General features: G+C 61.4%; 100 protein-coding genes, 1 tRNA gene, 1 rRNA gene and 7 pseudogenes (1 of these 109 only partly in view). 65 read left to right on the forward strand and 44 right to left on the reverse strand.

Translation table 11 applies throughout. The annotated features are described in order from the left end of the window. The first annotated feature begins 78 nt into the window (after positions 1 to 78). Positions 79 to 193: ribosomal RNA gene (gene rrf, locus BSG19_RS19355) — 5S ribosomal RNA — on the forward strand. A 55-nt stretch (positions 194 to 248) separates the two neighbouring features. Further along, positions 249 to 325, forward strand: a tRNA-Met gene (locus tag BSG19_RS19360). 296 nt (positions 326 to 621) lie between these two features. Here the strand turns inward: BSG19_RS19360 and BSG19_RS19365 are convergent. Together BSG19_RS19365 and BSG19_RS26415 are read right to left on the reverse strand one after the other, a co-directional pair. Continuing rightward, positions 622 to 1,231 (reverse strand): annotated as a pseudogene (locus tag BSG19_RS19365) (ATP-binding protein); the annotation flags it as partial. A 24-nt stretch (positions 1,232 to 1,255) separates the two neighbouring features. After that, positions 1,256 to 2,298: pseudogene (locus BSG19_RS26415) on the reverse strand (IS21 family transposase); the annotation flags it as partial. Positions 2,299 to 2,312: 14 nt separating this feature from the next. Between BSG19_RS26415 and BSG19_RS26420 the strand changes: the two are divergent. Beyond that, positions 2,313 to 2,514: pseudogene (locus BSG19_RS26420) on the forward strand (IS630 family transposase); the annotation flags it as partial. Between the two features lie 51 nt (positions 2,515 to 2,565). Here BSG19_RS26420 and BSG19_RS19375 read toward each other — a convergent pair. From BSG19_RS19375 to BSG19_RS26425, 3 genes and pseudogenes are all read right to left on the reverse strand, one after another. Then, positions 2,566 to 4,812 (reverse strand): methyl-accepting chemotaxis protein, encoded by a 2,247-nt coding sequence (locus tag BSG19_RS19375; protein WP_092989804.1) that lies wholly within the window; start codon positions 4,810 to 4,812, stop codon positions 2,566 to 2,568. Positions 4,813 to 5,133: 321 nt separating this feature from the next. Then, a complete protein-coding gene (locus BSG19_RS19380; protein ID WP_244529338.1) occupies positions 5,134 to 6,462 on the reverse strand; it encodes a putative bifunctional diguanylate cyclase/phosphodiesterase in 1,329 nt (442 codons plus the stop codon). A 48-nt stretch (positions 6,463 to 6,510) separates the two neighbouring features. Continuing rightward, positions 6,511 to 6,903, reverse strand: a pseudogene (locus BSG19_RS26425) (GAF domain-containing protein); the annotation flags it as partial. Between the two features lie 658 nt (positions 6,904 to 7,561). On the opposite strand from BSG19_RS26425, the gene BSG19_RS19385 reads away from it, so the two are divergent. Beyond that, positions 7,562 to 7,771, forward strand: a complete 210-nt coding sequence (locus BSG19_RS19385) for a cold-shock protein (RefSeq protein WP_092989679.1) — start codon at positions 7,562 to 7,564, stop codon at positions 7,769 to 7,771. 126 nt (positions 7,772 to 7,897) lie between these two features. Then, positions 7,898 to 8,122, forward strand: coding sequence for a hypothetical protein (locus BSG19_RS19390; protein WP_092989680.1), 225 nt, complete (start codon positions 7,898 to 7,900; stop codon positions 8,120 to 8,122). Positions 8,123 to 8,350: 228 nt separating this feature from the next. Here BSG19_RS19390 and BSG19_RS19395 read toward each other — a convergent pair whose 3' ends face one another. From BSG19_RS19395 to BSG19_RS19405, 3 genes are read right to left on the reverse strand one after another with little or no spacing between them, the layout of a single operon-like run. Continuing rightward, entirely contained in the window at positions 8,351 to 9,490 is a 1,140-nt protein-coding gene (locus BSG19_RS19395) for a mandelate racemase/muconate lactonizing enzyme family protein (protein WP_092989681.1), read from the reverse strand. A gap of 14 nt (positions 9,491 to 9,504) precedes the next feature. Beyond that, entirely contained in the window at positions 9,505 to 10,425 is a 921-nt protein-coding gene (locus tag BSG19_RS19400) for a dihydrodipicolinate synthase family protein (protein WP_244529329.1), read from the reverse strand. A 1-nt stretch (position 10,426) separates the two neighbouring features. Beyond that, entirely contained in the window at positions 10,427 to 11,095 is a 669-nt protein-coding gene (locus tag BSG19_RS19405; RefSeq protein ID WP_244529330.1) for a GntR family transcriptional regulator, read from the reverse strand. Between the two features lie 155 nt (positions 11,096 to 11,250). Between BSG19_RS19405 and BSG19_RS19410 the strand changes: the two genes are divergently transcribed. The 15 genes from BSG19_RS19410 to BSG19_RS19480 all read left to right on the forward strand — a co-directional run bounded on the left by BSG19_RS19410 (position 11,251) and on the right by BSG19_RS19480 (position 26,710). Next, positions 11,251 to 12,846: an ABC transporter substrate-binding protein gene (locus BSG19_RS19410; RefSeq protein WP_092989684.1), complete on the forward strand. Its 1,596-nt coding sequence runs from the start codon at positions 11,251 to 11,253 to the stop codon at positions 12,844 to 12,846. Between the two features lie 41 nt (positions 12,847 to 12,887). Continuing rightward, positions 12,888 to 13,955, forward strand: coding sequence for an ABC transporter permease (locus BSG19_RS19415; RefSeq protein ID WP_092989805.1), 1,068 nt, complete (start codon positions 12,888 to 12,890; stop codon positions 13,953 to 13,955). Positions 13,956 to 13,957: 2 nt separating this feature from the next. Continuing rightward, a complete protein-coding gene (locus tag BSG19_RS19420; protein ID WP_092989806.1) occupies positions 13,958 to 14,869 on the forward strand; it encodes an ABC transporter permease in 912 nt (303 codons plus the stop codon). Further along, the gene (locus tag BSG19_RS19425) at positions 14,862 to 15,722 is read left to right on the forward strand and encodes an ABC transporter ATP-binding protein (RefSeq protein WP_092989685.1); all 861 of its coding nucleotides are present in this window, start codon (positions 14,862 to 14,864) and stop codon (positions 15,720 to 15,722) included. The genes BSG19_RS19420 and BSG19_RS19425 overlap by 8 nt, the downstream gene beginning before the upstream one ends. A gap of 8 nt (positions 15,723 to 15,730) precedes the next feature. Further along, on the forward strand, positions 15,731 to 16,522 hold the full coding sequence (locus tag BSG19_RS19430; protein ID WP_170866049.1) for an ABC transporter ATP-binding protein: 792 nt from the start codon (positions 15,731 to 15,733) through the stop codon (positions 16,520 to 16,522). A gap of 312 nt (positions 16,523 to 16,834) precedes the next feature. Then, positions 16,835 to 17,710, forward strand: a complete 876-nt coding sequence (locus BSG19_RS19435; RefSeq protein ID WP_092989687.1) for a glycine betaine ABC transporter substrate-binding protein — start codon at positions 16,835 to 16,837, stop codon at positions 17,708 to 17,710. 115 nt (positions 17,711 to 17,825) lie between these two features. Continuing rightward, on the forward strand, positions 17,826 to 18,443 hold the full coding sequence (locus tag BSG19_RS19440) for an ABC transporter permease (protein ID WP_092989688.1): 618 nt from the start codon (positions 17,826 to 17,828) through the stop codon (positions 18,441 to 18,443). 10 nt (positions 18,444 to 18,453) lie between these two features. After that, entirely contained in the window at positions 18,454 to 19,095 is a 642-nt protein-coding gene (locus BSG19_RS19445) for an ABC transporter permease (RefSeq protein WP_092989689.1), read from the forward strand. Beyond that, on the forward strand, positions 19,092 to 20,024 hold the full coding sequence (locus BSG19_RS19450; protein ID WP_092989690.1) for an ABC transporter ATP-binding protein: 933 nt from the start codon (positions 19,092 to 19,094) through the stop codon (positions 20,022 to 20,024). The genes BSG19_RS19445 and BSG19_RS19450 overlap by 4 nt, the downstream gene beginning before the upstream one ends. Before the next feature lie 13 nt (positions 20,025 to 20,037). Continuing rightward, positions 20,038 to 20,781 carry a DUF427 domain-containing protein gene (locus BSG19_RS19455; protein ID WP_092989691.1) on the forward strand — a complete coding sequence of 248 codons (744 nt, stop codon included), beginning with the start codon at positions 20,038 to 20,040 and terminating at the stop codon, positions 20,779 to 20,781. Beyond that, on the forward strand, positions 20,781 to 21,854 hold the full coding sequence (locus BSG19_RS19460) for an LLM class flavin-dependent oxidoreductase (RefSeq protein ID WP_092989692.1): 1,074 nt from the start codon (positions 20,781 to 20,783) through the stop codon (positions 21,852 to 21,854). Before BSG19_RS19455 ends, BSG19_RS19460 begins: the two co-directional genes overlap by 1 nt. Next, the gene (locus tag BSG19_RS19465) at positions 21,851 to 23,176 is read left to right on the forward strand and encodes an LLM class flavin-dependent oxidoreductase (protein WP_092989693.1); all 1,326 of its coding nucleotides are present in this window, start codon (positions 21,851 to 21,853) and stop codon (positions 23,174 to 23,176) included. The genes BSG19_RS19460 and BSG19_RS19465 overlap by 4 nt, the downstream gene beginning before the upstream one ends. A 2-nt stretch (positions 23,177 to 23,178) precedes the next feature. Next, positions 23,179 to 24,180, forward strand: a complete 1,002-nt coding sequence (locus tag BSG19_RS19470) for an ornithine cyclodeaminase family protein (protein ID WP_092989694.1) — start codon at positions 23,179 to 23,181, stop codon at positions 24,178 to 24,180. Next, the gene (hutH, locus tag BSG19_RS19475; protein ID WP_092989695.1) at positions 24,177 to 25,682 is read left to right on the forward strand and encodes an HAL/PAL/TAL family ammonia-lyase; all 1,506 of its coding nucleotides are present in this window, start codon (positions 24,177 to 24,179) and stop codon (positions 25,680 to 25,682) included. Before BSG19_RS19470 ends, hutH begins: the two co-directional genes overlap by 4 nt. Before the next feature lie 287 nt (positions 25,683 to 25,969). Then, positions 25,970 to 26,710, forward strand: a complete 741-nt coding sequence (locus BSG19_RS19480) for a carbonic anhydrase (protein ID WP_092989696.1) — start codon at positions 25,970 to 25,972, stop codon at positions 26,708 to 26,710. Between the two features lie 217 nt (positions 26,711 to 26,927). Here the strand turns inward: BSG19_RS19480 and BSG19_RS19485 are convergent, their stop codons facing one another. From BSG19_RS19485 to BSG19_RS19510, 7 genes are all read right to left on the reverse strand, one after another. Continuing rightward, positions 26,928 to 27,620 carry a response regulator transcription factor gene (locus BSG19_RS19485; RefSeq protein WP_092989697.1) on the reverse strand — a complete coding sequence of 231 codons (693 nt, stop codon included), beginning with the start codon at positions 27,618 to 27,620 and terminating at the stop codon, positions 26,928 to 26,930. Beyond that, a complete protein-coding gene (locus BSG19_RS19490; RefSeq protein ID WP_092989698.1) occupies positions 27,617 to 30,316 on the reverse strand; it encodes a sensor histidine kinase in 2,700 nt (899 codons plus the stop codon). The genes BSG19_RS19485 and BSG19_RS19490 overlap by 4 nt, the downstream gene beginning before the upstream one ends. 58 nt (positions 30,317 to 30,374) lie before the next feature. Next, entirely contained in the window at positions 30,375 to 30,935 is a 561-nt protein-coding gene (locus tag BSG19_RS19495; RefSeq protein ID WP_092989699.1) for a potassium-transporting ATPase subunit C, read from the reverse strand. Positions 30,936 to 30,946: 11 nt separating this feature from the next. Continuing rightward, positions 30,947 to 32,623 carry a potassium-transporting ATPase subunit KdpA gene (kdpA, locus tag BSG19_RS19500; RefSeq protein WP_170866042.1) on the reverse strand — a complete coding sequence of 559 codons (1,677 nt, stop codon included), beginning with the start codon at positions 32,621 to 32,623 and terminating at the stop codon, positions 30,947 to 30,949. A gap of 108 nt (positions 32,624 to 32,731) precedes the next feature. Further along, a complete protein-coding gene (gene kdpB, locus BSG19_RS19505) occupies positions 32,732 to 34,801 on the reverse strand; it encodes a potassium-transporting ATPase subunit KdpB (protein WP_092989700.1) in 2,070 nt (689 codons plus the stop codon). Between the two features lie 36 nt (positions 34,802 to 34,837). Beyond that, the gene (locus tag BSG19_RS26155; RefSeq protein WP_170866043.1) at positions 34,838 to 34,987 is read right to left on the reverse strand and encodes a hypothetical protein; all 150 of its coding nucleotides are present in this window, start codon (positions 34,985 to 34,987) and stop codon (positions 34,838 to 34,840) included. 6 nt (positions 34,988 to 34,993) lie between these two features. Further along, positions 34,994 to 35,083, reverse strand: coding sequence for a potassium-transporting ATPase subunit F (locus BSG19_RS19510; RefSeq protein WP_092989701.1), 90 nt, complete (start codon positions 35,081 to 35,083; stop codon positions 34,994 to 34,996). A 365-nt stretch (positions 35,084 to 35,448) separates the two neighbouring features. Here BSG19_RS19510 and katG point away from each other — a divergent pair, with 365 nt between their 5' ends. Beyond that, complete coding sequence (gene katG / locus BSG19_RS19515; protein WP_092989702.1) at positions 35,449 to 37,635, forward strand: catalase/peroxidase HPI; 2,187 nt, start codon at positions 35,449 to 35,451, stop codon at positions 37,633 to 37,635. 114 nt (positions 37,636 to 37,749) lie between these two features. Here katG and BSG19_RS19520 read toward each other — a convergent pair whose 3' ends face one another. From BSG19_RS19520 to BSG19_RS19530, 3 genes and pseudogenes are all read right to left on the reverse strand, one after another. Beyond that, the gene (locus BSG19_RS19520) at positions 37,750 to 38,550 is read right to left on the reverse strand and encodes a metallophosphoesterase (RefSeq protein WP_244529331.1); all 801 of its coding nucleotides are present in this window, start codon (positions 38,548 to 38,550) and stop codon (positions 37,750 to 37,752) included. A gap of 159 nt (positions 38,551 to 38,709) precedes the next feature. Then, a complete protein-coding gene (locus BSG19_RS19525; RefSeq protein WP_092989703.1) occupies positions 38,710 to 39,498 on the reverse strand; it encodes an inositol monophosphatase family protein in 789 nt (262 codons plus the stop codon). A gap of 25 nt (positions 39,499 to 39,523) precedes the next feature. Continuing rightward, positions 39,524 to 40,021 (reverse strand): annotated as a pseudogene (locus BSG19_RS19530) (TOBE domain-containing protein); the annotation flags it as partial. Between BSG19_RS19530 and BSG19_RS19535 the strand changes: the two are divergent. Continuing rightward, positions 40,022 to 40,642 (forward strand): annotated as a pseudogene (locus BSG19_RS19535) (ATP-binding protein); the annotation flags it as partial. 21 nt (positions 40,643 to 40,663) lie between these two features. Here BSG19_RS19535 and BSG19_RS19540 read toward each other — a convergent pair. Continuing rightward, positions 40,664 to 41,368 (reverse strand): ArsR/SmtB family transcription factor, encoded by a 705-nt coding sequence (locus BSG19_RS19540; RefSeq protein WP_092989705.1) that lies wholly within the window; start codon positions 41,366 to 41,368, stop codon positions 40,664 to 40,666. Positions 41,369 to 41,490: 122 nt separating this feature from the next. Between BSG19_RS19540 and BSG19_RS19545 the strand changes: the two genes are divergently transcribed. After that, positions 41,491 to 42,393, forward strand: a complete 903-nt coding sequence (locus BSG19_RS19545) for a DMT family transporter (RefSeq protein ID WP_092989706.1) — start codon at positions 41,491 to 41,493, stop codon at positions 42,391 to 42,393. A 38-nt stretch (positions 42,394 to 42,431) separates the two neighbouring features. On the opposite strand, the gene BSG19_RS19550 is transcribed toward BSG19_RS19545, so the two are convergent. Then, a complete protein-coding gene (locus BSG19_RS19550) occupies positions 42,432 to 43,553 on the reverse strand; it encodes a hypothetical protein (protein ID WP_092989707.1) in 1,122 nt (373 codons plus the stop codon). A 244-nt stretch (positions 43,554 to 43,797) separates the two neighbouring features. On the opposite strand from BSG19_RS19550, the gene BSG19_RS19555 reads away from it, so the two are divergent. Beyond that, positions 43,798 to 44,217, forward strand: coding sequence for a BA14K family protein (locus tag BSG19_RS19555; protein ID WP_092989708.1), 420 nt, complete (start codon positions 43,798 to 43,800; stop codon positions 44,215 to 44,217). Between the two features lie 52 nt (positions 44,218 to 44,269). On the opposite strand, the gene BSG19_RS19560 is transcribed toward BSG19_RS19555, so the two are convergent. The 3 genes from BSG19_RS19560 to BSG19_RS19570 all read right to left on the reverse strand — a co-directional run bounded on the left by BSG19_RS19560 (position 44,270) and on the right by BSG19_RS19570 (position 47,395). Then, positions 44,270 to 44,854 carry a YceI family protein gene (locus tag BSG19_RS19560; RefSeq protein ID WP_092989709.1) on the reverse strand — a complete coding sequence of 195 codons (585 nt, stop codon included), beginning with the start codon at positions 44,852 to 44,854 and terminating at the stop codon, positions 44,270 to 44,272. 56 nt (positions 44,855 to 44,910) lie between these two features. Then, complete coding sequence (locus BSG19_RS19565; RefSeq protein WP_210185402.1) at positions 44,911 to 46,080, reverse strand: cytochrome b/b6 domain-containing protein; 1,170 nt, start codon at positions 46,078 to 46,080, stop codon at positions 44,911 to 44,913. Positions 46,081 to 46,282: 202 nt separating this feature from the next. Continuing rightward, positions 46,283 to 47,395, reverse strand: coding sequence for a glycosyltransferase (locus BSG19_RS19570; RefSeq protein ID WP_092989710.1), 1,113 nt, complete (start codon positions 47,393 to 47,395; stop codon positions 46,283 to 46,285). Between the two features lie 222 nt (positions 47,396 to 47,617). On the opposite strand from BSG19_RS19570, the gene BSG19_RS19575 reads away from it, so the two are divergent. The 7 genes from BSG19_RS19575 to BSG19_RS19605 all read left to right on the forward strand — a co-directional run bounded on the left by BSG19_RS19575 (position 47,618) and on the right by BSG19_RS19605 (position 54,728). Further along, positions 47,618 to 48,364, forward strand: coding sequence for an IspD/TarI family cytidylyltransferase (locus BSG19_RS19575; protein ID WP_092989711.1), 747 nt, complete (start codon positions 47,618 to 47,620; stop codon positions 48,362 to 48,364). Next, positions 48,357 to 49,058, forward strand: coding sequence for an SDR family oxidoreductase (locus BSG19_RS19580; RefSeq protein WP_092989712.1), 702 nt, complete (start codon positions 48,357 to 48,359; stop codon positions 49,056 to 49,058). The genes BSG19_RS19575 and BSG19_RS19580 overlap by 8 nt, the downstream gene beginning before the upstream one ends. Further along, positions 49,055 to 50,269, forward strand: coding sequence for a hypothetical protein (locus BSG19_RS19585; protein WP_092989713.1), 1,215 nt, complete (start codon positions 49,055 to 49,057; stop codon positions 50,267 to 50,269). Before BSG19_RS19580 ends, BSG19_RS19585 begins: the two co-directional genes overlap by 4 nt. Positions 50,270 to 50,275: 6 nt before the next feature. Next, positions 50,276 to 51,736, forward strand: a complete 1,461-nt coding sequence (locus BSG19_RS19590; RefSeq protein WP_092989714.1) for a hypothetical protein — start codon at positions 50,276 to 50,278, stop codon at positions 51,734 to 51,736. A gap of 157 nt (positions 51,737 to 51,893) precedes the next feature. Next, on the forward strand, positions 51,894 to 52,664 hold the full coding sequence (locus BSG19_RS19595) for an ABC transporter permease (RefSeq protein ID WP_092989715.1): 771 nt from the start codon (positions 51,894 to 51,896) through the stop codon (positions 52,662 to 52,664). Further along, entirely contained in the window at positions 52,661 to 53,320 is a 660-nt protein-coding gene (locus tag BSG19_RS19600) for an ABC transporter ATP-binding protein (RefSeq protein ID WP_092989716.1), read from the forward strand. The genes BSG19_RS19595 and BSG19_RS19600 overlap by 4 nt, the downstream gene beginning before the upstream one ends. A gap of 4 nt (positions 53,321 to 53,324) precedes the next feature. Next, positions 53,325 to 54,728 (forward strand): KpsE/RkpR family capsule polysaccharide export protein, encoded by a 1,404-nt coding sequence (locus BSG19_RS19605; RefSeq protein ID WP_092989717.1) that lies wholly within the window; start codon positions 53,325 to 53,327, stop codon positions 54,726 to 54,728. Between the two features lie 22 nt (positions 54,729 to 54,750). On the opposite strand, the gene BSG19_RS19610 is transcribed toward BSG19_RS19605, so the two are convergent. Further along, positions 54,751 to 55,719, reverse strand: coding sequence for an AraC family transcriptional regulator (locus tag BSG19_RS19610; protein WP_092989718.1), 969 nt, complete (start codon positions 55,717 to 55,719; stop codon positions 54,751 to 54,753). A 109-nt stretch (positions 55,720 to 55,828) separates the two neighbouring features. On the opposite strand from BSG19_RS19610, the gene BSG19_RS19615 reads away from it, so the two are divergent. The 3 genes from BSG19_RS19615 to BSG19_RS19625 all read left to right on the forward strand — a co-directional run bounded on the left by BSG19_RS19615 (position 55,829) and on the right by BSG19_RS19625 (position 59,871). Further along, positions 55,829 to 57,037 carry an MFS transporter gene (locus BSG19_RS19615; protein WP_092989719.1) on the forward strand — a complete coding sequence of 403 codons (1,209 nt, stop codon included), beginning with the start codon at positions 55,829 to 55,831 and terminating at the stop codon, positions 57,035 to 57,037. Positions 57,038 to 57,182: 145 nt separating this feature from the next. Beyond that, complete coding sequence (locus tag BSG19_RS19620) at positions 57,183 to 57,884, forward strand: SDR family oxidoreductase (RefSeq protein ID WP_092989810.1); 702 nt, start codon at positions 57,183 to 57,185, stop codon at positions 57,882 to 57,884. A 160-nt stretch (positions 57,885 to 58,044) separates the two neighbouring features. Further along, a complete protein-coding gene (locus BSG19_RS19625; protein WP_092989720.1) occupies positions 58,045 to 59,871 on the forward strand; it encodes a methyl-accepting chemotaxis protein in 1,827 nt (608 codons plus the stop codon). A gap of 148 nt (positions 59,872 to 60,019) precedes the next feature. Here BSG19_RS19625 and BSG19_RS19630 read toward each other — a convergent pair whose 3' ends face one another. From BSG19_RS19630 to BSG19_RS19645, 4 genes are all read right to left on the reverse strand, one after another. Continuing rightward, on the reverse strand, positions 60,020 to 60,916 hold the full coding sequence (locus BSG19_RS19630) for a metal ABC transporter solute-binding protein, Zn/Mn family (protein ID WP_092989721.1): 897 nt from the start codon (positions 60,914 to 60,916) through the stop codon (positions 60,020 to 60,022). A gap of 23 nt (positions 60,917 to 60,939) precedes the next feature. Further along, on the reverse strand, positions 60,940 to 61,803 hold the full coding sequence (locus BSG19_RS19635; protein ID WP_092989722.1) for a metal ABC transporter permease: 864 nt from the start codon (positions 61,801 to 61,803) through the stop codon (positions 60,940 to 60,942). Then, a complete protein-coding gene (locus tag BSG19_RS19640) occupies positions 61,800 to 62,537 on the reverse strand; it encodes a metal ABC transporter ATP-binding protein (RefSeq protein ID WP_092989723.1) in 738 nt (245 codons plus the stop codon). The genes BSG19_RS19635 and BSG19_RS19640 overlap by 4 nt, the downstream gene beginning before the upstream one ends. A 286-nt stretch (positions 62,538 to 62,823) precedes the next feature. Further along, complete coding sequence (locus BSG19_RS19645; protein ID WP_092989724.1) at positions 62,824 to 63,729, reverse strand: LysR family transcriptional regulator; 906 nt, start codon at positions 63,727 to 63,729, stop codon at positions 62,824 to 62,826. 102 nt (positions 63,730 to 63,831) lie between these two features. Between BSG19_RS19645 and BSG19_RS19650 the strand changes: the two genes are divergently transcribed. Beyond that, positions 63,832 to 65,001, forward strand: coding sequence for an L-talarate/galactarate dehydratase (locus tag BSG19_RS19650; RefSeq protein WP_092989725.1), 1,170 nt, complete (start codon positions 63,832 to 63,834; stop codon positions 64,999 to 65,001). Between the two features lie 9 nt (positions 65,002 to 65,010). Here the strand turns inward: BSG19_RS19650 and BSG19_RS19655 are convergent, their stop codons facing one another. Next, positions 65,011 to 66,033, reverse strand: a complete 1,023-nt coding sequence (locus BSG19_RS19655) for a LacI family DNA-binding transcriptional regulator (RefSeq protein WP_092989726.1) — start codon at positions 66,031 to 66,033, stop codon at positions 65,011 to 65,013. 239 nt (positions 66,034 to 66,272) lie between these two features. Between BSG19_RS19655 and BSG19_RS19660 the strand changes: the two genes are divergently transcribed. From BSG19_RS19660 to BSG19_RS19690, 7 genes are all read left to right on the forward strand, one after another. After that, entirely contained in the window at positions 66,273 to 67,256 is a 984-nt protein-coding gene (locus tag BSG19_RS19660; RefSeq protein WP_092989727.1) for a Bug family tripartite tricarboxylate transporter substrate binding protein, read from the forward strand. 58 nt (positions 67,257 to 67,314) lie between these two features. Beyond that, entirely contained in the window at positions 67,315 to 67,791 is a 477-nt protein-coding gene (locus BSG19_RS19665; protein WP_092989728.1) for a tripartite tricarboxylate transporter TctB family protein, read from the forward strand. Between the two features lie 36 nt (positions 67,792 to 67,827). Further along, complete coding sequence (locus tag BSG19_RS19670) at positions 67,828 to 69,327, forward strand: tripartite tricarboxylate transporter permease (protein WP_092989729.1); 1,500 nt, start codon at positions 67,828 to 67,830, stop codon at positions 69,325 to 69,327. A 56-nt stretch (positions 69,328 to 69,383) separates the two neighbouring features. Then, the gene (gene araD / locus BSG19_RS19675; protein WP_092989730.1) at positions 69,384 to 71,120 is read left to right on the forward strand and encodes an L-arabinonate dehydratase; all 1,737 of its coding nucleotides are present in this window, start codon (positions 69,384 to 69,386) and stop codon (positions 71,118 to 71,120) included. Positions 71,121 to 71,142: 22 nt separating this feature from the next. Further along, complete coding sequence (locus BSG19_RS19680) at positions 71,143 to 71,853, forward strand: ribonuclease activity regulator RraA (protein ID WP_092989731.1); 711 nt, start codon at positions 71,143 to 71,145, stop codon at positions 71,851 to 71,853. Between the two features lie 356 nt (positions 71,854 to 72,209). Beyond that, positions 72,210 to 72,698: a transposase gene (locus tag BSG19_RS19685; protein ID WP_092989732.1), complete on the forward strand. Its 489-nt coding sequence runs from the start codon at positions 72,210 to 72,212 to the stop codon at positions 72,696 to 72,698. 8 nt (positions 72,699 to 72,706) lie between these two features. Further along, the gene (locus BSG19_RS19690; RefSeq protein ID WP_092989733.1) at positions 72,707 to 73,291 is read left to right on the forward strand and encodes a hypothetical protein; all 585 of its coding nucleotides are present in this window, start codon (positions 72,707 to 72,709) and stop codon (positions 73,289 to 73,291) included. A 91-nt stretch (positions 73,292 to 73,382) separates the two neighbouring features. Here the strand turns inward: BSG19_RS19690 and BSG19_RS19695 are convergent. Next, positions 73,383 to 73,538 (reverse strand): annotated as a pseudogene (locus BSG19_RS19695) (thiamine pyrophosphate-requiring protein); the annotation flags it as partial. 150 nt (positions 73,539 to 73,688) lie between these two features. Beyond that, positions 73,689 to 74,363 carry a hypothetical protein gene (locus BSG19_RS19700; RefSeq protein ID WP_092989735.1) on the reverse strand — a complete coding sequence of 225 codons (675 nt, stop codon included), beginning with the start codon at positions 74,361 to 74,363 and terminating at the stop codon, positions 73,689 to 73,691. Positions 74,364 to 74,683: 320 nt separating this feature from the next. On the opposite strand from BSG19_RS19700, the gene BSG19_RS19705 reads away from it, so the two are divergent. Next, a complete protein-coding gene (locus tag BSG19_RS19705) occupies positions 74,684 to 76,741 on the forward strand; it encodes an acyltransferase family protein (RefSeq protein ID WP_092989736.1) in 2,058 nt (685 codons plus the stop codon). A 53-nt stretch (positions 76,742 to 76,794) separates the two neighbouring features. On the opposite strand, the gene BSG19_RS19710 is transcribed toward BSG19_RS19705, so the two are convergent. Then, positions 76,795 to 78,174, reverse strand: coding sequence for an enoyl ACP reductase FabMG family protein (locus tag BSG19_RS19710; protein WP_092989811.1), 1,380 nt, complete (start codon positions 78,172 to 78,174; stop codon positions 76,795 to 76,797). A 579-nt stretch (positions 78,175 to 78,753) separates the two neighbouring features. Here BSG19_RS19710 and BSG19_RS19715 point away from each other — a divergent pair. From BSG19_RS19715 to BSG19_RS19720, 3 genes are all read left to right on the forward strand, one after another. Beyond that, positions 78,754 to 78,951 carry a hypothetical protein gene (locus tag BSG19_RS19715; RefSeq protein ID WP_139274798.1) on the forward strand — a complete coding sequence of 66 codons (198 nt, stop codon included), beginning with the start codon at positions 78,754 to 78,756 and terminating at the stop codon, positions 78,949 to 78,951. After that, the gene (locus tag BSG19_RS25790; RefSeq protein WP_139274799.1) at positions 78,948 to 79,190 is read left to right on the forward strand and encodes a DUF6894 family protein; all 243 of its coding nucleotides are present in this window, start codon (positions 78,948 to 78,950) and stop codon (positions 79,188 to 79,190) included. Before BSG19_RS19715 ends, BSG19_RS25790 begins: the two co-directional genes overlap by 4 nt. Positions 79,191 to 79,260: 70 nt before the next feature. After that, positions 79,261 to 80,568 carry a diguanylate cyclase gene (locus BSG19_RS19720; protein WP_170866044.1) on the forward strand — a complete coding sequence of 436 codons (1,308 nt, stop codon included), beginning with the start codon at positions 79,261 to 79,263 and terminating at the stop codon, positions 80,566 to 80,568. 96 nt (positions 80,569 to 80,664) lie between these two features. On the opposite strand, the gene BSG19_RS19725 is transcribed toward BSG19_RS19720, so the two are convergent. The 3 genes from BSG19_RS19725 to BSG19_RS19735 form a co-directional block, all read right to left on the reverse strand. Continuing rightward, positions 80,665 to 81,795 (reverse strand): sensor histidine kinase, encoded by a 1,131-nt coding sequence (locus BSG19_RS19725; RefSeq protein ID WP_244529333.1) that lies wholly within the window; start codon positions 81,793 to 81,795, stop codon positions 80,665 to 80,667. Positions 81,796 to 81,902: 107 nt separating this feature from the next. Next, positions 81,903 to 83,969, reverse strand: a complete 2,067-nt coding sequence (treS, locus tag BSG19_RS19730) for a maltose alpha-D-glucosyltransferase (RefSeq protein WP_092989739.1) — start codon at positions 83,967 to 83,969, stop codon at positions 81,903 to 81,905. Between the two features lie 328 nt (positions 83,970 to 84,297). Then, positions 84,298 to 84,498: a hypothetical protein gene (locus BSG19_RS19735; RefSeq protein WP_092989740.1), complete on the reverse strand. Its 201-nt coding sequence runs from the start codon at positions 84,496 to 84,498 to the stop codon at positions 84,298 to 84,300. A gap of 307 nt (positions 84,499 to 84,805) precedes the next feature. Between BSG19_RS19735 and BSG19_RS19740 the strand changes: the two genes are divergently transcribed. Continuing rightward, on the forward strand, positions 84,806 to 85,705 hold the full coding sequence (locus BSG19_RS19740) for a helix-turn-helix domain-containing protein (RefSeq protein WP_092989741.1): 900 nt from the start codon (positions 84,806 to 84,808) through the stop codon (positions 85,703 to 85,705). Positions 85,706 to 85,752: 47 nt separating this feature from the next. Here the strand turns inward: BSG19_RS19740 and BSG19_RS19745 are convergent, their stop codons facing one another. Further along, positions 85,753 to 87,885, reverse strand: a complete 2,133-nt coding sequence (locus tag BSG19_RS19745) for a TonB-dependent siderophore receptor (protein ID WP_170866045.1) — start codon at positions 87,883 to 87,885, stop codon at positions 85,753 to 85,755. A 296-nt stretch (positions 87,886 to 88,181) separates the two neighbouring features. Here BSG19_RS19745 and BSG19_RS19750 point away from each other — a divergent pair, with 296 nt between their 5' ends. The 5 genes from BSG19_RS19750 to BSG19_RS19770 are packed head-to-tail and all read left to right on the forward strand — an operon-like array spanning position 88,182 to position 92,635. Beyond that, positions 88,182 to 89,174 carry an iron-siderophore ABC transporter substrate-binding protein gene (locus tag BSG19_RS19750; protein ID WP_092989742.1) on the forward strand — a complete coding sequence of 331 codons (993 nt, stop codon included), beginning with the start codon at positions 88,182 to 88,184 and terminating at the stop codon, positions 89,172 to 89,174. Beyond that, positions 89,171 to 90,217 carry a FecCD family ABC transporter permease gene (locus BSG19_RS19755; protein ID WP_170866046.1) on the forward strand — a complete coding sequence of 349 codons (1,047 nt, stop codon included), beginning with the start codon at positions 89,171 to 89,173 and terminating at the stop codon, positions 90,215 to 90,217. The genes BSG19_RS19750 and BSG19_RS19755 overlap by 4 nt, the downstream gene beginning before the upstream one ends. Then, positions 90,214 to 91,254: a FecCD family ABC transporter permease gene (locus BSG19_RS19760; RefSeq protein WP_092989744.1), complete on the forward strand. Its 1,041-nt coding sequence runs from the start codon at positions 90,214 to 90,216 to the stop codon at positions 91,252 to 91,254. The genes BSG19_RS19755 and BSG19_RS19760 overlap by 4 nt, the downstream gene beginning before the upstream one ends. Next, positions 91,251 to 92,060 (forward strand): ABC transporter ATP-binding protein, encoded by an 810-nt coding sequence (locus BSG19_RS19765; protein WP_092989745.1) that lies wholly within the window; start codon positions 91,251 to 91,253, stop codon positions 92,058 to 92,060. Before BSG19_RS19760 ends, BSG19_RS19765 begins: the two co-directional genes overlap by 4 nt. A gap of 59 nt (positions 92,061 to 92,119) precedes the next feature. Further along, positions 92,120 to 92,635, forward strand: coding sequence for a GAF domain-containing protein (locus tag BSG19_RS19770; protein ID WP_210185403.1), 516 nt, complete (start codon positions 92,120 to 92,122; stop codon positions 92,633 to 92,635). Positions 92,636 to 92,658: 23 nt separating this feature from the next. Here the strand turns inward: BSG19_RS19770 and BSG19_RS19775 are convergent, their stop codons facing one another. Further along, on the reverse strand, positions 92,659 to 93,549 hold the full coding sequence (locus BSG19_RS19775) for a GntR family transcriptional regulator (protein ID WP_092989746.1): 891 nt from the start codon (positions 93,547 to 93,549) through the stop codon (positions 92,659 to 92,661). Between the two features lie 276 nt (positions 93,550 to 93,825). On the opposite strand from BSG19_RS19775, the gene BSG19_RS19780 reads away from it, so the two are divergent. The 4 genes from BSG19_RS19780 to BSG19_RS19795 all read left to right on the forward strand — a co-directional run bounded on the left by BSG19_RS19780 (position 93,826) and on the right by BSG19_RS19795 (position 98,723). Then, positions 93,826 to 94,845, forward strand: a complete 1,020-nt coding sequence (locus tag BSG19_RS19780; protein ID WP_092989747.1) for an aldo/keto reductase — start codon at positions 93,826 to 93,828, stop codon at positions 94,843 to 94,845. Between the two features lie 181 nt (positions 94,846 to 95,026). Continuing rightward, entirely contained in the window at positions 95,027 to 96,031 is a 1,005-nt protein-coding gene (locus BSG19_RS19785) for an ABC transporter substrate-binding protein (protein ID WP_092989748.1), read from the forward strand. 122 nt (positions 96,032 to 96,153) lie between these two features. Then, positions 96,154 to 97,707: a sugar ABC transporter ATP-binding protein gene (locus BSG19_RS19790; RefSeq protein WP_092989749.1), complete on the forward strand. Its 1,554-nt coding sequence runs from the start codon at positions 96,154 to 96,156 to the stop codon at positions 97,705 to 97,707. Between the two features lie 41 nt (positions 97,708 to 97,748). Continuing rightward, positions 97,749 to 98,723 carry an ABC transporter permease gene (locus BSG19_RS19795; RefSeq protein WP_092989750.1) on the forward strand — a complete coding sequence of 325 codons (975 nt, stop codon included), beginning with the start codon at positions 97,749 to 97,751 and terminating at the stop codon, positions 98,721 to 98,723. Between the two features lie 25 nt (positions 98,724 to 98,748). Here the strand turns inward: BSG19_RS19795 and BSG19_RS19800 are convergent, their stop codons facing one another. The 4 genes from BSG19_RS19800 to BSG19_RS19815 form a co-directional block, all read right to left on the reverse strand. Continuing rightward, positions 98,749 to 99,420: an aspartate/glutamate racemase family protein gene (locus BSG19_RS19800; RefSeq protein ID WP_092989751.1), complete on the reverse strand. Its 672-nt coding sequence runs from the start codon at positions 99,418 to 99,420 to the stop codon at positions 98,749 to 98,751. 49 nt (positions 99,421 to 99,469) lie between these two features. Then, positions 99,470 to 100,078 carry a pyridoxamine 5'-phosphate oxidase family protein gene (locus BSG19_RS19805; RefSeq protein ID WP_092989752.1) on the reverse strand — a complete coding sequence of 203 codons (609 nt, stop codon included), beginning with the start codon at positions 100,076 to 100,078 and terminating at the stop codon, positions 99,470 to 99,472. Positions 100,079 to 100,156: 78 nt separating this feature from the next. Then, entirely contained in the window at positions 100,157 to 100,822 is a 666-nt protein-coding gene (locus BSG19_RS19810) for a DUF2161 domain-containing phosphodiesterase (protein WP_092989753.1), read from the reverse strand. A 69-nt stretch (positions 100,823 to 100,891) separates the two neighbouring features. Beyond that, on the reverse strand, positions 100,892 to 101,620 hold the full coding sequence (locus BSG19_RS19815) for a GntR family transcriptional regulator (RefSeq protein WP_092989815.1): 729 nt from the start codon (positions 101,618 to 101,620) through the stop codon (positions 100,892 to 100,894). Positions 101,621 to 101,869: 249 nt separating this feature from the next. Here BSG19_RS19815 and BSG19_RS19820 point away from each other — a divergent pair, with 249 nt between their 5' ends. The 7 genes from BSG19_RS19820 to BSG19_RS19850 all read left to right on the forward strand — a co-directional run bounded on the left by BSG19_RS19820 (position 101,870) and on the right by BSG19_RS19850 (position 108,973). Continuing rightward, complete coding sequence (locus BSG19_RS19820; RefSeq protein WP_092989754.1) at positions 101,870 to 103,129, forward strand: ABC transporter substrate-binding protein; 1,260 nt, start codon at positions 101,870 to 101,872, stop codon at positions 103,127 to 103,129. Positions 103,130 to 103,291: 162 nt separating this feature from the next. Continuing rightward, positions 103,292 to 104,404 carry an ABC transporter ATP-binding protein gene (locus BSG19_RS19825; RefSeq protein ID WP_092989816.1) on the forward strand — a complete coding sequence of 371 codons (1,113 nt, stop codon included), beginning with the start codon at positions 103,292 to 103,294 and terminating at the stop codon, positions 104,402 to 104,404. After that, on the forward strand, positions 104,394 to 105,284 hold the full coding sequence (locus BSG19_RS19830; RefSeq protein WP_092989755.1) for a carbohydrate ABC transporter permease: 891 nt from the start codon (positions 104,394 to 104,396) through the stop codon (positions 105,282 to 105,284). The genes BSG19_RS19825 and BSG19_RS19830 overlap by 11 nt, the downstream gene beginning before the upstream one ends. A 2-nt stretch (positions 105,285 to 105,286) precedes the next feature. Next, the gene (locus BSG19_RS19835) at positions 105,287 to 106,177 is read left to right on the forward strand and encodes a carbohydrate ABC transporter permease (protein WP_092989756.1); all 891 of its coding nucleotides are present in this window, start codon (positions 105,287 to 105,289) and stop codon (positions 106,175 to 106,177) included. A gap of 11 nt (positions 106,178 to 106,188) precedes the next feature. Next, positions 106,189 to 106,686, forward strand: a complete 498-nt coding sequence (locus BSG19_RS19840; protein ID WP_092989757.1) for a GNAT family N-acetyltransferase — start codon at positions 106,189 to 106,191, stop codon at positions 106,684 to 106,686. Positions 106,687 to 106,822: 136 nt separating this feature from the next. Next, positions 106,823 to 107,587, forward strand: coding sequence for a transporter substrate-binding domain-containing protein (locus BSG19_RS19845; protein ID WP_092989758.1), 765 nt, complete (start codon positions 106,823 to 106,825; stop codon positions 107,585 to 107,587). Between the two features lie 3 nt (positions 107,588 to 107,590). Further along, complete coding sequence (locus tag BSG19_RS19850) at positions 107,591 to 108,973, forward strand: GGDEF domain-containing protein (protein ID WP_092989759.1); 1,383 nt, start codon at positions 107,591 to 107,593, stop codon at positions 108,971 to 108,973. Positions 108,974 to 109,007: 34 nt separating this feature from the next. Here the strand turns inward: BSG19_RS19850 and BSG19_RS19855 are convergent, their stop codons facing one another. The 3 genes from BSG19_RS19855 to BSG19_RS19865 form a co-directional block, all read right to left on the reverse strand. Beyond that, positions 109,008 to 109,334, reverse strand: coding sequence for a hypothetical protein (locus BSG19_RS19855; protein ID WP_092989760.1), 327 nt, complete (start codon positions 109,332 to 109,334; stop codon positions 109,008 to 109,010). 106 nt (positions 109,335 to 109,440) lie between these two features. Further along, entirely contained in the window at positions 109,441 to 110,835 is a 1,395-nt protein-coding gene (locus BSG19_RS19860) for a sensor histidine kinase (RefSeq protein ID WP_092989761.1), read from the reverse strand. Next, a complete protein-coding gene (locus BSG19_RS19865) occupies positions 110,832 to 111,494 on the reverse strand; it encodes a response regulator (protein WP_092989762.1) in 663 nt (220 codons plus the stop codon). The genes BSG19_RS19860 and BSG19_RS19865 overlap by 4 nt, the downstream gene beginning before the upstream one ends. 134 nt (positions 111,495 to 111,628) lie before the next feature. On the opposite strand from BSG19_RS19865, the gene BSG19_RS19870 reads away from it, so the two are divergent. Both BSG19_RS19870 and htpG read left to right on the forward strand, forming a co-directional pair. Beyond that, positions 111,629 to 112,234, forward strand: a complete 606-nt coding sequence (locus BSG19_RS19870; protein ID WP_244529334.1) for a hypothetical protein — start codon at positions 111,629 to 111,631, stop codon at positions 112,232 to 112,234. A gap of 183 nt (positions 112,235 to 112,417) precedes the next feature. Then, positions 112,418 to 113,628, forward strand: the 5' portion of a protein-coding gene (htpG, locus tag BSG19_RS19875) for a molecular chaperone HtpG (protein WP_092989763.1). 682 nt of this gene lie beyond the right edge of the window; only the first 1,211 of its 1,893 coding nucleotides appear in the window; the start codon lies at positions 112,418 to 112,420; the stop codon falls past the right edge of the window.

The following is a 113,628-nucleotide window of genomic DNA, read 5'->3' on the forward strand; positions in this document are numbered from 1 at the left end:
CATGCAGGATAAACCCTCCATGCCAATCGTCTTCGCTGCGCACCAAAATCCAGCTTCTCGTTGTTTGCCCTTAGCCGACCTGGTGGTTCTGGCGGGGTGGCCGCACCCGTTCCCATTCCGAACACGGCCGTGAAACGCCCCAGCGCCTATGGTACTTCGTCTTAAGACGCGGGAGAGTCGGTCGCTGCCAGGTCTGCTAAAGGCAAACATATACCATCTTCTCAAACAATCTCAGTCCCTTTCCCTTCCGCGGGGTGGAGCAGCCCGGTAGCTCGTCAGGCTCATAACCTGAAGGCCGCAGGTTCAAATCCTGCCCCCGCAACCAAATCAAATCCGTCATACTGCACATAAAACAAACCCCCGTAGGCGCCCGCCCCGGGGGTTTTGTCGTGCCGGCATGACGCCCAGGCGGAAACAGACCGGAAGAGTGACAGAACGGCGGGAAGAGACGCGCGGCGAAGGACCCGCAGTCCCGGTGGATATCTGAGGCCGAAATCACCGAAAGGCTGCCGCGAGAGATTGACCGGTCTGATGTACAGTCCTCACTGTATACAAGACGACGCCTCGCGGGCGGTCGAGGAGTGCCGTCGTCATCTTCGCATCGCCGAAGACCGAGGGCTACTCGCCAAATGCCAGGTTCGTGGTGACGATGATCGGGGTTCTCTCGTAGAGCCTGCTGATCAGGTGCGAGAGGAGTTGACCGCCGGCCTTTTCTAAGGGGAGATAGCCGAGTTCATCGAGGATAATGAAGTCGAGGCGTGTGCGGTAGTCTACCATCCAACCTTGTTTGCGGTGGCGCGTTTCTGTTTCGAGCCGATTGACCACATCGACAACAGTTAAGAAGCGGCCGCGTGCTGTTGCCGATGAGCGTCCGGGCGATCGCGATTGCCAGATGGCTCTTGCCAGTTCCCGTGCTGCCGGCGAGTGCAGCTTTGCGTTGAACGGCGACGAAAGTGTCGTTAGGCAGTTCCCACACCAGGGACTCATTGACGGGTGTGTTGGTGAAGTCGAAGTCGTCGATGTCCCTTGCCAACGGCAGCTTGGCGATGCTGAACTGGTGGCGAATGGACCTGGCCTGCTTTTCGGCGATCTCCGACTGCTGGAGGTCACCAACGATACGCGGCGGTTCGTGCTGCCGTTTGATGCCGTTTCCCATAACTTCGTCGCAGGCGCTGCACATTCCATAGAGCTTCAGCGTGCTCATCAGTTCGAGAACTTTTGTGCGTTCCATCAACTTGCGTCACCTCAAGTTGTCCTAACGGGCGCAGTCGGCGACCGGCTCATGGGCAAGCCGAAGCGCATCCGGGATTTGCAGTGTTCGTGTGGCAGCCGGATCGCGACTTCGCGCCAGAATGTTGATGATCAGAGAGTCCGTGCAGACGCCGTAATCGAGACCTCCCTCACAGGCAGACTCAACGGCCGCGAGACCATCAGCGGGCAGGCATCCGAATATGGTGACCATCTGCCGATCACCATATTCGACGTTCTTCAATCGCTTTCGGACCTTCTCCATCGCGGCTGGCAAAACCCATTCCCGGAAGGGAGCGCCTTACGAAGGGCTTCGGGTTTGCGAGCCAGAACAGGGACATAGTGCCAAGGATCATAGACAGTATCGCCACGGCCGAAGCTGCGCCAATGGTCGGCGACCGTCATTCCATCCTGTTTGATGACGATCCGATCAGCATAGGCATGAACCTCGACGGCGCGACCGGCGGCCGTCGATAGAACCAAGTATTTGTTGTTAGCGAAGCGGACTGTGCAGGTCTTGGACATCGAGGCTAGGAGGCTGTGGAAGGCATCGAATGTGCCGACGTAGCGCACGAGGCTACCACGCTGGGCCTCGAACATCTGCCAGATCGTCTGCGCTGTCTGTTCTGGGTGACGATGGGCCTGGGATAGGCGACGCATTTGCCGGGCAGTCAGGCATTCAGCTCATGCAGGCTTTTGACTCGTAGACGAAGTGTGAGGAACCGCCCACGCACGAGTCCGACCTGGTTCTCGACTTGCCCTTCCTCCCAACCGGATGCTGTCGTGCAGGCTACGGGATGCACGAGATAGTGGCTGCACATCTGTGAGGCAAATCGCGATTGTCGAGGCGTTCCTTACCGATGAGGACAGCCTCGACCGCCGTCTTCTCCCGGCGAATGCTCGCATTCGTCCGGTGTTGTCGTAGATTCCGCGTGTGCATGTGCCACGGAAGAAGTCAAAGGCCTTGTCATGCGCGTCGAAGACCATCTCTTGGCTCTCACGCCTATAGGCCCGTGCGAACATCATCCGACTGTGGCGGAGGCGGTCATGGACGGTCGCCCACTCACAAGATCAGCGGCGTGCGCGAGGTCTTGGGAACGCTGGAGCGCGGCTCCTGTTCATCCCGCCATATTCGCCGGACTTCAACCCCATCGCGATACCTCCCTTCAAGCTCAAGGCCCCGCTCAGGAAGGCGGGCGCCAGAACCGTCGAAGATCGCTGGTCCGCCGTCGCCGATTGCCTCTCCGGTTTACCCCGGAGGAATGCCAACACTCCTTCGGGGCGCAGGGCTGTGACCCGAATTACGTTGACTTTGCCCTAGAACTCCTCCCAGTTGTCAGCGGAAGGTTGAACTGCTGCAGCTGCCGTAGATCTGCCGGAGAAAGCGTTGCTGATCTTGCGGACCATTGCACGCGGTTGTGACGTCGAGGAAGACGAGGGCGCGGGCCTTGCAATGGTTGCCGGCTGCGTAGGCATGGCGATCTTGCTGCTTGAGGAAAACTGGAACCGTCCGACAAGCTCTTTGAGCCTTGCGGCTTCCATCGCCAGGGTCGCACCGGCAGCGTTGGCCTCCTCGACCATGGCTGCGTTCTGCTGCGTGACCTGATCCATCTGGTTGACGGCGGTGTTCACCTCTCCAAGACCGATGGATTGTTCGCGCGAAGAGGTCGCGATGGAATCCATGTGCTGGTTGATCGTAACGATATAGGCCTCGATCGTCCGCAGTGCTTCTCCGGTCTGCTGGACAAGGTGTACGCCGCTCTGGACTTCGCCGGACGAGTTGCGGATGAGGTCCTTGATCTCTTTTGCCGCCTTTGCGGAACGCTGCGCAAGCTCCCGCACCTCCTGCGCCACGACTGCGAACCCGCGGCCCGCCTCACCGGCGCGAGCCGCTTCCACGCCCGCATTCAGGGCCAGAAGATTGGTCTGGAATGCGATTTCATCGATAACGCCGATGATGTTGGAAATCTGGCTGGAGGACTGCTCGATCTTGCTCATCGCATCGACAGCGTCGCCGACCACCGAACCGGAGCGCCGCGCGCTTTCATTGGCCTGGACGGCAACGGCGCGTGCTTCCTCGGCCCGCTTCGAGGAGTTCGAGACATTGGCGGTGATCTCATCCAATGCCGCGGCAGTTTCCTCCAGTGATGCTGCCTGTTGTTCGGTGCGCCGCGAGAGGTCGTCGGCGCTCTGGCTGATTTCGCGTGATCCGCTATCGATGGAAGCTGTCGCCTCCGCCACCGAGGAGAGCGTGGTACGGAGTTGCTCGACGGCCTGGTTGAAGTCGGTGCGCAGGCTTTCGAAGTCGTGGTGGAAGGTTTCCGAAATCTGATAGCTCAGGTCTCCTTCAGCCAGATGCTTGAGGCCGTTGGCAAGGCCGCTGGTGGCTTGGGCCATGGCATTTGCACGGGCATGTTCCGTCTCGGCGGAGCGGAGCCGGTCTTCCTCCGACTGATTGCGCTGGCGCTCCGCCTGTTCTTCGAGATCCCGCGTCTTGATCGCGTTGTCCTTGAATACCTGCACGGCGCGCGCCATGGCGCCCACCTCGTCGGGCCGGTCCCCGCCTTCGATATCGGCCTGCAGATCGCCCTTGGCCAGACGCGTCATGGTCGTGGTAATCCCGCCGATGACGGATGCGAGCGAGCGGGCGAATATCAGGAAGCCAAGAAGAGATAGAACCGAAACGACGACCGTGCCGATGATCGTTATCCACAAGGCTTTAGTGGCCTCATTGACCACTGTGGTGACGTCCGAAGCGATCTGGATGACACCGATCGTTGCGCCCGAAAAATTGGTCAGGGGCCGGGCCTCGACAAGGTAGTGCTTGTCGGCAAGCGAGATATTGGCCTGCTTTGTCTCTCCTGCCAGTACCGCCTTCAAGCTCTCCTCCGGCAACATGTCGCCTTCGATGGTAGACGCCTGCTTGACCAGCTTGCCATCGGCTTCGACGTAGATCGCGATCTCTCCGCCGATACGGTCTGCGACGGACTTGAAATAGTCGTTCGTCAGGCTGGTACCTGCGTCGACGACGCCCACGACGACACCGTCCTTCTTGATGGGCGCCGATGCGAACATGCTGACGGCCGTCCGCCCGGGTTCGATACCCGCAACAAGATTGCCGGACTGGAGCGCCTGCACGATGGTCTTGCGGCGTCCCTTCATGTCGTCGCCGAACTTGTCCGGCGTGTGAATTCGAGCAACGGCTTCGCCGTTTGCATTGGTGACGGTGAGGAACGTTATGCCGCTGTCCTTGACGATGCCCGGCATCGCGCCGGCATAGCGCGAGATGATCGCGTCACGCGCATTGGACGCGATCAGCGCCGGTATTTCAGGCTCGCCGGCGATGGCAAGAGCGATTGCCGATGCCGTTTTCCGCTGGGCCGCCATGTCCGTCTCAACGAGTGCAAGGTCAGCGCTTGCCTCGCGCGCCAGCGTATCCGCAGTTGAGGCCGATTGCCGATACGATGCGCTACCGCCAATCGCAACAGCGGAAAAGAGTACGGCCGCAAAACCGTAAGCGGTGATTTTAATCCAGAGCGGACGTTGAGCGACAGAGTGGGCCACGAGATCCTCGGCGATTTGAACTATGTAATCCAAGGTGAACGAAAATATTAAAAGTTGAGTAAATCTTCAGCTCATACAAATAAAAGATCCGTTTTCTTCGTTTATAAGAGATATAAGCTTTCTCCGAAGCACACATGGTGCGGCTGAGACGCGATGTGCCGAGTTCGGAAGCTCAGATATCGATCGCAGCAAGACCGGGCTTGTTTCTTTTCGCGTTGCATTGATCAATGTCGCTCAACGTGTGGTAAACTTCAGTCGCCGGAGATCGTCGATGATCAAGTGGGGCCGGAGCTGATACTGCCGTCTCTTGCTTGCCGATCGTCAAGCCGCTGCTTTGTCTCGCCATTGACCTGCTTTCATCCAGGTCTCCAGCTCCAGAGCCGGCAGGGGCTTTGCAAAAAGGTAACCTTGGGCCTCGTCACACGACATCTGCGTCAGGATCTCGCGCACCGGGTTCGTTTCGACACCCTCGGCCACCACGCGGTACCCGAGGTCATGCGAGAGCGTAATCATCGACTGGACCAGGCTCTGTCCGCGCTCGTCACCGTCCAGATTGCGAATGAAGGATTGGTCGATCTTGACGACCTCCGTCGGGAGCTTCTGCAGGTAGGATAGGCTGCTGTATCCGGTCCCGAAATCATCGATAGACAGTTTGATGCCGATATCGCGCAGGGCTTCGAGCGTTCGAAGCGCTGCTTTTGCATCCTTCATGATCGCGCTCTCGGTGACTTCGAGTTCGAGATGTAGGGGCGGAATGCCGTGCCGCATCAGTGCGGCCATCACATGCTCCACGAAGACGTGATCCTCGAGATTTGCCGCAGAGACATTCACCGACACCGGCATGGTAAAGCCGGCGTCGATCCATGAGCGCGACTGACCGAGCGCGGCGTTGAGAACCCAAAGGGTCAAGTCTCGAACATGTGCGGAGCGCTCGATGATCGGGATAAATTCGCTTGGCGAAACGTTCCCGAGTTCCGGATGCTGCCATCGCAGAAGCACCTCTACGGCAACGCATTTCCTGCTTTGAAGATCTATGCGCGGCTGGAAAACGAGCGCGAGCTGATTGTCGGACCGAAGAGCCTCCGAAACGTCCTGAAGAATCTTGAAATGCCGTCGATGTTTTTCATCGCGCTCCAGCGAGAACAGGCTGGCCTGATTGTTGCTGTGACGGGCATCCTGAGCGGCGCTGTTTAAAGCCTGCAGGAGCTCCGCGGGCTCGATGCCTGTGGGAGTGAATGGAACAATGCCGGCGACCGGCGTGAGCAGAAAGCGCAGATCTGTCGCGGCCTGCAAATGCGACAGAAGATCGCCAAGTTCCACAAGTGCGTCTGCTTCTTGCGAACCTTTTGCCGCAAGGAAGGCGAATTGTGTACTGGAAACGTTGTAGATCGTCCTCTGCTGCCCAAGCTCCAATCGCAACAGACGGGCCGCAGCCTTTACGCAGGCGTCAAGATGGCCCGGTCCCATCACCCGCGTAAGGTTGTCGATTTGTGCCGTCTCGGCAAGGTCGATCAAGACCGCAAGGCGGAGATTGGCATCCTGTTCATCCCGGGCGAGATCCGTCATGTCGTCGTAGAACTGGATCCGGTTCGGGAGGCCACTGACGGGCTCGATCCGTCCATAGGCATGCTGAAGCTCGATCTGCGCCATGACCATCTCGGCGAGATCGGTCAACGCACGGATCTCGCGTTCTGTGACGTGTCGCGGCTCGGTGCCAAGAACACAAAGAGCGCCGAGTCCGAACCCTTCCTTTGTTACCAAGGGCGCGCCAGCGTAAAATCGAACGCCACTTCGCCCGAGATGACTGTCGCGGTAACAAGCATCTTCTGCCATATCCTCGACAACAAGGACTTCAGTCCGCTCGGCAACCTGAGCGCAAGGCGCGCGATCTCTCGGGATCGACTGGTGCTGAACACCGACACGCGACTTGAACCATTGACGATCAACGTCCGTCAGCGACACGGCCGCGATTGGCAGATCAAAGATCTGGCTCGCCATTCTTGTGATCCGGTCGAAGCTTTCACTGGGGGGTGTGTCGAGAAGGTTCAGTTCCTGCAACGCGCCTAAACGCCGGCATTCGTAATCTAACATATGCTTGTGGCCTACACTCAATCTTTTGACCAGATTATGCCCTGAACCTTAATTTTCCGAGATATCGGCGGAAATATACATGTTCGATACCGTACGAATCCAGCAAGATTGGCGTATCCTACAAATCGGTAGTGTAACGATGGATTCATCACGACAGATCATCTCGGTGTGATCTCACGACGTATCATCAGAATCGTCATCACGCGGAATTTGTGCTGAAGGCGGATAGGCTGTGAAAGCATGCATGTCCATCTTGCCGTCAGCCATCGGCTGGTCCGTAAGCCTCTAGCGTCTCGGCACTGGAGCGGTCGTATCTGGTGAAATGCGATGCATCGGCAAAGCCATTCAGGCCTCTATCAACCGGATATCTATTTGAAGATGTTGCTCCAGGATCGAGACATCGAGGTCGGTAAATCCCGGCGCTTCGATCCATGAGATAGGGTACGGAGTGCCCGCGTCAGGTGAGGTCAAAACTAAAGGTTGACATCCCGGTCGCGCTCTTCTATTTTTGGTATATCGATATTTTGCTTGCTGAGCTTTGGTTACTGCGCGACTGGCACCGCGCTCCGAACGAACCTTCCTTTCAAAAACATCGTTTTCACTATCCGCGTCACTTTGGTGGCGTGGTCGATCTACATTGCTTTGAAAAGGGTTCATCATGACCACAGGCACCGTTAAATGGTTTAATTCCACAAAGGGCTTCGGCTTCATCCAGCCTGACGATGGCGGCGAAGACGCTTTCGTCCATATCTCGGCGGTCGAACGCGCAGGCATGCGCGAAATCGTCGAAGGCCAGAAGCTTGGCTACGAACTCGAGCGCGACAAAAAGTCGGGCAAGATGTCGGCCTGCAATCTTCAGGCTGCTTGATCTAAAACGGTCGCGTCTATGACCACGGATGTACTGGCATTGACGAGACCGATGAAATTCAGGGCCAGGCGAACAGCCTGGCCTTTTTCATTTGTCCAAGTAAGGACGCAACAGACAGGACGCTTCATGACAGAGACACATTCGAAATCGCGGAAAGATGCCGAGATTGCCTTTGGCCAGACACAAACACAGTTTTTTGCACGCGGTCACGCCGTAGAGGAGCTCGACTCGATCCTTCAGGCAAGAGAAGCGAAAACCTTGCGACTGCGCGAAGCGCGTCTTGCCAAGGAAGCACAGGATATGGCCGCCGCTGCGGCTAGCATGGAAGCGAAGCGCTCACGCAAACCCTGAATGCGTTTCAGCGTCATAAGCCGATCGTGAGATGCATCATCGCCCTTGACGTGGCTGCGCTGGTTCGCATGCGTTGAAGACGTGACGTGACGACGAAGGCCTCAAGTCCCCTTGAGGCGATCAGATGACCATGTCTCGCACGCTGCTCCGCGGGAAGAGTCGATAATGTCGACTGAGCGAGGAAAGGCCGGATCAGGACCGCCAGATCGACGGGTGATTGATCACGCCTCAGGGATAGGCTGTCGATCCATCGGGCTTGCGGGTGATCTTGCGCTCCCAGTGCACATAGTCGTCCTTCGCAAGGCACGCCTCGTCGATCTCGATACCCCAGCCGGGACGATCAGGGCGCAGGTCCATGTGTCCATCAACGGGCATGTAAGGATCGAGCGCCCAGGGCGCGTGAACATGCGGCTTGAATTCCAGAATCTTGAAGTTGGGTTGTGCCGCGCAGAAGTGGATGTTGACGGCGGTGGCCAGCGGACCCATGGGATTGTGCGGCGCGACCGTCACGTAGTGCGCCTCGGCCAGTGTCGCGATACGGCGCATTTCGGTGACGCCACCCACAACGCAGATGTCCGGCTGAATGATATCGGCACCCCGCGCATTGAGCAGTGCCAGAAACTCGAAGCGGGAGTAGAGGGATTCCCCTGTCGCGAGCGGGACGTTGATCTTGGACTTGAGCTCGCTCCACGCGGGAATGTGCTCCGGCCGGATCGGCTCTTCGTAGAATAGCGGATCATGGGAGGCGATGGCGGCGGCAAGCTGGATGGCCTGGTAAGGCTCGAAGATCTTCGCATGCGCATCGAAAGCAAACTCGAAATCCGAGGGCGTTATTTCGCGGATACGCCCGAAATAATCGCCTGTCTCCCGCACCAGTTCGCCCCAGCGTCCCTTGTGCAGGTCTCGGCGGTATGGGCTGATCTTGAAAGCGGTGTATCCGTAATCTTCATGCAGTTGCAATGTCTGATCGCGCGCGTGCTCGGGATCCGGCGCCGTGTAGACGCCGCAATAGACTTTCACGCGGTCCCGGACATTTCCCCCAAGGAGCATATAGACCGGCAGGCCGGCAGCCTTTCCGGCAATATCCCAAAGCGCGTGGTCGATCGCGGAGATGGCGGCGAGACCGAGCGCACCGGGCGGAAAACGGCATTGCTGGTTCAGCTTCAGGACCAGGAACTCCACCCGGCGCGGGTCTTCCCCCTCGATCTGGTGAAACAGGTAGTCGAGAAGCGGCGGCAGAGCGAGATCGGGCCCGTGATTGTAGCACTCGCCCCAGCCGGAAATGCCTTCGCTGGTCTCGATCTTCACGAGCAGCCGGGGACGCTCGTCCACCCGCTGCATGTAGGTTTTCAGGCTGGTAATATGCACGTTTCGGTCTCCGGTCAGGCGGCGCGGGCTTCGGTTTCGACACGATCGACGATCGAGCGAAGCAGGGAGCGCTCGTCGTTCGTCAGGGCGGTCACGCCGGGGACGCGGACCGGGCCCACATCGGTTCCCAGCATGCCCAGAGCTTCTTTCACGACCGTGACATTGGCGCCGTTGTTATACTTGGTGCGCAACGCTTCGAAGCCGGCGATACCGTCGATGAGTGTTCGGGCTCTCGCGTAGTCCCCGGCCTCTAGGGCGCGATGGATCGCGTGGCTGCGCTCCGGAAAGACATTGACGAGACCCGAAGTAAAGCCGCGTGCGCCAAGTGCGTAGAAGGCAGGCGCCCAGCCTTCGGCAAGGCCGCAGACCCAGATGGCCGGCGCATCGCGCGTGGAGCGTATGACATCGGCAAGCAGCATGAGATTGGTGGACGCGAACTTGATGCCGGCAATATTGCCGTGAAGGGCGAGCGCCCTGAAGTCGTCGACGGAAAAACCGTCGCTGCGAACATAGGCGATTAGCGGGACGGTCGCGGCATCGGCGAGATCCAGAAAATAGCGGGCCTGATAACTCGGTCCGGCGAAGGGATCCATCGGATGGTGCCCCATGATGGCATCCGCTCCTTCCGCGATGGCGTCCCGGGCGAGTGACTTCGCTTCCGCAAGGGATCGACCGACGGCCGCACTGACGAGCGTCTGCTTGTTCGCCGCCCGGATGGTGACGCGATGCACCTCGCGAACTTCGTCCATCGTCAGGGTGAAGAATTCGCCTGTGTTGCCCGCCGCCATGAGGTTCTGGACGCGAGCCGCCGCGAGGCGCTCGATCAGCGTTGTCAGTTTCTCGATGTCGATGCTGCCATCGGGACGATAGGGGGTTACCGGAACGCCGGAAATGCCGGTCAGGGCCGTCCGAACGGCCTGAAGCGTGTCAGTCACATCAACTCTCCTTGTTTCCGAATACGATGGCGAGATAGGTCTCGCCGGACCTGACCACGTGGTCGCGCATCTGCCGCTCCGCGAGATCCGCATCGCCAGCCGTTATCGCAGCCGCGATGGCCGCATGTTCCCCGAATGCCTTTTCGCGTTCGGCAGGATCCGAGTGAATGATGCGGCGCGTGCCGGCATCGTAGAATTGCTGGCGCTCGATCAGTTTGCCGAGATAGGCGCAGCGCGATGCAACGTGGATCTGGTCATGAAAGGTCTCGTTGAGGAGGATCAGGCTGTCGGCGTCGCCGCTGCTTGTCGCCTCACGCATGCGCTTCACCGTTGCCGAAAGAGCCGTGCCTTCTTCGGGCTCCCGGCGCTTGGCGGCGAGATGCGCGATCATCGATTCCAGTGCAGCCCTTGCCAGGATCATTTCCTCCGCCCAGGTCGCATTGAAGCGGACGATGACGCCGCGGCGCGGTTGCGTCTCGACGAGGCCGTCCGACTCCAGCTGGCGCAAAGCCTCCTTGATCGGCGTCGTGCTCACCCCGAGCTGTTCCGCCAGCTGCCGCTCGTTCAACTTCTGTCCGAAGGCGAAGCGGCCGCCGATGATCGCCGTGCGAAGGCTACGGTGAACGTGATCCCGCAAGGTGGCAAAGACGCGGGGGTCCAGTTTGGACATGCTGTCGCCAAGATCCTCGGTCGCGTTTTGAGCCATGGTTTCAAGAACCCCGTTGACGTCGATTGTGTTTTGTGAAATCTGATATATCAAATTTCAGATCGTTGTCGATATCAAAGTTTGCAAACATGAGGTTGAGGAGCCTCGGAGGAGACGGAATGAACAAAGCCCACCTATTCGCAATGGCTGCCGCAGCTGCGGTGTCCGTTCTAACCGCACCGGTCGCAAGCGCGGCCACGCCTGCCGATCAGCTGGTGCTTGCCTCGAATATGTCCTCGATGCGCGGGCTGGACCCGCACGAGCTGAACCAGCTTGAGTCCGCCGAAGTCGTTGCCAATCTCTATGAGCGGCTCGTCGTTCTGGCGGCCGACAGGATCGCCGAGCCGCAGCCGGGCCTTGCAGAAAGCTGGACCGTCTCGCCGGATGGGAAGACCTTCACGTTCAAGATCCGCTCCGGGGTGACGTTCCACTCGGGCAATGCCCTGACGGCGAAGGACGTCGAATGGTCGCTGCGCCGGCTCGTGAAGCTCGGGCTTGCACCGTCCACCGATCTTCGCCAGTGGGGCTTCTCCACCGAAAACGTCGATACGCTGATCCGTGCGACGGACGACGCCACACTGGTCGTCGAGACGCCTGAGGTCTGGAATGCCAACCTCATTCTCTTCTCCCTTGCCAGCTTTTCCACCTCCATTCTCGACAGCGCCTTCCTTGCAGACAAAGAGAAGGACGGCGATATGGGGCGGGCCTACCTGCAGACGGCAGATGCCGGCTCGGGGCCATACGCATTGCGTTCCTGGCGATCGAATGAGCTTTTGATCGCGGACGCCTTCAAGGATTACTGGCAGGGCGCACCGGCCATGCGCCGGGTCCTGATCCGGCATATGCCGGAGTCGTCAGCCCAGCGTCTTCAGATCGAGGCCGGGGATATCGATGTCGCGACGCGACTGTCCTCCACCGACCTGAACGCGCTCGACGCGGGTGACAAGGTGACCATCCAGAAGACGCCGGGCTTCGGCTTCTACTATCTGGCGCTGAACCAGAAGGACGAGATCCTGTCCAAGCCCAAGGTGCGCGAGGCCTTCCGCTACCTGATCGACTATGACGGCCTCGCCGGGACGGTCATGAAGTATTACGGCGTCAAGCAGCAGACGATTATCCCGGCCGGCCTGCCGGGCGCATCGACCGAAAACCCCTACAAGCTGGATGTCGAGAAGGCGAAGGCCCTGCTGGCCGAAGCCGGTTATCCCGATGGCTTCTCGAAGGTCTACTATGCGACGCCGGTAACGCCTGAATACGAGGTTGCCCAGTCTCTGGCTGCCAATGCCGCGAAAGCAGGCATCAAGCTCGATCTTCAGGGTGGCGACCATATCGGCAAGTTCCGGGCACGGGATTTCCAGCTCTTCTCGGCCCGCTCCGGCGAACGCCTGCCCGACCCACATGCCGTGCTGAATTCCTACGCGACCAATGCCGACAATGCAGATGCCGCCAAGCTTACCGGACTGCTCGCATGGCGTTCCGCCTGGGATGTGCCCAAGGAGATCCAGGACATGGTGACCGCCGCGGCCCATGAAACCGATCCGGCGAAGCGGGTGGATCTCTACGCGAAGATCAATGCCGCATATCTCGCAGGCTCTCCCGCTCTGATCACCTCCTTCCAGCGAACCGACGCAAAGGCGGTCAGCAATGTGGTCAAGGGCTATGTCGGCCACGCCACATGGCTCACCCGCTGGGACACGGTCACGAAGGCCGAATGACGGGCAGGGCGGCAATCGCCGATCAGGAAGGATGGAACGTCGTGAGCATCACCCAGACCACTGAAAGCAGACTGCCGGACAAATCGGCGCTGCTCACCGGAACCGGCAAGTTGGCCGCGTCCTTCGGCGTCATTGCGACCACGTTGCTTGGCCTCTTGATGATTACCTTCGTCATCGGCCGCATGGTGCCGGCAGACCCCGTCATCGCGGTCATCGGAGATCAGGCCGACCAGATCACCTATGATCGCGTTTATAAGGAAATGGGTCTCGATCAGCCGCTCTATGTCCAGTTCGGCACATATCTGCGCGATGTCGCGCGGCTGGATTTCGGTCAGTCGCATATTACCAAGAACCCTGTCGCAAGCGATCTTGCGCGGGTGTTTCCGGCAACGCTGGAGCTCGCCACCCTCGCCACGCTGATCGGCGCCGGCTTCGGTGTGCCGCTCGGCGTCATCGCTGCCGTTCGCAAGGGAACCTGGGTCGATCATGTCGCGCGCGTCGTGGGGTTGCTGGGCTACTCCACGCCGATCTTCTGGCTCGGCACCATCGTCATCCTCGTGTTCTACGCGACACTCGGCTGGATACCCGGCGGCGGGCGGATCGACATCTACAATGAGGGACTGGTGGATGGCCCGACCAACTCGCTGATCGTGGACTCACTGCTGGCCGGGGAGTGGGAGGTTTTCTGGAGTGCCCTTCACCACGTCGCCGCGCCGGCAATCATTCTCGGCTATGCCGCCATGGCCTATCTCAGCCGGATGAGCCGCAGCTTCATGCTGGAGCAGCTTCGTCAGGAATACATTCTGACAGCTCGGGCCAAGGGCCTTGGACAGCGCCCCATCGTCTGGCGGCACGCCTTCCGGAACATTCGCGTGCAGCTTCTGACGGTCGTTGCACTTGCCTATTGCGGCCTGCTGGACGGTACAGTGCTGATCGAGACCGTGTTCTCATGGCCGGGCCTTGGCCAATACCTCACCTCGGCGCTGTTCTTCGCCGATATGAATGCCGTTCTCGGCAGCGTTCTCCTGATCGGCCTCATATCGATTGCGGTCAATCTCCTTTCCGACATCGTCTACCGCTTCATCGACCCGAGGACCCGGTCATCATGACAATCCGTTCCGGTACGTTCCAAAACCTCCACGACTGGCTGATCCGCGAGGATTTCACCTCCAACCGGCAGGCGCGTCTGCACAAGGCCTATGTCGGCTGGTTGAGCCTCGTGGCCAATCCGCTGGCGCTGCTTGGCTTCGTGGTCATCGTGCTCCTCGTGGGCATTGCAACGCTCGCGCCGCTTCTTACCATTCACGATCCGCTCGCCCAGGATCTCGGCATGGCGCTCAAGGCTCCCTCCGCTCTCTACTGGTTTGGAACCGACGAGTTTGGCCGGGATGTCTATGCTCGCCTCGTCTATGGCGCCCGCACCACGCTCTACATCAGCATTCTCGTGACGGTCATCGTCGCTCCGATCGGCTTCGTCATCGGCGCGACGGCGGGCTATCTCGGCGGGTGGGTCGATACGGTGCTGATGCGGATCACCGACATCTTCCTCTCTTTTCCCTCTCTGGTTCTGGCGCTCGCCTTTTCCGCAGCACTCGGACCGGGCATCGAGAATGCCGTGATCGCCATCGCGCTGACCATCTGGCCGCCGATCGCGCGCCTCGCCCGTGCGGAAACGCTAACCTTTCGCAAGGCGGATTTCGTTGTCGCTGCCGAACTTCAGGGCGCCGGCATGGCGCGCATTCTCTTTCGCCACATCGTGCCGCTCTGCGCGCCGTCGATTATCGTTCGACTGACGCTCAACATGTCGAGCATCATTCTCACAGCCGCAGGTCTCGGCTTTCTCGGCCTTGGCGCGCAGCCGCCAATGCCGGAATGGGGCGCGATGGCCGCTTCCGGTCGCCAGTACCTGCTCGACGCATGGTGGCTGACGACCATCCCCGGCATCGCGATCCTCGTCGTCAGCCTCGCCTTCAACCTCCTGGGAGACGGTCTCCGTGACATTCTGGACCCGCGCAATGCCTGATCCAACGCCGCTGCCCGTGGACCCGATCCTGACGGTACGAAATATGTCGGTGGGTTTCCCGTCCCTTTCGGGCATCATTCCTGCCGTCCGCGACGTCTCTTTCTCCGTCGGGCGTGAAAAGGTCGGCATCATCGGAGAAAGCGGCTCCGGCAAGAGCACGACGGGCCGCGCTATCATGCGGCTCCAGCCACCGGGCGCGGTGGTGCAAGCCGATGCCTTGCGTTTCGAGGAGATCGACCTCCTGAAGGTGAGCGAGAAGGAAATGCTGTCCATCCGCGGGCGGCGCATGGCGATGATCCTTCAGGATCCCAAATACTCGCTCAATCCGGTCATGACGGTGGGTGAGCAGATCAGCGAAACCGTGATGTTGCATGAAAAGGTTTCCCGCAGGGTCGCGCGTGAGCGGACGCTCGGCATGCTCGAACGCGTCCAGATCCGCGACCCTCGCCGGGTCTTTGATCTCTATCCACATGAAGTCTCGGGCGGCATGGGCCAGCGCATCATGATTTCGATGATGCTGATCGCGTCTCCTTCGCTCATCATCGCCGATGAGCCGACCTCCGCGCTGGATGTGACCGTTCGCCAGCAGGTCCTTAGCATTCTCGACGAGCTGGTGACAGAGCGCGATATCGGTCTCATCTTCATCTCGCACGATCTCAATCTGGTACGCAGTTTCTGCGATCGCGTCATCATCATGTATGCTGGACGTATCGTGGAAACCATTGCGGCGGCGGATCTGGATCAGGCGAAGCATCCCTACACGCAGGGTCTTCTCAATGCCCTGCCGAGTCTCGACCATCCGCGCGACAGGCTCGATATTCTCGCGCGCGATCCTGCCTGGCTGGAGGGCTGACGATGTCCATGATCACTGTCGAACATCTCGCCGTCTCCTACGGCCATCCGAACCGGCCGACCCGCGTGGTGGATGACGTGTCCTTCGAGGTTGGCGCGAACGAAACATTTGGACTGATCGGTGAAAGCGGCTGCGGAAAATCGACCATTCTGGGTGCGCTTGCAGGCCGCAACAGGCAATGGACAGGCCGTATCACGATAGATGGCGAAGTGATCGGCGCCAAGCGGACGCAGGAACAGCTGGCACGTCAGCAGATGGTTTTCCAGGATCCCTTCGGTTCGCTCCATCCCCGCCACACGATCGGCCGCATCCTGCTGGAGCCGTTGGAAATCCACGGGATCGATGACCGCCAGACCAGAGTCGAGGCCGTGCTCCGGGATGTCGGCCTTCCCGTCAACTTCCGTTACCGTTTCCCGCACCAGCTCTCCGGCGGCCAGCGCCAGCGTGTCGCGATCGCCCGCGCCCTCATCCTGAAGCCTCGTATTCTTCTCCTCGATGAACCAACCTCTGCGCTCGACGTGTCGATCCAGGCTGAGATCCTCAATCTGCTCAAGGATCTGAGGCAACGCGAGAACCTGACCTTCATCCTTGTCAGTCACGACATGGCGGTTATCGCCCATCTTTGCGATCGCGTTGCCGTCATGCAGAACGGCGTCTTCGTGGAAACGGTGACGAAGCAGCAGATCCTCGAAGGAATGGTGACACACCCCTATACCAAGGTGCTGATGGACGGGAGCCGAGGCTACACGCCAAAGAAGCTACCGACCAAAACCCGAGGTGACGTTCGGATTTCAGTTTAAGATAGAACTCGCACGTCCCGCCGATCATCGATGGCGGTAAACGGGCCACCTCATCCTCTTGTTTTCTCCGCATTGTCCGACGCCGAAGCGATCCCGCTTCGGCTGGACATGCTCCAGGGCTGATGGCACGGGTCGATCCGGCTCGTCCCGTAAGGGGCCGACAGCGCGCGCGGGAAAGGGGTCGCCAGCTGTTGCCATGATGCATCATGGTTTTTTCTTCCACAGTCCGGTCTCGAAACAGGAAGTTATCCCGTGCTCTGAAGGACCGTCTCCGCTTACACTCTTCCTGCAACCGGTCCAGCAGGGGGACATATGTATTTGAGAACTATAGCAGGCATCGTTGCCACGACACTCTTTGCGCTGGCAGCCCCGGCGCATGCGCAAGCCGTGAAGATCGGCAGCAAGAATTTCACCGAACAGTTCGTCGTCGCGGAAATCTATGCGCAGGCTCTTGAAAAAGCAGGCGTCGAAGTCGAACGCCGTCTTAACCTCGGCGCGACCCTTGTCGCCCATACCGCTCTGACGAATGGCGAGATCGACCTCTATCCGGAATATACGGGCACAGCGCTCGCGGCTGTCGTCAAGGGAGACCTGTCGGGCAGCGCCGAGAAGATCTACGGCGAGGTCAAGGACTACTACGAGAAGAACCTGAAGCTCACGCTCCTTGAGCCGACCCGGATCAACAACGGCTATGCGATCATCCTGCTCCCGGAGACGGCCGAGACATACAAGTTGAAGACCCTGACAGATCTCGGTCCGGTCTCCAAGGATCTGACCTTCGGCGCGGAGGCCGGCTTTGGCGACCGTAAGGACGGTCTGCCGGGTCTGAAGCAGACCTACGGTATCGCGTTCAAGGAGTTCAAGATCTTCGCGAAGCTCGGCATCCGCTACAGCGCGCTGGCCAGCAAGGATCTCGACGTTTCCTATGGTTTTGCGACGGACTGGCAGATTTCGGAAAACAAGCTCGTCGTTCTTGAAGACGACAAGAAGCTTTTCCCTCCCTACTATCTGGTGCCGGTCGTTCGTCAGGACACGCTTGCCAAAAACCCCAAGATCTCCGAGGTGCTGAACAAGATCAGTCCGCTTCTCAACAACGAGACCATGCGCGAGCTGAATGCCAAGGTCGATCGCGACAAGGAAGAGCCGGCGGATGTCGCTGCGGACTTTCTGAAGGCCCAAGGCATCTGAAAGCTCTTGATATAATTGTGCAGCGCGCAATTTGACATGACGATGCGGCCCGTCTTTGCTCTGCCGCATCGTCTGCGTCCATGCTCCTGATCGCCTCAAGGAAAGCTCTGAATCGTTGAAGTGGGCTCCCAGACATATTCCCGAGATCGCGCTCGCCGTCTGGCAGCATCTTGTTCTGTCGATTTCCGCTGTTCTGATCGGCCTGGTCGTCGCACTCGTCATCGGCATATTCTGTGCGCGCCGCCAGAGGGTCTACGCCGTTGCCTTGACCATCGCCAACGTGATCTTCGTCATTCCGAGCCTGGCGCTCTTCGCGCTGCTCATTCCGCTTGTCGGCCTCGGCATGAAGCCCGCCTTGATCGGGCTCTCGTCATACTGTCTGCTGATCCTGTTGCGCAACATCGTGACCGGTCTGCGGGGCGTTCCGGCAGACGTGCTCGATGCTGCTGACGGCATGGGATATGGCCGCTGGCAACGATTGTTTCGCATTGAATTGCCACTCGCCGCACCGCTGATCCTGTCTGGTGCCCGCATCGCTCTCGTGACGACAATCGGGATTGCGACGGTCGCGGCCTTTATCGATGGCGGCGGGCTCGGCACGATCATCCTCATCGGTATCGACCAGGAATATCCGGAGAAAATCATGGTCGGCGGTATTCTGACAGCACTTCTTGCGATCTCCTTCGACCTGATCCTGACCCGCGCCGAACGGCTCCTGGTCCGGTGGCAATGAAGGGATCGCAATGCTGAACGATGCGGTTTCCTGGATCGCCAACAATCCCGACGTCTTCACGCGCGCGCTCGGCCAGCATCTGGTTATGTCCGGCGTGTCGCTCGCAATCGCGCTTGTTATCGCGCTGCCTCTGTCGGTTGCCATCGTCCATCACGGCCGCTTCGCATTCGGCGTCATCAATACAGTGAACGGTTTGCGCACGGTTCCCAGTCTGGCGATCCTCGCGATCATGATGCCGCTGCTCGGTATCGGACTGATGCCGTCTATTGTGGCGCTGACAGTTCTTGCCCTGCCGCCGATCCTGCTCAACGCCTATATCGGTCTTCGGGATGTGGACCCGGACGCCGTCGAGGCGGCAATCGGCATGGGTATGAGCCGCAGTCAGGTGCTGCGCAAGATTCGCATTCCGCTCGCCGCACCGGCGATGTTTGCCGGTGCGCGTACCGCCGCCGTTCAGGTCCTGGCCGGCGCGACGCTTGCCCCGTTTATCGGTGGGGGCGGACTGGGCGATTTTATTGCAGGTGGCATCAGTATGATGGACATGTCGCGACTTCTCGTCGGCGCCGTGCCGATCGCCATTCTCGCTCTCGGAACCGAGTTCATTCTCGGCTTTACAGAGAAGAAACTCTTCGCAGAAAGAACAGCCGCATGATCCGCATGGAGAACGTCACCAAGCATTATGCAGAAGCGGCGATGCCATCGGTCGAAAACCTGACCCTCGAGGTTCCCGAAGGATCGATTGTCGCATTGATCGGACCTTCCGGCTGCGGCAAGACCACAACGATGCGAATGATCAATCGTCTGATCGAACCCACAGAGGGGCGTATCTTCGTCAACGGGGAGGACGTGACCCATGTCGACCCGGTGCAATTGCGCCGACACATCGGCTACGTCATCCAATCCGTCGGCCTCTTTCCCCATATGACGATCGCGGAAAATATCGCGGCCGTGCCGAACCTGCTCGGGTGGGACAAAGCCCGTATCGACCGGCGTACGGCAGAGCTGCTCGATCTCGTCGGTCTCGATCCCAAGGACATGCTGAATCGTTACCCACGGCAGCTTTCGGGAGGCCAGCGCCAGCGTATCGGCGTCGCCCGTGCTCTGGCAGCGGACCCTGCAGTCCTTCTCATGGACGAGCCGTTCGGCGCCATCGACCCCATCGCCCGCGCGCGACTTCAGGATGAGTTTCGGCAGATCCTCAGCCGCGTCCGCAAGACAGTGGTCCTCGTGACACATGATCTCGATGAGGCAATCCGTCTCGGAGACCGTATCGCCATCATGCGCGATGGCCGGATCGTTCAATACGATACGCCTGATGCGATCCTGTCCCGCCCCGCAGACGATTTCGTCGCCAACTTTGTGGGTATAGATCGAGCGATCAAACGTCTCAGCCTGTTTTCGGTAGCGGATGCCGCACTTGCCGGGCTGCACGCCGGTGCAGCGTCCAGGGTCGCCGCATCGGTGAACCTGCGCGATGCACTGTCGCTGATGGTTGCGGGCAATACAGACGTCCTTGCCGTGGCCGGCGAAGACGGCACCGTGACAGGCCATCTGACGCGCGAAGCGATCTTCTCGATCTGACCGGAGAAAGCCGATGTCCTTTTCCTACCGCTCTTGCGAGGTTCCGGCCGTGTTGATCGAGCCCACCCATCGTCGGATCCGCCTTAAAGCGGGCGAAAGCATCATCGCCGACACGACCGGCGCGATCGCGATCTACGAGAATGGAGGGCATCCCGTCTACTACCTGCCAAAGAGCGATTTCCTCGCCGGTGTGCTGTCGCCTTCCGGTAAGAGCGAGGCAAAGGCCCTGCTGGGGGAGAAGCAGGTTTTCGATCTGATGGGTGTCGGTGCCGCCAAAGCCTGGTCCTTCGACGGCAGTCCCATCGGGCACAGCGAGCTTGCAGACTTCGTGTCCGTCGAATGGCCGGCTGTGCGCTGGTTCGAAGAGGATGAGGAAATCTTCCGGCATCCACGCAATGTCTACAAGCGGATCGACACGATCAGGAGCTCGCGCCTTGTCGAGGTTTTTCTGGATGGTCAATTGGTGGCGCGCACCAATCGGGCTGTCTTCCTGTTCGAAACGGGGCTTATTCCCCGCTACTATTTCCCCGCCGAAGACGTCATCGGGGGACGCCTGATCGACAGCGATCTGACGACCTATTGCCCCTACAAGGGCACGGCCTCCTACTTCCATTTCGAACTTGCTGGCGTGAGGCATGATGACATCGTCTGGTCCTATCCCGATCCTCTTGACGAGAGCCTGAAAGTCAGAGGGCTGATCTCGGTCTATAATGAAAAGATGGATGAGATTCGCGTCAGCACAGAGGCCCGGTCCTGATGCTGCTCGGCTATGCGCTTTCTCCCTTCGGTCATAGATCGGATGCCTGGCGCCAAGCGCCGGACGATCGGCTTCTCGGCTTCGATGCGTTGCTGGAGCAGGTGTCTGCGGCCGATGCGGAGGGTCTGGCTTTCGTTCTGCTTGCGGACCGGCTCGGGCTTCGTCCGACCGACGACGTGTCCCCGACGGCGGTACCCTTTGAGCCGACATTGCTTGCCTCGGCGCTCGCGACCCGCGTCGGTCGGATCGGCATGATCGCGGCGGCAGCGACTACCCAGCACGAACCTTACAATCTAGCTCGCCGTTTTGCCTCGCTGGACCTCATCAGCAAAGGGCGCGGGGGATGGCTGGTCCTGGCGGACGGCGGTCATCATGATCGCGATGTTGAATTTGTGGATGTCGTCACCGCGCTCTGGGATAGTTTCGAGGATGACGCCTTCGTCTACGACAAGACAGCGGGTCGTTTCTTTGATCCGTTGAAAATGCATGTCGCACACCACAAGGGCGCGCATTTCACGGTCCGCGGCCCTCTGAACGTCAACCGCTCGCCGCAGGGCAGGCCGGTTTTGGCGCATCTGCTTGATGACGCCGATAGTGCGTTGGCCATCCGCACAGGGGAGCTGCTTTTGTTGCAGGCAAGATCGGCTGACGATCTGGTTGCGGCGGCAAAGCGCATCGGCAAGGCGATCAACGCAGCCGGCCGCAAGAGAGACGATATCCGTCTTGTCGCCAGCATCAGTCCGGTCATCTGCTCCGCTGGTCAGGGAGCGGAGAAGACATCGGCATTTTCCGACATCGACCAGACGGTCGAGCCGCCTTTCGCAGCCCGTCTGGCCGGTACGCCGTCGGCGATCGTCGAGCAGTTGAAGGACCTTGAGGCGACGGCCGACCTCGACGGCTTCACTGTCTTTCCGCCGACGCTTGAAATGGGGCAGCGCTTCCTTTCGGAGGTCGTTCCGGAACTCAGGCGACAAGGCCTGATGGACGCCGGTTCTGGCACGACGCTTCGGGAGAGGCTTGGTCTTCCCCGGCAAGAGCATCCGTCTCTGGTCGGCAAGGAGGCGTCACGATGAGCAGACGTTCTATGAAGCTCGGCGCCTTTCTCATGGCAGGCGGTCATCACATCGCGGCGTGGCGACATCCCGATGCGCATGCGCGGGCCGGTAGCGACATCGATCATTTCATAGCGCTGGCGCAGATCGCCGAACGCGGCACGTTCGACATGATCTTCATCGAGGATGCGGCCGCTATCCGCGAGCGCAATCCTGATCTCGCCAGCCAGGCCGCTCGCTCTACGGCCTTCGAACCGCTGAGCCTTCTCGCGGCAATCGCCGTCAACACGTCTCATATCGGGCTCGTCGCCACCGCCTCGACCAGTTACACCGAACCTTATGGTCTTGCCCGCAGCTTTGCGGCGCTCGACCAGCTCAGTGGTGGTCGTGCGGGTTGGAACCTCGTGACCTCCGCAAGCGAACTGGAGGCGGAGAATTTTGCAGCGAGCGGGTTGCGTCCACACTCGCAGCGTTACGAACGTGCCGAGGAATTTGCCGACGCGGCGCTCGCATTGTGGGACAGCGTGCAGCAGACAGCCTATCTGCCACCCGGCGAAGGGGTGTTCGCAGATCGGTCCAAGCTTCATCCTGTCCACAAGCATGGACGGCATTTTGCCGTAGACGGGATTCTCGAAAGTCGGCGCTCGCCTCAAGGGCGGCCGGTGATGGTTCAGGCCGGCGCTTCGGAGGCAGGCAAGGATCTGGCGGCACGCACCGCAGACGTCGTGTTCGCAGCCTCGCAAACCAAGGCGGAAGCTCAGGCCTATTACGTGGATGTGAAATCGAGGCTCGCCACATACGGGCGAGACCCTGACGATCTCAAGGTCATGCCGGGCATTTCTCCGATTGTCGCTGCCACCGAAGAGGAGGCAAAGGCGAAATACCGCACGCTCCAGGACCTCATCCCCGATGCCGTCGGCGTGGCGCTCCTTGCAAGTTATCTCAGCATCCAGGATCTTGCCGCCTATCCGCTCGACGGCCCCTTGCCGGACATGCCCCCAACCAACCTGATCCAGAGCCGGCAGCAGTTGATCGTCGATCTCGGCAAGCGAGAGGGGCTTTCGATCAGGGAGCTGGCGAGACACTTTGCCGGTGCACGGGGCCATTGGCAGGTGGTCGGCACGCCCGGTCAGATCGCCGACGCCATGGAGGAGCGGTTCCTTGACGGCGCTGCCGACGGGTTCAACGTCATGGCACCCCTTTTTCCCTCGGGCCTTGAGGACTTCGTCACGCTGGTCGTGCCGGAACTGCGCCGCCGTGGGCTCTTCCGTACGGAATACGAGGGTAAGACGCTGCGGACAAATCTCGGCGCTGCCATGCCGACCAATGATGAAGCGAGATGACAATGGATCCGATCTATATCGACTACCTGAACGCCTTCGATATCGAGGCGCTGGACCTCACCAATGACGAGATCCTTGGTGCCATCGAGACATCGCTCGGCGCGCAGGGCAATGGCGAGACGGTGATCGAGCCGCGCGTACATCTTGAGCCGGATGCGAGCTTCCACGGTCACTTCAATGTGCTGCGCGGCTATGTGGCACCACTCGGGTTGGCAGGCGTCAAGGTCGTCGGCGACTATGTCGACAATTACAAGCTCGGTTACCCCTCGGAATTCGGGGTGCTCAACCTCTTCGACCCGCGTACCGGCGTACCGAAGGCCATCCTCGACGCCACTGTCATCACCGACATGCGCACCGGTGCGGTGACGGCGATGGGCGCCAAGCATCTTGCCCGCAAGGGCTCGAAAGTCCTTGGCCATATCGGCGCCCGCGGCACGGCCTACTGGAACGTGCGGCTGCTCGACCATCTCTTCGATTTCGACGAGATCCGCGTTCACTCGCGCCGGCCGGAAAGCCGGGACGCTTTCGGTGCCAAACTCGAAAACGATCTTGGCAAGAAAATTACGGTGACCGACAACTGGCGAGACTGCGTCGATGGTGCGGACATCGTCGTCGAGGCATCGCGGCTCAACGCGCCGGAGCCGATGCTGAAGACGGAATGGATCAAGAAGGGCGCTTTCGTCGTGCCTTACGGGACGATGAGTGCCGTCGAGCTCTCGCTGACCGACATCATAGATAAGCTGGTGGTGGATGATTGGGGGCAATGCAAGGGCGGCAAGCTTGGCTCGCTGCGTGCCCATGTCGAGGCCGGCAAGCTTTCAGAGGACACGCTGCATGCGGAGCTCGGCCAGATCGTCGCCGGCTTGAAGCCGGGTCGCGAGAGCGATGAGGAGACCATTCTTCTGTGGCATCGCGGGCTGTCGCTCAGCGACATCGCGCTCGGTTCGGCGCTGCTGGAGAAGGCGAAGGCCAGGAATATCGGACAGCGGCTCCGTTTCGCATGACGACGATCTGCCTGACAGGGTCGGAGGTCACGATCGCGGATATCGTTGCGATTGCAAGGCAACGCGCTGAAGTGAGCGCCGACGAGCGGGTGATTGCCAGGCTGGTGGAGGCGCGGCTCGTTCTTGAAAACGTGGCTGCTTCCGGCCAGCCGATCTACGGAATGAACACCGGCCTCGGCGCCAATCTGAAGACCGCCGTTACGGAGGATTTCGCCGCCTTTCAGGTTCAGTTGATCCGGGGCAGGGGAATGGCCGTCGGCGAACCGATGCCACGCGACGCCACCCGCGCCGTCGTTGCCGCACGGCTCGCAATGCTCGCTGTCGGGGGGTCTGGCATCTCGCCTGCTGTCTTCCAGGCACTGCTTGGTCTTCTCAACGCCGGCGTGCATCCCGTCATGCGCTCTGTGGGTTCCATCGGCGCTGGCGACCTCGTGCTTCTCTCGGCAATGGCGCGGGTCCTGATCGGCGAGGGGGAGGCGGAATATCAGGGCGAGATCCTCCCTTCTCTTGTGGCGCTCGCTCGCGCCGGTCTTGCCCCGACGGTCCTCCAGCCCAAGGATGGCATTGCCCTTCTCAACGCCTCTGCGGTTTCGGTGGGCGAGGGTGCTTTGGTTCTCCACGACCTCAGGCGGCTTCTTGGCTGGCAAAGGCAGGCAGTGGCGCTCTGCTTCGAAGCACTGGCGGGCAATCCGGCCATCCTGGCTCCCGCGATCCAGGCGGCGCGGCCGGCAGCCGGACAGGTCGAAGAGGCAAGCTTGATCCGTGCGGCGTTGCAGGGCTCGTCGCTGTATGAGGGCGGTGTGTCCATACAGGACCCGCTGAGCCTGCGATGCGTGGCGCCGATCCACGGCGCACTTGCCGACGCGCTGGCGCACGCCGAGCGCGCGGTCGAACTCGAACTCAATTCCGCTGCCGACAACCCGCTGGTGCTCGTTGCGGAAAGACGCGTGCTCTCGACAGGTAATTTTCATACGCCGGCGCTCTCGCTGGCATTCGAGAGCCTCGGACTGGCGCTTGCCCAGGCCGCGGCGGCCTCGGCCGCCCGGTTCATACAATTGACCGGCTCCCGTCGTCATGGCCTGCCTCGCTATCTGTCTCCAGCGGGTGGAGCGTCCGCAGGTCTGGTCCCGATGCAGAAGACGGTGACGGCCCTGCTGGCTGCCATTCGCCACAAGGCCAATCCTGTTATGCTAGATTTTCTTGCCGTTTCCGAGGGCGTCGAGGACCATGCGACCCAATCGCTTCTTACCGTCCGCAAGCTCGGCGAGATGCTGTCCTCGTGGCGCCTGCTGATCGCCTGCGAGATGGTGGCGGCAGCACAGGCCGTCGAGATGCGGCAGGAGCATCGTTGCGGGGCCGGCACGCAAATGATCCATGACATGATCCGAGCCAAGGTTCCTGCCCTACAGGAGGACCGCTCGCTCGGCGAAGATGTTGCGGTTCTGGCAAGTCATCTGGAGCTGTGTGAGGACAGCTGGGACAGGCGCTCAGAATTGCGCTGACATCGGGCAGGTCGGTGCCGCTCCGAACGATAAAGGCCGGCTCCTGAAAGGGACCAGCCGAGCCGGTGATGCCGGCATCAGCTTTATTGCGATTGATCCTTGTATTCCGTTTTGCGCTTACCCAAATAGGTTTTGCGGACCGGGCCCCTCTGATCAAGGCGAATGCCTTTTTGATGTCGGACCGCATCGAGCGTGCTCGGTGCGATCTTATGGCCAATCGTAAGCTCCCCAAACATGTTCGATGTCGTGAACCAGACGCACTTCGCGTCGTTTTGGAGAGTTTTCTTATGTGTAACGTTTCTCGTCGCCTTTTCCTGACAGCCACGGCCGCTTCTGCCGCCATTGCGCTGCCGGCCTCGCTTCATGCCGAGGAGGCTGGCGCGTCTGCCGTGCCCCTGGCACCCGCGCCCGTCAAGGATGGAAAGTCTACGCTGACGCCGGATGAGGCACTGGATCTGCTGAAACAGGGGAACGAGGCCTTTCTGCGAAACGAACTGGTTTACCCCAACAGGACGGAGACGCGCCGGCTGGAACTCGCCAAGGGCCAGGCCCCGTTCTGCGCCTATGTTTCATGTTCCGACAGCCGTGTTCCTCCTGAACTGCTGTTCGGACGAGGCTTGGGTGAGCTCTTCATCATCCGCAACGCCGGCAATACCGTGGATACCGTCGCCATGGGATCGATCGAATACGCCGTTGCCGAACTCGGGGTTCCTCTGATCGTCGTCATGGGACATGAGAGCTGCGGTGCCGTGAAGGCAGCAATGGCTGTCGTGGAGAGCAATGCCCGCTTTCCCGGGCAGATCGACAACATGATCGAGCCAATCATCCCGGCCGTTCTTGAAGCACGTGGGCAAACGGGCGACCCGACCGAGAACGCCGTGCGTCAAAACGTTCGCCGTGTCGTACGTACCTTGCGGGAAGAAAGCGACCCGCTCCTGCTCAAGCCTCTGGCGGAGGGCCGTATCAAGGTCGTCGGCGCCTATTACCGCCTCGACACCGGCGTTGTGGAATTCTTCGACCAGCAGTGAGGTCGACGCGAACGTTTCGCTCCAGGACACCGATATCGCGGCTGAATGCGGACCGACAAACGGTCCGCATTCAGCCGGTACCGTTTCACTCCCTGACGTTGAAGCCTTCTGCAAACCCGGTCGGATTCACGGAGGCAACGAGGGATCATAGACTCACGATTGTTTTGCTCGATGTGTTCATCATAGGGGGTCCAATTCGGCCCAATGATCGAGATGCTCAGCCGTGTTCAGCGAGCCTGTAGCCGACGCCTGTTTCGGTGAGGATGTAGCGGGGCTGATCGGGGCTTTCTTCGATCTTTTGGCGCAGCTGCCGGACGTATACCCTGAGATACTGGACGTCCGTGATCTCGCCCCAGACCTTTTCGAGAATGAACCTGTGGGTCAGGACACGGCCGGAATGCTGCACCAGCAGCCGCAGGATATCGTATTCCTTCGGCGTCATCTTCACCTCGACACCCCGAACTCTGACGATCCGTTTTACGAGATCGACCGATAGTTCGCCCGCCGTAAAGACAGGCTCCTCGCCTTGGGTTTGCAGGCGATGGCGCAGCGCCACACGGATGCGTGCGACGAGTTCGTTCATTCCGAAGGGCTTGGTGACATAGTCGTCGGCACCAAGTTCGAGCGCCCGAACGATGCCTGCCTCGTCCGTGCGGCTCGACAGGATGATGATGGGAAAGGCAACCTTTTCCGAACGCCATTTGGCGAGAAGTTCGTGCCCGCCCATGTCGGGAAGGCCGAGGTCCAGCAAGGCGAGATCCGGGACTTCGGCTCGCGCCATCTCGATCGCGGAATGGGCGTTGGGCGCGCCTTTGATGGTAAAGCCTTGTGACGACAGGCCCACATCGAGCAGTTTGCGGATCGGGGGCTCATCGTCCACGACGAGGATCTTGACGGTGGCATGGGTCATGCTGTCGTTCCCTTCGATGGCGACGCCTTCGGGAGTTTGATCTGGAAGACGGCGCCTGCTGCGCCCGGCCTGTTTCCAGCGGAGATACTCCCTCCCATCGCCTCGAGGAACCCTCTGCAAATCGACAGGCCAAGACCGGTTCCGGCTTTGACATGGTCGATCTTGTGCACCCGGTAGAAGCTGTCGAAGATGCGCTCCAGATCGCCCGGTGGCACGCCCGGACCCTCGTCCGTGACGCGCAGTCGAACCACGCCGTCGTCGTCCCGGGCGTCGATCCTGATCGTCGTGTCGTGCGGGGCGTATTTCGCAGCGTTGTCGATCAGGTTGAAGAGCGCCTGTTCGAGCAGTACCGGATCGACCTTCACCATGGGAAGATCGTCGGGGATTGCCGTCTCCACGCGATGGTCCGCCGTGATCTTCGCAGCGCGTGCCAGAGCCGAGCCGACGATGTCGCCGACGAAGTGCGGCCCGGCGTTCGGTATCATGGCGCCGGACCCGATGCGGGTCATGTCGAGCAGGTTCGCGATAAAACGATTGAGGCGCTCCGACTCCTCGATGACCGTGGTCAGGAGCTCGTCCTTGGCCTCATCCGAAAGACCGGCGCCGAAGTCCTTGATCGTGCCCGCCGATCCGAGGATTGCGGCGAGAGGTGTCTTCAGATCATGAGAAATGGAGGTGAGCAGCGCGGTTCTCAGACGGTCCGTTTCGGCTGCGAGCTTTGCCTTGTCCACATCGGCCACGAGCTGGATGCGTTCGATGGCAAGCGCGGCCTGGTCGGCAAGCGCGTCGAACAGGCGCTGCTGATCGGAGTTGAGGAGTGGGCCCTGTCTGTCGTTGTCGAGCCCGACCACGCCGATGGCTCCGCGTCCCGTGCGCAAAGGGAGATAGAGCCTCTTGGCGCCGGGCAGCGTATCGGCCGCGCGGCCTGCCGGGCGATCGTGCTCCCAGGCCCATCGTGCGGCTGCGATGTCCGCATCGATCAACGTGTCGTCAGGCGGATACCCGGCCCTGACCGAGATCGTCCCGTCCTCCGGTAGCAGGATGACGACCCGGACCTTCAGCATCGAGGCGATCTGGTAGGCCGTTGCCCAGAGAACATCGTCGAGCGTGCCTGTGCCTGCGAGTTTTCGCGAGAACAGGTAGAGGTCCTCCGTCGTGCGCGCCCGCTGTCGCGCCGCCGTCGCCTGTCTTTGAACGGCAGCGGCCAGATTGCTCGCCACCAGCGCGGTGCCGAGGAAGAAGAGCAGAGCGATGACGCTTTCGGGATCGCGGATCGTCAGCGTGTAGCGCGGTTCGAGAAAGAAGAAGTTGAAGGCGGTAGCACCCAGAAAAGACGCAAAGAGGCCGGGGCCGAGCCCACCCCTGACGGCGGAGGCAAGAACCCCCATCAGGAAGACAAGTGCGAGATTCTGCACGTTGAGCGTCTGGTCGAGAAGGATACCGGTCACCACGGCCATCGACACGAAGGCCAGACTGAACAGATAGTCCTTCGGCTTTATCCGGTTTGCAGCCTTCGCCGTGCGCACGCCTCTCGGCGCAACCTCTTCTCCGCCGTCCGACATGACGTGCACGCTGATCGTGCCCGAGTTGCGGATCAGGTCGTGGGTGATCGACCCCTCGAACCATTCCCGCCAGCGCGGCCTGCTGGATTTGCCGACGATGAGGTGGTTGAAGTTGTTCGCGCCGGCATAGGAGATCAGATCGCGTGAGACGTCCGAAGCGGGAAGCGTGACAGTTTCCGCCCCCAGTTGTTCGGCAAGCCGCATGCAGGCCGCCAGACGGTCCTTGTCCGCGTCTGCAAGATAGGCCACGCGGGATGTTTCCATATGGATGACCGTCCAGGGAGCCCGTAGCCTGTCTGCCTGCCGCCGCGCATAGCGAACCAGCGTTGCACCATTGCGTCCATGGTCGAGGCAGACGAGGATGCGTTCGCCGGCGGCCCAGGGGCCAGATATTGCATGGGCCTGCATATGGTTGAGAAGCTGGTCGTCCACCCGTTGCGCCGTGCGTCTGAGGGCAAGCTCACGCAGTGCCGTCAGATTGCCGGGCGAAAAGTAGTTCTCGATGGCGCGCCGCGCGGTTTTGGGCACGTAAACCTTGCCGTCCTGCATCCGCTTGATGAGGTCCTGCGGCGTGATGTCGATGATCTCGATGTCGTCAGCGCGATCGATGATGGAGTCGGGAACCGTCTCCCGCACGCGGATGCGCGTGATCTGTGCGACGATGTCGTTGAGGCTTTCGACGTGCTGTATGTTGAGCGTGGTATAGACGTCGATGCCGTTCGCCAGCAGTTCCAGAACGTCGAGGTATCGCTTCGGATGGCGGCTTCCCGGAGCGTTGGTGTGTGCCAGTTCGTCAACGAGCGCGAGCGCCGGACGCCGCTTGAGAATGGCATCGATATCCATCTCGTCCAGCATCTGTCCCTTGTAGTCGATGGACGCCCGGGCCACGGTTTCCAGCCCAAGGATCAGTGCCTTCGTCTCCTCGCGCCCGTGCGTTTCCACGACGCCGATGACGACATCCGTGCCGTCGGCTTGTCGGGCGCGGGCGGACATCAGCATCTCGTAGGTTTTGCCGACGCCGGGTGCCGCCCCGAGAAATATCTTCAGCTTGCCGCCGTTTTCCCGGTCGGCCTGAGCGAGAAGCGCGTCGGGAGACGGCCGCCTTTCCAGTCCTCCGTGTCTGTCGTGGGCCATCGTCCGCTCCGTGGTTCCCGGCAGTCCCCGATCAGGGACTGCCGGCTGCCTTTCAGTCTCAGGGCGCTGCGTCCTTGTCCAGCGCAAGGTTCATCTCCAGCACATTCACCAGCCTGTCTGGCGTCAGGACGCCGCCCGGTGAGAACGCGCTGTGCCCGATAAGCTGGTTCACCCTGTCGATCGGGACGTTGCGCGCCCGTGCGATACGCTCGGCCTGGTAAAGAGCGGCGCGCTCTGTGATATGAGGGTCGAGACCCGCACCCGAGGCGGCAGCGAGGTCTGCGGGGAGAGGGTTCTCAGGTGTTGCTCCGTAGACAGCGACGGTCTCCGCAGCACGGTCCGTCAGGTCCGTGCTTGTCGGCGATTTGTTCGACCCACCGGCGCCAGCTGCATTGTAACTCACGGCCGACGGGCGCGGCCAGAAATACTGCGGTCGGGTGAAGGCCTGCGCAACCTGCCGGCTGCCGATGATTGTGCCGTCGGGCGCCGTGATCAGCGAACCGTCGGCGAGGTCAGGAGCGGCGGCCTGGCCGATGGCCCAGACGACGCCCGTATAGCCGCCGACGCAGATCACCATCGTCGCGACGGTGATGCGGAGACTGGAGAGAAGGGTTTCCATGATGACGGTTCTCACTTCATGAACATGACGTGTTCGGCGATGGGGCCAAGTGTGGCGGCGGGGAAGAACGTCAGCGCACCCACGATGACGACGGTGACGGTCAGCATGCCGGCGAAGGTGCCGTTTTCGACCGACAGCGTTCCGCTGGACTCGGTTGCACGGCGCTTGGTGGCGAGCGAACCGACGATGGCGAGCGGCAGGATGATCGGGATGAAGCGGGCAAGCAGCATCACGGTGCCGGTGGCGATGTTCCAGGCGGCCGTGTTGTCGCCGAGCCCTTCGAAACCGGAGCCGTTATTGGCGGCGGCAGAGGAGAACTCGTAGAGGATTTCGCTGAAGCCGTGCGGGCCGATATTGTTGAGTGTGGCCGCGCCCCATGGCGTTACCGCAAAGATTGCCGTGCCCACGAGAATGAAGAACCCGTGGCTGAGAAGGCCCATCATGGCAAATTTTACTTCCTTCGCCTCGATGCGCCAGCCGAGAAATTCCGGCGTGCGACCGATCATCATGCCTGCGATGAAGACAGCGACGACGATGTAGAGAAACATGTTGATCATGCCGACGCCGACGCCGCCGAAATCCTCGTTCAGCCACATGCCGATCATCGGCATCAGGCCCGTCAGCGGGTTGAGGCTGTCATGCATCGCGTTGACGGAGCCGTTGCTTGTCGAGGTGGTGACGACCGCCCAGACCGGTCCTGCCGCTGCACCGAACCGCAGTTCCTTCCCTTCGAGGTTGCCGACGTCCTGCGTTATGGGCAGGGATGCGAAGGCGTGGGTCGGCTCCGTTTCAAAGCCGATCGCTCCGGTAATGCGGGCGCCCATGAGGACGAGCATCACCGTGAAGAGAACGGCGGCATGTTTCATCCGACCGATGATGCGGCCGAACATCCAGACGCAGCCCATGGGAATGATGATGATCGAGATGGTCTGCAGAACATTCGACCAGAAGGTCGGGTTCTCAAGCGGATGCGTGCTGTTCGGCCCGAAGAAGCCGCCGCCATTGGTGCCGAGCTGCTTGATCGCGACGAAAGCGGCGACAGGCCCGCGTGCGATCGTCTGCTGCACGCCCTCCAGCGTGGTCGCGACCGCCGAGCCCTGGAATGTCATGGGCACGCCCGTGAAGAGGAGGAGGATGGCAACGATGAGGGCAAGCGGCAGGAGAACGAGGAACGTCGCACGCTGCACATCGAGGAAGAAGTTGCCGAGCTTGCGGCCAGCCAACCCGCGGGCCAGTGCCGCGAGCGCTGCAAGGCCGACGGCCGTCGACACGAATTGAAGCCACATCAGCGCAGCCAGCTGGGAAAGGTAGCTCATCGCAACCTCGCCCGAATAGTGCTGAAGGTTGGTATTGGCGACGAAGGAACTTGTCGTGTTGAAGATCAGCGTGCCCTCGAGCGCTCCCTTGCCGTCGGGATTGAGCGGCAGGTATTGCTGAAGCGCGAGAAGCGCGAAACATGCCACGAACATGACGACGTTGAAGCCGAGCAGGGAGAAAACATAGCGCTTCCAGTCCTGCGCCTGTCCGGTCGCCGGACCACCGATCGCCTGGAAAGCCGAGGTAAATCCACTGGGCGTTCCTTGGCCCGCGCCTGGGTCCATCGCCCAGTTCATGTAGCGGCCGAGCGGCCAGGAGAGGAGGGCGGTGCCTCCGATGATCATGATGACGAAGAGGATTGCTTGTATCATTGTGATGACTCCAGCTTCAGGCTTTTTCGAGCGCCGAGGCCAAGGCGAAGAGCAGTCCGAAGACGATCATGCCGAGGATGAACATTGCGATGGTCATGGTCTTTCCGATCAGGCGAGGTTGAGGGCCGACACGATCATGTCGATGAGCTTGATGCCGACGAAGGGGACGACGAGACCGCCAAGACCGTAGATCAGCAGGTTCCGTCTGAGCAGCGGCCCGGCACCTATCGCTTTGTAGGCGACGCCTTTAAGCGCGAGCGGAATCAGCGCGATGATAATCAGGGCATTGAAGATGATCGCCGACAGAATGGCGCTTTGCGGCGTTGCGAGGCCCATGACGTTCAGGGCATCCAGCTGCGGATAAAGCGCGACGAACATCGCGGGAATGATAGCGAAATACTTGGCCACATCGTTTGCGATCGAGAAGGTGGTCAGCGATCCTCGCGTCATGAGCAGTTGTTTGCCGATTTCCACGATCTCGATCAGCTTGGTCGGGTCGCTGTCGAGATCCACCATGTTGCCCGCTTCGCGTGCAGCGACCGTGCCGGTGTTCATGGCGACGCCGACATCGGCCTGCGCCAGCGCCGGCGCATCATTGGTTCCGTCCCCGCACATGGCGACCAGCTTGCCCTTTGCCTGCTCGTCGCGGATCAGCTGCAGCTTGTTCTCCGGGGTCGCCTGCGCGAGAAAGTCATCGACTCCGGCTTCCGCGGCGATGGCTGCGGCCGTCATCGGGTTGTCGCCGGTGATCATGACGGTGCGGATGCCCATGCGGCGGAGTTCCGCGAACCGCTCGCGGATGCCGCCCTTCACGATGTCCTTCAGGTGGATGATGCCGAGCAGTTTCCCGTCCCGCGCAACGGCAAGCGGCGTACCGCCTGCCTTCGAGATGGAATCCGCGATCGCCTGACCTTCCCGCGCAACGGCGCCCACCGATGCGCTGCCACCGGACACGGCGTGGAGTTGCAGATATGTGAGCACGGAATCCACCGCACCCTTGCGGATTGACGTCCCTTCCAGGTCCACCCCGGACATCCGGCTTTGCGCGGTGAAGGGGACGAACGTCGCGTTGAGGTCCTTCATGTCCCTTGCGCGGATGCCGTATTTTTCCTTGGCCAGCACGACGACGGATCGGCCCTCCGGCGTCTCGTCGGCAAGCGATGCAAGTTGCGACGCGTCGGCGAGATCCTGTTGCGTCACGCCGCTGACCGGGTGGAATTCGGTAGCCTGACGGTTGCCGAGCGTGATCGTTCCCGTTTTGTCGAGCAGCAGCGTATCGATGTCGCCCGCAGCCTCCACGGCACGGCCGGACATCGCCAGCACGTTGAAGCGAACCAGACGGTCCATACCCGCAATGCCGATGGCGGAGAGAAGCGCGCCGATGGTGGTGGGAATGAGCGTAACGAACAGTGCCACGAGCACGACGATCGGAATGGATCCGCCGGCATAGCTTGCAAAGGCCGGAATCGTCGCCGTCGCCATCACGAAGATGAGCGTCATCGCAGCAAGAAGAATGTTGAGGGCGATCTCGTTGGGTGTCTTCTGGCGTTCGGCGCCTTCGACCAGCGCAATCATGCGGTCTATGAAGGTGGAACCGGCGGCTGCGGTAATGCGCACCTTGATCCAGTCGGACAGAACCTGCGTGCCGCCCGTGACGGCGGAACGGTCGCCGCCTGATTCCCGGATGACGGGCGCGGATTCGCCGGTAATCGCAGCTTCGTTGACGGAGGCGATGCCCTCGACGATCTCGCCATCGGAAGGGATGATGTCGCCGGCCTCCACGAGCACAACGTCGTTGACCTTCAGCGACGCGCCGGGGACATCTTTCCATGTGCGGCTGTCGGCAGATGCCAACAGCTTTGCCTGGGTTTCGGAACGGGTGCGACGCAGAGATTCGGCTTGGGCCTTTCCGCGTCCCTCGGCCACGGCTTCGGCAAAATTGGCAAACAGCACCGTGAACCAGAGCCAGAGAATGATCTGGAACGAGAAACCAAGTCCGTCGGCTCCCGTCGCGAGGTCCTTGAAAAAGAGAACGGTCGTCAGCAGGGAAACAATGGCGACCACGAACATGACCGGATTCTTGGCTAGGGTTCGCGGGTCGAGTTTTCGAAACGCGCCGCCGATGGCAGGCACGAGGATGCGCGCATCGAGAATGCTCGCGGATGTGGGTTTGCTCATGAGAGACCCCGAAGATGGTTGGTAGGGAAGGTCGGATCAGTTCGAGACGAAGACGTTCGCTTTCGCCAGCGCGATGACGACGCTCAGGATGAGAACCATGCCGATAACGACGTTTGATGCGCGGCAGGCCTTGCGGAGGTCATGTGGAAAGAGAGCCTGCCGGAAATTGCGGAGCGCGGCTTTCATAACGCTCTAGAAGCGCTCGGGCCGCCAGAGCGCATAGGCGAGGTAGACCGTGATGAAGACGGTCACGCCACCGCTGAGGATATAGTCGAATGTCATGTCGCACCTATCGTTCTATCAAAACCCGGCGCGTTGAGGCGCCGGGGACGGATGAACCATGCGGCTGATACGCGTAGGAATTCGAGACGGACACACTGACGAAGATATAAAGATTCTATATGGATTTCCGTGCAGCATGGGCTGCGAGCATGTGGCCCTGGCTGCAACAGGGGCGTCCGCAGAACATCGGGCGTTCATAGCTCTGGATCGGAAGAAGATGTTCCCTTAAGTTCGGTTCGATCCTACTCGAGGCGTCATTCTGGGCGAGGCACCGACCTGCTTCAACGTCCAGCTCTCGCTTCGGGGCAATATCCGATACGTTCCTTCCCGAGGGAACATCGCATTTCTAGAACGGAGACGCTTACATGGACGGAAAAGTCAACGACGGCGCCGGCAAATGTCCAGTCGCACATACGCCGCGCGGCCGGTCGAATCGTGACTGGTGGCCCAACCAGCTCAATGTCCAGATCCTTCACGGGCATTCCGTTCGCTCCGATCCGATGGGCGACGCGTTCAACTATGCCGAAGAGTTCAAGACGCTCGATCTCGATGCCCTGAAGCAGGACCTTCACGCCCTGATGACCGACAGCCAGGAATGGTGGCCGGCAGATTTTGGTCACTATGGCGGCCTGTTTATCCGCATGGCCTGGCACAGCGCCGGCACATACCGCATCACCGATGGCCGCGGCGGTGCGGGCATGGGCCAGCAGCGTTTCGCACCTCTCAACAGCTGGCCTGACAACGTCAATCTCGACAAGGCCCGCCGTCTCTTGTGGCCGATCAAGCAGAAATACGGCAACAAGATTTCCTGGGCCGATCTGATGATCCTAACGGGCAATGTTGCGCTCGAATCCATGGGTTTCAAGACGTTCGGTTTTGCCGGCGGCCGCGCCGATGTCTGGGAGCCGGAAGAGCTTTACTGGGGCCCGGAAGGTACGTGGCTCGGCGACGAGCGTTACAGCGGTGAGCGGGAGCTGGCAGAGCCGCTCGGCGCCGTGCAGATGGGCCTAATCTACGTCAACCCGGAGGGCCCAAGCGGTAATCCCGATCCGCTCGCCTCGGCACGCGACATTCGCGACACCTTCGCCCGCATGGCGATGAACGACGAGGAAACCGTGGCGCTCATTGCCGGCGGCCACACGTTCGGCAAGACTCACGGCGCCGGCGACGCATCTTTCGTCGGCATCGATCCGGAAGGTGGCGAACTGGAAGCGCAGGGCCTCGGCTGGGCGAGCAAGTTCAACACCGGTATCGGCCGTGATGCGATCGGCAGTGGCCTTGAAGTGACCTGGACGCAAACGCCGACACAATGGAGCAACTACTTCTTTGAAAACCTGTTCGCCTTCGAATGGGAACTGACGACAAGCCCTGCCGGTGCCAAGCAATGGGTTGCAAAGAATGCCGAAGCTTCCATTCCGGATGCTTTCGACCCGTCGAAGAAGCAGCTGCCGACCATGCTGACAAGCGATCTGGCCCTGCGTTTCGACCCGGCCTATGAAAAGATTTCGCGCCGGTTCCTCGAAAACCCGGCCGAATTCGCCGACGCCTTCGCGCGCGCCTGGTTCAAGCTGACCCACCGCGACATGGGTCCGAAGGCGCGTTACCTCGGTCCGGAAGTGCCGGCCGAGAACCTGATCTGGCAGGACGTCATACCGGCGGTCGATCACCCCTTGGTCGATGACGCCGACATCGCAAGCCTCAAGGAAAAAGTTCTGGCAACCGGTCTTTCGGTGCAGGAGCTGGTTTCGACAGCCTGGGCTTCCGCTTCGACCTTCCGCGGCTCCGACAAGCGGGGTGGTGCCAACGGCGCCCGGATCCGGCTTGCTCCGCAGAAGGATTGGGAAGCCAACCAGCCGTCACAGCTCGCAAAGGTTCTGGCTGCTCTGGAGGGCGTCCAGCAGAGCTTCAACACGGCGCAGGCCGGCGGCAAGAAGATCTCGCTCGCCGACCTGATCGTGCTTGGCGGTGCTGCGGGTATCGAGAAGGCGGCCAAGGCTGCAGGCAACGATATCAGCGTACCGTTTACACCTGGCCGTATGGATGCCTCGCAGGAGCAGACCGATGCGGACTCGTTTAGAGCGCTCGAACCCCGCGCCGATGCGTTTCGTAATTATGTGAACGGCAACAAGACGCAGTTCATGCAGGCGGAGGAAGCGCTCGTCGATCGTGCCCAGCTTCTGACACTGACAGCACCGGAAATGTCCGTGCTGATCGGCGGCCTGCGCGTGCTCGCGGTCGGCCAACCGGAACATGGTGTGTTGACTGACAAGCCTGAGACCCTGACGAACGATTTCTTCGTCAATCTGCTCGATATGGGAACGGTCTGGGCTCCGGTCGCCGGCAAGCAGGGCGTCTATCAGGGGAGCGACCGCAAGACGGGCGCTGCCAGGTGGACCGGTACCCGCGTCGATCTGATCTTCGGCTCACACGCGCAGCTTCGCGCGATTGCCGAAGTCTACGGCCAGTCCGACGGAAGGCAGAAGTTCGTGCGCGACTTCGTTGGGGCCTGGAACAAGGTCATGAACGCAGATCGCTTCGATCTGGCGGCATAAATGCCGAGACCCGCCTGAGCCGAGACCTCAGGCGGGTCGTTTCCTCTGGAGTTTCCTCTGGAGTTTCCTCATCGAAGGCTGATGGATTTCCGATGCTGCGACAGAGCAGACCCGTTATTCCGGACGCCACTCGCCAATGCTTATGCCACCCTCTGTGGTCAGTTCGGTGCAAACAAAGTGGGAAAGCTCGTCGCTTCTGATGACGGCTGCGCTTAGTCGACCCGTTCGATACGCTCCTGTGTCCAGGGCTATGCGATTGGAATGGATTTCAGGTCGCAGCGACGCTGTGATCGTGTGGCCATGCAGGACGATGTGGCGAAACAGGTCCAGATGGTCGAGAAAGCCGGCCCGGATCCAGCGCAGGTCGTATGCGTCCTGATCTATCAGCTCCACGCCGGGGCGTATTCCCGCATGAACGAAGCAAAAGCGCCCGATCTCCTTGAAGGTCAGGGCATTTTCCAGCAGATCGACATGATGGGGAAACCTGTGCCGGATGTCGGCGGCAATATTATCGAGATCCGGCACCGGTCGGTCCGAATACGCGCTCAATGTCGCGACACCTCCCCAGTCCAGCCAGTTGACGGCGTCCTCGCTGGTGAGTGTGCCGCGCAGAAGTTCGCGCAGGTAATAATCATGGTTGCCCAGAATCAGCCGGGAGCCCGGATAGAGTTCGAGAGTTGCGCAGACCTGATCGATGACCTTGGGACTGTCAGGGCCGCGATCGATAAGGTCACCGAGGAAGATCACGACCGGCTTCGAAGCATGGGCTGCCGCGCCTTCTGCGATATAGGCAAGCATCACTTCAAGAAGATCCGCGCGGCCGTGAATGTCGGCGATCGCGTAGATGTCGGGCGGTCGGCTATCTGTCGTCATCACTCTCTTTCCTGCCGGAAAAACATGGTTGCGGGACATCATCCGGCCGAAGGCGAGCAGCTGGAACGGGAGCAGGGACGAGACCGAAGCGAAGCCATCCGGGGTGGCGATACCGTATACGCCATCTCTCCCCTGACGCACCATCGAAAGCGAGCGGCTCAACGACATGCCATTCAAGCGTATCGCGAGACAAAGGAGTCTCTATACCCCGGCAATGCGGCGCAGATCCTCCACGGCGCCGGGAGCTGCGGCGAGGACCGGGGAGCCGCGGGTCAGTTGCTCGCCATCGACCGGAAAAGGGTGGTGCCAGCCGCCGGCTTCCGAGACGAGGCAATATCCCGCAAGGCAATCCCAGGCGTGCATGTAAGGTTCATAATAGCCGACCAGCCGGCCTGCCGCGACATAGGCGAGCATCAGCGCTCCGGAGCCGTTGCGGATGAAATTGCCACCGGCTTCCATCAGGGTCTCCACCATTTTCCCGACAAAGGCCGGTGTGACGTGGTTGTTGGCGCCGATGCCGGTCACGGCGTTGCGGATGGTCCGCGACGGATCAAGCTGCAATACCCGGCCGTTGAGCACGGCGCCTTTGCCTGTGGCCGCGGCATAGAGTTCGTCGAAGCAGGGCGCAAAGATCACGCCGATCACCGGCTTGCTGTCGAAGAGGACGGCGATGGAGACGCACCAGTTGGGCATGCCGTTGACGAAGGGGCTGGTGCCGTCGATGGGATCGACCACCCAGGTGTAGCCGGAAGTCCCCGCGGCAAGGCCATACTCCTCCCCGAGGAAACCGTCTTCAGGGTATATGTCGGCCACTCCAGCGCGAATGAGATTTTCCACCTCGCGGTCGGCAATCGAGACGACGTCCTGCGCATCGCGCTTGGTTTCGATGACCAGCGTTTCCCGCCGGTTGAAATAATCAAGGGCGACAGCACCGGCGTTGCGGGCAATCGTCTGCGCCAGAGTAAAGCGGGCGTCGAGATCATGCGTCATGAGAAGTCCTTGTCGTGCGAACGGTTCAGTCGTTGATAATGGCAATGCCGCGCCCTTTGAAGCCCACAGCGACATCTGTTGCAGGCGGCAGCGCCCGTTTCACGGCGGGATTGACCACAAACAGCCGGCCGGTGCCGGTTTCCACCTCATATTCCACATGATCGCCGAGATAGGCAGCATGGGTGATGCGCCCGGGGAGGGCGGCACTCGACGCCGGCTCCAGCGTGATCGAGTTCGGCCGCACGGCAAGCTTGGCAGGTCCCGGCCGGGCATTGCGGCTGGGCACGCGATGTTCGAGCGCGCCGATGCGGATGGTCGCATCCGCCCCCTCGACGCGGATGACATCGCAGGCGACCACGTTCGCCTCACCCATGAAGTCGGCGATGAAGGCGGACGCCGGCGCTTCGTAGAGATCACGAGGCGAGCCCTCCTGCGCGATCACGCCGTCCTTCATGATGATGATGCGGTCGGAGACGGCCAGCGCCTCGTCCTGATCGTGCGTGACGTAGACGGCGGTGAAGCCTCGCGCGGGATCGTCGATCTCTCGGCCGGCATGAATGCGCTGGCCGGCGGGCAGAGGCACATCGCGGTCCCGCGCTATCGCGGCAACGAGACGGAGCTGATCCGGCTGGTGCAGGCCTTCAGCGCCTTCCGCGAAAGCGTCGACCGCGTCAGCCAGATGCGCCGAAAGGCAGATACGGCAGCGAAGACGATCCGCGCGATCTTTCGCAGCATGAATGAGGGAATTGCTCTGTTCGATGTAGCCGGCAAGCCGCAGGCGATGAACCGGCGGGTAATCGAGCTCGTTGGCCGCGGCGGTCCGTCCCGAAAGCTTCCCTTGCAGGCCTTCCATGGCGGCGAGATCACCATTTCGGCGACCCATGATGGCACATCCGTCGTCGTCTCCGTTTCCGACGAGGGTATTGGCATGACGCCGGAAGCCATCGACAAGGCTTTCGAACCCTACTTCACGACGCGTATGAAGAACGGGAGCGCCGGTCTAGGCCTTGCGACTGTCTATGGCTTCGTTCGTCAGTCCGGCGGAGATGCGAGCATCCAGTCGCGACTGGGGGAAGGTACACGCGTTACGCTCACATTTGCCGACCAGAGGTTCGATACGTTTTCAGGCGCTGCGACGGGGTGAGGATCGCTGTTATGCGGAGCGCTATGGGGAGAGAGGCTGACCCAGCATATCTGCGAACCCGCGACGACCGGTGGCACTGATCGTCAGCGTCCTGGTATTCGGCCTTCGTACCACCCATCCCAGTTCGATCGTTCGCGTCAGCATCGCCGCGCCCAGCTTTCCTGCGATGTGCGGCCGGCGTTCGCTCCAGTCGAGGCACATGCGGCAGAGTGGACGTTTCGACGGGCTGATCCCGGCAAGGTCGATACCGAAATCGCAGAAGAAGCGATGTCCCTCGGCTGAGAGGACGCCTACGCCCTCCGATCTATGCACGAGCCCTCGCTGCTCGAAGTTTGCGGCAATCTCCACGGCAATGCGGCCAGCCATGTGGTCGTAGCATGTCCTTGCCCATCGCATCGCTTCGGCGCGGGGCCCGTGGCGCTTCGCTGGCGAGGCCGGCGACGTTTGCGACAGCCCCATCAGACCTTCCAGCACGTGCGCGACGGAGGGGGAGGCGAGCCGGAAATAGCGATGGCGTCCCTGCCGCTCGGCCGCGACGAGCCGTCCGTCGAGAAGCTTTGCAAGATGCCCGCTCGCCGTCTGCGGCGTGATGCCTGCGTGGGACGCCAGCTCGCCTGCCGTCAGCGCTTCGCCGCCGATCAGGGCCGCGAGCATATTGGCGCGCGCGGGGTCGCCCATGAGATGGGCCGCCTGGGCGATCATGTTGCCGGTGGGAAGGTCGATCATGGCCCGAGACTATCGTTTTGTTCGCTGCGTGTCAGGCCGGGATATTTCGGCGATGGCCGAAGCGTCGGCGTCTGGAAACCTGTAAGGGTCTGGCCTATCGATATCAACGACGTGGACCTGATATGCCCGAACAACAGCCCCGACTTGCCATTAGCCTTCTGATGCTCCTGGCCCTCGCCACTCTCTGGGGAGCCTCCTACAGCTTCATCAAGATCGGCGTCGCTACGATCCCGCCCGTTACGCTCATCGCCGCAAGAACGATCATTGCGGGCAGTCTGCTTCTCGTCGTTCTTCGTATGCGCGGACTGAAGCTGCCGACGGATCGCCGCAATAGGCACCGCTTCATCGTACAGGCCGTGCTGAACTCCGTTCTCCCCTTTACGCTGATTGCCTGGGGAGAGCAGCATATCGACGCGGGGCTGGCGGTCATTCTGAACGCGCTGACACCCGTCTTTGCCTTTCTGATCAACGCCCTCATCACGCGTCATGAAGCTGTTACAGTCCCGAAGCTGTTCGGCGTGGTCTTCGGCCTTCTCGGGATCTGCCTTGTGGTCGGTCCGTCCGTTCTTGCGGGGCTCGGCACCGGCGTCGTTGCGCAGTTCGCCATCATCCTTGCGGCCGTCGCTTACGGAGGCGCCGTCACCTTCGGCCGGACCTTCCGGGATCTCGATCCGATGATGCCGGCGGCAGGCTCGCTGATCTGGGGCGGCGTGATCCTGCTGCCCGTCAGTCTCCTCGTCGATCACCCCTGGACGCTTGCGCCTGCGATGTCATCGATCTGGGCTCTTCTCGCTTTGTCCATCTTCTCCACGTCGCTCGCCTTCGTTCTCTATTTCACGCTTTTGCAGAGGCTGGGCTCTGTCGGCACCACGGCGCAAGCTTATCTTCGCGTCCCGATCGGAGTCGGTATCGGGGTTCTGTTCCTCGGTGAAACGCCCAACCCGAATGCTTTGCTGGGCCTCGTCTTCGTGGTCGCGAGCGTCATCGCGATGACGATGCCGGCTCGCCGGGCGCGGGGAAGATGAGAGCGGTCCCGTTCGCGAACGGCGCGGGCTTGCGCCGCCTACTCCCAATAACCGTCATCGGCGAGTGCTGAGACACGGTTCAGCACCTTGCCGCCGTCGGCCAAGGGGGAGACGTTGGTATAGTCTTCGCAAAGGGTCATGACCCACGCGTGTTGTTCGCCGGTGAGGGGATTGCTGACCACTCGACGGTAGACAGCTGCTCCATCATCCGTTCCGCTGATCTGCATTGCCGGCGTGAATGCGACCGGTGAATGAAGAGGTGGACTACACCTCCCGGCTGCGACGAGCTGCTTGGCAAGATCCGCCGCGGACTTGCCAGAACGAGGGTGGACCCAGTCCTCCCGGGCCCACTTTTCCCAGCGCGACAGCCCGAATTCTCTCGTCCAGAACGTCTGCTCCATCTGCATTGCATCACCGGGGCTCTGCCCGTCCGGGGCTCCGCGGGAGTAATGACTTGAAATCACCGAGACCAGCGCGCGCCCGGATGTGTAACTGACCTTTTCGACGGCCCATGTGGTCAGGGCGCGGGAATAGCGCAGCGCGCAAGCACCCATGTTCGCGGAAGCTGCTCCTTTCTGGAGTTTCGTCTGGAACATGCCATAGCCCGTTGCGCCGAGGGCGGGAACATCAGCCGGGCCGATCACCCAACCGCGAAAGAAGCGCCGGGAGCTCTGCCTGTTCGCGGCGCAAAGGTCGCTTTCGAAGGAAGACAGGGAAACCGGGCTGTAGCTGCCCATGATGAACCCGTACTGGTCGTCATGCCACTGGATCGAGGCGCCGTTGCGCTCAAGCTCGTCATCCTCCTCGGGCGGCGCCGCGCTGCAGGGCACCTGGCGAAGGGTGGAGCTGACGATGCGCGTTTCATGAAAGCGGGAGACGGGGACGTTGATTTTCGACACCGGCCCCGCTGCGCATCCCGAGGTGGGGGCCGGGAAGTTCTGCAAGGTGTAGGGCGGGGTTTCCCCGGGCGCGATATCCCGGTGCCGCCGGCAATCCTTGTCTCCGGGTACGCCGGCGACGGCGTTTCCATCAGGTCCCGTGCACACATCCATCGTCATGAAATCCGCAATGGGACCAAAGCCTTGCGGCTGCGCCGTGGCCATGGACGCCGCCATCGACGTCATGAGTGCCACGACCGAGCGCAACAGGAACGTCTTCATTGTCATTCTCCAGCCCTTATCCATTCGCCTTCGCCGGCAATGCTCGACGAATAGATCGACATGGCGGACGGATTATGTCCAAGGTCGTGATACCGGCTCTTCATCGGCAGCACATCTGCTTCTTGTATCGCTGGGTAGCTGAATGCCGGATCGTCGTCCCCATCCCCGGGATTGCGCTCGCCATAAGCCTTACCGCGCGCCGCTTACGCCCTATGTGCGACCTATCATAATTGGAAAAGGCATCATGAAAAGACTCGCGATTATCCTGATTTCCCTCGTCACGGCGCTCACCAGTTTTGTGCCGGCACAGGCTTTCCCCGTGCGGCCCGTAACATCATCGGCAAGCTCGACCGGTGCAGGCTCGACGGATGCGCAGCAGGTTCAGTATCGGGAAGAGCGGCGCATCATCCGCCGGCACAACCAGCGCAACGGTCATCGCTATAGCGGCCGCTATGATCGCCGCGACCGGTACAGCGATCACCGGCGCTACGACCGTCGTCACCGCAACAACGGCGCAATCATCGGCGGTCTTGCCGCTGGTGCCATCATCGGCGGCGCGATCGCTTCGCAAAACCGCAGCAGCTGTGCTGCCCGCTATCGTTCGTATCGCGCGTCGGACAACACCTATCAGCCCAACTCGGGCCCGCGTCGCGTTTGCCGCTAGGAGCGTGAGCAGCATAGGGCGCAGACCGAGGGGTCTGCGCCCTATGTCTATGTTATTGAGCGGCGCCTGCCTCGACGGAGATGCGAACGGCTACGTCGTCGGAGACGGCAGGCGCGAACATTCCGAGGTTGAAGTCTGTGCGCTTCACTGTGGCGGTCGCGTTGAAGCCGATCCACGGCTTGTTTTCCATAGGATGCTGGCCCTGCTGATTGAGAACGGTATCCAGCACGACAGGCTTGGTAATGCCGTTCAGCGTCAGGTCGCCGGTGATCAGCGCGGTCTTCTCACCCGTGACCTTGATCGAGGTCGACTTGAAGCTCACATTCGGCGACTTGCCTTCGCCGCCGAAGAAGTCGGCAGACTGGAAGTGCTTGTTGCGGCCGGCGTCGCCCGTCTGGAGCGAGGAGATCGGGAACTCGACGGTGACCGTCGATGTCTCGGGCTTGGCTTCATCGAAGTTGATCGTGCCGGTGATGCCGCTGAACATTCCGCTCGTCGTCGAAAAGCCCAGATGCTGGTAGGAGAAGACGACCTGGCTGTGGCCGGCATCGAAGGTGTAGGCCTTCGGTTCTGCATGAGCAGCACCGGCGAGAAGCAGGGCCGACGCGAAGACAGCATATTTGGTTCTGGTGATCATGATCTTGTCCTTCGTTCGTGCCATCCGCGGAATGCAGACGGAAATGGAATGGTGAATCAGTGCTTTGCCTGGAGAGAAATATCGACCTCGACTGCGAAGCCGACCGTCTTTTCGTCTGCATAGCTTTCAGCGATTTTGAAGTCGCGGCGGTCGAGCATCGTCTGACCGGACATATCCGCGACGCCATTCTTGATGGTCATCTTGAACGGCAGCCGGACGGGTATCTCGATGCCCTTGAGGTTCAAGGTCCCGATGGCGAGGTAGTCCGTGCCTTGTCGCTGGATCTGCGCAGTGAACAGGGCCTGTGGATGCTGTGCCGCATCCAGAAAGCCGGGACCCTTCACCTGGTCGCTGACGCTTCCGAGGGTAACACTTGCGGGGTTGATGACGGCCTTGACGTTTCCGGTGCCTGTCGCCTCGTCGAAAGCGATAGAGGCCGTCCAGTCGGAGAACGAGCCGGAAACCGGCGTTCCCATTTGCTTCACCTTGAAGCCGAGCGTACCCCCGGTCACCTTCCACTCCGATGGCGCGGCCTGCAGTTTCGATGCCGGTGACGATGGTGAACGTGCACCGATCTGCGATGCGAAGACCACGCCCGAGAAAGCCACGACCGCCAGTCCGAATGCTGCTGCGGAACTCCATCCGGTGCGCGCCAGACCTGTGGTCTGGCCGGCATTTCTCCCGCGCGCCATTCGCTGGAAAACGCCGTCGCGATCGATCAGGGCGTGCTTCAAAGCTCCCGCTACATGCAGAGCGATGGCGAGACAGAGCGTCCAGGCCAGAAGCTGATGCGTTGCCGCCATTCGCTGTGCCAGTTCGTTGGACTTCGGCACCAGCGGCAGATCCTGCCCGAACGGCCAGAGGATCGGTGCATATCCCGATGTTGCGGCATGCTCGATCCAGCCGGTCAGCGGAACCAGCAGCATCGAACCGTAGAGCATCCAGTGAACGACGTTGGCCACGAAAACCTCGAGGCGCCGCTCGGGGTGCACAGGGGCAGGATGCGACTGAAAGAGCGTCCAGCAGATACGGGCGAGAGCCAGCGTGAAAGCGAGAACGCCAAGGGTTTTGTGGATCGAGAAATAGAGAACCTTCGCATCGACCGCCTCCATGGAGGATCGGTGCGCGATGAAGCCCATTGCGATGTTCAGACTGATGACGACGGCTGTCGCCCAATGGAAAAAGCGGGACACGCTTCCGTAAGCCGTAGAACTGTTATGCTTCACGCGGGGTGTCTCCGATGTCGTGCCCTGTCAGAGCACATCACCTCTTATAAGAGAACCCGAAAGAGTGCAGACATACTGTTCACTCTTTGCGAACAGTCACGATAGATTGATCAGCTTTTAGATCTGGAGATTCAGTCCGATGTCGGTCATCACACGCGACGTGCGTGCATAGACTTTGCGGCTTGCAGAGTTCGTGCTCTCGCTACGCGCCGCCGATCAGCCGCTTGAGCACTGTCGGAGGCTCGGCTTGCCGGGCCGCATCCTTGATCCGGTTTTGCTCCTTGAAGACAGCCAGAGCGAGGCACAGAACCTCCGTCGAGCTATAGGGCCGCTCGTTGCAATAGCGGTGAAAGCCTTCAATTTTCGACGCGAAGTCGAGCCATATTGACCGGTAGAACGGCAGGACAGGGATATCTGCACCTGTCAGCTTTCGCACGTCCCTGATCGTCATCGGGCGCCACGGCTTGTGCCGTGTCAGATAGTGGATGATGATGATGTCGGTGGTGAAATCCTGCACCGTTCGCAACTGACGGATCCGGTGATTATAGCGAGAATCGAGGGGCAAGAAGCCCTGGCCGAGGTTGGCGGCGATGATGGCCAGCGCCACCTGTTCGAGTGTCGGCAGTTCCGGGCACTGCTCGACCAGGAGCGCATAGAGAGCCGCATATCTCTCGAAGAAGCGATAGTCCGCCGCCAGCCGATTATCGAACACGGCTACGCCGGCATTGATGGCGCGCTCGAAGGTGCAGCGGAATCCGGTCCGGCTTTCGATGGTGCGGCTCGCCGCTGCGGGAACGAAGGTAGAGCCCTTGCTGTAGAGGGCAGAAAACAGGATCTGCCCGGTCGTGAACATCTCGAAATCGGTGAAGGGATTGATGCAAAGGACATCGTAATCCATCTTGACCGAGTAGTCATATCCAAGTGTAGCGAAGTATTCCGGAAGCGCCCAGTTCAGCATGATTTCCGGCGGCCATTTGCCTTCCTTCATCGGGACCAGACGCTTGACACTCTCATAGGTTGGGACGGCGTTGGCATCCACGAATTCGATATCGTAACGCGCCATCAGCCGAATCATGTCGGCGGTCAGTCCACTCTTGTCGAAGCAGATGAACTTGCGGAAACGACGGGGGTTGTGCTCCTCCACGCTGGCAAGAGCCACCAGAGCGGGGAAAAAGATATTGGCATCGCCTGCGATGAAGACGGCGACGCTATGGGCGAAGCGTCGTATCGCCTGCCCGTCGATCCAGCCTCCACCCTCTGCCGCCACGTCATCCTCCTCCTGCCCCTGACACTTCGCCGGAAGCCTGAAAGGCATGAAGGCGCTGCTGCACCAACTCCGGTTACTCCGGAAAGTTGCAGCTTAGCCCGGCCATATCAAACAGAAAACAGGCATCCCTATAGAATGGTACGGTGGCGTACAGGCCGGATAATCTAAGTGATATAAAATATAGGCTAAATAGAAATGATTAGTACGTCATCGTACATTGTTTAATTCTGAATGTGTGATCCAATATGACAGATATGTGACAGATTAGACATGAAGATGCTTCATCTTCATGTCGCCTTGAGGGCATGGACAGGTATGGCGCGCGGCAGCACATTCAGTTTTCTTCTCCTGTCGGGCGGTGTCGGTCGCCGAACGGAGTTGAGCTACCCGAAACAGTTTCACCTCATCAACGGCCATCCGATGCTCGCCTATGCGATCATCGCTGCCATTCAGGTGGACGAGATCGACGAGATCATCGTCAACTGTCCGCCCGGCTTCGAAGAGCAGACCGAGAACATCCTTGAGGCCTACGCAGCCAGCAAGGATCATATGATCGTGCCGACCGGAGCGACGAGACAGGAATCGACCCGTATTCTGGTGGAGAATGCGCGAAACGATCACGTTATCCTGCACGAGGCCGCCCGCCCGGTGATCAGCCCCGACAAGATCGTCAGCCTGATCCGCACCGAGCGGCCAAACGTCAGCTATTGCCAGCCGATTCACTTCTCGATGTGCAGCGTCGATCCGCAATCCCACAAGCTTCTGGCGCGGGTGGATCGCGACACGACCATGAACATCCAGCTGCCGCAGAAATTCGCGCGCACCCACCTCGCCAAGGCGCACGAAGAGGCGCGCCGTCGCCGGCTCATCTACACGGAGGACGCGATGCTCTGCGCCGAAGTCGGCGGCTTCGACGTGTTCTTCGAGCCCGGCTGGAACACCAACATCAAGATCACCACAGGCGACGATTTCAGGTTCGCGGAATCAGTTCTTCAAGGATATCGAATCGATGAGTGAAACCATTCTAGTCACGGGCGGGTCCAAGGGCATCGGCGCCGCCATCGTGGAGCAACTGGCGCGGGAGCGAGACGTCGGCACCTTCGTGACGATCGCGCGCCGCAGCAATGAGTACGGCCGCTTCATCGAGCGCAACACGTCGCTCTATCCCGACAAAAACTTCATCCCGCTCTACGCCGATATCGGCAACCGCGACCAGCTCGAATTCGCGATGGACGAACTCGCCAGGCGCAATATCCGGGTGGATACGGTCGTCAACAATGCCGGCTATACCAATCCGAAAAGCGTGAATGAAATCAATATCGACGACTTCCTTTACACGCTGAAGACCAATCTGGTCGCGCCGTTCTCGATCGTTCAGACGCTGATCAAACGCGGCCAGCCGCCTCGCCTCGTCATCAATATCGCCTCGACGGCCGGCATCAACGGCCGGCCTGGCTGGCTCACCTATTCCGCCAGCAAGGCAGGCCTCATCAACATGACGGAGGTGCTGCGCGAGGAGTTGAAGGTGTACGGCACCCGCGTCGTCTGCGTTTCCCCCGGTCGCTGCGCCACCGATCTGAGAAAGACGCTGGCGCCGGATGAAGACCCCGCCACGATCATGCAGCCTTCCGACGTCGCGCGTGTCATCTCCGTGCTCGTTTCGGAGGTCGGCCATCTCATCGACAGTCAGAACCTGGTGGTCCGGACGTGACGAGCGGGCAGGCGGCAACGGATGTGAAAGCGAAGGCGTCCTGCGTCTACATCGACAGTCCCATGCCCAATGCCATCGATCAGGTCCTCCCGTTCTACCGCAGCGGCTTCTTTGACCGGGCCTCGGTGCCGATCCTGCTGCGCCGTCGCATGTTCATGGAAAAGCGCCATGCGCCGGTCGAGGCACCGGGATCTCTACCGCCGATCACGCGGGTGTCGCAATTCAGTCCCTCGCAACAGCTGGGCAGCGGTCAAGGAGGCGGGCAGGGCGTCGTCTTCTACCCTTTCGCAGCCCAGGCAAACGCGCAGGTGGTTTCCGACCGTTCCGTCCAGCACGTTCTGACCCTGCATGGCGAGAGCAACAAGACATCCTCCTTCCGCCCTTCCGCGCGGCTATATGACTATGTTCTCGTAGCGGGGACGCTCGCCTGCCGCCGCTACCTGAAACTCAAGATCTTCACCGAGCGCGAAGTGGCACAGGGACGCCTCGTTCAGATGGGTGACACGCTCGTGCAGGACATGCCCTATCTCGCGGCAGCCCCGCTCTCGCGCGAAGCCTGGGTGCTCTACGCACCGACCTGGGAAACGAGCCTGCCGAGTGAAAACTACTCGAGTGCACAGGATGGTTATGGCTACGGCGTGGCGAAGCGCTGTGCCGAGGCCTGCGGAACCCGCCGCATCCTCATCAAGCCCCATCCCAACTACGGCATGCGCGACCTCGCCTATATCCGGCAGCTCGTGCGCAACATCCAGTCGCTGCGATCGCTCGGATTCGAGGTCAAGGTGGTCAACGAGGCGATCAACTACCGGATACACCTCATCCTCACCATGATCTTCGGGCGTGACATCTACGCCGCGACGGAACTGCGCTATCCCGTATCCCTGGCGGTTGTCGACATCTCCGGCATGGAAGCCATCTGTCTGAAGCAGGGCATTCCGCATATCGTCATCCGCAAACCTTCCAACACGCACATGCCGGACGACGAGGATCTGACCGCGGTCTATCGCTTCAAGATGCTGACTTTCGGCGAGGGAACCGGCGAAGTCCAAAGGCTGATCGAGACCTATGCCGCAGCCCATGCGCAAGTCGATATCGACCACCGGCAACTGGTGTTCTCTTACGCGGATACGGCACTGCCGTCACAATCTGCCGCGCAACGCTTCGCTTGGCTGAATCGATACCTCCAGGACAACACCTATTGGAGACCATAGGCCGTCATGAAGAAGAAGCTTACCGATATCATTATCCGCAGCGTGCTGCTCGCCCTGTTCGTGGCTGTCTGCGTGTTTGTCTTCCGCCTCGATCTCGTCGTGACGGCGATTGCGGCGGTCGTGTTCTACATCGTCGTTCTGGATCTCGGCGGGTTCGTTTTCACACGGCGGATCTGGCCGCAGATCGTGCTGCGAAGCCTGCCCAAGGTCGCACCGAAGAAGGGCCGCAAGATCGCCTTGAAGGTTACCCCGGTCATGCTGGAAGCCGACATGATGCGCGCGGTCTTTGCCGGCTGCGAGTTCATCCTCTATTACGACGCTCCGGCAAAGACGACCTATCAGGTCACGATGTGGCTGCCCTTTCTCAAGATGCTCGACCGTCCTTTCGTGGTCGTCGCGAGGCAGGCGGACTCGGCCAAGGAGCTTCGCGATCTCGGGATCAACGCTATCTACCTGAAGTCGATCACCGACGTCGATCAGGCCCTGTCCGGGCAGAGGCTCAAGGCTGTCTTTTACGTCAATAACGGCATGCGCAACATGCACATGGTCCGGTATAACGACAAGCTGCACATACAGATGCTGCACGGCGAGAGTGACAAGCCCACGAGCTTCAATCCGGTCTGCAAGATGTACGATATCCTCTACGTCTCCGGGCAACTCGCCATCGACCGCTACCACAACAATGGCGTCTTCATCGACGATCGGCAATTCCGCATCGTCAGCCGGCCGCAGGTGGGTGCCCTGTCAGCCGCCTATCGCCCAGGCGACGCGATCGATACAGTCCTTTATGCTCCCACGTGGTCCGGCGTTTACGCCGACCAGAACCTGTCTTCCATGCCGAGAGCCATCGAGATTGTGGATCGCCTGATGGAAGCCGGCTTCCGGGTCATCTTCCGTCCCCATCCGCTCTCCTACAAGAGCACGGAGGACAGCGCGATCATCGACGCCATCGCCGACAGGATGGTCGCCGCGAATGCCGCATCCGACAGGCCTGGCGCGGCTTCCGGTCATCTCATTTCCAATCATGAACGTTTTCAGGGCCTTCTGCCCGCGGCAAACGACTGTATTGACGCCGCACAATTCATGATCTCCGACGTCACCAGCCTTGTTGGGGATTGGCTCTATACCAAAAAGCCCTTCGCCGTCATCGATCCGACAGACGATCAGGCGGTTTTCGAGCGCGACAATGCTCTCGTCCGTCCGGCCTACTATCTTGATTCCGCTCTCACGCAGTTGCCCGCCGTCATCGATGCGGTTCGCAATGGAGACCGGCTGTTTGCGCGCCGGGTGGAATGGCGCGCCTATGCGCTTGGGGTGGAAGACGAACAGTCGCCGGTCGACATGTTCGTCAGCACGACGCTCGACCTTCTCGATAACTTCGACAAGCAGGCCTTCCAACGGCAATTGCTGGAGGAGAACCAGCATCGCCTCTCCGGCCGGCCCGCTTTGGCGGGGGCTGCCCAATGATATCGGCGCGTCATCCGGCAGGCTCGCACAGGCGTCTATCCGGCGCCGGACGTCGGCATGTGCATTCAGGAGGGGTTGCGGAACAGGCCTCCAGGATCCGGCATGTCCGTCGTTACCTGACGCAGGCCGGATCCCGCATTCCCGAAGGCCGCACGCCATGAAGATGATTGTCGTCCACTGGCGCGTGACGGCTGCCCTCGTGATTCGTGAAATGTCGGTGCGGTTCGGCCGAAAGCCGGGCGGATATGTGTGGGCCGTGCTCGATCCTGCAGCCCATATTCTGCTGCTGACGCTGATCTTCCAGACGCTGACGCGCACGCCGGCGCTTGGAACCAGCTTCGCCCTGTTCTTCGCGACCGGCTATCTCGGCTTCCACTTCTATCAGGCGACCGCCAATTATGTGAACAGTGCGATCAAATCCAACCGCTCCCTGTTGACCTATCCGAACGTTGCGCCCATCGACACGATCGTTGCCCGGGCGATTTTGCAGATTATCACGACGGCCTTCGTCGCCACCATCGTCCTGACCGCTCTTCAGCTTCGCCTGCGCGTGCCGCAGACCGTGACGTTCCCGCCGCTGATCGAGGCTGCAACCCTTGCCGCCCTGCTCGGCGTGAGTGTCGGGCTGTTCAACAACGTCATGTTCCAGAAATACCCGCTCTATGAGCAGATCTACAATATCGTCCACCGGCCGCTGTTCATGATCTCCGGCATCTTCTTCCTGCCGGATGCCATTCCCAACCCCTATCGCGACATCGTGCTCCTCAACCCGCTCGTCCATGTGACGATGCTGTTCCGGACCGGATTCTATCCGTCCTACCGCGCAACAGGGCTCGATATGGGGTACCTCACCCTCTTCGTCGTCTCAGCCCTCATCGTCGGCATGACCGTCTTCACGGTCTCCTCTTCCGTGTTGAGGAGCGAATGATCCAGCTTCGAAACGCCACGAAGTCCGTCAACGTCAACGGCGGCCGGGTCCCCATTCTCGCCGGAGTGGACTTGACCCTTCCAACCGGGCGGAGCGTCGGACTGCTCGGACGCAACGGCGCTGGAAAATCCACGCTTCTGCGCATCATCGCCGGCACGAACCGCCTCGATAGCGGGCGCATCGTCCGCAGCGGCACGATCTCCTGGCCGCTCGGCTTCAAAGGCGGTTTCCAGAGCTCGATGAGCGGCGCGCAGAACGTCCGTTTCGTTGCCCGCATCTACGGCGCGACGACGGCTGAACTGGTCGATTATGTCGAGGATTTCGCCGAGCTCGGTGCTTTCTATCATGAGCCGGTCAGCACCTATTCTTCCGGCATGCGTGCGCGGCTGGCCTTTGGCCTCAGCATGGGCATCAATTTCGATTGCTACCTGATCGACGAGGTCACCGCCGTCGGCGACAGAAATTTCAAGAAGAAGTGCAACGCAGCCTTCGCGGCCAAGCTCGGCCGGGCCGACATCATCATGGTCTCCCACAGCATCGGAACGCTCCGCGAATACTGCCACAGCGGCGTCGTCATGGAGCAGGGGATACTCACCTATTTCGATGACATCGAGGAGGCCATCCGCGTGCACGAAGCAAACATGGATGCGAGGTAGGCTCATGGGCAAGATCGAAGCTCTCGACCATAAGAAGGATACGTCCGCTTCAGACAATGCGGACGACCGGAAGGACAAGAACAGAGAGAAAACCGAGCGCCGGGACAAGAAGGAAAACCTGCGTGTGTTCGAAGGCACGCCCCGCCCGGACGTTGCAAAAGCGCCCGATGCTCCCGCGCTGCCCGTCGAGATCAAGCCGGCCCCTGAGCCGGTCAAGACGCAGCCCCGGCCTGCGTCTGCCACGCAAACCGATCAGCAGCGTCCCGTCATTCGCACGCCACGCTCATGGCTGCTCCGCCGTGCAGGCCTCATCGCCAGTTTCCTCTGCCTTGCCCTTCTTCCGGCCGTCGCCTCCGCCATCTACATGATCTTCATCGCGGCCGACGAGTATCACAGCCGCGCATCCTTCGCGGTCCGAAGCATCGACTCTGCGGGTTCTTCCGACATACTGGGCATGTTCACACAGGCCTCCAGCGGCAACACCACCTCCGACAGCTACATTCTCATCGACTTCATTCGAAGCGAGCGCATGTTGCGGGCGATCGAGCAGAAGTTCGACGTCGAGAGCATCTACGCCGTCCGCGGCCTTGATTATGTCTATGGTCTGCGCCCGGGTCTGCCGCTCGAAGACCGGTTGCGTTACTGGCGCCGCATGATGGATGTGACCTATGACCACACCTCCGGCATCATGGATCTGACCGTCTACGCCTTTGAGCCGCGCCACTCGCAGGAAATCGCGCGTTTCGTGCTGGAGGAGAGCGAGGAGTTGATCAACACCTTGTCGCGCAATGCCCGCACGACCGTGCTGGAGGAAGCGCGCCAGGAAATCACGACGGCGGAGCAGCGCCTTGTGCAGGCGCGCACGGCCGTCCGCGAGTATCGAAACGAAACGCAGGAGATCGATCCTGTAGAGGGCGCCCGCCTCACGGGTCAGCTTATTTCCGCGATGGAACTTCAACTCGCCCAGCTGAACACGAGCCTGAGCACCGCGCGGGCCGAGATGAGCGAGGACAGTCCCCGAATCCGTGTTCTGAAGAGCCAGATCGATAGCGTCCGCCAGCAGATCGACGTCGAGCGCCGCCGGATTGGCGGTGGTGGGGCGGTAACCGGCGGAAGCAGCGCCACCGACACGCTGCCGGTCGCCGGTCGCCTGCAACGGTTCGAGGCGCTGGAAACGGAGCGCGATTTCGCCGAGCGCGCCTATACCGCCGCTCTTTCGAGCCTCGAAAGCGCCCGGCAGGACGCCAACAACCGTCAACGCTACCTCGCCACCTTCCTCGATCCGACGCTTTCGGAACGTGCCCAGTACCCGGCTCGTTTCCTCAACAGCGCTCTGATCCTCCTGGCGCTCGTCTTCGCCTGGACGGTGATCGTCATGGCCTGGTACAATATCCGGGACCGGAACTGAGCCACGCGCTCCACAAGGTCGATCACGCTTCTTGTGTAGCCCCGAGCATATTCGTCACCTGCGCCCGCGGCTGGCGTCTGGCGACATCCCGCACGTGGCTTGGCGGGCTGCCGGTGATGCGCTTGAAGGCGCGGCTGAAGGACGCTTCGGACTCGTAGCCGAGGCGTTCCGCGACGGCCGCAACACGCTGACCCTCGCCAAGCCACTGGTGCGCCTGATGCATGCGCATGCGGGCGACGTAGCGGGCAGGTGTCTCGCCGACCACCTCCGCGAAGCGCTGCGCAAAACCGGAGCGTGAGGCCCCCATATGCCGGGCGAGTTCATCGACGCTCCAGTCATGGGCGGGGTCGAGGTGGATCGCGGCCAGCACCCGGCCGATCTCGGGATTACGCAAGGCCGCCAGCCAGCCGGTCGAGTCGCCGCAGCCATGCTCCACCCAGGTGCGGATGAGCGTTGCCGTCAGCACGTCGGCAAGGCGCGACAGGATGCCACCTGCACCGACGCGGTTCATCTCCACCTCGCGCTGCATGGCATCGAGCAGCGGGCGGATGGATGGCTCGCTGGCCGCAAGATCGCTGGCCCGCATCACATCCGGCATGAGTTGCAGCAGCGGGTGGAGCGTATCGACATTGAAGCGCATCAAGGCATAGAACAGGACATTGCGGCTGTCAGAGCCTCGGCATTCCAGCTCCACGATACCGTCGCAGAGAGGCTTGCGCGGCAAAGCGGCGACCGGCGTGGCCGGCACGCCGGGCGCGCTGGCCAGAATATGAGGGTCGCCGCGCGGGATCAGCAGAGCATCGCCGGGATGAAGCTCGCTCCAGTCGCCGGACGGATCCTGAAAGAAGGCGGAGCCTGCCGCGAGGAAATGGAACTGTGCTGCATCCTGCCTGGGGAAGGACGTGGCCCAAGGTGCGTTCGGCTGGCAACGGCTGTAGTCCACGCCATCGAGACGCAAGCCCTTCAACATCTCCGTCAGTGGATCGTTCACGGCGCGGCCTCCTGATTTGGACGAATGGTCATGTGATATGGATTTTCTAGCATAGATTCTCCACGTCGTCACGCTTACCCATATCGCATATTTATCGGAGAGCTTGCTTATGAACACTTTTATCGATGACGGCGTAGCCGAGGTGACGGAAACCGACGACGTCAAAACGGCTGCCTGGGCCGGTGTCGCGTCGCTCTCTCTTGGCGTTTTTGCGCTGGTGACGGCCGAGTTCCTTCCGGCAAGCCTTCTAACCCCCATGTCTCAGGACCTCGGCGTCAGCATCGGTGCGGCCGGACAATCCGTGACGATGACGGCCATCGTCGGGGCAATCGCGGGTCCCGCCGTCGTGATCGGAACCAGCCGGTGGGACCGCCGCGGTACGCTTCTGGTGCTCACCACGCTCCTCATCGTGTCGAGCCTCATGGCCGCCATGGCGAGCGGCTTGCCGATGCTGCTTCTGTCCCGCGCTCTGCTTGGCATCGGCCTCGGTGGCTTCTGGGCTATGTCGCTGGCGCTCGCCATGCGCCTTGTTCCCGGCCGTCTCATGCCGCGCGCGATGGCGATCATCATGACGGGCGTTTCGCTCGCCACCGTCTGCGCGGCGCCGCTTGGTGCGTGGATCGGAGAAGCCTATGGCTGGCGCACGGCCTTCGGCCTCTCCGCCGCGCTCGGCATCGTTGCCCTCGTCATGCAGGCCACCAGCCTTCCGGCTATGCCGTCGAAGGGTGCGGCCGGCCTGTCGACGCTGCTCGGCGTCCTGCGCCGGCCGGCCATTCGCGTCGGTCTGCTGACGGTGCTTCTCGTCGTCGCCGGTCACTTCGCCGGCTTCACCTTCATCCGCTATTACCTTGAGACCGTTCCCGGCTTCGGCGTGGAGGCACTCTCTGCCATCCTGCTTGCCTATGGCATCGGCGGCTTTCTCGGCAACATCTTTGGCGGCTTCGTCTCGGAGCGGAACACCTCGCTCTCGATCGCGCTTGCCGCCGGCGGTGTTGCCGTGACCGCTCTCGTTCTGGCACTCGCCGGCGCATCTCCCGCTGTCGCAGCGGTTACCACAGCCCTCTGGGGCTTTGCCTTCGGCGCCTTGCCGGTCAGCGTGCAGAGCTATGTCACGCGCGCGGCTGGCGATGAGGCGGAAAGTGCGGGTGCCTTGATGCTCAGCACCTTCCAGATTGCGATTTCGAGCGGCGCGGTCCTCGGCGGATTGCTGGTCGATACCCATGGTGCCACCGCTGTCTTCGGGTTCACCAGCGTCTCCGCCGTCCTCGGCGTGCTCGTCATCGTCTTTGCCGGACGGGCGCGCTTGCAGCCGGCCTGATCTTATATCGAAGGAAAGCGACGGCGGCAGCGATGCCGCCGTTTGCACGTCGGCGGGATGTCGATCGGCGATAGAAACCCCTTCGCTCCGGCCGATGGCAGTGGCATATATTTTGAACATGTCCAGCTATCGAAAGGCAGACGCCATGACCCAGAAGATCGCCATCATCACCGCGGGTGGAAGCGGCATGGGGGCGGATGCCGCCCGCCGGCTCGCCGCAGACGGCTTCAAGGTCGCGATCCTCTCGTCTTCCGGCAAAGGTGAGGCGCTGGCCGAAGAACTCGGCGGCTTGGGTGTCACCGGATCCAACCAGTCGAACGACGATCTCAAGACACTGGTCGATCGCACGATGGAGCGCTGGGGTCGCATCGACGTTCTCGTCAACAGCGCCGGACACGGGCCGAGAGCCCCCGTCGCCGATATCACCGATGAAGACTGGGTCCGGGGCATGGACGTCTATTTCATGAATGTCGTCCGCCCGGTGCGTCTGGTTGCGCCGATCATGCGCGCGCAGAAATCCAGCGTCATCATCAATATTTCCAGCTTCAGCGCGGTCGAGCCCGATCCGGTCTTCCCGACCTCTTCGGTGTTCCGGGCGGGCCTTGCCGCTTATACCAAGCTCTTCGCCGACCAGTTCGCAGCCGACAACGTGCGCATGAACAACGTCCTCCCCGGCTTCATCGACAGCCTGCCGGAGAAGGACGCGTTTCGCGACCGCGTTCCCATGGGTCGTTACGGCAAGAGCGAGGAAATCGCGGCCACCGTCTCATTTCTCGCCTCCGACGGCGCAGGCTACATCACAGGCCAGAGCATCCGCGTGGATGGGGGCATCACGCGATCGCTTTGAGAGGCTGCCACAGAAATCCGGATGGCTCGATCAGCCATCCGTAGACCATCCGGTTCAGACAACGCTTACATTTCACATTCGGAAGGTAAGGCTTCACTAAATCTTTATGTAAAACTGTTTTGGTGACACGCATCGTACATGATTGCCAAGAGAGCTTCCGATGTCCCTCCGTATTCCCGCGCGTCTTATGATTATGGCTTCGGCAGCCTTGTTGTTGATCATCGGTCTTGGCCTGATCAGCTATCAACAGATGTCCACCGTCTACACCGCAGCCTCGGACACGCGACAGGTATGGATGCCTCGGGTGATGAAGCTCGACGGGATACAGTTCACGCTTTTGCGCTACCACACGACGACGATCCGCACGGCCATCGCGGTCGACCCTGTCGAAATCAAGGGTCTGAACGACGAGTTCGTTGAAATGGATGCGAGCATTCCGAAGTCGTACGACGATTTCCGCGCAACGCTGACATCCGATCTCGATCGTGCCAAATGGAAGACGTTCGAGGAGAAGTGGGCGGCCTACCTCGCAGCCCGTCAAAAGATAGCCGATGCGGTGAAGACCGGAGACCAGGCAGCGGCCGTCGCCGCGATTGCCCCAGCCCGTCAGCCGCTGGTGGATGCCTTCGGAGCGCTTGGCGAGGTCATCACGTTGAACGATGCTGGTGCTGCCGCCTCGGCGACCGCCGCAGATGCCGCCTTCTCGCGTTCTTCCATGACGACAGCGAGTTTCATCGGGCTGAGCGTCATCATCCTCGGAGGCTTCGCCCTCTGGATTATCATGGGAGTGTCCCGTCCGATCGCGCGTCTCTCGAAAGTCATGCTCTCGATTGCAGGCGGCAAGCTGAACGAGGTCATATCGGATGCCGGCCGCAAGGATGAAATCGGGGAGATGGCCGGAGCCGTCGAGATCCTGCGTCAGTCGTCGATCGACAAGCTGGAGATGGAGAAAGGTGCCGAACAGGCGCGCGTCAATGCGCGCAATAACGAAGCCGAGGTTCAGCGCCGTGCCGAGGAAGAGGCGGAGCAACGCCTCAACCAGGCGACAGGCTCGCTTGCGGCAGCTCTCAGACGTCTCGCTGCGTATGATCTGACGTGCGAGGTTGAACAGGCCTTCGCGCAGCAGTTCGAACCGCTCCGCCACGATTTCAACAGTTCCGTCCGCCAGTTGCGCAGCGTTCTTGTCTCGGTGGGAAGCGTTGGTCTGGGTGTGGCGAACGGCAGCGGCGAGATCTCGCAGGCATCCGACGATCTGTCCCGGCGCACGGAACAGCAGGCTGCATCGCTTGAACAAACGGCCGCTGCGCTCGAAGAGATCACGGCAAACGTTCAGGCGACATCAAAGCGCTCTTCCGAGGCTCGAACGCTTGTCCGCAGTGCTCGCCAGCACGCAGAGAATTCCGGTGCCGTCGTCAGCAACGCCGTCGCTGCCATGCAGCGCATCGAACACTCCTCGCAACAGATCACGCAGATTATCAGCGTGATAGACGAGATTGCCTTTCAGACAAACCTTCTCGCTCTCAATGCCGGCGTGGAGGCCGCGCGTGCGGGCGAAGCGGGACGCGGCTTTGCCGTTGTCGCACAAGAGGTGCGCGAGCTCGCGCAACGCTCGGCGAAGGCTGCCAAGGAGATCAAGTCGCTGATCAGCAACTCGGGCATTGCGGTGACCGAAGGCGTAAGGCTCGTGGGAGATACCGGCGAAGGCCTGAAGCAGATCGCCCTCGTGGTTGAAGACATCAATATGCACATGGATGCCATTGCTGTATCCGCGCAAGAGCAGGCGTCGGGTCTCGCCGAGGTCAACACGGCTGTCAACCACATGGATCAGGCGACGCAGCAAAATGCTGCAATGGTCGAGGAGATGAATGCTGCAAGCGTCGGGCTTGCCGATGAGAGCCAACAACTTGCGCAGTTGATCGCACAGTTTCGCACCGGTTCGACATCTCATTCGCGAGAGTTCCCTACAGGGTTCCGTCAGGTCGCTTAGGCACTGCATAGAGCCATGCCGGCCATATCGACCGGCGAGATCCTTTGGAGTGTGCGGAGCCGCAGACAGCAGCACGTCATACGCATCCATCAGCAAGGGATCTCGCAAGGGGAGGGGTGCCGTCCGTACGCACGGCACCCCGTCGTCGCTACTTGTTCAGGGCTTGCGCGATCTGGTCCACGTTGTAGCGGAACATCGTCTGGTAGGTATGAGCCGGGCCGTTCGCCTTTGAAAGCGCTTCGACGTAGAGTTCGCCGCCGGGCTTGGCACTGGTCGCCGATGCGATCTGCTTGACGAGCTTCGGATCGTTGGAATTTTCGAAAAAGTAGACCTTCACGTTCTCGGTCTTGATCTGCTCGATCAGCCTGGCAACATCGGCCGCCGAGGCTTCGGTTTCCGTCGAGAGGCCGATGGGCGCAAGGAACGTTACATTGTATTCGCGGCCGAAATAGCCGAACGCATCGTGGCTGGTCAGGATCTTGCGCTTGTCCACGGGAACCTTGTCGAGCTGCGCGTGGGCATAGGCGTCGAGATCGTGCAGCGTCCTGCGGTAGTGCTCGGCGTTGGCCTTGAAGGAGGCCGCATCTTCAGGGGCAGCTTTTTCCAATGCCTTTTCGATGTTATCGACCCAGACGAGCACGTTGACGGGGCTGTTCCAGACGTGGGGATCGGTGACGGTCTCGCCGTCTTCCACCATCGTTCGTGTCTTGATCCCGTCCGATGCGACAACAGGCGTCCCCTTGAAGCCGGAGGCAGTGATCAGTCGGTCCATCCATCCTTCGAGACCTTCGCCGCTGACGAACACCATGTCGGCCGCATTCAGGTTGCGGGCGTCATCCGGGGACGGCTCGAACTCATGGGGGTCGCCATCGGGACCGACAAGCGAGGTGACCTTGACGTTATCGCCGCCGACTTCGTGGACGACATCGGCAAGAACCGTAAAGCTCGCGACGACATCGAGCGTTTTAGCCGAAGCGGTTCCCGCAAACCCCGAAACGGCGAGGAGCGCCGTGCTCACATATACGAAATGCCGGGTGTGCTTCATCGTGTAACTCCTTTTGTGCATCTTCAGATGCGGGCTGGAAATACGCGTCTGAGTGCTCCGGAAGGGCAAAACAGGAGCGAGACGCCGTATATCAGGGCAGCAACCAGGATGATGGTCGGTCCGGATGCGAGGCCCAGATGGTAGGAAAGCAGCAGGCCCAGAAAGCCCGAGACGGCGGCGGTGATGGCGGCGATGGCCATCATGACGGGAAGCGTCCGCGCCCAGAGCTGCGCGACCGCCGCAGGCAGCATCATCAGTCCGACCGCCATTAAGGTGCCGAGCGCCTGAAAACCTGCAACAAGATTGAGAACGACCAGAAAGAGAAACAGGAAGTGGTAAGCCGATCCATGCCCGCGCACGGAGCGGAGAAAGCCGGGGTCGAAGCATTCCGCGACCAAAGGACGATAGACGATGGCGAGGATCGTGATGGTGAAGGTCGTGATCCCGCCGACGAAGAAGAGGGCGTTTGCGTCGATGGCGAGAATCGTGCCGAAAAGGACGTGCAGCAGATCGATGTTCGATCCATGTAGCGAGACAATCAGCACGCCGGCGGCTAGCGATGCGAGATAGAAGCTGGCGAAACTGGCGTCTTCCTTCAGCACCGTCGTTCGGCTGACGAGGCCCGACAGCATGGCGACGATCAGCCCGGCGACCACGCCGCCAATTCCCATGGCAGGAAGCGACAGACCTCCGGCAATCAGGAAGCCGATGGCGGCGCCCGGAAGGACGGCATGGCTCATGGCATCCCCGACGAGGCTCATGCGCCGGAGCATGAGAAGCACGCCGACCGGGCCGGAGCCAAGGCCGAGCGAGATGCAGGCGACGAGCGCCCGGCGCATAAACCCGTACTCGATGAAGGGATGAAGGACGGCATCGTAAACGCTCATTGCGCCACCACCGATAGTCTTGCCGCCGCACCTTCGGACATTGCCCGTGCCCGTTGCAGGTTCGCAGGCGACATCACCGTTTCCGTGTCGCCCCAGCCGATGAGTTCGCGGGCCATGAGGAGGGTCCGGGGGAAGTATGATCGGACCTGGTCGATGTCGTGCAGGACCGCCACGATGGTCCGGTTCTCGGCCTTCCAGCGATCGATGATCGCGAGGAGATCGCGCGTGGTTGCGGCATCGATGGCTGCAAACGGCTCATCGAGAATGATGAATGTCGGGTCCTGCAGCAACAGACGCGCGAAGAGGACACGCTGGAACTGACCGGATGACAAAGCGCCGATATGCCGGTGGCCGAACCCATCGAGCCCGACGGCGTGAAGGGCGGCGAGACCCTTTTCGGCCGACCCGCGGGAAAGCCTGCGGAAACCGCCAGTTTCCTTCCAGGCGCCGAGCATCACCGTATCGGCGACGGTCAGAGGGAAATGCCGGTCGATCTCCGCTGTCTGCGGCAGGTAGCCGAAGTCCTGCCTGCGTAGCCCACCCCGGTCGATTTTACCCGATGCGACCGGCAGATCGTCCATCAGCGCCTTGAGAAGCGTCGATTTCCCCGCACCATTCGGTCCGGCGATGGCTGTGACGCTTCCCGGCGAAAAACAGCCCGTCATGCCACTGACCGCGACATGACGGTCATAGGTGATCGAGACGTTGTTGAACGTCACCGCGGCCGCGTTCATGGAAGCGCGACCGCCCAGAGGATCGCGCCCCATAGGGCAAGATGCAGGACAGCCACCGCGGCAAGCCGCGTCAAAGACGACCGCGCCATCAAGGACGCCTGAAAGGGGTTCGTGTCTTTTGCCATGAAAACGACCATACGTCGATGATGATCGTGTTCTGTTATATTATATCATTTTCATTGTCGAACAAATTGTTCGTCCGGCACCATATGCCGGTTTAACCGAGGTCGTTATCGATACGACTTTGTGTTGCCGAGCCCTCTCATCGGCCGTGGTCGTACAGGCCCTAACGGCTGCTGCGCGCGACGGCCCGATGCCGGTCTTCGCAGACAGCACGCACATCCCTGAGCAGCGAGTTGCGATTGTCGGGACTCCAGATCATGTGGAGTTCGGCAAGGCAGTCCTCGCGCAAATCCAGCGGCCTGAAGATCACGTTGGTCGAGCAGGCATTCTGCGTTCCCGCCGGCACCATGGCCAGCCCGATGCCGGCGCTGACGAGGGACAGGATCGCCTGAGAATGCGTCATGCTCTGGACGATCCTGGGTTCGATGCGGTGTTCGGCGATCAGGCGTGTCAACATGTCGTGCAGGTAGCGTGCCTGCGGGGAGAACATGATAAATGGCTCGCCGTTCAGCATGTCGGGGCGAACGCGCCTGTGAGCGCTCAGCGGATGGGTTTTCGGAAGGGCCAGCATCATCGCCTCCCGGGCGACGCAGAGGCTGTCGAGACGGTGCTGTGCGGCCAATGGACGTGAAAAGCCCAGATCGATCTCGCCGTCGTTGATCGCCTTCATCTGCTCGGCTGTTTCCATCTGCACCAGCTCCAACTCAATCTGCGGCGCGGACGTGCGCGCTCTCGCGATGAAATCGGGGAGAAACGTGTAGGTCGCGGCTCCGACGAACGCGACGCGCACCGATCCGGCACTGCCCCGCGCGGCGCGCCTCGCCGCGGTCATGGCCGCTTCCCCCTGCGCCACGAGCTTCTGTGCCTCGTGCAGGAAGGCATGGCCCGCCGGCGTCAAGGCCACGCGCCGGCTGCTGCGCTCGAAAAGCGACACGTCGAGCTGCTCCTCCAGCAGCCGGATCTGGCGGCTGAGCGGTGGTTGCGTGATGTTCAGCCGGCGAGCAGCCCGGCTGAAGTTCAGCTCCGACGCCAGAACGATAAAGGATCTGACATGCGCCATGTCCAGCATTCATTCAATTCCTGAATAGATGTTCGACAACATTCGATTTGGACTTAGATGGATGCGAGCGCTATTCGTCAAGGTATAGACACAACATCAGGTGCGCGAACGATGGACACGATAGCCAAGACCGTTTCCCGACAACAGGACGCCAGCCCGGACAGCATCGCCTGGATCCGGCTGTCATCGATCTTCCTGCCGTTGAAAACCCCGATCAGTGACGCGAAGGTTCTCACGGGCCGGCAGAAGCCGCTGACCGAGGTGGCCTTTCTCTTCGCGGAGATCGAGACGAGACAGGGTCACAGCGGCATCGGGTTCAGCTATTCGAAGCGCGCAGGCGGTCCCGGCCAGTTCGAGCATGCACGCGAGATCGCCAACGTTCTCATCGGTGAGGATCCGAACGATATCGGCAAGCTCTGGAACAAGCTCTGCTGGGCCGGCGCGTCGGTCGGGCGCAGCGGTCTCGCCGTCCAGGCCATCGCCGCGTTCGACATTGCCCTCTGGGACCTCAAGGCCAAGCGTGCCGGTCTTCCGCTCGCCAAACTGCTCGGTGCCCACCGCGATTCCGTGCGCTGCTACAACACGTCGGGCGGATTTCTGTCTTCGCCCATCGAAGAGGTTCTCGACAATGTCGAACAGTCGATCGCCGCGGGCATCGGCGGCATCAAGATCAAGGTCGGTCAGCCCGACATGACGATCGATGCCAAGCGCGTGGCCGCGGTCCACGAGCGGATCGGCGGGCGGGCCGCCATGATGGTCGACGCGAACCAGCAATGGGACAGGCCGGCGGCTATGCGGTTCGGCCGGATGATGGAACCCTACAACCTGACCTGGATCGAGGAGCCGCTGGATGCGTACGACGTCGAGGGCCATGCGATGCTCGCGGCGCATTTGGATACGCCGATCGCCACCGGCGAAATGCTCGCAAGTGCGCTGGAGCATGTCGCGCTTATCAACAACAACGCGGTCGATTTCATCCAGCCCGACGCGCCGCGTGTCGGCGGGATCACCCAGTTCCTGAAGATCTGCGCGCTGGCAGAGGCAAAGAAGCTGCAGCTGGCGCCGCATTTCGCCATGGAGATCCACCTTCACCTTGCAGCGGCGTATGAGCTTGAGCCCTGGGTGGAGCATTTCGACTGGCTCGACCCGCTGTTCAACGAGCATCTGGAGATCGAACATGGCCGAATGATCGTGCCGGCCCGCCTGGGGCTCGGTATCACGCTGTCCGAACAGGCCCATCGCTGGAAGAGGGCGGAGGCCGAGTTCGGAAAGCGGCCGTAGCGTCGCGGCTCAGGCCGTTCCGCGCACGACGATATGGAAATCGACATTGATCATCGCCTCCACAGTCTCATCGCCGTCTATCTTCCGCAGGATCGATTGGGCCGCCTTGGTGCCGATATCGCGGCGGTCGATGCGCACGGTGGTCAGGGGCGGATGGGTGTAGGGAGCAAAGTCGAAGTCTCCAAATCCGACGATGGCAAGATCTTCGGGCATCCTGCATCCACGCGCATAGGCTTCGGCCAGCGCGCCATGGGCGACGACATCCGAGGAGCAGAACACGCCGAGCGTGCCGTGTCCGCGATCCAGAAGTTGCGCCATCGCCTGGCGCCCGTCCCGGAACGTCGAGGGTGAATTCATTTCGAGATCGGGAAGCTCCACCTCGGCAATTCCGCTGAGGCGCTGCACGAAGCCGTCCCGGCGCTGGACGGCCCGGGGATCGTTTGCGCCGATCTGCGCGTAGCGATCATATCCTTTGCGCAACAGGTGATCGGCAACCAAAGCACCGACGGCGGCATGGGAAAACCCGACCGCTGTATCAAGCGGGGATGGCGTGGAATCCCAGATCTCGACGATCGGAAGGCCCGCCGCCGTCAGCATGGCGCGCGTTTCTTTAAGATGCGTGATGCCCGTCAGGATGATGCCGTCCGGACGACGGGCGAGAATGGCGCGCGTCAGTTCCAGTTCCCGCTTCGGGTCGTAGCCGCTGAGGCCGAGAAGCAACTGATACCCCGCGGTGACGAGTTCCGTGTTCAGGCCCTCGATCGTTTCGGCGAAGATCGTGCTGGACACCGCGGGGACGATGGCAGCAATCAGCTTTGTCCTTCGGGAGGCGAGACCGCCGGCAAGCAGGTTGGGGACATAGCCGGTGCGGGCGATGACACGCTCGATCGCCTCAAGTGTTCCCGGCTTCACGAGGCCCGGCGTGTTGATTGCCCGCGACACTGTGACCGGCGACACGTTTGCCAGCCTCGCAATGTCCGCCAGCGTCACCGGCCCGCGCGACGCGGTCTGCCTGTTCTTTCCCGAATCCACTTTAACCCCTCCGTTAAAATGATTTACGCTTTCATTTTGTTGATGAGCAAGAGGGCATGCAGGACGAGTGAACGAAAAATAGCTAACTACTTGATATAATGACATTAGAAATTTTTATCTGCAACTTGCGACGTACGATTGTCCGAGTACAATGAAAGCGCTTTCATTTCTTCTGGAGGAGGATCCGGAGGGGTGAATTTTCGGGAACTGGCGAGAGCCAGACAAAGGGAGGAGACAGAATGAACCTCAAGCGGATCATGAAAATTGTGGCCGTTGCAGCGGCGTTTGGCGCATCCGGTGCCGCGCCCGGCCACGCGGCCGACGACTATCCATCCAAGACCGTCACCGTGGTTGTTCCCTTCGCCGCTGGCGGCAACACCGACACGTTCGGCCGCCTCGTCGCCGAGCAGTTGGACAAGCGATTGGGCCAGCGGTTCATCGTTGAGAACAAGCCTGGCGCGGGCGGCAATATCGGCCTTGGCGATCTCGCCCGCTCCAAGCCCGATGGCTACACGATCGGCATGGGCACCGTCAGCTCGAATGCCATAAACCAGACGCTTTACAAGACCTTGCCCTACAGCAAGGAGAAGGGCTTCGAGCCGATCTCGCTGATTGCAAGTCTGCCGAACGTGCTGGTGGTCAATCCTGACAAGATCAAGGCGAACTCGGTCGAGGAGCTGATCGCGTTCCTCAAGGCCGAGCCGGGCAAGCACACCTACGCCTCTTCCGGTGTCGGCACCTCCATTCACCTTGCCGGTGAATTGATGGCCACCAAGACCGGCATCAAGATGACCCATGTTCCCTACAAGGGCAGCAGCCAGGCCATTCTCGATGTGGTGGCAGGTCACGTGGACATGATGTTCGATAACATTCCCACGGCCGCCCAGCAGGTCAAGGCTGGCAAGGTCAAGGCGCTCGCGGTGACGAGCCTCGAAAGGGCCAGCCTTCTGCCCGACGTGCCCACCATGGCGAGCGTCATTCCGGGCTTCGAAGCGACCTCCTGGCATGGCCTCTTCGCCCCTCCCGGCACGCCGCCCGAAATCGTCGAGAAGCTGAGCAAGGAAGTCCAGGCCATCATCGCGGATCCCGCCATGAAGGCGAAGCTGGAGGCGATGGGTGTCACACCGGTTGGCAGCACGTCGGCGGAATTCAAGGACTTCATCGCCAAGGAAACGGCGAAGTGGGCCGACGTCATCAAAGCCGCGAACGTTCCCCTGCAATGACCTGTCTTGCCGGCTGGCATCTGTCGGCCGGCAACACCCTTCCTGCGAGATCTGAACCATGCTGAAGATAAAAAACGGCCGCGACTTCATCGGCGGCTTGACGATGATCTGCGTCGCTCTCCTGTTCATCTGGTTTGGCAGAGAGCTCACCGTGGGTAATTCATTCCAGATGGGACCCGGTTACTTCCCGGTCATGCTGAGCATCCTGCTGATCGCGATCGGCGCGCTGATCGTCGTCCAGTCTGTCGTCGTCCATGCGGAGGAGAGCGAGCCGGATATGTGGAACTGGACAGCCTTTGCGCTTGTCATCCTCGGGCCGGTCGGTTTCGGCCTTGTCCTTTCCGGTCTTGGGCTGGCGCCCACCATGTTCCTTCTCATCGTCGGGGTGGCCGCAGCCAGCCGCTACGCAAACTGGCGGCATTCGATCCTGCTCGGCCTGTTCCTGTCGGTCTGTTCCGTTCTGCTGTTCACACGGCTGCTGGCGCTGCCCGTCAGTGCCTTCGGGCCGTGGGTTCCGTTTCTCGGCAGCGTGTGACGTTCCCGGACAGCCGGCAACTGGATTGGATTTTCCATGGATCTCTTTTCGAACCTCATGCTCGGTGCGTCGACGGCCTTCCTTCCGATGAACCTCTTCTATGGCTTCATCGGATGTCTTCTGGGCACCGCCATCGGCGTGCTTCCGGGGCTGGGGCCCACCGCAACCATCGCCATGCTGCTGCCGATCACCTTCGGCCTGCCACCGGAATCCGCGCTCATCATGCTCGCGGGTATTTTCTACGGCGCCCAGTATGGCGGCTCGACGACGGCCATTCTTATCAACCTTCCTGGCGAAAGCTCCTCGGTCGTCACGGCAATCGACGGCTACCAGATGGCGCGCAACGGGCGGGCCGGTGCCGCTCTTGCAACGGCTGCGCTGGGCTCCTTCTTCGCGGGCACGGTCGCGACGATCCTGCTCGCCATGGCTGCGCCGCCTCTGGCCGCAGTTGCGCTGAACTTCGGTCCGGCCGAATATTTCTCGCTTATGGTGCTCGGCCTCGTCGCCTCGGTGGCGCTGGCAAGCGGTTCCCTGCCGAAGGCCATGGCGATGATCGTGTTCGGGCTGATGCTGGGCACTGTCGGCACCGACGTGGAGAGCGGCACGCCGCGCTATGTCTTTGACATCCCGGAGCTTTATGACGGCCTGAACTTCGTGGCCGTCAGCATGGGCATATTCGGGATCTGCGAAATCCTTCGAAATCTCGAGAACGAGCAGGAGAGGTCCGTCAGCGTCAAGCGCGTGACCGGGTTGATGCTGACGAAGGACGACGTCAAACGTATCATTGGGCCGGTCCTGCGCGGCACGGCGCTCGGCTCGTTCCTCGGTGTTCTACCGGGCGGTGGCGCCATGCTCGCCTCCTTTGCGTCCTACGCTATGGAGAAGCGCCTGTCGCCGAACCGCGCGGAGTTCGGCAAGGGCGCGATCGAAGGCGTTGCTGCACCGGAATCGGCGAACAATGCCGGTGCGCAGACCTCGTTCATTCCCATGCTGACGCTCGGCATTCCCGGCAATCCGGTTATGGCCCTGATGGTCGGCGCGATGATCCTGCAGGGCATCACGCCCGGTCCGAACGTCATTTCGGATGAGCCCGCCCTCTTCTGGGGAATGATCGTCTCCATGTGGTCGGGCAATCTCATGCTGGTCATTCTCAACCTGCCGCTCATAGGCCTGTGGGTGCGAATGCTGACGGTGCCTTACCATCTCCTGTTCCCAGCCATCATCGGCTTCTGCTGTATCGGCGCTTACAGTATCAACAACAGCGTTTTCGACGTGTTCGTCATGTCAGGCTTCGGCGTCGTCGGTTTCATCCTCAGCAAGCTTCGCTTCGAGCCGGCGCCGTTGCTTCTCGGTTTCATTCTGGGGCCGATGCTGGAGGAAAACCTTCGGCGTGCCATGTTGATCAGCCAGGGGGATCCCACGGTCTTCGTGCGCAGCCCGCTCAGCCTGTCTCTTCTCCTTTTCGCAGCCGTCGTTCTGGCGCTCGTGCTGGCGCCGGGCATCAGCCGCAAGCGGGAAGAGGCATTCACGGAATAAGGGACGTTCCACGTCCAGGATAGAGGTGCCGACCGGCACCAAGTTCGGAGTTCGAAATGGCAGACAGAAAGAGATACGAAGACCTGCGATCGGCGCGGTGGATGGTGCCGGACGACCAGCGCTCCTTCGGTCACCGCTCACGCACCATGCAGATGGGATATGCGCCTGAGGACTGGGAGGGTCGCCCGATCATCGCAATTCTCAACACATGGTCGGATGCCCAGCCGTGCCATATGCACTTTCGCGAGCGGGTGGAATGGGTAAAGCGGGGCGTGCTGCAATCGGGCGGATTTCCCATGGAGCTTCCGGCCCTCTCGCTTTCGGAAAATTTCGTCAAGCCGACCACGATGCTTTACCGCAACATGCTGGCCATGGAGACCGAGGAACTGCTGCGCTCGCATCCCATCGACGGTGCCGTCCTGATGGGTGGTTGCGACAAAACCACACCGGGACTGGTGATGGGCGCCGTTTCCATGGGACTTCCCTTCATCTACCTTCCCGCCGGCCCCATGCTGCGCGGCAACTATGCCGGAAAGGCATTGGGTTCGGGAACCGACGGCTTCAAATACTGGGACGAAAGACGGGCCGGCACGCTGTCAAAGGAGGAATGGCAGGGGATCGAAGGCGGGATTGCCCGGAGCTATGGTCACTGCATGACGATGGGTACGGCCTCCACCATGACGGCAATTGCCGAAGCCATGGGCCTGACGCTTCCCAACGCGTCGTCCATTCCCGCCGCGGACGCCAACCACCAGCGCATGTCGGCAAGCTGTGGCCGGCGCATTGTCGATATGGTCTGGGAGGATCTGACGCCGGACAAGATCATCACGCAAGCGGCCATCGATAATGCGGTGACGGTGGCCATGGCAACCGGCTGTTCGACCAATGCGATCATCCACCTGATCGCCATGGCGCGGCGTGCCGGCATTCCGCTCGCGCTCGACGATCTCGACCGCATCGGCCGCACGACGCCCGTCATCGCCAATATTCGCCCGTCGGGAGCGACTTATCTTATGGAAGACTTTTTCTATGCGGGCGGGCTTCGGGCGCTGATGAAGCAACTGGGCGACAAGCTGGATCCCACGGCCATGACCGTCACGGGCAGGCCGCTGGTCGAGGGGCTGGAGCAGGTGAAAGTCTGGAACGACGATGTCATCCGGCCGCTGACCAATCCCGTCTACCACGAGGGCTCGCTTGCCGTGCTCAAGGGCAACCTCTGCCCGGATGGTGCCGTCATCAAACCGGCTGCCTGCGACCCTGCATTTCACCGTCATCGCGGTCCGGCGCTCGTTGCCGACAGCTATGCGGAACTGAAAGCCATCATCGACGATCCGGATTATCCGCTGACGCCGGAGACCGTGCTGGTGCTGCGCAATGCCGGCCCGCAGGGCGGACCCGGCATGCCGGAATGGGGCATGATCCCGATGCCGAAGGCGCTTCTGAAGCTCGGACTGCGCGAAATGGTGCGGATTTCCGATGCGCGTATGTCGGGCACGAGTTTTGGCGCCTGCGTTCTGCATGCCTCACCCGAGGCCTTTGTCGGCGGCCCTCTTGCTCTGCTCAAGACGGGCGACATTGTGGAGCTGGATATCCCGGCCCGCAGCCTGAACATGCTGGTGCCCGAGGCGGAGCTTGCCGAGCGCCGCACGCGCTGGGTCGCGCCCGAGCCCCGCTTCGAGCGCGGCTACGGCTTCATGTTCACAAAGCACATCGAGCAGGCCGACAAAGGCTGCGATTTCGACTTTCTCAAGACGGACTTCGGCGCGCGCGTCGCCGAGCCGGTGATCAACTGAAAACGACGTTCAAGGAGGAACGATGAACCCTGCAACCCGTGACAAGCTGATGGGCGTATCCGTCGCAACGCTGTGCTCGGCGCTTTTCAAGCGCGGCCTTCGCAATCAGACGATCCAGGACGTGCGTCCCGTCAGGCCGAAAGGCCGCAACATGGTGGGGCCTGCTTTCACGCTCCGCTACATGCCGGCGCGGGAAGACCGCAACCCCATGACGATCTTTCGCGACCCGAAGCATCCACAACGCCATGCGATCGAAACCTGCCCGGAAGGCCATGTGCTGGTCATGGATAGCCGGAAGGATGCGCGCGCCGCATCCGCCGGCGACATCCTGATCACGCGGCTTATGGTGCGGGGCGGGGCCGGCGTCGTCACCGATGGAGGCTTTCGCGACGCAATGACGATCGGCGAGCTGGACATTCCCGCCTATCATCATCGTCCGTCCAGCCCGACGAACCTCACGCTGCACGAAGCGATCGACATCAACGTCCCGATCGGCTGTGGCGACGTCGCGGTCTTTCCAGGCGACATCATGGTCGGCGACGATGACAGCGTTATCGTTATCCCTGCCGAAATCGCCGACGAGATTGCGGACGAGGCTGTGGAAATGACCGCTTACGAGGATTTCGCGGTGGAACGCGTAAAACAAGGCCACACGATTATCGGCCTCTATCCGGCAACCGACGAGGCCAATCTGACACTGTTTGCCGAGTGGCGAAAGACCAACAACCGGTAGGCAACCCGTTGCTCGTTGCTCAAGTTTTGCCTTTTGAGCAGCAAGCTGGATCCGAGTATCGGGGCAATCCAAGGTGGAGCGCGGAACTTTCAGTGGTCAATGCATGTTTGCCGAATTAAAATGAGCGTAAAGACTTTTGATCCGCCGTTCATTTCGGAATATTGGTTTGCAACTTTAGTGGCAATAACGGGCTGCCCTTATTCCACAAGTGGCAATAGGCGGCCAACTCAAAGACATTGCTCCTATATTCGGTCCGAAACACTCCTCTTTCAACTTACCATGCTTGCTCTACGTTGCCGTTATCGCTAGCAGATGAGCATCACCACGCGACACATTTCCGAGCTTTGGAGAATGCCATGATGGGCAACGACGAACAGCAACTGGTATCCGAAGTGCCGCAGATGTCTGAGAGTGCCGATAACACGAACGCAGGCCAGCCGGATGATGCAGGGCGGAAGCCCCGGAAAAGAACATCCAAGCAGGCCCGCACCGAGGAGCCGGCGCCGCGCAAGATCAAACGGCACACCGCTGCCGAGCGCGCCGAAAAACTGCAACGCATCGAAGAGGCGCTTGCAAATGGCGGTGTTTCGCTAAAGGCCGCCGTTGAAGCCGTCGGGGTTTCGGATCAGACCTATTACCAGTGGAAGCGGGCAGATAAGCCTGCAGATGTCGCCCCAACCTCCACAGCTTCACCCTCTTCCGCACCCGCTGCACCGCCATCCCTTGGCAACGAACTCGCCGAACTCATCAAGCTGGAGGAGGAGAACCAGCGCCTGCGCCAACTCCTTGGCGAGAAGCTGCGGGCTGAAAACGCTGAACTTCGTCGGCGTCTCGAGATGAACTGATAGACGTCATGCGAAAAGTCCGACCCAACTTCGTGGTGGAGTATAAAGGCGGCCGCCGTCAGAAGCGGTCGCAAGACAAATCCATATGGGGAAGGATCGACTTTGCCTCACTGGCAGCCGAAGACGATCTTGCTCCTCAGGCGACCATCAAGCCTGTGACGACTGTCGGTGATCACCAGCGAACCGATCATGACGTGCCGGACGGGCATCTTGTTGATCCCAAGATCGCGGTTGATCCGAGGCCGTCTCTGCGAGCAGCCACATCCTCGCCAAAGGCCAACCAGGAGGCTGGTTCCCCTGCCAGCCCTGCGCGGGGCGCACAGAGTCTCCGGGAAGAGATGATCTCAGCACGGGATGATAATCACTTTCACGAACAGTCAGTAGATGTCGAATGGATACCGAACGACATTCAGCAGGGTTCAGTTGTGGCTCCCGACGATCATGCTGCATCGGTTCTGCCAGACACATTGCTTTCGCGACGGCAACTGGCCGAACTTGACGCTGAGAATATCGAGCTCAAGAGGCTCCTGAAGGATCGGCTATTGGCAGAAAATCAGTGTCTTGTGACAATGCTTGAGCGGCTCTCCAGATAGCGCGGTTCACACGCGTCGTCTCGAAGCCGATCCGGGCTGGATCGCGGCAACTTCTGCTGTCTGTCGTTCGCCTTTACGCCTTCTTGCCCGGCACGTCGATTATGCGCTGAGAGGCATCGAACTTGGGGTCGCCTTCGATAACGCGCTGTTCCCAGGTTTCCTGCGTCAGGTCCTCATTGTTGAAGACGCAGACCGCCAGCGTGGTATTCTGCCATTCCCGATCATACTTCGCGATGGTGATGAGCTCGGGCGACACGGGAGCATTTTCGGAGTGGCGATGCTGCCGCCAATGATGTGCCAGCCGACTGGGTCGAGATAGACCACATGCCCGTTCTTCCAGGCCTTCGTCTGGTGAACGATGTCGTTTTCGAGAGACTGCTTTGTCGACGTGATTGGGTTACATTCTTTCAAGGCACGAGACGTGTCGAATGCCGATGGAGTCCGAAAGACCCTGTTCCGTCGTAAAGACATTGGCACGGTCTCGAAGTTTCGACAGCACATAGGTGTCTTCGGCGATCTGCCGCCGCGTGCTACCCTTTTCGTTATAGGAATGGCCCATTACGGTCAGCGAGAAGCCCGCCAGCGTCACCGAGGGGACGCCGACGAAAAGCGCATAGCAGGCTGCGGCGACGCCATTCGTTACATGGCCGCATTCGCCGATATCGCCGGGGATTCCGCCGCAAATATGCTCGACGATAGCCTCGCGCTCCTCCTTCGTCGCGCGCATGAGACTGCGATAGCGGACGCGCGGTTTCATCAGCAGTTTCAGTCGCATGACCCATAGCGGGCGCGTATGCAGCCACAAAAGTCCCCGCGTGTGCACGTCGGGATGTTCCTCCCAGGACTTCTTGCGCTTGCGGAAGGTAAGGTCTGCTGCGGGAAGCCCGAGCATGGCTGCTGTTTTGCCCGAGTTGTTCACATCCATGCGAGCGCAATGGGCGAGGATGTCGGGAGGCAGCGTCGGATGGGGAGCAGATCCGAGAATCAGCCAGGGTTTGTCGAGAATTCCGAGCTTCGTGAGCCAGCGGCGATGGGCATCTCTCAGTGCTTGCAGATCTTCCATATCCACCATGCCCAACCGGGAAAGTCGCGGAGCCAAACAAGAGGCACCACGATAAAGTCTCATTTTGCCGCTCTTCCCTTGCGGGAATGTCGGCACCATCCGTTATAGTTGGATTATATAGAATACGAATGCGCTTCTGACAGATCGGGGTGTCACGCGGTTTTTGTAAGCAAGGATCGACAGCGGAGCGCGCGAGCGGCTATGGGGCGGCTTGAAAATAGCCATGGGTGCATTCAGGGCTGGCGTCTCTGTGTCGCTCTGTGGCAGCAGGCGCACGCACGCCGGGAGGGGGCAAGAGAATGACCACGTCGGTCGGATCGGAGCATGTAATGAGTGCCAGTCATCTAGACTATCGCCCCGATCTCGACGGGTTGCGGGCTCTCGCCATCCTGCCCGTCCTTCTCTTCCATGCCGATGTCTCGCTCTTCCGCGGAGGCTTCGTGGGGGTCGATGTATTCTTCGTGCTCTCCGGCTATTTCATGGCGCGGATCATCCTGTCCGATCTCGTTGCCGGCACGTTCTCCTTCCCTGCCTTTTACATTAGACGGATAAAACGGATCATCCCTGCCTTGTTCACGATGATGGCTGTTACCGCCGTTATTGCCTGGTTCCGGCTGATGCCTGAGGAGTTCCGCTACTTCGGAGATAGCGTGCGGGCCGCCGCGCTGTTCACGGCAAATGTGCTCTTCCGCCAGGAAAGCGGCTACTTCGATATCTCCGCAGAGATGAAGCCGCTGCTGCACACATGGTCGCTGTCCATGGAGGAGCAGTTCTATATCCTGTTCCCGATCTCTCTGTTCCTCGTTTTCAGCTTCGCCCGCAGGTATCTCCTGCATATCACGAGCGGCTTCATCCTGGTCTCGTTCGTCGCCTGCCTGTGGGCGACCGCCCATTCGCCGGAGAAAGCGTTCTTTCTCCTGCATTTTCGCGTCTGGGAACTGCTCATCGGTGCCCTGGTTGCCTTTGCGCCCCGCCCGAACTACGACGTGCGTGTGGCGACCGGCCTCAGCACGGTCGGGTTGGCCGCCGTCCTTGCCGCGATCTTTCTCTACTCCGACGCAACGCCGTTTCCCGGGCCCTTCGCGGCCATTCCCGTCCTCGGCGCGGCTCTCGTTATCCATGCGGGCTCGCAGAGCCGTTTCCCCGCCTATCTTCTGACCAACGGTGTCGCCGTCTTCATCGGCCGCATCTCCTACTCGCTTTACCTCTGGCACTGGCCGATCATCGTTTTCTACCGGTATGAGACAGGGCATAGTCTCACGCTGAGCGAGAGCCTTATCGTTATTCTTCTATCCTTCGCCGCTGCCATCGTGTCGTGGCGTTTTATCGAGCAGCCCGCCCGCTATGCCCCTGTCTTCAAGTCACGCCGGCTTGTCCTGTCGCTGATGGGCGGCGCCATGGCCGGTGCGGTCGCGTTCGGCTTCGTGGTCACGCGGTATGCTGGTCTTCCGCAGCGCCTGCCCGACGATGTCTACGCCGTTTATGCCGCAACCTACGACCAGAGCCCTTTCTTTGCGCCGAATTGCTTTGCCAACAGCAATGGAGATGGCCTGCGTCCGCAGTCGATCCGGGATGGTGATCTCTGCCCGATGGGCTCGCCGTCCGCCGGCCCTGCGAAGTTTCTCGTCTGGGGCGACTCGCATGCCGCCGCCATAGCGCCGGCGATCGACGAAGCTGCACGGAAAGCCGGAGTCTCGGGTCTCTTCGTCGGCCGAGCATCCTGCCCGCCGCTTCCAGGTGCTGTCTTCGGGCCGGACCACATCGTCGCGCGCTGCGTGGAAACCAACGCCGCCATCCTCAGCCTGATAGAGAAGCAGAGGTTTCCCTACGTCTTCATGGTCGGCTACTGGCCCAAATATGTCCACCGCACCGAGCTTCCCGAAGAGGGCGTGTTCTTCACAGCCTCTGAAGCGCTTGTTCTGCCCGACTGGTCCGCTCCGGTCCGCTACAGCCTTAAGGCGACGATCGCGGCGTTTGCGAAACAGGGAACGCGCGTCATCCTCGTGCAGGACGTGCCGGAGATGGGTGTGAAGGTGCCTGAGGCTCTGGCGCGTGCGAAAATGACGGGGGAGAACGAGGATCTGAGCATGCCTTTCAGCTACACGCTCCATCGGCAGAAACTCGCGCGCGACATGCTCCTCGCCGTTGCCCGGGAAACGCGTTCATCGACGATCGATCCGTTCACGTCTCTCTGCGACGAAACGCGGTGCCATCCCGTCGCCAATGGCGGCATCCTGTATCGCGATGGCGATCATCTCTCGCTAACAGGCGCTAGATATCTGGCGCCGCTGTTTGACGAGACGATGGCCATGATCGCGCGACCAGCAAGCAAAATCTCGTTGCCTTCGGACGAGCGATGGAGCTGGGCCATGCCGGACCGTCACTGAAGGATAAGCGATCGAGCTCAGCACTCCGCCGTCCCAAGAACGGACACTGCCGATCAGGCGACCTTGTTCAGCTTCGCCGTCTTCGGATCGCTCAATGTCTGCTGCGACATTTCAGTGTCGTCATGTGCCGCATTCAGGCAGCGTGCGACGAGATCGTGGTGGATCCAGCGGACCGGACCGGATGGCGTCGATGTCGCGCCGAAGATGAGACGGCCGGTTGCCTCGACCACGAGCGTGCTCAGGAGATCGCTGATCAGGGCCTTGCCGTCGCGGTGCATCGCGGTGATGTCGTTGGAAGTGCCGATGGTGAGATCCGCCTGCGCCTGGCTGTTGGGCATCGGCCAGGCGTTGAAGTCGTAGAACGGCACCATGACGTCACTTGCCTGTAGCGCGGTGATCCGGCGCAGGACTTCCGTGACCGTATGGCCATCAGCGAGCAGCGCTTCGCAGGCCTGCCACTGTTCGTCGGCCCAATGCCCGCCGTTCTCCTTCTTGAGCGCCAGCAGCAAGGGGATCAGAGGAAGCTCTATGCCCGTGAACACGTCGGACGAGTTCGTCCGGATTTCCGGGCAATTGTAGACAGTCGCCTTCACGCCCGCATCCCAGGCGTCAGCCGCGATGGCCTCGAGGCGCATCTTGGCATAGCCCTGCGTATAGTTCGTGTAGGTCTGCCAGCGATATTCATCGCCGATGAGAATTCCCGTGCCATGATAGCCATAGGCCGTATAGCGAACCGCGCTGCCCGATGCCTCGACCCGCGTGCGGATGGCCGCGCTGGCGTCGATGAGATGGCGGAAGGTGTTGGCCGAGACCTCGTCGAAATTCTGAAGAATCAGCTTGCCCATATCGCTGTCGAGCAGTGCCTGCGACGACATGTGGCGGGCGCCGGTGCCCTTGTAGATCCTGTTGGCAACGACGAGCAGCACTTTCGCCTTGGGAATGCCGCCAGCCATCGTATGCGCAAAGAAGACGTTACGCCCATCGGGGATCATGCCGTCGAGGGTTGCCATCACCTGCGCCAGTGCGGTCTTGAACCGGTTCGTCGCGATGGTCTTGCAGGTTTCGATATGGTCCCAGTCGATCTTGGCATCCTGCCACGTCTGGAGTGTCATCTCCGCCAAGAGGTCCGTCGGTGTCGGTCCGCCATCCGGGCCGTCGAGATCGAAGCCGGCCATCAGAGGCACATTGATGATCTTGCCGCCCAGACGGTCCTCGGCAACAGAAAGCTCGTCCTGCGTCAGAGGTCGCAAAGCGTTGTTCTCATCGCGCCGGCCGACCGTGATGCCGACGATCTCCATGCCGGTCTTGCGGGCCTGATCGAGAAGTCCGGTCGCATAGCCACGTCCGAACAGCTCTCCGAAGAGAACGAAGATATCGCCCTTCCGAAACAGTGTGTTCTCGGCGATGCTTTCCAGTGCGATCGGCTTTTTCATGGTCATGTCTTCAGGTCGTGGGTCGTTGCGCGCAGGTCGCAACAGTCGGTAATGATCCCATGAACGGAGTTGGCCGCAATGGAAAGTCATTTAACGTGACGGATTATATCGAAACGTGAACCGGAAGCGCCATTGACGACAGGCGTTGCCGCGCCGTCCGCCGAAAAGAGTGGAATCGATCGAAAGGTCTCTGCAGATAGCGCTTCGCTGACAGGCGCCCGACGTTCAAAGTCTCCGGAAAGAAATATCCACTCTGGAGCTGGCCAAGAGCCGCTGCGAAGCCTTGAGCTGTTTCTATGCCGCTTGGGCTAGGACGAAATCCTCACCTTGGTGCTACGTCAGATTGTGTGATGCCGGAGTCATCTTCATGTAATACCCCAAATATCGGGTAAATCGATTTTACGGAAAATAATAAATCTTAATATCCTTCATTTCGAATAGAATCAATAAAGCAAGATTGCTCCATTTTTGCCAGAATCTATTTTGAATATCGCGCGATCTCCAAAAATTAGACTTTGAAGAGCTTGAATTCCTACACCAAAGGTCGATTTCATTCTTGTCATGACGACGGAGGTCGATATGGAAGAGATGATGAAGAAGCGTCGCACGCGTGGGGCAGGTGCTCTTGGCGATATCGCGGCGACCAAGCAGGCGGTCATGGAAATGCAACGGCGACAGGACGAGGAGCGCCGGCAGAAGACAGAGCGACTGAGAGCGCAGCGGCTTGGCGGGGCCGTCGGCGGAGGCGATGGCAATGCTGCAGGCGGTTCGCCATGAAAATCCGGTTCTTTACAGATGATGGCGGCCAGATCGACGAGAGTGGCGGAATTTCTTTGCCTGATCGAAAAACAGCGGAACGTGAGGCTCTGAGTGCCCTGTGTGACTGGCTGAGGGAGCTTGGACCGGAGGATCTGCCCGCAACAACGGCCGTCATCGGGGAGCGTGCCGATGGGACTTTGCTCTTCCGCGTGCAACTTGATGCCGTCATCGAACGTTTTGATGTTGATGGATCATGACCAACTCTCTGTGCGCCTCCCGGTATCGCCTTCACGCATGTCTGTCGCAAAGGCCGCGAAGCGGAGAGCTATGACTGGCATGCTGGAGGAGAATGCGGAATCCCGCCTCGCCCTGTTCGATTTCGCCTTCCGCCATGCGCCCATCGGTATGGCGCTGGTGGATACGGAGGGTCGCATTGTGCGGGGAAACAGGGCGTTCTCCAGAATGGTGGGCATCTCGCAAGAGAACCTGAGCGGCGTCGCGTTCGCCGATTTCACGCATCCAGACGATCTCGCGGCCGACATCGGCCTTTTCAACGAGGTGCTGGCTCGACGACGGGACGGCTATACGATCGAGAAGCGTTACATCCGGCCGGACCGGACGCCGTTGTACGTCCGCATCCATGTCGCCGCCATGCGCGATGGCGATGGAGAGGTCGTTCGGTTCATCTCGCAAGTCGAGGACATCACACAGGCGAAGGATGCGGAGCGGCAGCTTGCCGAACATGCGGCGCAGCTCGAGCTCGCACTGGAAGCTGTGAGAGGCGGGTTCTGGCAGCTGGATATTCCCGCGCAAACCTTCGAAACGTCCGATCGTCTCTCCCAGTATATCGGTGGGCCGGATGCCGCCCGGCTCGACCTTGAGTCCTATCTCGCCAGGATCAGTCGTCTGGACAGGTCCGCTGCGGACCTCACGCCACTGATCGAGGGTACGCTCGACCAGAATGTTGTCGAATACAGGCTGGATACGATCGCGGGCGAGCGGTGGATGCGCTGCGATCGTCGCCTGTTGCGAGACGCGGAAGGTCGGCCGCTGAAGATCGTGGGAATGGCGATCGATTTCACCGAGGAACATCGACAGATCGAGCGCCTGCAGCGCAATGCACAGACCGATAGTCTGACGGGACTGCTCAATCGCCGTGGTCTTGAGGCGCGCTTCCCGCAGATGGCCTCTTCGGCAGGCTACGCCGTTCTGGCGATCGACCTCGACGGCTTCAAGCAGGTGAACGACCGCTACGGCCATGCTGCCGGTGATATCATCCTTCAGGAAGCCGCAGGCCGGTTGATGTCCTGTGTCCGCGGCGACGATCTCGTCTGCCGTGTGGGCGGGGACGAGTTCGTCGTCGTTATCTCCGGCGACAGGGAAACCGGTATTGCCGTCGCCAATCGCATGGTCGGCGCGATGCGTGCGTCGTTCTCGCTGCGCGTCCCGAGCACGGACACCGATGTGCTGGTCGAGGTGCGCGCCAGCATCGGCGGAGTGTGGACAGTTGCCAATGTCGAACTTGACGGCCTGATCGCTCATGCCGATACCTTCCTTTACCGAGTGAAAGCATCGGGAAAAGACGGCGTCAGCTTCGACCGGCAACCGTTCCCGCGCCAAACGACGCGCAGCTGAATGTCGCCCGAGAATGCCGCGAGCCAGCGGGCGGAATCGACGCACAGGCGGAGATGGCACACATCCGGCGGCACTCAAGCCATGCCGCACGAAACCTCAGACGCGTGCGGAACTCGACGCCGTCAACGTTCCCACGAGTGAGAATGCTATGCCGGTGGTCTCGTAGCGCAAATCCGATTTTCCAGCGAAATAGGCCGGCACGATCTTTTCCACGAGGCGGGAGCCGAAGCCTTTTCGCGATGGCTTCGTGACATACGGTCCACCGCTTTCGTTCCATGCGAAATGCAACGTTTCGGCGTCCCGCGACCAGCGGATAGAGACTTTTCCATCTGCATTGCTGAGGGCGCCGTACTTGGTGGCATTGGTCGCCAGTTCGTGGATGGCGAGCGCGATGGCGAGGGCTTGCTGGCTGCCGAGGACGATGTCGGGCCCATCCAGAAGCACCCTTCCGGCCGAAGGGCCGTAGGGTGCCAGCCCGGAAAGAACGAGCCTGCGCAGATCGGCGGTCTCGCCTGCCATGTGCGTTAGAAGATCCTGCGCTCTCGCCAGCGCGTTCAGTCGCTCGGAAATAGCCGTCGCGGCCTCTGGCAACGAGCCGGCGTTGCGCACGGTTTGCGCCACGATGGACTGGACCACGGCAAGCATGTTCTTCATGCGATGCGAGAGCTCGTTCTGCAGCACGCGCTGCTCTTCCCTCCACGCAAGCTCGTCCCGGCGAGCGGTCACCAGAGCCGTGGTCTCGGTCACCACGTCGATAAAACCTGCAACACGGCCATTTTCGTCGAAGACGGGTGAATAGGAAAAGCACCAATGCGTTTCCTCCGGGTAGCCGTTCCGCGTCATGAAGAGTGTGAGGTCGTCGCGCCAGATGGTTTTCCCCGACAAGGCTTCGCGCACCATGGGAGAGATGTCATCCCAGACGTCGAACCATATGTCGCAAAAGGGTTTGCCAAGGGCGTGTGGCGCGCGCGCGCCGAGGATGGGCCTGAACGCCGCGTTGAAGATCGTCGTGAGCCTCGGTCCGTAACAGAGTGCCATCGGCTGGCCGGAGGCGACCAGGGTGGAAACGACGGACCGGAGATGAGCCGGCCAGCTATCGATGGACCCCAGCGGGGTTCGTGCCCAGTCATGCTCCGCAATTGCCGCGCCCGCTTCCCCGAACGATCGAAGCACCGACCTGTAGTCTCTGCTATCGTCCGGAATGTCGTCCCATATCTGCGCATGCATGCTTCTGTCCCATCGGGATCGTAAGTTGCCACTTTATCTGCGGGAGGCTCAAATTCAATGTACAAAACCGTACCGGAATGTGAGGGGCACTCCACAGGCAATGTCCGTCAAGGCAGGGTCGGCAGTGTTCCCACGATGCGAAGCGCCAGACCCTCATAGGGTTCGAGGTTGATGGTCAGCGCGCCGTCTTCCTGAAGGTCGCCCTCGATCGTTTCGCCGATCATGTCGACCACCGGCCCAGGCGTCACCTGCGGCAGCACGATCACCTCTTCCAGCGCCGTATCGCCGAAATTCAACGCGGTCACCTGCGTGCCACGCCCGTCCGGCAGCTCGTGAACCATGATGAGCAGGCCCGGCGATGTCGTGTCAGGGATCATCACCTGCCGGCTGGCGGCAAGGCCATAGGCTTCGCGGACCGAAAGGAGACGCTTCAGCTGGCTTGCAAAGGAATCCGGCTGCGTCAGTTGCTCCGTTACCGGGCCATAGAGCGCGCGGGCGCGCGGTACGCCTTCGGCCGACTGCCCGGCATCCGATTGGCCCGTGAGGTCGTAGGCGCCGCGCTCGATCCAGCGCGTATCGCCGTCTCCCATCAGATGTTGCACGTCGTCCGGGCTCACCGGCAGCGCGCCGACCAGATCCCAGCCGGACAAGGCGAAGATGCCGGGCTGGAAGGCGTTGTACATGACCAGCAACAGATGGATCTTGCGAATGAGCTTCAGAGCGTCGTCGTCGATCGTGTCGAGATCGGAAATGCCAAGGGCTGCCGTGATGACGCTGGCCGTCGTGCAGGCGATTCCGTTCGTGACGAAGGGAAGGTTGTAGGGGGCATTGGCACCGGACAGCCGCTCGCGGATCACGTCGCGCAGGTGCATGCGCAGGGTCCGGCCCTGCCACGTCTGGCCGCTGAAGCTGTAGATGTCGTCCGCGTGCAACGTCCAGAAATGGACAAGTTCCGTCGTCAGTTCATCGTGATTCTGAAGCGCGTGAATGAGAGATGCCGGATCGATGCCGAACTCATGCACGGTGCGCAACATCATGCGCAGCCATTCGGTGTTTCCGGTCAAAAGCGCATGGTGATAGGCGGGGCGCGTGATGAAGTCATAGGAGAGATCGGCGCCGCCTTTCGACATCGCGGCGATGTCGTCGACCGTCAGGTTGAGTTCCTGGAACGAGAAGCCGCCGGCCTTGCGCACCATGCCAGCGAGCAGCGCGTTACCCGTCAGCGACAACGGGTGGCTTTCGGACCAGGCGGGGCCGTCCAACCGACGCTCGACGCCGAGGAAGCCGTTGGCATCGAGGCGAAGACCGCGCGCGCCCAGCTGATCGATGGAGTGGAGGGCATCGCCGATGATCATCTGCTGCGCCGCAAAGGTCGGATCGAGCCAGTTCAGGCTCGGCTGTCCTTCTTTGAAGTAGTGGAGGTAGACCCAGCGGCGCAGCTTGCCATCCACGCCTTCGACCGGCGCCGTGGCGCTCCAGTCGGTTTCCTTCACGCCCGGCTCGAAGAAGATGACGCGCTGGAGCTGGCCGACGATGAACCCCTTTTCCTTGAGGTAATCGACAGCCTCGGTGCCAAGGTTCACGGCATCCCGCCCTTCGGGCACGTCTGGCAGATGCGGCCATTCCTCCTCGGGGATCTCCACCATGTGGTAGAGGCCGGGATAAGAGCCGACCTTCATCTCGGCGAGGCGGAAATCCGCGCCCTTACCGGTGTGGGAGGGGATGACGTCATCGATGACGATGGCGTTGAAGGCCGCGGCCATGCGGCTGATGGCGACGAACTCTTCCGTCGTGCCGAAGGCCGGGTCGATATCGAAGCCGATGCGGTCGAAGTTGCCGTCGATGGTCGGCGTGTAGGCGCCGTCCTTGATCCCGCCGGATCTCTTCGTCGGGCCGACATGGATGCCCCGCACGCCGATGGACGACAGTGCCGACCAGAGCTGGGGGTCGCCCAGCGTCTTGAGGACGGAGTCTCCTTCCGCTGTGATCACCGAAGGCGGGTAGGCCGTAAACCAGACGGAGGCGATGGCGGAAGCCGAGCGAGGGCGCGGTTCTGCATAAGGCCGCTGCCAGAAACGACCCTGTCCACCATAATTCTCGGCAAATTGCCGTGCCTGATGCAGCATGGAGGAGGATACGAGCTTCTCGATGTCGTCTTTGGGTAGTGATGTCATCTCAGGTTCTGATCCCGCGCCTGTTTCTGGTCATGCCTCTGGTCCACGCTGTTCGATGTAGGCGTCGCGCGGCGAAAGGAAACGGCTGGGTCGCACTTCAGTCAGCTGTCGGGCGGAGAAATGGTGGTGCGGACGTTATCATCCACGCACGGGAAAGGTGCAGCCAGAGTTCCCGTGACATCACTGAGCATTTGCACGGCGTCTGCGTCCGGGGCATCCGGAACGCGAAATGTCACACGCCGGCGCTACGAGGTTCTAACGCCTCGATCGCGGGCGGCGTGGCACAATGGTCAGCGGCCGCTTTCTTATGAAGCGGCCGCCTTTCCGATTAGTTTGCCGGCGGTGTGGCAGGTGCCGGAGCCGGCGTCGTGGTGGCCGGCGGTGTCGTTGTCGGAGCGGGAGCAGGGGTCGAAGCTGCCGGCGGCGTTGCTGGCGGTGCCGGAGCCGGCTCAGGCGTGCGCAGGACGCTCCAGAGAACGATGACGACGATGACAGCGACAACGGCTGCGATAATGGTGTTGCGGTTCAATTTTGCCTCCTTGGTTAGCCAGAGTAACCTATCCGCGAAAGCAGAATTGTCCAAGCTTTTCATAAAAGAAGCGGATTTCAGCTCCAGCCGGGCCAGCGCGCTGCCCGATCGTCACGCGGCGCTGCGTCCTCTTGCCTATACGGCACACGGCCTTCGATCGCTCAGCCCGAAGAGCTTAACCGGAAGAACGCGCCTTGTCTTGCCGCGCTAAATCTGACAAAAACGATCAGCTTAACGCGGCATGCGACGGCGCGCCTTACGTATCTGCAAGCCGACGAACGGGGTTCAAGCGAGCGAGCACTTCATCATGAGCTTCTGGCATACGATGTCGTGGAAGACGGACGGGATCACTGTTTCTGCTCCCGTACAGTGGCGGCAGCTGGATGGCATGGTAACCGTACTCTGGGAGGCGGAAAGTCAGGCCGGGGCCAGTGGCTACTATCTGGCAGACGATCCGCGTATCATGTTCTTCTTCAACGACGTTTCACCGAACGTGCGCATCTCCAACCGGAGCGATGATTTCACCCGCAATGCTCGCGCAATGCCCCGCGCTGTCTATGTGCCCGCGGGTATGCCGATGTGGACGACGAGCCGGAGCGCGCATCGTTTCAGCCATCTCAATCTCCACCTGCACAAGGACCGGCTTCTCCGCTACCTCTCGCCGACGGTCGGCATTTCCTGTGCGCAGGCAGCCCTTCGCCGCCCGGCCGAACTCAATGATATCGCCGGTATCGATGCCTTGGCGCGGCTGCTCGCAACCGAGATCCGGTCTCCGACCAGACATGCCGTCTACGCGGAAAGCCTCGTCGGCAGCATCGTGTCAGGGCTGCTGGATATCCCCGGCGAAGCCGACCAGAAGACCGGGGGGCGGTTGACGCAGGCCCAGATGAACAAACTGCTCGTTCATATCGACAAGGTCGGCGGCTATCGCATGTCGGTGGCCGACATGGCTGCAACGGTCGGACTTTCGGAAAGCTGGTTCTCGAGCGTGTTCAAGAAGACCACGGGGCAGACGCCGCTGCAATGGCAGCTGTGCAAGCGGATCGAACAGGCCAAGCAGATGCTCGGAACCAATGAATTGCCTGTGGCCAGCATTGCGGCACAGCTCGGCTTCTCCGACCAGGCGCACCTGACCAAGGTCTTCCGTCAGGTGGAAGGCGAGACACCGGCGGCGTGGCGGCGTTTGCAGCAGATCCGATCGCTCTGACGCCCGCCCGGCGCGAAACACGCAGGGCGGGTATCAGCCTCGTCAGGTCACCACGTCTGGCGAAGCGTCGCCATCACCTTTCGGCCGGGATTGTAGTAGACAGCGCCCGAATCGGTGCTGGCAATGTGCTTCTCGTCGAACACGTTGTTGACGTTCAGCTGAAACGTCGTGTTCTCCTGAACCTTGTACGTATAGGCCACGTCGAACACGACGGCGCTTTCCGACGTCTTCGTATTCTCGATGTCGGTGTAGTACGAGTCGAGGTAGCGAGCACCGACGCCGAAGGTCATGTCGCCGCGCGCGCCTTGTCCCGGAAGCGTGTAGGTGCCCCAGATCGAGGCAAGGTGCTCAGGCACGCGCATCAACCGGTTGCCGTCATTGGCGCCGCCCGGCTCGTCGATCTTGGAGTCGATGTAGCTATAGGCCGCGATGATCTCGATCTTATCCGTAACTTCGGCCTTGGCCTCCAGCTCGAACCCGCGATGTCGCACCTTCTCCACCGATTGCGGCAGGTATGTCACCTGATCGTAAACGGTGATGTTACCCTTGGTGAGATCGTAGATGGATGCGGTGATGAGAGCAGGGAAGGCCTCGGGCCGGTACTTGATGCCGACCTCGTATTGCTTGCCGGTCGTCGGATCCGCGCCGGAGGCGGGCGGCGCCGCAGATTCGGCATAGCTGATGTAGGGCGCGAGTTCCTCGGTGATCTTGTAGCTCGCACCGATGCGCTTCGTAAATTCGCTGTGGTCGCCCGAAGCTGTGGAGCCGGCGAGACGGTCGGTTTCGCTAAGGTCAAGCCAGTCGTTGCGCAGGCCGACGCTGACCGTCAGCTTGTCGAAGAAAGTCAGATCCTGCTGCATGTAGACGGCAGCCGTCTTCTGGTCGTTGTTGACGCTGGAATAGGGCGACAGGCTACCTGGACCGCCGGAGTAGATCGGGTTTTCCCAGTCGATCGATGGCGCCGACGTATAGAAATTGTCGGTGTCGGATTCGAACCTGTTGTAATCGGTGCCAAACAGCGTGCGGCTCTCTATCGTGTCGGTGCGCGTCTCGTAGACGAGGTTCGCATCGATGATGAACTGCTCGGAGGACTTGTCGCTGCCGAAGAAATACCGGCTCGCGGTCGTCGAGCCGTCGGTCGGCGTCCCCCCGATATAGGCACTGCCGAACCCGTCATTGAGGTTGCTGTAGCGCGCGTTGGAACCGAAGCTCAGACCGTTGCCGAAGTCATGGTCGAACATGACGCTATAGCTGTTACGGTTCGTTTCGCTGAAATAATAGTCCGGCTCGCCGAAAAACGTGTCCCTGTCGAAATCCGTTCCCAGCGGATGCCCGCCGCTGCCGGGAACGCCGTCCTTGTCGAGGTGATCGAAGACGACGGTGAGGTTCGTGGCCGCATCCGGCCGCCAGGTCAGGCCACCCATAATGAAGTTCTCGTCGTCCTGTGAGTGGTCGTATTCGGCATCGGCGCGCTGGAGTTTGCCCGTAAGCCGGTAGGACAGCGTGTCGTCTGCCGTCAGGTTGTCGCCGAAGTCGAAGCCAAGTTCCTTGTGCGCGAACGAACCTGCGGTGCCGTACACCTCGCCGAACCGCTCCCGCTTCGGTGTCTTCGTGACGTAGTTCACCGACCCACCCGGCTCGGCCGCTCCGAAGCCGGAGGAGCTTGCGCCCTTCAGCACTTCGATCCGCTCATAGGCGTAGGGCTCTTCGCGGGTGCCGGCAAAGGTCCGGCCGATCGCAAGGCCATCACGGTAGGTGTAGGGCGTGAAGCCGCGAATGTCGAAATAGTCGTATCGGTCATCCGAGCCGTAGAAGTCGGTGATGACACCGGCGGTATACTGAACCACCTGCTCGACGGTATCAGCGCCGCGCTGCTGTATCTCCTTCGAGGTGATGACGGAAACCGAGGCCGGCGCCTTCAGGATGTCCGTCGGCAGCTTGCCGGTGGCGGTTGTTTCCGTGGCGACGATGGATTGCGAATCATTGTCCGTGTTGAGCAGCGTTCCGCTCGAACCGCCCTGGACGACGATGGTTTCAAGCGCGGTCGCGCCGCTTGCTGCGTCCTGGGCAGAGGCGATCGATGGCGACAAGGCGGCCAAGGCCGTGCAGCCGAGGAGGATGGCGCTCCGGCGGGAAAGCGGCGCGAGCCTCCGGTGGTTGCGTGTTCTATCGATGTCCATGTGCAGTATCCAGATTGACGTGACGCGAGGGCGGCCGGCAGGACCGGTCGATGTTTCCTGATGGGGTCCGCACCGCATGTCGGCGTGTTGTCTCGGCGTCCGGATCGTCCGACCGCGTGTTCGTCCCCGCTTCCCTATAACTGGAGCCATTTTATCGAGTATTGTCGAATCCACCGGTTTTGTAGAATCCGATGGCTAACTATACCCGCTTTCCCGGGTGTCGCAGCTTTGCCGTTGACGACACGGGTTGAAGCTGAGAGTGGAGGTCAACTTATGTCCATTGAAGGGATCGGGAGATGAAGTTTTTCCGCTTCGCCGCACAGGTCGTCGTGATCTTCGGGTTGCTCGCGCAGGGCCATGCGCAGGCCGCCGAGGAGGCTCGTTTCCCGATCACCATCCATCATGCATTCGGTACGACCATCATTGAAAAGAAGCCGGAGCGTGTGGCCGCGGTTGCCTGGGCGAACCATGAAGTGCCGCTCGCACTTGGCGTCGTCCCCGTCGGCATGGCACGCGCGAACTTCGGCGACGACGACAATGACGGCATTCTGCCCTGGGTCAAGGCGCGTCTCGATGAACTGGGCGGGGAGACGCCGGTGCTGTTCGACGAAGGCGACGGTATCGACTTCGAAGCGGTCGCAGCGACCGATCCTGATGTTATTCTCGCGGCCTATTCCGGTATCAGCCAGGCAGATTACGACACGCTGAGCCAGATCGCACCTGTCATTGCCTATCCGCAGGCGCCGTGGTCCACCGACTGGCGCGAGACGATCCGGCTCGACAGCGCCGGGCTTGGAATGGCGAAGGAGGGCGAGGCGCTGATTGCCGGGATCGAGGCCGACATCACCAAGACGCTCGTCGGACATCCGGAACTGAAGGGCAAATCGGCGATGTTCATCACGCATCTGAGTGCCTCTGACCTCAGCATCATCAATTTTTACACGACCAACGACACGCGGGTGAAGTTCTTCGCAGATCTGGGGCTGGCCTCGCCGAAAAGCGTTCTCCAGGCATCGCAGCCGGGGAAATATTCCGGGTCCGTCAGCGCCGAGCAGATCGACGCGTTCGATGATGTCGATATTCTTGTGACCTACGGAGATCAGGCGCTTTTCAATTCGCTCAAGGCCAATCCGCTGACACGGCACATGCCAGCCGTTGCCAACGGTGCCCTTGTCATGCTCGGCAACGATCCGGTCGGCAACGCCGCCAACCCGACGCCGCTTTCGATCCGCTGGGTGTTGAAGGATTACGTCGCGCGGCTGAGCGAGGCGGCCAAGACCCGGAAATGACATCGGCCTCGATCAAAGCTCCCGCGCGCCTCCACGGCATGGTCGCCCGCTCCAGCCGCATGCGCGCGCTCTGGCTTCTCGCGCTCGTGGGTGTGCTCGCGCTGCTTGCGGCGCTGTCGGTCACCATTGGCACACGCAGTGTCGCCTGGGCCGACATCATGGCGGCGGTGCGCGGCGGGCAGGAAACGATTGGACAGGCGGCCGTCGCACTTCGTATTCCGCGCACCCTTCTTGCTGTGCTCTCGGGTGCCGCGCTCGGCCTTGCCGGCGCGATCATGCAGGGCGTGACGCGCAATCCGCTCGCCGATCCCGGCATTCTCGGCGTGAATATGGGGGCCTCTCTTGCCGTGGTCATCGGCGTGGCCTGGTTCGGGATCACCTCGGCGCAGGCCTATATCTGGACGGCGATCGCGGGTGCGGGCGGTGCGGCGGTCTTCGTCTATACCATCGGATCGCTCGGCCGCGGCGGGGCAACGCCGCTCAAGCTGGCGCTTGCGGGCGCTGCGACCTCCGTCGCTTTCGCCTCGCTGGTCATCGCGGTCGTTCTGCCACGCGGCGATATCGCAGGCGGCATCCATGCCTGGCAGATTGGCGGCGTTGGCGGTGCGACCTTTGAACGTGTGGTTCCCGTTCTGCCATTTCTGGGCATTGGCTTTGTCATCAGCCTCCTTTCCGCCCGCAAGCTGAACTCGCTGGCCCTTGGCGACGATGTCGCCGCTGGCCTTGGCGAGCATGTCGCAGCGGCCCGTGCCGTCGCTTCGCTCGGCGCCATCCTGCTTTGCGGTGCGACAACGGCCGTTTGCGGTCCGATCGGCTTTCTCGGCCTTGTGGTGCCGCACCTGTGCCGCACCCTGATCGGCGTCGATCACCGCTGGCTGCTGCCGTTCTCGGCTTTCGGCGGCGCGGCTCTGCTGCTCGGCGCCGATATTCTCGGGCGCATCGTGGCGCGGCCGGGTGAAATCGATGTCGGCATCATCACCGCGCTGATCGGCGCCCCGTTCTTCATCTGGATCGTGCGGCGGCAGCGGGTGAGGGAGCTGTGAGCGTGCCGTCCCGAACAATCGATTTCCTTACCGATCATCGCCGTCGTCGTGCACGCCGTCATTTGACAGCGCTCGGCCTTCTGCTCGCGCTGGTGGTCGTCGTCTTCGGCATAACCCTCTCCGTCGGCAAGAGCATCGTCTCGCCACTGGATGTCCTCAGGGTGCTCTCGGGCGAGCCCGTTCCCGGCACGTCCTTCACCGTCGGGCAACTGCGCCTGCCGCGCGCGGTCCTCTCGATTCTCTCCGGCCTCTGCTTCGGGCTCGGCGGCGTCGCCTTTCAGATCATGCTGCGCAATCCGCTGGCGAGCCCGGATATTATCGGCATCACCTCGGGCGCGGGTGCCGCAGCGGTGTTTGCCATCGTCGTTCTCCAGATGTCGGGGCCAGTGGTGTCGCTGCTGGCAGTCGGCGCCGGGCTTGGGGTTGCCTTGCTCGTCTACGGATTGTCGTTCCGAAATGGCGTCGGCGGCACGCGTCTCATCCTGGTCGGCATCGGGGTGTCTGCCATGCTGCAAAGCGTCATCGCCTATATCCTCTCAACCGCGCCCTCCTGGAGCCTGCAGGAGGCGATGCGCTGGCTGACGGGCAGCGTCAACGGCGCCCAGTTGCAGCAGGCCCTGCCGCTTCTTCTGGCGCTTGTCGTCTTCGGCGGTATCCTTCTCAGCCGCACGCGTGATCTCGAAGCGCTCAGGCTCGGTGACGATACCGCTTCGGCACTCGGTGTTCGCGTCTCGCAAACCCGGATGCTGGTCATCATCTCCGCCGTCGGCATGATCGCGGCGGCGACCGCCGTCACCGGGCCGATCGCCTTCGTCGCCTTCCTCGCAGGACCGATCGCGGCGCGCATCGTTCGTTCGACCGGATCCCTGCTCCTGCCGGCAGCTCTGGTCGGGGCGATCCTTGTGCTTGTCGGCGACTATGTCGGGCAGGTGCTGCTGCCCAGTCGTTACCCTGTCGGTGTCATTACCGGCGCCCTTGGCGCCCCTTACCTCATTTTCCTGATCGTCCGCGTCAACCGGACAGGAGGTTCGCTGTGACCGATCACTCCCTCGTCGCAACGGGACTTTCAGCCGGCTATGACGGCAAGGAGATCCTTAAAGGACTCGACCTGACGATCCCCACAGGCAGGATCACCGTGATCGTCGGCGCCAATGCCTGTGGAAAATCCACGTTCCTGCGCACGCTGTCGCGGCTGCTTGTCCCGACGAAGGGCCATGTGCTGCTTGACGGCAGGTCGATCCACCGCACGCCGGCGCGTCAGCTCGCCCGCACGCTCGGCCTGCTGCCGCAAGCGCCCATCGCGCCGGAGGGCATTACCGTCGCCGATCTCGTCAGCCGCGGCCGCCATCCTCACAAGAGCCTCTTCTCTCGCTGGACGCGGAAGGACGACGAGGCCGTGGATGGTGCGCTGACGGCCACCAGAACCTTCGATCTCGCAGAGAGGCCCGTCGACGAGCTTTCCGGCGGCCAGCGCCAGCGCGTCTGGATCGCCATGGCGCTGGCCCAGGAGACTGAAATCCTGCTGCTGGACGAACCCACGACCTTCCTCGACATCAACCATCAGATCGAGGTGCTCGATCTCCTGACAGATCTCAACCGCGAGCGCGGTACGACGGTCGTGATGGTGCTGCATGATCTGAACCTCGCGGCACGCTATGCCGATGTTCTCGTGGCGATGGCCGGAGGCCGAGTTCACGCTTTCGGCACGCCTGAAGAGGTGCTGACAGAAGGCATGGTCCACGACGTCTTTGGCCTCGAAAGCCGCATTGTCGAAGATCCCTTGTCCGGTCGCCCGATGATGCTGCCCATCGGACGCCACAGGATGGCCGGTATCGGGCGTTGATCTTCGGCCCCGACGGATGTTACGCCGCATCCCGACCTTGCATCTCGATGGAGACAGCCATGACGACCACGGATTATACGGCCTTCGTTGCCGCGCTGGCCGGAGAGGGGCAGCCGATGGCGGCCTATGCTGCTCTGGAGGCCCTGACGCAGTCGCTGGTCGGGGTGAAGCTCTTCACCATCATGACGAGCGACACGACGACACGCGTCGCCGAGCGGGTCTATTCCAATATGCCGGACCAGTACCCGGTCTCCGGCACCAAGCCCTATAACGAGACGCACTGGTCCGATATCACCCTCACGCAGCAGCAGACCTTCGTGGCGAACACGATCGAGGAGATCGCTGCGGTGTTCGGCGATTACGAGCTCATCGATTCCCTTGGCTGCCAGTCGGTGATCAACGTGCCGATCGTCGTCGGGGGAACCGTGATCGGCACCATCAACTGCCTGCACGAGGCCGGTTTCTATACGCCGGAACGCGTTGCGGCAGCGGAGGCGCTGAAGCTTCCCGGCGCGGTCTGCATGCTGCTGGCAGCAGGCCGCAGCACGGATAGCGAAAACGTCGCCGTCGTCTGAAGCGAGCGCCGGCCCGATCTCCCTCAGACGTCCGGCTGCTGGATCGATTGCAGCAGGGTTTCGCGCGCCGAGCGCAGGTGCTGCCGGCAGGCGCGCTCCACGGTCGGCAGGTCGCGGGTTTTCAGCGCCGCGATGTAATTCAGATGTTCCTGCACCGCCCGCGCATTCCGTTCGCGGTCGTTCGCCTTGTTCCACTGGTAGTGATAGTGGAAGACGATGGTGATGATGTCGTAGAAATCGATGATGAAACGATTGCTCGACGAGCGATGCACCAGAAGGTGGAAGCGCTCGTCGAGTTCCGAGAAATCGCGGTACCGCGTGTCGATGTTCGCCAGCATGTCGCGATGGAGCGCCTCCATTTCCTCAAGATCGTGCCACGCCGGATGATCTTCCGGCAACGCGGCGAAACCGGCGGCGGAGCGGAGCTCGAACATCTCGCGGATCTCGGTCAGTTCCAGCGCAAAATCACGGGTAAAGCCTTTCAATACCCAATGACTGTTCGGCCTCTTTTCGATCAGCCCGAAACGGCTGAAGCGGATGAGGAATTCGCGCACGCTGGTCGTGCCCGTGCCGATATCGCGGGCAAGCTCCAGCTCGTTGATCTGCATGCCCGGTTCGGCGCCGCCGGCGAGGATCCGCCGCATGAAGCTCCGCTCGATGATCTCCGCAAGCGAGCTGGTTTCTTCGGCCGAGAAGAAATCCGCAGGTCGCGGCGCGCGCAGCATGGCCTTGGTGCGCTTGTCCCAGGAGATGATCTCGAGCGTCTTCAGGTGTGTGAGAATGGCGCGCACGGTTGTGCGGCTCACGCCGAGGGACGTGCCGAGTTCAAGCTCGGAGGGAAGCGCATCGGCTTCTGCGATGAGTGTCAGACACCGGTTGAAGGCGTCCTTGAAGACCGTGTTCTGTTTCGCCATTCCTGTTCCCGGTGCAATGGACAGGCCTGTTGCCGCCTGTCATCGCGCGCCCCGTATCCCCTTGTCCCCGACGCCGCATCGGCTGCCGTTCCAGCCTCCATAAGCGACATCTACAGGAGCAAGGGCGCGTCATCCAGCGCGCATAATACAAGTTGACGGAAAACTGTCTATTGTAGATAAAATAACAAATCGACGGATCTTGAGAGCCCACTTGGTGCTGACCAAGACGGCTCGGCCGTGGTCCGGATAGCAGGGGTTCAGACGGAAGATGATGCGATGAAGACGCGTAAGATCGGCACGACAAACCTCTCCGTCACGGAATACAGCTTCGGCACCGCGCCGCTAGGCGGCATGTACCGTACCTGCCCGCGCGACACGGCGATGGAGACGCTGGAGGCTGCCTGGGATTCCGGCATGCGGTTTTTCGATACCGCGCCGTGGTACGGCTTTGGGCTCGCCGAGAGGCGTGTCGGCGATTTTCTGCGGGACAAGCCGTCCGGCAGTTATGTGCTTTCCACGAAGGTCGGTCGGCTGTTGCGCCCCGTTGCCGATGACAAAGTGCCGGATTTCGGCTTCGTCGATCCGTTGCCCTTCGAAACGGATTACGACTATTCCTATGACGGCATCATGCGCTCCGTCGAGTTCAGCTATGCCCGCACAGGCCTCAACCGCCTCGACATCCTGTTCGTGCACGACATCGGCGTCTATACCCATGGCGCCGAGCGCAACGCCGTCTACCTCAGGCAGTTGCTCGATGGCGGCCTGAAGGCGCTGGACGCGCTGAAGTCGAGCGGCGCCATCTCCGCCTATGGTCTTGGCGTCAACGAGGTGCCGGTCTGCCTCGACGTGATGCGCGAAGCCGATCTCGACTGCATTCTGCTCGCCGGCCGCTACACCCTTCTCGACCGGACCGCTGTTTCGGAACTGCTGCCTCTCTGCCACGCGAAAAACACCTCGCTGGTCGTGGGCGGCGTTTTCAACTCCGGCATCCTCGCGACAGGCGCGGTCGATGGCGCGCATTTCGATTACGGGCCGGCCTCGCCGGAGGTTCTCGAAAAGGTGTCAGCCATGGAGAAGATCGCGGCGTCTCAGGGCGTGTCGCTGGCCGCTCCGGCCATGCAGTTTCCGCTGCAGAACCCGCTGGTCGCATCGGTCCTTCTCGGCACGGCCAAGCCTTCCAGCCTGACGCGCAACATGGCGCTGGAGGCTCACCGGCTTCAGCCCGACGATTTTGGTCCATACGATGCGCACACCCTTGTCGCGCCCCCTTTGGGAACAGAAGCCGTGCGCGTTTGATCGGCGATGAGGCAGAGCCGGGGAGGGCTCTGCGTGCCGTGAGGATGCCGGTTGCAAGTTCGTCAGTCTTGGGTTAGCGTCGAAACCACAATATGTTTTTTATAGATAAAGATCGTATCGCCGCGTCTTCGGTACGGTTGGAGGAGAACGAAACAAGACGTTGTTGGAGGAGAACAACACCATGACACTGCTGAACCACATTCTGTCGCGCCGCGCCTTCGCCCGTCGCTCGCTTGCAAGCGTCGCCGGCGCAGCGGTCATCGCCACAATGATGCCGATGGGCGCGGTTGCCCAAGACGTCACCATTCCGATCATCGTCAAGGACACGACTTCTTTCTATTGGCAGATCGTTCTCGCCGGCGCTCGCGCGGCCGGCAAGGACCTCGGCGTCAACGTGCCGGAACTCGGCGCGCAGGCGGAGACCGATGTGAACGGCCAGATCAGCATTCTGGAGAATGCGGTTGCCGGCAGCCCCGCTGCCATCGTCATTTCGCCGACGGAGTTCAAGGCGCTCGGCAAGCCGGTCGATGAAGCCGCCAAGTCGGTTCCCATCATCGGCATCGACTCCGGTGCGGATTCCAAGGCCTTCAGCTCGTTCCTGACGACCGATAACGTTCAGGGCGGGCGGATTGCAGCCGATGGTCTGGCTGCGGCGATCAAGGAAGCGACCGGCAAGGACGAAGGCGAGATCGCCATCATCACCAACACGCCGGGTGCCGGCTCTCTGGAGCAGCGCAAGGAGGGCTTCCTCGATCAGATCAAGTCCAAATATCCGGGTCTGAAGGTCGTCGCCGACAAGTATGCCGATGGTCAGGCCTCCACCGGCCTCAACATCATGACCGACCTCATCACGGCGAACCCCAACCTCGTCGGCGTCTTCGCCTCCAACCTGATCATGGCGCAGGGCGTCGGTCAGGCCATTGCCGAGAACAAGCTGGGCGAAAAGGTGAAGGTCATCGGATTCGACAGCGACGAGAAGACGGTCGGCTTCCTGAAGGAAGGCGTTCTCGCCGGTCTCGTGGTGCAGGATCCTTACCGGATGGGCTATGACGGCATCAAGACGGCGCTTGCCGTCTCGAAGAAGGAGAAGGTCGAGGCCAACGTCGACACCGGCGCAAATCTCGTCACCAAGGCCAACATGGCCGATCCGAAGATCGACGCTCTCCTCAATCCCAAGATCAACTGAAAATCGTCGGACGGCAGGGCGCTGCGGGAGCAGGGCCTTGCCGTTATCGATCCACGCGGTCGTGGCGCGCCTTGTCTGGACGAGGTTGCCGCGCCCGTGCTCGACCTCGAGAGGAGAGCCGAATGACCGGATTGAACGATGTGACCCACCGGCATGACGCGGAGGTCGAGGCGCTTTCGGGCGGACCTGTCGCCAAGGGCGCGCCGATCCTCGAGCTGCGCGGCCTGCACAAGCGCTACGGAACGGTGGAAGCGCTGCGGCCTGCCTCCATCACCTTCCTTTCGGGCGAAATCCACGCCATCGTCGGCGAGAACGGCGCGGGGAAATCGACGCTGATCAAACTCCTGACGGGCGTCATCCGGCGCACCTCCGGAGAGGTCATCTGGTGTGGCCAACCGGTGCCGCTCGCCGATCCGAACGAAGCCATTTCGCGCGGCATCAATGCCGTGCATCAGGAGGTCGTGCTCTGCCCGCACCTGACGGTCGCGGCGAACATGTTCCTCGGCGACGAGATGAACCGGCGCGGCCTGATGCGCAAGCGGGCCATGACGGACGCGGCCCAGGCCGTGCTGAACGATCTCGGCTTCAACCTGCCGGCCGGCGCGCTGCTCTCAGACCTGACGATCGGCCAGCAACAACTGGTCGCCACCGCCCGCGCCGCCATGCGTGGCACGCAGTTTCTCATCTTCGACGAGCCGACAGCCTATCTGACGCGACAGGAATCGGCGCAGCTCTTCCGGCTGATCCGCCGCTTGCAGGGGCAGGGCGTCACCATCGTCTATATCAGCCACCGCATGGAGGAAGTGTTCGAGCTCGCCGACCGTGTTTCCGTTCTGCGCGACGGCACGCATGTCGGCACTCGCCTGATCGGCGAGACGAACGATGCCGAGCTGATCTCGATGATGATCAACCGCTCGATCGAACAGGTGTACCACAAAGAAACATTGCCGATCGGCAAGCCGATCGTGGAAACGCGTGGGCTTTCGGGCCCGGGGTTCCAGGACATCTCGCTGACCGTGCGCGCGGGCGAAATCGTCGGTCTCTACGGGCTGATCGGCGCCGGGCGCAGCGAGTTTGCCCTGGGCCTCTACGGGCGCGAGAAGGTAACGGCCGGCGAGATCCTGTTCGAGGGCAACAAAGTCGATATCCGCAACGAGCGTATCGCCATGGATCTCGGCATTGCGCTCGCGCCGGAAAGTCGCCGCGATCAAGGTCTCTGCCTCAACCTGCCGATTGGCCTCAACATCAACCTGCCGGTGTTCGACCGGCTGTCGAACGGCCTGACGATCAATCGCAAACGCGAGATCGCCAATGCAGACCGGCAGATCAGCGACCTGAAGATCAAGACGCCGACGAGGCGGGTGCTGGCCTCAGCCATGTCGGGCGGCAACCAGCAGAAGATCGTCATCGGCAAATGGCTGAGCCACGGCGCCAAGCTCTTCATCTTCGACGAGCCGACCGTCGGCGTCGATGTCGGCACGAAAGCCGAGATCTACCGGCTGTTCTCGAAACTTCTGGAAGAGGGCGCCGGCATCATCCTGATCTCGTCCTACCTGCCGGAGGTCTACGAACTCGCCGATACCCTGCACGTGTTCCGCCAGGGCAGACTGGTGGCAAGCCACGCCTATCGCACCGCGTCCCATGAGGATGTGCTGACGCAGGCGATCGGCGTCTAACCAAGAAAAGACCGGACATTGACGATGGGTGGAGAACAATCATGAGCGTAGAGACCACGACCGAGGCGGCGCCGGTACCGAAGAAGGGCATGAACATCCTGTTCGGCCTGACGCTTCTCGGGCTTCTTCTGTTCCTCTGGCTTCTTCTGGGCCTGTCGACCAACAGTTTCTGGACGTCCAACAATATCAGCAACCTGCTGCGGCAGGGCGCGATGACGGCCATTCTCGCGGTCGGTCAGACCTTCGTCATCATCACCGCCGGCATCGACCTGTCGGTTGGCGCGGTGGTCGGCTTTTCCAGCGTTACGATCGCGTGGCTGATGGCGCATGGCGTACCGCTCTGGCCCTCGATCGGCATCACCCTGCTCATCGGCGTACTCATCGGCGCCTTCCATGCCTTCGGCATCGTGCGCATGGGCTTGCCTGCCTTCATCATCACGCTCGCAACCCTGACGTCTCTGCGCGGTATCGGCCTGTTGATCACCAACGGTTCGACGATCTCCATCACCGACGAGAGTTTTGCCAACTTCTCCCGGGCCGATTTTCTCGGCGTGCCCAGCCTGTTCTGGATGGTGATCGTCGTCGCCATCCCGGCCTTCGTGTTCCTGCATCTCAGCCGCTGGGGCCGATATCTCTTCGCCGTCGGTTCCAATCGCGAGGCGGCCCGCCTCTCGGGCGTCAATGTGGAGCGCACGATCTACCTCGCCTATATCCTTTCCTCCACCTGCGCCGCCTTCGTCGGCATTCTCCTCGCATCCCGTATCGGCATCGGCAATGCGACACAGGCGGAAGGCTGGGAGCTTCAGGCGATCGCATCCTCGGTCATCGGCGGCACCAGCCTCTTCGGCGCGGTCGGCTCCGTCCACGGGCCGCTGCTGGGCGCATTCATTCTGGCGACGATCAACAATGGCGCAAACCTGCTGAACCTCAACTCGTTCTGGCAGCGGATCATCACCGGCGCCCTGATCATCATCATCGTCTATTTCGACCAGTTGCGTCGCCGCGGCTCGCGCTGAGCCCCTTCTTCGGGGGCGGGAAAGGTCACCCGGCTTCTCTCCCGTCCGCCTCCGCCATCCGCGCCAGCAGAAAGGCGACGGCAGATGCGATGGGGGCGATGACCGGCGCCGATACCTGTTGCTGAAGTGCCGCGGCCGCGCGACCGAGCGGACCGCCTCCGATGATGACGACATCCGCGCCGTCGAGTTCCAGCGATTGACGGACCGCGATTGCCAGCGCCTCGTTCAGCCGGTCCGGGTCACCGGTCAGACGCAAAGGATCCCCGGGCGTCAGGCGCGTGCCTGTGAAGCGATCCGAGAGCCCGAGGCTTGCTGCCTTTTCGGCAAAGCTTCCGACGAGTTCGGGCGTCACGGTGGCGATGCCGAACCGGCGTCCGCCTGCCGAGGCCTCGAGCATGCTGGCCTCGCAGAGCCCTGCCACAGGGATATCGACGCCTTGGCGCAGTGTCTCGATGCCGGGATCGCCGAAGGCGCAGATGATCAGGCCATCCGCGCTGCTCGCGGCGGAAAGGCCCATATCCACCACACCTGCGACGGACGCTTCCAGCTGCGCAGGGTCGAGGATCATGGGAACGCCGACGCTCGCGGTCATGCCGCTCGCTGTCACCTCAGGCGGAAGGCAGGCGCGGACGAGATCCGTCATCATGGCCGTGGTGACGGCCGAGGTGTTGGGGTTGATGACGACGATATGTTTCATGCTCTCTCGAATGCTTGTTATGCGGCGAACCTGAATTCAGATGAGGAGGCTACCACATCGTCCTGGCGGCGCGTGCCGCCCACTCGCGATCATAGGTCTCCTGATCGAAGCTGGCTTTTGCTTCCTTCAGAAGCTGACCTGCGCTCGGTAGGGTGGCCGGGTCCTGGAAGCGGTCGGGATTCCAGAGTTCGGAGCGGATAAGAGCGCGGGCGCACTGGAAATAGACCTCCTGGATCTCGACCACGATGACGCTGCGCGGGTGCTTGCCGTCCATTTCGAAGCTTTCGAGAAGCTCCGGATCGACCGAGACGGTGGCTGCGCCATTGATCCGCATGGTCGTGTTCGAGCCGGGGACGAGGAGCATGAGGGCGACGCGCGGGTCGCGCACGATGTTTCTGAGCGAATCGATGCGGTTGTTGCCGCGCCAGTCCGGCAGGAGCACGGTCTTCTCGTCGTGAACCCGAACGACGCTCGCCGCATCGCCACGCGGCGAACAGTCCATGCCTTCCGGCCCGATGGTTGCGAGGGCGAGAAACGGCGACGCCTCGATCATCGCGCGATATCCCGGTGTCAGTGCCGAGGTTACCTTGGCGGTGGAGGCTTCCGAGACGCCGTCATAGATGTCGGCAAGCTGGTCGATGGTGCGGATGGTCGTCATGGTCTTTCCCGTCTCCTTGTCTCCGCTCCTCTATCACCGTTTTATGACAGTTTTCGACCGGTCACGGAACGGCGGCGATTACAGGTCTGAGTCTTCGATCTGCGGCCAGCGCTCCAGCGCCTTGTGGCCATTTTCGGTCAGGCGATAGACCCCGCGCTCGACGCGTTCGAACCACCCGTAGACATTATCCTGAAGGATCGCAGCTGCCTTTGGCGCTTTCGGCCGCATCTCGACAGGGCGCACCCGGCCCGCGCGGATCGCTGCGGCGCAGAGAAGAGCTTGCTGGCGGTACGCCGTCATGACCGGCGCCCGCGCCCCGCCGCCCGCCGTCGGGTCGCCGTGGCGTGCACGGTGTTCTTTGACCAGGCGTGCCCGGCGCTTCGGGTTCGTTCGCGGCATGGGCGAGACGGCGCTGACGATGACGCTGACGGCCCCGGTATCGGCGACGCCCAGCATGCCGATACCGAGCCTGCGGCAGAGATCGCGATAGCGCTTGTCCGCCTCCCGCCCGCGCCCCTTCGCCGACACCCGCGCGGCGATCCACACTTCGTCGCAGACGGCAGCCCGATCGACGGCCTGCAGGATAAGTTCCAGATTGAAGGTCAGCTTCAGCTCGCAAACCACGACGATATCAGGCTCCCCGGAGCGAACGCCGACGAGGTCGCAGCTCGCGATTTCGCCTTTGACCTCGAATCCGAAGCTTTCCAGAAATGTCTTTACGGGCAGATAGAGAGTGGTTTCCACGATCGATTCCGGTGCGAAGGCCGGCTTTTACAGCAGATCGCCCGCCAGATCGAGCCTGTCGAGCAGCACCTACGACTGCGTCAGCGTCAGTGGATATCGCTCGGGGTGGTGGATGAGGGTCGTCATGTTGATCGGCCGGTTGCGGCGGTCGAACACGATCTGGTCTACGGTGAGGACCGCGGCGGGGCTCGCAAGCTCCAGACGTTCGGCTTCCCAGGGTGTAGCGATGCGGGCGCTCAGCGTCGTGTGGCCGCGCCCGGGCTGGATATGATAGCGGTCCCGCAGTTCGGCATAGAGCGAGCGGTTGGAGCCCGTCCAGTCGAGATCGGCCAGGCCCGGCACCTGAGCGGCTGGCAGCCAGTCCGTCTGGATCGCGACGGGCACGCCGTCGATGAGGCGGATCCGCTTGAGGATCACCACTTCCGCACCTTCGGGGAGAAACAGCGGGCGCGTGATGTCGGCGGCCGGTTTGTAGGCCTGCACCTCCACCAGCATGCTGCCGGGCTGCCGGTTGGTGGAAAGCGCGGTGGCGGTAAAGCTCTCCAGTACCTGCAACTCATAGCCGCGCGGGCGCAGTGTGACGTAAAGCCCCTTGCCCGGCTGGCTTTTCACCATGCCCTGTCGGATCAGATCCTGGATCGCGTGGCGCACCGTAATCCGGCTGACGCCGAAGGATTCGACGAGCTTGCGCTCGGAGGGCAGCTTGCCATTGTGCGGCAGGCGACCGTCCTCGATGGCGCGCATCAGCGCATCCTTCACCTGCTGGTGCAGAGGCCGAGGATCATCATGACGGACCATCGTGGCGAGCGGCGCATCGGCTGGCACGCTCCGGTTCCCGTCCACCAAAATGTCTGCTGCCGCACCGTCGCCCAACCGGATTCCTTTCCCGCTCGCGCCATCATTACAGATCTTGTCATAAGGCTGAAATATAAAATTCGACAGCGATTGACATAACTGGTCATATCCAGTCCAATCATCACCAGCGGCCGACAAAAATCAGAATGAAGACGCCGTCAGAGGAAAAAATCGAACAGGGGAACGACCGTCATGTTCAATCGAAAGCTTGCCTTCAGCCTTCCGCTTCTCGCGCTTATGGGCGCTGGCGCGGCACACGCCGAAACCGTGTCGGTCTTCTGCGCATCGACCGAGTTCGAACTCTGCACCAAGGCCGCCGCCGCCTGGAAGGAGAAGACCGGGAACGAGGCGAAAATCAACAAGATGCCGGCACTTCTGGACGATGCGATCCCGCTCTACCAGCAGCTGCTCGCTGCGAAGTCTACCGATGTCGATGTGCTCTTCCTCGACGTCATCTGGCTCGGCATGTTCAAGAACAACCTGCTCGACCTCTCGACTGTCGTGCCCAAGGCCGATCAGGACCAGCACTTCGCCTCCACGCTGAATGCAGCGAAGCTCGATGGCAAGCTCGTGGCGATGCCCGCTTACATGGACGTCGGCCTGATGTTCTACCGGAAGGATCTTCTGGAAAAATACGGCAAGCCTGCGCCCAAGACCTGGGAAGAGCTGACCGCGACCGCCAAGGAGATTCAGGACAAGGAACGTGCCGACGGCAAGTCCGACATGTGGGGCTATGCCTGGCAGGCCAAGAGCTTCGAAGGGCTGACCTGCGACGCTCTCGAGCTGATCAGCTCCAGCGGCGGCGGCACCATCCTTTCCGACGACGGCAAGGTGACGATCGATAATCCTGCGGCCGCCGGCGCGCTGACGCTTGCCAAAAGCTGGATCGGCACGATCAGCCCCGAAGGTGTGCTGAATTACGATGAGGAAGCCTCGCGTGCCGTCTTCGAATCCGGCAATGCCGTCTTCCACCGCAACTGGCCCTATGTCTGGGGAACGTCCCAGACGACCGGCAGCGCCGTGATCGACAAGGTCGGCATGATGCCGCTACCGGTCGGCAAGGCCGGCGAGAAGTCGTCCGGTTGCCTCGGCCCGATGTATTACGGCGTCTCGAAGTTCTCCACCAAGCCCGATATCGCGGCGAATTTCGTCGACTTCATCACGGGGCCGGACATGCAGAAGATGCGCGCCGTCGATGCCGCCTTCAATCCGTCCATCACGGCGCTCTATACCGATCCCGATGTTCTGAAGAAGATCCCGTTCCTCAAGGACAACCAGCAGGCCTTCGCCGATAGCGCAAGCCGGCCCTCCGGTTACACGGGCACCAGCTACAACCGTGTTTCTCAGGCGTTCTATCGCAGCGTCCACGATATGTTGTCGGGTAGCAAAGAGGTCGAGAGCAGCCTGAAGGATTTGGCTGCCCGCCTGGAGAAGCTGAAAGAAAGTCGCTAGGCCCTCCCAAGGCTGTCCTCCGTTTCCGTCTCTGATGACGGAAACGGAGGCGCGATGTGGTTCGGGCAGTCTCCCCGTTGCCTTTCCACCGTCTCGCATGACCACGAGCCTGCGGCAGTGCAGGCGCGGTGGCGTTCTATTGTCTCCCTGATCGGATTTGCCATGGCATCCATCGCTCTTTCTTCCGTCACCAAAGCCTACGGCACGCACACCGTCATCCGGGGCGTCGATCTTCAGATCGCGGACGGCGAGTTCATCGTATTCGTCGGCCCCTCGGGCTGCGGAAAATCCACGTTGCTGCGCATCGTCGCCGGCCTTGTCCCCGCTTCAAGCGGCCAAGTGCTCATCGACGGCGAGGAGGTGACGGACGTTCCGGCGTCCAAGCGCGGCGTCGCCTTCGTCTTCCAGTCCTATGCGCTCTATCCCCACATGAGCGTGGAGCGCAACATCGGCTTTGCGCTCGAGACCATGCGTCTCGGCAAGGACGCCATCCGGCGCAAGGTCGAGACCGTTGCCCGTATGCTGAAGGTCGATCATCTCCTCGCCCGGCGCCCGCGGGAACTCTCGGGCGGTCAGCGCCAGCGCGTGGCGATCGGCCGGGCCTTGGTGCGTGAGCCGGAGATCTTCCTGTTTGACGAGCCCTTGTCCAACCTCGATTCCGATCTGCGCATGGAAATGCGCATCGAAATCGCGCGGCTGCACGAGGATATCAAGACGACGATGGTCTACGTGACCCACGATCAGGCCGAGGCCATGACGCTTGCCGACCGCATCGTCGTGCTGAACCAAGGCTCGATCGAGCAGGTCGGTACGCCACTGGAACTCTATCAATCGCCGGTCAACCGTTTCGTCGCAGGCTTCATCGGCAGTCCACGAATGAACTTCGCCAGTCTGGCAGCGGGGCTTGAAGCAGGCGGGTTCTCGCTGCCGGCAGGGCTTGTCGCCGATGGCGGTCAGCCGGTCTCCATCGGTGTCCGGCCGGAGGCGCTCTCGATCGTCGCCGAGGGTGCGGGCCGGATGAACGGCATACTGGAACGTATCGAGGATCTCGGGCACGAGCACTTTGCCTATATCCGCCTGTCGGATGAGTCCATCTGGGTCGTGCGCGTGGCCGGCCGCCCGCCTGTTGAGCGGCGCAACCAGCCGGTCGGCCTGTCTTTCGCGGATGCCGACATCTTCGTCTTCGATTCAGAGGAAAAGCGGATGGACCACCGGTCTTCCGGCGCGTTGCCGGAGGGCACGCCCGTCGGAGGGAGGTCGCTTCATGAGCGCTAAGCTTGCCCGGCGGGAGCACCGTACCGCGTGGCTGTTCCTGACGCCGCTGGTCCTCGTCATGCTGATGGTCGCGGTATGGCCGCTCGGCCGGACCTTCTTCTTCAGCTTTACCGATGCCTATCTCGACGATCCCACCGTATATGGAATGGTCGGCATCTCGAATTTCATCGAGGTGATCAATGATCCCGCATGGTGGTCGGCGGTCCGCAACACGCTGACCTTCGCCGTCATATCGGTGGCTATCGAAACATTGCTCGGTCTCGGCATCGCGCTGTTACTGAACGAGGCCATTCCCGGACGAGGACTGCTGCGTGCGGCTATCCTTGTTCCCTGGGCCATCCCCGTCGTCGTCGCCACGAAGATCTGGGAATGGATGCTGAACGACCAGTTCGGCGTTTTCAACCGTATCCTGATCTCTCTCGGGTTGATCGACCACGGCATCGCCTGGACGGCGAGCAGCTCTCTGATCATGGGCGTGGTGATCTTCATCGACGTCTGGATGACGACACCCTTCATGGTGCTGCTCATTCTGGCCGGTCTGCAAACCATCCCGGGCGAGATGATGGAGGCGGCCGAGGTCGATGGCATCCCCGCCTGGAAGCGGTTCTGGTCGATCACGCTGCCCTTGCTGAAACCGGCGATCGGGGTGGCCGTGCTCTTCCGGTCGCTCGATGCGATCCGCATGTTCGACCTTGCCTATGTGCTCGCCGCCAGCAACCAGAATGTGATGACGGTCTCGATCTATGCGCGAGACCGGTTGATCAGCTTTCAGGAACTGGGTGTTGGCTCCGCAGCTTCGACATGGGTGTTTCTGCTGGTCGCGCTGGTCGCCATCATTCTCATCGGCGCGCTGCGTCTTGATCGTTCGGCGGGAGAGTGATCATGGCCACGACCACCTCCATTTCGCCATCTGCTCGCATCAAGCGCCGGTCGTCGGCCCATTATCGCCTGCGTCGCCGGGTCCGCAAAGGTGCTCTCGGTCTTCTCATCCTCCTCGTGCTCGCCTACACGCTGTTTCCCTATTACTGGGCGATCGTTTCTTCCACCAAGCAGGGAGCAGAACTTTACACGACGGCCTTTCTTCCGGCCTTGAACTTCGGCTATTACCGGCAGTTGTTCGATAATCCGGTTTTCATGGGATCGCTGCTCAATTCGGTCTTTGTGGCAACCGGCACGACCGTCGTGTCGCTGGCGCTCGGCATCGTCTCGGCTTATGCGCTCGGACGTCTGGATTTCCCACAGAAGCGCGTCGTTCTGATGGCGATCCTCATGATCTCCATCTTCCCGCAGGTCGCGGTCCTCTCCGGCATGTTCGAGCTCATCAACGCGCTCGGCCTCTACAATCGCCCGAGCGCGCTGATCGTCACCTATCTGCTCTCGACTGTGCCGTTCACGACCTGGATTCTCACGACCTTCATTCGCGAATTTCCGAGGGAGCTAGAGGAGGCGGCGCTGATCGACGGGTGCTCGCATTTCCGGATTCTCACGCGCATTCTGCTGCCGCTGATGGGGCCTTCACTGGCCAGCACCGGCATTCTCGCCTTCATTCTTGCCTGGAACGAGTTCCTGTTCGCGCTCACGTTCATGTTGACGGATGAGAACAAGACCGTGCCGGTGGCGATCGGCCTTATCGGGGGGACGACGCGCTATGAATATCCGTTCGGCCAGATCATGGCCGCTTCGGTCACCGTTACATTGCCGCTGATCATCGTCGTTCTGATCTTCCAGCGGCGCATCGTTGCCGGCCTCACCGCCGGTGCGGTCAAGGGATAAGGATTTCTGCCATGGACATGCTCGTCAATCTCTACGACCTCAAGCCGGATGCGGCACTCGATGACAAGGTGGCGCGTGAGGGCGTCGTCATCCGCCGCGCCTTGCCACCGGAACTGCACACGATCGCCACCTGGATCGGCCCACGCTTCGGACAGGGCTGGGTGAGCGAAGCGACGGTCGCAATGATGCGTCAGCCCGTTTCGCTGCTGGTCGCCGTCAGGCAGGGTGAGGTCGTCGGCTTTGCCTGCTACGACGCGACCGCCCGCGGCTTCTTCGGGCCAACCGGCGTGGACGAGGCGATGCGCGGCAAAGGCATCGGTCATGCGCTGCTTCTGAAGACGCTGCTTGCGATGTATGATCAGGGTTACGGATATGGCGTCATCGGTGGCGCTGGACCGACCGGCTTTTACAAGCGCGCTGTCGGCGCGGTGGTCATCGCCGGTTCGGAAGAGGGCATTTACAAGGGCATGCTGAACGCCGCTCATGCGACCGGCATCGACTATAGCTGACGCTTCGGTGCCAACTTTCATTGAACGCTACCGTACGCCCCCGCAAAAACGGATACGTAAGACGTCATTTACCTAATTTCTGGACCCGTCGTTAACAGCCGTCGAGCATCATGCGCTCCGAAACCGGAGACCGACCATGATATCGAGACGCATGCTTGCAGTGCTCCTTCTGACGCTTGTTTCCGCCAGCCCGACGCTGGCCGATGATCCGGTTTTGCGGATCGGCACCGAGGGAGCCTATCCGCCGTTCAACTTCTTCGACGATAAGGGCGAGCTCGCCGGCTTCGACGTCGATATCGCCAAGGCCCTTTGCAAGGAAATGCAGCGGACCTGCACCTTCGTCGTCATGCCCTGGGCGGAGATCATCGAGGGTCTCGAGCAGAACAAATACGACCTCATGGTCTCCAGCATGGCGTATACGGAAGAACGGGCAAAGCGCATTGCCTATTCCGATCCCTATTACCGCTCGCATGCCGTGTTCATCGGGGATGCGAAGAAGTACCAGGACATCAGTCCGGATGGCCTTGCCGGCGCGCGCATTACGGCTGGCAAGGGTACGATGCAGGCGCAATATCTCTCCAAGGTTTACGCGGCAAAGAGCACGCTCGTCTTTGGCGAGGATCAGCCCGCGGCCCAGTTGCTTCTCGAGCAAGGCAAGGCAGACCTTATGCTCGGTGACGCTATCGAGCTGATGAGTTTTCTCGAAAGTGCCGGCGGATCGGCTTTCGAGTTCATCGGTGATCCCGTCACCAACGACTTCCTGCAGAGCACCGCGCATGTCACGGCGCGCAAAAGCGATACGGCACTGTTGCAGCAGGTGAACGCCGCCATCAAGAAAACGCGCCTCGATGGAAGCTACGAGCGGATCAACGACGTCTATTTCCCCTTCAGCATCTATTGATCCATGACCTCTGCGCGCAAACCCCGGCATGGCATATCGATGCGGATCGTCGGCAGGGTCGCCCTGCTGCTCGTCTGCCTTTATGCGGGGATCGCGGCTACCTATTCCGTTCGTTTCCTGAACGGCATCGCGCGCGACGCGCAAACGGCCCGCGAGGAGCAGATCCCGCTGATTCTGTCCCAGAACAGAAACGCGCTGAAGGTCGAGCGGGCAGCGTCGCTCATCCGCTCGGTCTACCTTGCGCATGATCGAAAGATCGAGCGCCAGATCCAGCTTCAGTTGCAGACGCTCTGTCAGAGCTTCACCCTCGACGAGAACCAGACGCTGATCGACGGCGCGCGCGATATCGCGGCGTCCGTGAAGCTGATCGTATCGACCCGGGAAGCTGCCCGCAGGTTGCGCGATCCCGACGGTACCGAGGTGACGGCGGAAAAGGGAGAGCAGATCAAGGCTGCGGATGCCGCAAGCGCAGACGCCTATCAGCACGCCATCCGTACCGCTGACCGCCTGAGTGAAACCCTGGCGACGGACGCGCTGGTTCTTGCCGATAATATGGCCTCGACAATCGGCAGCGCTGCCCGCGAGGTCAAGCTCGGCTGGACGCTGATCCTTACCTTGCCGGTGTTGTTTTTCATGATGACCCTCTGGGTGGTCAGCCGGCATGTCGTGGCACCGATCGGAGCGGCGGTCGCGAGGCTCGAATCTATCAGCGGTGGTCACCCGGAAGGCGAGGGTCCGCGAACGCCGATTTTCCACGAACTCGCCACCATAACCGGTGCTGTCGAGGCCTACGGCGCGCTATCGAGCGATTTGACGCGTACGAATGCGCTCCTGAAGATTCTGTCCGATCGCGACGGTCTGACGGGCCTTGCGAACCGCCGCTCGCTGCAAGGTCTACTGGATTCGACGTTCCAGGCGGCGAAATCCGGCGGCCCCGAGATCGGCGTGATGATGATCGATCTCGATCACTTCAAGGCCATCAACGACACCTACGGGCACCATGCGGGCGATGCCTGCCTCGTGTCCGTTGCCACAGCTCTACAGCGTTTCGAGGAAAGCGACGGCGTCCATATCGGTCGTTACGGCGGCGAGGAGTTCGTGGCTCTGGTTTCCGGTTGCGACGAGAGGTCGCTCGGCGATATCGCGGAGCGCATTTGCCGGGACATCATGAGGCTCGAGGTGCACAGCGAGGACGGGCGGCGGATTTCACTGACCGCCAGTATCGGCGTGTCCCGTATGGCGAACCGGTCGCTCGACGGGGTTAACCAGTTGGTGTCGGAAGCCGATACGGCGCTCTATCAGGCCAAGCGGAATGGTCGGAATCGTGTCGTGTTTGCTGAGTCTGCCGTTACAGTCGATATGCCCAAACGCAACAGGCAGGCCTGAGCCTGCCTGTCGATACGTGTTCGGCGCGACGCCCTTAGCGGGTGCGGCCGTAAAGCCATGCGAGCGCGGCGACGATGGCAGCTGCGGCAAGGGGCTTTTCACGAATGCGGCTTTCGATATCGGCCACGTAGCCATCGATCGAGCCTTTGACATCCGACGAAGCCGATGAGCGCCGGCGCGAGCGCTCGTTACCGGTATGGTCGTTCGGTCCGGTGGTCGATGACATGGCGACCGGATCGGAGGCCGGAAACGTATCTTCCAGCGCCTTGTCCAGATCGCCTTCCGTTCCGCGACGGTCGCGATCACCCTGCTCGTTCTGCAAAGACCTTACGGCCGGCGAGATGTTGTTCTGGTTTGCCATGGTTGCTCCTTCGGTTCGATATGCCCGATAACGGGCGGTTGCGAGCGAAGTTCCACGCGACGGTGGGTATGCAGGCAGCGCACCCCGCGCGACCCGCCGACGCGCTCTATACCCTGCCTGACCGCGCCGGGGGTGGCATGGCGCGGGGCAGGCTGAGGCTGACGTTCAGGCCGCCCTCCGGCCGGTTTGCAAGCACGATGCCGCCGCCGTAGAGTTCGGCAACCTCCCGCGCGATCGTCAGCCCGAACCCGTCGCCCTGAACGGTCTCATCCATGCGGATGCCGGGCAGGAAGGCGTTGGCAATCCTGTCCTCGGCGATCCCCGGCCCGTCGTCCTCGATGCGCGTGACGACCATCCGGCCCTCGACGGTCGCCGTAATGTTGACGGACGTGCGCGCCCATTTGCAGGCGTTGTCGATCAGATTGCCGAGAATCTCATCGAGATCGTCGGCGGCGCAAGCGACGGCGATGCTGTCGGGAACGGCGACGTCCAGCGTCAGTTCGCGCTCCGCATGGATGCGGGAAAGGATCTGCACGAGGTCGGCGACGCTGGCACTGAGCGCGGTCGCGGCCCCCATGCCGGCGCCGGACATCGTCTTGCGAGCCCGCGCGAGGTGATGGCGTATGCGCGCGTCAATCCGCTCCACGAGCCGCCGCATCTCGCCGTCCGGGTCGTTGCGCTCGTCAAGCGCTAGCGAAAGGCTTGCCACCGGGGTCTTCAGGCCATGGGCGAGGTTGGCGAAATGCAGGCGGGTCTCGGCAAGCCGCTGACCGTTTGCCGCGACGAGCCTGTTGATTTCGTCCGTAACCGGCCGCAATTCCTCGGCGTCCGCCTCCGGTAGCCTCTCACGCGATCCCTCGGCTATATCCGCAATATCCACGGACAGCTTTTTTAAAGGACGCAGGCCGTACCGCACCTGCAGCAGGGTCCCCAGAACAAGACTGAACCCCAGAACCACCATGGCCGGCACAAGCCAGAACAGCGCCCGCCGCGCAGGATCGTTCAGGGCCGCCTGTGGCGCTGTCGCGGAAATTTCAAACATCCGATCGCCGATCCGGGCTTGGGCAGTCCGGATGTGCAAGTCCATGCCACCGTCTCCGGCGGGCTCCACCCGCTGCTGCGGCTCGCCCGGGCTGGGTCGATGCCGGCCGGGCAAGGGGCGCGGAGGGCTTTCGATCGTGCGGCCGCCGAGGGACAGCGACGTGATCGGCGCGCCGTCTCCGGTCACCTGCCAATACCAGCCCGAGCCGATGCGGTCGAAAGGCGGCCCGTCGAGGGATGCACCGAGAGCCATCACGCCCTCCGGGTTGAGGACCAGGGTGCTGCGCAGGGCGTCGATCTGGGTGTCGAGCCTCTGGTCGATCTGTTCGCGCACGACGGCGGCCACGATCAGCCAGAGAATGACGGCGGCAACCACCAGGGCTGCGGTGACGAACAGCGTCGAGAAGATCAGCAGGCGGGCAGAGATGGTCGATCGGGACGGGAGAGCCGGGATCTTCATATCGCTGCCGTCAGCATGTAGCCGCGACCGCGAACGGTCTCGATCCGCTCCGCACCGATCTTGCGGCGGAGCCTTGCGATGATGACCTCGATCGAGTTGGAATCGACCTCCGCATCTCCCTCGTAAACCCGCTCGATCAATTCGCGACGATCGACGATGACGTCCCGGCGCAGGATGAGGCACGACAGAACCCGCCATTCGAGCGCGGTCAACTTGAGCGGCAGCCCTTCCAGCTCGAAGGTGCCGAGCTGCGCGTCGAACACGAGCGGTCCGCATGTCACGAGCGATGAGGCATGCCCCGTGGCCCGGCGGACGAGCGCGCGCAGGCGTAGCACGAGCTCCTCCACCTTGAACGGCTTGGTCATGAAGTCGTCGGCGCCCGCCTTGAAGCCGGCAACTTTGTCGGGCCATCCATCGCGCGCGGTCAGGATCATCACCGGAAAGACCCGCTCCGCTTGCCGCCATGCCTTGAGGACCGAAATGCCGTCCTTGCGGGGCAGGCCGAGGTCGAGCACGGCGACGTCGAAGATCTCGGTGAGACCGGCATGTTCCGCATCCTCGCCATTGGTCGCGATATCCACGACGAAACTCTCTGTGCGCAGGCTGGTGGCGATACGCCGGGAGAGATCGGCGTCGTCCTCGACAAGAAGAACTCTCATGGCATCCCGTTTCCCGCTGATTGAGGATGAGGACATAGGGCGCGGTGGCTTAACTCAAGCTGAACCGCGGGGTTCAGGCTGCCGGTGGCGAGGTCTTGCTAGAAGGATCTGGTCAACAAGGACAGGAGAACACGATGTCGAACGAAGAAATCCATACTGGCACTGAACAGGCCGCTCACCCTGCTTCCGCAGACCGCGCGGCACCCCCGCACCGCAGGCGTTCGTCGCGGCTGGCGCTCACCGGTGTCGCTTCCATCGCCCTTCTTGCCCTCGGCATTGCCGGCGGAGCGGGCGCCATGAAGCTTGCCAGGCCGAACGTCGAGATGGCCCCGATGGCGCCCGTCGCCATTTCCACCATGCCGGAAGGGGACCTCGTCACCATCAAGGGCAAGGTCGCCGAAATCTTCGGCAACAAGTTCGTGCTTCAGGATACCAGCGGTCGGGCATTGGTGGAGACCGGCCCGACGGGTGAGGACGGAAGGCTCGTCACGGTCAACGAGGAGATCAGCGTTCAGGGGCGCTTCGATGACGGCTTCCTGCATGCGAGCTTCCTCGTCCACCCGGATGGGAAGATCGAAGCGCTCGGCCCGGCCGGCAAGCCGCCGCATCGCGGCCATGGCCCGCGTCCCGGTCCCGATGGCGGCCCGAAGGGCGGACCTGATGCGCGGTCCGATGCCGGTCCCGGCCCGGTGGCAGGCCCTGTCGCTGGCGAAGAGGCGCCGCGGCCACCGCAGCCGTAATCAACCGCGGCGGCGTACCTCCGGATGATAAGCGCACGGCGTTCCGGGGTAGCCGCCCCCGGGACGCCGTTCTTGTGGTTTTTCGTCTTCAACGTGCAGGGGAATGTTGCGAGCCTCTTGAATCCGCAAGAAATCTTCGCCAACTGGTCGTTCGAATTTCGATCATGACGGAGAAGATGAGATATGACGAACCTTGATGCGGAGCGCCCCGCCGAGAGCCATGTTTTCGAAGCCGACGTGTCGCGCCTTCTGCACATGATGGTGCACTCGGTCTACTCGGATAAGGACGTGTTCCTGCGCGAGCTGATATCGAATGCGGCCGACGCGTGCGAGAAGCTCCGCTTTGAAGCCATCGCCGCGCCGAACCTGCTGGGCAGCGATGGCGACAGCTGGATCACACTGACGCTCGACGAGGAGAACCGCCGTCTCGTCGTGGACGATAACGGCATCGGCATGAGCCGCGAAGAGCTGATCGAGGCGCTGGGCACGATTGCGCGCTCCGGCACCCGCGCTTTCATGGAGCGCATCGAGGCCAACAAGGCAGGCGAGGGCGCGCAGCTGATCGGTCAGTTTGGCGTTGGCTTCTATTCCTGCTTCATGGTGGCTGACCGGGTCGATGTCGTCTCGCGGCGTGCCGGATCGGAAGAGGCCTGGCTCTGGTCTTCGGACGGGCAGGGCGCCTATACCGTGAGCCCGGTCGATCTGGCGGACGCCCCGGCGCGCGGCACACGCATCACGCTCAATCTGATGGAAGATGCCAAAGCCTACGCCTCGCGCTGGTCCGTCGAGCGGATCGTCAAGGAGCAATCCGGCCATGTGCCGGTGCCGATCTCGATTGTCGAGAAGCCCGGTGCCGAGCCCGCGCAGCTGACGGACGGCACAGCGCTCTGGACACGCTCGAAGAACGAGGTCTCCAAGGAGGACCATGCCGACTTCTACCGCAGCCTTTCCGGGCAGTACGATGAGCCGGCGCTGACTGTGCATTTCCGTGCCGAGGGCCGGCACGAATATACGACGCTTGCCTACATTCCCGGCGCGCAACCGTTCGACATGTTCGATCCGGATCGCAAGGGCCGCATGAAGCTCTACGTCAAGCGCATCTTCATCACCGACGAGGCCGAAGTCCTTCCGCGCTATCTTCGCTTCGTTCGCGGTCTGGTCGATACCGCGGATCTTCCGTTGAACGTCTCGCGCGAGATGATCCAGGAAAGCCCGATCCTGTCGGCGATCCGCAAGGGCGTGACCAGCCGCATCATCACTGCGATCGAAAAGCTGGCGGAAAGCGACGCCGAGGCGTTTGCGAAGGTGTGGGAAAACTTCGGTGCGGTGCTGAAGGAAGGTATCTACGAGGATGGCGAGCGGCGCACGCAGCTTCTGTCTCTGGCCCGCTTCAG

It is taken from the genome of Rhizobium sp. NFR03 (genome assembly GCF_900111275.1).
Classification (GTDB): domain Bacteria; phylum Pseudomonadota; class Alphaproteobacteria; order Rhizobiales; family Rhizobiaceae; genus Ferranicluibacter.

Bases quoted from the DNA above. Each gene is read 5' to 3' on its own strand.
- BSG19_RS19660 (WP_092989727.1), top strand. From the start codon at position 66,273: ATGAACCTCAAGCGGATCATGAAAATTGTGGCCGTTGCAGCGGCGTTT.
- BSG19_RS19770 (WP_210185403.1), top strand. From the start codon at position 92,120: ATGACGACCACGGATTATACGGCCTTCGTTGCCGCGCTGGCCGGAGAG.
- BSG19_RS19525 (WP_092989703.1), bottom strand. From the start codon at position 39,498: ATGACGCATGATCTCGACGCCCGCTTTACTCTGGCGCAGACGATTGCC.
- BSG19_RS19430 (WP_170866049.1), top strand. From the start codon at position 15,731: ATGATCACTGTCGAACATCTCGCCGTCTCCTACGGCCATCCGAACCGG.
- BSG19_RS19485 (WP_092989697.1), bottom strand. From the start codon at position 27,620: ATGACCCATGCCACCGTCAAGATCCTCGTCGTGGACGATGAGCCCCCG.
- BSG19_RS19570 (WP_092989710.1), bottom strand. From the start codon at position 47,395: ATGCCTTTCAGGCTTCCGGCGAAGTGTCAGGGGCAGGAGGAGGATGAC.
- BSG19_RS19705 (WP_092989736.1), top strand. From the start codon at position 74,684: ATGAGTGCCAGTCATCTAGACTATCGCCCCGATCTCGACGGGTTGCGG.
- BSG19_RS19855 (WP_092989760.1), bottom strand. From the start codon at position 109,334: ATGGCAAACCAGAACAACATCTCGCCGGCCGTAAGGTCTTTGCAGAAC.
- BSG19_RS19560 (WP_092989709.1), bottom strand. From the start codon at position 44,854: ATGATCACCAGAACCAAATATGCTGTCTTCGCGTCGGCCCTGCTTCTC.
- BSG19_RS19685 (WP_092989732.1), top strand. From the start codon at position 72,210: ATGATGGGCAACGACGAACAGCAACTGGTATCCGAAGTGCCGCAGATG.
- BSG19_RS19380 (WP_244529338.1), bottom strand. From the start codon at position 6,462: ATGGCGCAGATCGAGCTTCAGCATGCCTATGGACGGATCGAGCCCGTC.
- BSG19_RS19755 (WP_170866046.1), top strand. From the start codon at position 89,171: ATGACATCGGCCTCGATCAAAGCTCCCGCGCGCCTCCACGGCATGGTC.
- BSG19_RS19775 (WP_092989746.1), bottom strand. From the start codon at position 93,549: ATGGCGAAACAGAACACGGTCTTCAAGGACGCCTTCAACCGGTGTCTG.
- BSG19_RS19425 (WP_092989685.1), top strand. From the start codon at position 14,862: ATGCCTGATCCAACGCCGCTGCCCGTGGACCCGATCCTGACGGTACGA.
- BSG19_RS19435 (WP_092989687.1), top strand. From the start codon at position 16,835: ATGTATTTGAGAACTATAGCAGGCATCGTTGCCACGACACTCTTTGCG.
- BSG19_RS19640 (WP_092989723.1), bottom strand. From the start codon at position 62,537: ATGAACGCGGCCGCGGTGACGTTCAACAACGTCTCGATCACCTATGAC.
- BSG19_RS19600 (WP_092989716.1), top strand. From the start codon at position 52,661: ATGATCCAGCTTCGAAACGCCACGAAGTCCGTCAACGTCAACGGCGGC.
- BSG19_RS19690 (WP_092989733.1), top strand. From the start codon at position 72,707: ATGCGAAAAGTCCGACCCAACTTCGTGGTGGAGTATAAAGGCGGCCGC.
- BSG19_RS19645 (WP_092989724.1), bottom strand. From the start codon at position 63,729: ATGCTGGACATGGCGCATGTCAGATCCTTTATCGTTCTGGCGTCGGAG.
- BSG19_RS19540 (WP_092989705.1), bottom strand. From the start codon at position 41,368: ATGATCGACCTTCCCACCGGCAACATGATCGCCCAGGCGGCCCATCTC.
- BSG19_RS19850 (WP_092989759.1), top strand. From the start codon at position 107,591: ATGACCTCTGCGCGCAAACCCCGGCATGGCATATCGATGCGGATCGTC.
- BSG19_RS19580 (WP_092989712.1), top strand. From the start codon at position 48,357: ATGAGTGAAACCATTCTAGTCACGGGCGGGTCCAAGGGCATCGGCGCC.
- BSG19_RS19725 (WP_244529333.1), bottom strand. From the start codon at position 81,795: ATGCATGCGCAGATATGGGACGACATTCCGGACGATAGCAGAGACTAC.
- BSG19_RS19650 (WP_092989725.1), top strand. From the start codon at position 63,832: ATGGACACGATAGCCAAGACCGTTTCCCGACAACAGGACGCCAGCCCG.
- BSG19_RS19800 (WP_092989751.1), bottom strand. From the start codon at position 99,420: ATGAAACATATCGTCGTCATCAACCCCAACACCTCGGCCGTCACCACG.
- BSG19_RS19795 (WP_092989750.1), top strand. From the start codon at position 97,749: ATGAGCGTAGAGACCACGACCGAGGCGGCGCCGGTACCGAAGAAGGGC.
- BSG19_RS19785 (WP_092989748.1), top strand. From the start codon at position 95,027: ATGACACTGCTGAACCACATTCTGTCGCGCCGCGCCTTCGCCCGTCGC.
- BSG19_RS19405 (WP_244529330.1), bottom strand. From the start codon at position 11,095: ATGTCCAAACTGGACCCCCGCGTCTTTGCCACCTTGCGGGATCACGTT.
- BSG19_RS19740 (WP_092989741.1), top strand. From the start codon at position 84,806: ATGAGCTTCTGGCATACGATGTCGTGGAAGACGGACGGGATCACTGTT.
- katG (WP_092989702.1), top strand. From the start codon at position 35,449: ATGGACGGAAAAGTCAACGACGGCGCCGGCAAATGTCCAGTCGCACAT.
- BSG19_RS19545 (WP_092989706.1), top strand. From the start codon at position 41,491: ATGCCCGAACAACAGCCCCGACTTGCCATTAGCCTTCTGATGCTCCTG.
- BSG19_RS19820 (WP_092989754.1), top strand. From the start codon at position 101,870: ATGTTCAATCGAAAGCTTGCCTTCAGCCTTCCGCTTCTCGCGCTTATG.
- BSG19_RS19815 (WP_092989815.1), bottom strand. From the start codon at position 101,620: ATGGTCCGTCATGATGATCCTCGGCCTCTGCACCAGCAGGTGAAGGAT.
- BSG19_RS19635 (WP_092989722.1), bottom strand. From the start codon at position 61,803: ATGAGCGTTTACGATGCCGTCCTTCATCCCTTCATCGAGTACGGGTTT.
- BSG19_RS19510 (WP_092989701.1), bottom strand. From the start codon at position 35,083: ATGACATTCGACTATATCCTCAGCGGTGGCGTGACCGTCTTCATCACG.
- BSG19_RS19460 (WP_092989692.1), top strand. From the start codon at position 20,781: ATGCTGCTCGGCTATGCGCTTTCTCCCTTCGGTCATAGATCGGATGCC.
- BSG19_RS19470 (WP_092989694.1), top strand. From the start codon at position 23,179: ATGGATCCGATCTATATCGACTACCTGAACGCCTTCGATATCGAGGCG.
- BSG19_RS19835 (WP_092989756.1), top strand. From the start codon at position 105,287: ATGGCCACGACCACCTCCATTTCGCCATCTGCTCGCATCAAGCGCCGG.
- BSG19_RS19840 (WP_092989757.1), top strand. From the start codon at position 106,189: ATGGACATGCTCGTCAATCTCTACGACCTCAAGCCGGATGCGGCACTC.
- BSG19_RS19845 (WP_092989758.1), top strand. From the start codon at position 106,823: ATGATATCGAGACGCATGCTTGCAGTGCTCCTTCTGACGCTTGTTTCC.
- BSG19_RS19630 (WP_092989721.1), bottom strand. From the start codon at position 60,916: ATGAAGCACACCCGGCATTTCGTATATGTGAGCACGGCGCTCCTCGCC.
- BSG19_RS19495 (WP_092989699.1), bottom strand. From the start codon at position 30,935: ATGGAAACCCTTCTCTCCAGTCTCCGCATCACCGTCGCGACGATGGTG.
- BSG19_RS19670 (WP_092989729.1), top strand. From the start codon at position 67,828: ATGGATCTCTTTTCGAACCTCATGCTCGGTGCGTCGACGGCCTTCCTT.
- BSG19_RS19625 (WP_092989720.1), top strand. From the start codon at position 58,045: ATGTCCCTCCGTATTCCCGCGCGTCTTATGATTATGGCTTCGGCAGCC.
- BSG19_RS19710 (WP_092989811.1), bottom strand. From the start codon at position 78,174: ATGAAAAAGCCGATCGCACTGGAAAGCATCGCCGAGAACACACTGTTT.
- BSG19_RS19720 (WP_170866044.1), top strand. From the start codon at position 79,261: ATGACTGGCATGCTGGAGGAGAATGCGGAATCCCGCCTCGCCCTGTTC.
- BSG19_RS19715 (WP_139274798.1), top strand. From the start codon at position 78,754: ATGGAAGAGATGATGAAGAAGCGTCGCACGCGTGGGGCAGGTGCTCTT.
- BSG19_RS19385 (WP_092989679.1), top strand. From the start codon at position 7,562: ATGACCACAGGCACCGTTAAATGGTTTAATTCCACAAAGGGCTTCGGC.
- BSG19_RS19595 (WP_092989715.1), top strand. From the start codon at position 51,894: ATGAAGATGATTGTCGTCCACTGGCGCGTGACGGCTGCCCTCGTGATT.
- BSG19_RS19410 (WP_092989684.1), top strand. From the start codon at position 11,251: ATGAACAAAGCCCACCTATTCGCAATGGCTGCCGCAGCTGCGGTGTCC.
- BSG19_RS19665 (WP_092989728.1), top strand. From the start codon at position 67,315: ATGCTGAAGATAAAAAACGGCCGCGACTTCATCGGCGGCTTGACGATG.
- BSG19_RS19390 (WP_092989680.1), top strand. From the start codon at position 7,898: ATGACAGAGACACATTCGAAATCGCGGAAAGATGCCGAGATTGCCTTT.
- BSG19_RS19790 (WP_092989749.1), top strand. From the start codon at position 96,154: ATGACCGGATTGAACGATGTGACCCACCGGCATGACGCGGAGGTCGAG.
- BSG19_RS19825 (WP_092989816.1), top strand. From the start codon at position 103,292: ATGGCATCCATCGCTCTTTCTTCCGTCACCAAAGCCTACGGCACGCAC.
- BSG19_RS25790 (WP_139274799.1), top strand. From the start codon at position 78,948: ATGAAAATCCGGTTCTTTACAGATGATGGCGGCCAGATCGACGAGAGT.
- BSG19_RS19870 (WP_244529334.1), top strand. From the start codon at position 111,629: ATGTCGAACGAAGAAATCCATACTGGCACTGAACAGGCCGCTCACCCT.
- BSG19_RS19745 (WP_170866045.1), bottom strand. From the start codon at position 87,885: ATGGACATCGATAGAACACGCAACCACCGGAGGCTCGCGCCGCTTTCC.
- BSG19_RS19590 (WP_092989714.1), top strand. From the start codon at position 50,276: ATGAAGAAGAAGCTTACCGATATCATTATCCGCAGCGTGCTGCTCGCC.
- BSG19_RS19465 (WP_092989693.1), top strand. From the start codon at position 21,851: ATGAGCAGACGTTCTATGAAGCTCGGCGCCTTTCTCATGGCAGGCGGT.
- BSG19_RS19520 (WP_244529331.1), bottom strand. From the start codon at position 38,550: ATGATGTCCCGCAACCATGTTTTTCCGGCAGGAAAGAGAGTGATGACG.
- BSG19_RS19615 (WP_092989719.1), top strand. From the start codon at position 55,829: ATGAACACTTTTATCGATGACGGCGTAGCCGAGGTGACGGAAACCGAC.
- BSG19_RS19865 (WP_092989762.1), bottom strand. From the start codon at position 111,494: ATGAGAGTTCTTCTTGTCGAGGACGACGCCGATCTCTCCCGGCGTATC.
- BSG19_RS19455 (WP_092989691.1), top strand. From the start codon at position 20,038: ATGTCCTTTTCCTACCGCTCTTGCGAGGTTCCGGCCGTGTTGATCGAG.
- BSG19_RS19445 (WP_092989689.1), top strand. From the start codon at position 18,454: ATGCTGAACGATGCGGTTTCCTGGATCGCCAACAATCCCGACGTCTTC.
- araD (WP_092989730.1), top strand. From the start codon at position 69,384: ATGGCAGACAGAAAGAGATACGAAGACCTGCGATCGGCGCGGTGGATG.
- treS (WP_092989739.1), bottom strand. From the start codon at position 83,969: ATGACATCACTACCCAAAGACGACATCGAGAAGCTCGTATCCTCCTCC.
- BSG19_RS19860 (WP_092989761.1), bottom strand. From the start codon at position 110,835: ATGAAGATCCCGGCTCTCCCGTCCCGATCGACCATCTCTGCCCGCCTG.
- BSG19_RS19680 (WP_092989731.1), top strand. From the start codon at position 71,143: ATGAACCCTGCAACCCGTGACAAGCTGATGGGCGTATCCGTCGCAACG.
- BSG19_RS19550 (WP_092989707.1), bottom strand. From the start codon at position 43,553: ATGAAGACGTTCCTGTTGCGCTCGGTCGTGGCACTCATGACGTCGATG.
- BSG19_RS19450 (WP_092989690.1), top strand. From the start codon at position 19,092: ATGATCCGCATGGAGAACGTCACCAAGCATTATGCAGAAGCGGCGATG.
- BSG19_RS19555 (WP_092989708.1), top strand. From the start codon at position 43,798: ATGAAAAGACTCGCGATTATCCTGATTTCCCTCGTCACGGCGCTCACC.
- BSG19_RS19805 (WP_092989752.1), bottom strand. From the start codon at position 100,078: ATGACGACCATCCGCACCATCGACCAGCTTGCCGACATCTATGACGGC.
- kdpA (WP_170866042.1), bottom strand. From the start codon at position 32,623: ATGATACAAGCAATCCTCTTCGTCATCATGATCATCGGAGGCACCGCC.
- BSG19_RS19480 (WP_092989696.1), top strand. From the start codon at position 25,970: ATGTGTAACGTTTCTCGTCGCCTTTTCCTGACAGCCACGGCCGCTTCT.
- BSG19_RS19780 (WP_092989747.1), top strand. From the start codon at position 93,826: ATGAAGACGCGTAAGATCGGCACGACAAACCTCTCCGTCACGGAATAC.
- BSG19_RS19750 (WP_092989742.1), top strand. From the start codon at position 88,182: ATGAAGTTTTTCCGCTTCGCCGCACAGGTCGTCGTGATCTTCGGGTTG.
- kdpB (WP_092989700.1), bottom strand. From the start codon at position 34,801: ATGAGCAAACCCACATCCGCGAGCATTCTCGATGCGCGCATCCTCGTG.
- BSG19_RS19490 (WP_092989698.1), bottom strand. From the start codon at position 30,316: ATGGCCCACGACAGACACGGAGGACTGGAAAGGCGGCCGTCTCCCGAC.
- BSG19_RS19605 (WP_092989717.1), top strand. From the start codon at position 53,325: ATGGGCAAGATCGAAGCTCTCGACCATAAGAAGGATACGTCCGCTTCA.
- BSG19_RS19830 (WP_092989755.1), top strand. From the start codon at position 104,394: ATGAGCGCTAAGCTTGCCCGGCGGGAGCACCGTACCGCGTGGCTGTTC.
- BSG19_RS19575 (WP_092989711.1), top strand. From the start codon at position 47,618: ATGAAGATGCTTCATCTTCATGTCGCCTTGAGGGCATGGACAGGTATG.
- hutH (WP_092989695.1), top strand. From the start codon at position 24,177: ATGACGACGATCTGCCTGACAGGGTCGGAGGTCACGATCGCGGATATC.
- BSG19_RS19700 (WP_092989735.1), bottom strand. From the start codon at position 74,363: ATGGTGGATATGGAAGATCTGCAAGCACTGAGAGATGCCCATCGCCGC.
- BSG19_RS19620 (WP_092989810.1), top strand. From the start codon at position 57,183: ATGACCCAGAAGATCGCCATCATCACCGCGGGTGGAAGCGGCATGGGG.
- BSG19_RS26155 (WP_170866043.1), bottom strand. From the start codon at position 34,987: ATGAAAGCCGCGCTCCGCAATTTCCGGCAGGCTCTCTTTCCACATGAC.